A 102492-nucleotide genomic window follows, 5' to 3' on the forward strand; every position below is an offset into this window, starting at 1 on the left:
AGTGGCCGCGGGCGAGCCCCTCCAACAGGTCGAGCGCCTCCAGCAGTTCGGGCAGGGCCGCGGTCTGCGGCAGGGCGGCGGCGGCCTCCTCCAGCCGTACGGTGACCAGCTCGGGCAGGTCGCAGCGCGCGGCGGCGGCCAGGCCGGCGAGGATCTGCGCCGGGGTCGGACCGCCGTCGGCGGCGGCCTTGCGGGCGGTCTCGCGCAGCGTTCCGGCGGCGGCCTGGGCGGCGGTGACGCCGCGGACGCCGGCGAGGTCGAGGCGGGCCGGGACGGACGGGGTCCAGTTCAGCCGCCACTTGGTGCCGAGGGCGGTGCCGTCGCCGGCGGCGGCCACGTCGAGCGGCTGCCCGTACTGGGCGCCGCAGACGGCCAGCCGCTGGAGCAGGACCTCGCGGCGCCGGTCGAGCCCGGAGCGCAGCGGGTCGAGCCGGACCTCGCGGGCGACGGGGTCCTCGGGGCCGGGCAGCCGCAGCTCGGTGAGCTCGGCCTCCACGCTGGGGCCGAGTCCGGAGCGCGGGGCGCGGGGGGTGGTGCGGCCGCGTGTGGTCCCGACGAGCACGGCCTCGAGGGCCCGGGCCAGTGCCCGGCCCCGGCCGAGGGGTTCGCCCTGGCCGAGCACGGTGGTGACGGCCTCGAGGAGCTCGCCGCGGCCGGGCGCGGGCAGTCCGCGCAGCACGGCGAGGTCGCAGGCGAGCCGCAGGGTCTCGGCGGCCTCGCCGGTCCCGGCGGTGTGTCCGGCGCGGCGCAGCTCCCGGCACAGGCCGGTGACGGCCAGGGACGCCGCGTCCCGCAGCCGTCCCGGATCCCCGCCGGCCTCGAACACGGCCTGCTGCCACAGCGGGTCCCGGATCCCGGCGGGGTACCCGGACCGCGAGTCGAGCAGCTCGTACGCATACGGCACGAAGGAGGTCACCCCGGCCCCGCCTTCCGCGGCCGGACCGGACGACCCGGCCGTGACCGGGGCCGGCGGGGGGTCGGCCGGAAGGGCGGTCCCAGAGCTGACGGGCAGGTCCGCGAGGGCCGGAGCGTGGAAGGCGCCGACGACCGCGGCGACGCGGCGCCCGCCGCAGGCGGCGGCGGTGATGACGCCGCGCATGTGGGCCTCGCGGGCCAGGTCCACGGCGGGGACGGGGCCGTCCTGGCGCAGCGCCCAGCCGACGCCCAGCGCCGCCCGGCGCACGGCCTCGGGCGGGCAGCCGGGGGCCAGCACCTCCACGGCGCGGTCCCACAGGTCTTCGCCGTCCCGGCCGGTGCCGGACGCGCGCAGGGCCTCGGCGTACGACCGCCCGCGCGGGCCGTCCGCCGGGGAGGGCTCACCGCCGGCCGGGCGCGGCGCCCAGCCGGCGTCGGACAGCGGCAGGTCGCAGCAGAGCACCTCGGCGCCGCGCTCGCGGGCCCAGCGGACGGCGGCGAGCTCCGGGGAGAAGTCCGCGAACGGGTAGAAGGCGAGCCCGCCGTCCGCCCCGGTGCCCGCGAGGGCGACCGGGGCCATGGTCTCGGGGTCGGCCAGGTGCTCCAGCCACGGCTGGAAGTCGGCGGGCAGCTCGACGCAGACCACCTGGGCCCCGGCGGCGTCCAGCAGCGCCGGCACCACCGCGGCCAGGGCCGGGCTGTGGTGGCGTACGCCCAGCAGGTAGGGGGACCGGGACGCGGCGAGCGCGTCCACGGCGGCCCGGGGATCGGCCAGGGTGGTCATCGCAGGCTCCCGCGCAGGTCCCACAGGCGGCGCCACATGGCGGAGCCGTCCTCGGCGCGGCGGCGCACGGGGCCGTCCCAGTAGCCCAGCAGGCGGCCGTGGTCGGCGGGGTCGTCCTTGCGGACCACGCCCAGGAGGTGGCCGGGCAGCAGGTCGAGCACGTCGCCGGCCGGCAGGTAGGCGGCCGCGACGCCCAGCGAGGTCGCCACCTGCACCGCTTCGGCGGTGGACATGACCGTGCCGGGGCGTTCCACGTCCCAGCCCTCGGCGGAGCGGCCGGAGCGCAGGTCCCGGAAGACGGTGACGAGGGCGTCGAGCACGGAGTCGTCGACCCCGAACGCGGCGCCGGCCCGCTGCACGGCGGCGACGGCCTGGCGGCGGATGAGCGTGGCTTCGGCGTCGGCGTCGGCGATCGGCTCGACGGTCTCGAAGTTGAAGCGGCGCTTGAGCGCGGCGGACATCTCGGAGACTCCGCGGTCGCGCAGGTTGGCGGTGGCGATGACCGTGAACCCGGGGGCCGCGGCGACGGTCGAGTCCTCGGTGGCGGTCAGTTCGGGCACGCTGACGCGCCGGTCGGACAGGATCGACACGAGCGCGTCCTGGACCTCCGGCAGGCAGCGGGTGATCTCCTCGACCCGTACGACGCGGCCGGTGCGCATGGCGGACAGCACCGGCGAGTCGACCAGGGCCTGCGGGGTGGGGCCCTGGGCGAGGAGGAGGGCGTAGTTCCAGCCGTAGCGGAAGGCGTCCTCGGTGGTGCCGGCGGTGCCCTGCACGGTGAGGGCGCTGGTTCCGCTGACGGCGGCGGCCAGGAGTTCGGAGAGCATCGACTTGGCGGTGCCGGGCTCGCCGGTCAGCAGCAGGCCGCGTTCGCCGGCCAGGGTGACGACGCAGCGTTCGACGAGGGCGCGTTCGCCGACGAACTTGGGGGCGATGGCCATCTTGGCCGGGAGCCCGGCGCGGCGCTTGGGCAGGGCGAGTTCCTCGCCGTCGCTGCCGCAGACGAAGGTGACCACGGCGCGGGGGGTCAGGGCCCAGCCGGGCGGCCGGGGGCCGGTGTCCTGGGCGGCGAGGAAGGCGAGTTCGGCCGCGTACCGCTCCTCGGCGGGCAGCATCTGGCGGGCCGGGGCGGCGGGTTCTTCGCTGGCGGTCGTCGTCATGGGGCGTCCTCGAAACGTGAGAAGGAAAGGGAAGGAAGAAAGAAGGACGGGGAAGAAGGACAAGGAAAAGGAAAAAGGGACAGGGAAGCGGAGAAGGACGGAGGTCCGGGCGCGGCGCATCCCGCTCCGGGGTGCGCCGCGCCGGCCGGCCTCACGGGCCGGTCTCACCGGGCCGTCAGCGGCGGCGGCCGCGGGTCCGCTTGACCTTGAGCTCCTCGAAGCGGGGTACGTCGCCGTCGGTGACGCGCTGCCAGGCCCGCCGGTAGAGGTCCGCTGCCGGTTCGGCCGGCACGAGGACCCGCAGGGCGGGGCTGCCGCCGGGCGCCAGGTCGTACATCGGGAGCTTCCACTGCTCCACCGGCAGCACGGGCGAGGACATCTCGGCCCAGCCCCCGGGCAGGAACAGGGAGCGCCCGGCCCGGCTCCGGCTCGCCGCCACCACCAGGCCGGTGGCGCCGAGTTCGGCGCGGGCGGCCTTGATCCGGGCGGGCTTCCAGCCGGTCCAGCGGGCCGTGTTGCGGTCGGAGGGGTCGGGCATGGCGAGCAGCATGAGGTACAGGGCGGCGGCGTCCGCGCCCAGGCCGTGGGCGCGGGCTGCCTCTTCCACCAGGTCCGGGACGGAGCGGGTCGGGTCCTGCGGGTACCAGGTGCCGTCCTTGTCCACCGTGCCGGCGGCCGGGGCGCCCGGATCCGCCAGCAGTGCGGCGAAGCCGGGGAGGTGGGCCAGGCGCAGGGCCGTCTCGACGGCGGAGGGCCGCTGGTCGGCGCCGCGCAGGACCGGCAGGTAGGGGTCGGAGCCGGTGGAGTCGAGCAGGGCGGTGCGCAGCACCGGCCAGTGGTGCTCGTCGGCGAGGACGACCGCACCGTAGCGCTCGTAGCCCTCGCCCGTCTCCGTCGGGGTGCCGGCCGCCTCGCGGAAGCCGCCCAGGCCCGCGCAGTACCCCAGGTCGAGGAGGAGTCCGGGGGCGGCCAGCCGCTGCCGTACGGCGGTGAGCACCGGCGGCAGGGCGGCGCGCACGGGGTCGCCGGCGGGCAGCCGGTGGGCCAGCCAGGCCGCCAGCGACAGCGTGCCGCTCAGGACGCCGCCGGTGAACGCCTCGCCGCCCGGCGTGCAGCGCTCGATGCGGCCCTCGCGGGCCCTCCACTCGACGTCGGTGCCCAGCGCGGCGGAGGCGGCGGGGTCGAGGACGGCCGGGAGTGCCTGGTGCACGGCCCAGAAGGTGCCCGTGGCGCGCGTGGCCTCGGCGAGCAGCCACTCGGGCACGGGCATGCGGCGGCCCACGCGCCGGTTCCACACCTCCGCGGCGGCGGCCACGTCCGGGCCGTCGGTCCACAGCCGCGCCGGGTCGGCGGGCAGCAGGGCGGCGACCACGGCGCGCCGCACCTCGATGTCGAGCGCCTTGAGTTCGGTACGGGCGTGCTTGGCGTCGGCGGCCTTGACGCCGAGGGCGGTGCGCAGCTCGGCCGGCAGGAAGTGGTGCTCCCAGCTGTCGATGTTGGGCAGGCCGGCCAGCAGCAGCCGGGCGGCGGTGCCGGAGACGCCGGTCAGGCGGGCGAACTCGTCGGCGGCCTCGGGCCGCACCGGTGCGGGGCCGCGCTCGGCGGCCTCGGTCAGGAAGGCCGTGAGCCAGCCGGGGCCGCGTTCGCGGTCGCCGAGGGGGGCCTGGGCGCGGACGGTGTACGGGCCGGGGACGGCGAAGGCACCGGTGGGGTCGTACAGCAGCGCCCCGAACTCGTGGCCGTCGGGCACGGTGGCGCTGTGCTCGGTGCGGGCGAGGACGGCGCCGCCGCCGAGCGGGAGCAGGCTGCGGTGGCCGGGGTTGCGCTCGATGCCGTCGGGGGTGCGCAGATGGGAGTGGTCGAGGTGGACCAGGACGCGGCGCCAGCGGTCGGCGGAGCCCTGCGCGGAGTCGAGGCCGAGGGCGTCGACCTGGGCGAGCACGGTGCACAGTGCGGCCCGCTCCTCCTCGGTGGTGCCGGGGGCGACGGCCCGGTAGGCGACCGCGGCCGGCTCGTCGAGCAGCGGGGTGAAGGGCAGGGCCGAGTACTCCAGGGCGGGCATGTCGAAGTGGAGCCGGCCGGGCACCGCGACGGCGCCGGTGTCGGCGCACGCCTGGGCGAGGCGGGCCAGGAAGCGGTGGGCGACGTCGTTCTCGGCGCCCCAGCGGTAGTAGCCGGTGCCGACGATGCCGGACAGCGCCTTGGCGATGAGCGCGTCGGAGGGGCCCTGCGGCCCGTCGGCGGCGCCGGCCCCGCCGGTGTCGGGGTCGAGGCGGGCGGCGATGCCGTCGAGGGCCTTCTGCTGGACCAGGGCGAAGCGCAGGACCTCGACGATGCCGCCGACCAGGGGCTCGGCGGTGACCTGCGGCAGGGCCGCGGTGACCAGGCCGGGCAGGTCGGAGGCCTTCTCGGCCTTCGCGGCGGCCTCCAGCAGGGCCGCGACGGTGTCGCGGTCGGCGGTGCGCAGGGCGGCGGAGCCCTCCGGGTCGCGGGGGCGCAGCGCGTACCAGAAGGCGAGCGGCGGCAGTTCGACGCTGCCGGTGGCGAAGCCCTGGTTGTCGCGGTGGTCGCCGCGGGTCTTGGCGGTGACGATGCCGTCCGGGTCGGTGAGGCTGAGCTCGCGCCAGTGGCAGCTCACGGCGCGCGGCCGGTCGTCGCCGGGGAACGACAGGGCGGCCAGCGGCATCTCGCTCCCGTGGGGCGTGCGGACGGTGCGGCCGGCGGTGTCGCAGCCGTGCCAGCCCTGGTCGGCGGCGAGGCGTACGACGCGCCAGCCGAGGAGCCCGTCGGCGGGTGCGCCGAGGGCCGAGCCGTCCACCGCGGGGGCGGGCCGCAGCCAGGAGGAGCGGGCGGCGAGGACCGAACCCGAGGGGTGGGCGCGCAGCGCGTCGGCGAGGAAGGCAGGCTGCGCGTACCGGCCGAGGACGCCCTCGGCGGGGGCGTACTCGCGCCAGCCGGCGTCCCGGTCCTGCTCGCGGCGCTGCCACACCCAGTACGAGGTGCCGTCGCAGAGCAGCTCCCGCTCGGCGGGCAGTGCGGTGTCCCCGGCGTGCAGGACGCCGCCGCCGAGGGCGCGGCCGCCCCCGGGCAGGGGCAGGCTGATGTGGTCCGAGCGCAGCGACCAGTAGGTGCGGTCCGCGCCGAGCGAGAAGACGCGGTCGGGCGCGGTGTGCCAGTAGCCCTGGACGTCCCCGGAGTTCCAGGAGGCCCAGAAGACGAGCAGGGCGCCGTCGACGTAGTGGAATCCGTACCGGTACGAGCCGCCGGCCGGCACCCGCAGGTCGTGGGTGAGGACGGTGGAGTCGGCGTCGATGACGCGGACCTGGAGGGAGTTGGCGACGATCAGGTACGGCCACGCCTCGACGACGGTCAGGTTGCCGCGGCGCAGCGCCTTGCGGTCCGCGAGCTCGACGAGGGCCTCCTCGTACGCGGGCCAGGCGAACTCCTCGAAGAGGCCTCCGCGCAGGGTGCGGGCGAGGATCTCGCCGAGGTCGGCGGCGGCCGCTGCGGCGACCTCGTCGCGGGCGAGTTCGAGTGCCTCGGCGGGCAGCCAGGTCAGCCGCTGGATGGCGGCGGGCAGGGCGGGCAGGCCTGCGGCGGTGGAGTTGCGGGCGACCTCCTTCATCCATGCGGTGAGCATCGGGCGGCCGCCGGGCGAGGCGGCGAGCCGGCACATCACGTCCGCCCCGGATCCGGCGTCGCCGAAGGAGTCCGCGGCGCGCCGGAAGGAGGGCCGGAACCGCTGGTCGGCCGCGAGGGCGAGGAGGTCGCGCCGGGCCGCCTCCTCGGAGCGGGCCCAGGAGGCCAGGTTCAGCTGCGGCCGGCGGTGGGGGGAGGTGGACGGGTCCTCGTCGGGGTCGGCGACCGGGAGGCCGAGGGAGAGCAGCAGGTCGAGCAGGTTGACGTCCTCGCCGCCGATGCGCAGGCCCTCGGTGCGGCCGGGTGCGGCGAGTTCGGTGCGCAGCCGGTCGGCGGCGCGGGTGACGAGGTCGAGCAGGGCGGGCGGGGTGAAGCGCTGGCCCCAGCCGCTGTGGCGGGCGCTGTGGTAGCGCTCCAGCCAGCCGGCCGTGCCGTCGGCGCACCGCTGCTCGGCGGGCAGGTCGGCCTCGACCAGTCCGGCGGTGGCGCCTGACTGCTCCAGGATGTCCAGCCACAGGTCGGACAGTTCGCCGGCGCCGCCGCCGAGCGGCATCAGTTCGAGGAGGGTGCCGCGGACGGCCGGCTCGCGGCGGGCGAGGGCGATCAGCGCGGTGCGGTGGGCCTTCCACCAGCCGTACGCGGCGCGCAGGGTGGCGGGCAGCGGCAGGAGTTCGGCGAGGTAGTCCTGCTCGGCCTCGCTGCCGGTCAGGCCTGCGGCGCGGGCGAGGCGGCGCAGTTCGGTCGCGGCCTGCGCGGAGGGCGGCAGCCCGCCCGCGGTGCGGCGCACGCACAGGCGGCGGAAGCGGGTGTGGGCCTCCTCCGGGCTGACGCGGGCGGAGAGTTCCTTGGCGTAGCCGGTGAGGACCTTCACCGGGAGGGCGCCGACCAGGGCGAACTCCAGGAAGACGGCGTCGAGGCGGTCCTCGTCGACGGTCAGGCCGTGCTGGGCCTCGCTGCTGCGGGCGCGGCCGAACAGCTGGGCGGCGTACGTGGTGTTCTCGACGGCGAGGAAGAGGCGGGCGGCCTGCTCGTAGAAGACGGGCAGGAAGTGCGGCACCGCGGCGGCGAGCCGGCCGGCCAGTTCGTGGCAGGCGTCGAGGGCGGCCTTGGGCTTGGTCTTGGCCTGGCGGGCGGCCCGGTCGAGCTCGGGGACGACCGCGAGGGCGTGGTGGCCGTCCTCGGGGTGGTGGACGAGCACCCATTCCGGGAAGCCGAGGGCCTGGCGCTGGCCGAGGCCGACGACGGGCGGCTCGCCCTCGTCGAGGACGAGGCCGAGGAACCCGGCGGCCAGGTCCTCGGCCGGGCCGAGCTCGGCCGCGGCCAGCCGGACGACGACGCGGTCATCGGGCAGGGCGGGGTGGCGGTAGGTGCGCGCGGTCAGGTCGACCGCGGAGGGGCCGGCGCCCTCGGTGCCGACGGGCAGCACGGCGCCGGCCTTGAGGAGGAGTTCGGCCTCGGGGGCCCGGTCGGGTGCGCCGGCCGTCCCGGCCGCGGTGGTGGTCGTGGTGGTGGTCATCACGCGTCCTCGCCCTCTTCGATCGTGCGGCCGGCGTGGAGCGCCGCGGCCATGCGCATTCCCTCGGACCAGGCGACCGGTCCGACCTCGGACAGCGGCACCGCCCGGCCGTCCCCGTCGCTCCAGCTGAGGGCGCCGGTGGTCGTCGCTTCGTCGTAGTACGGCTCGCCGATCCAGACCCCCGCCTCGGTGGCGCGGCCGGTGTCGCGGACGGGGCAGGTGGCGTAGCCCCCGGAGACCCGGTAGCCGAGGCCGGTGGCCCGCGCGGCCAGGGCGAAGCGGTTGGGGAACGACCCGCCGGCGTAGTCGCGCACCTCGGTCGCCGTGGCGGCGAGGGCCTCGGGCTTCGACCAGGTGGCCCGGTGGATCTGCTCCACGCGCTGCACGATGCCGAGCTCGGCCGCGAAGTCCCGTACGTCGTCCAGGTCCGGCAGCAGCACCGGGTGCGGCAGGGTCACCGTGCGCGGGGAGAGCCGTACCGTCTCGCCGTCGAGGTTGACCACCTTCAGTTCGCCGGAGGCGGTGGCGTCGCGCAGGAAGCCCACCTCGTCCGGGTCGTCGCCGACCACGGCGAGGTCGTGCAGGGCGCTGCGCCAGGCCTCGTCCGGCCAGACCCGGGCGAGGAGGGCGGTGGGCACGGGCAGCGAGGACACCATCCAGCTGTCCACCTGCGCGATGCACGCCGCCTCGTGCCGGTCCAGCCATTCCGCGAGCCGGCGCAGCCGGTCCACCTCCGGGTGGTCGCGCAGCGCCTTGGGCAGGGTCTTCAACTGCCGTCCCGCACTGCGCCCGGTGGCGGACCGTGCCGCCACCCTTCCCTCCACGAGGGCGATTTCGTACCCCTCGCCCGCTGCCAGCCAAGCCATCGTCGCGTGCCTCTCCCCTGCCCGATCCGAATCCGCGCAGCGTCGGACAGGGCGGAAAAGCCCCCCTGAGCTGCGGTATGCCCGGGAGACTAGCGAGGCCCACTGACAACACCTCCCGCCGGGGCCCCGCCGTATGGCCCGTGGCCGTTCCCGTGACCGTGTGGCGGGAGGACGCCCGGGCCGCGTACCGTCCGCCCCATGCCCGAGCTGCAGCCGCTTCGTCCGGACCACGCCCCCGCGCTCCTCGCCTTCGAGCGGGAGAACCGGGCGTCCCGAGCCGTGGTGGCCCGTGCGGGGTGTGCCGCGACCGGTGAGACACGGCCCGCCGGTCGCCCGGGGCCGACGTACCTCCTCCGCCTCGAAGGCTGTTCCGCTTCGGATGGCGACCTCGGCACCGCCCCCGCTCGGGCCGGCGCCCGGCACCGCGGGGTGCGGCCACCGGGCCCCGGGGGCGCAGCCGGTCAGCCGGGCATCGGCGGTCGCACGTCCGGTTCTGGGTAGGGATGGCGGGGCAGGAGGCGGAGCGGAATCGACGCGGGGTGGGTTCATGGGACGTCAGATACGGGTGGCGGGCGCGGTCCTGGCGGCCTCGGTGCTGCTGGCCGCGGTCGGCTGCTCGGGAAGCGGAGCGAGGACTGCGGATCCGGGGGCCTCGGTGCCGGCGCCGTCCTCCGCACCGCCCGCCCCCGCTCCCGCGCCCGCCGGTGACACCACGCCGGGCGGCGCGGGGGACGTCCTGCCGGGCATGGTCGGGGTGGACGTCGCCCGGACCCAGCTGGCCGGGCTGAAGGTGGCGCCCGCGGGCACCATGGCGGGCTACAGCCGCGCCAGGTTCACGCACTGGGCGGAGCAGGGCGACCGGTGCGACACCCGCGAGGTGGTCCTCGCGCGCGACGGCAGGGACGTGGTCCGGGACGGCGAGTGCCGGGCGGTCTCGGGCACGTGGCGGAGCCTGTACGACGGGACGGTCGTCACCGACGCCTCGAGGATGGACATCGACCACGTCGTGCCGCTCGCCGAGGGCTGGCGCTCGGGCGCGGCCGCATGGGACGCGGCGCAGCGCAAGGCCTTCGCCAACGACCTGACCCACCCCCAGCTGCTGGCGGTCAGCGCGGCGGCGAACCGCTCGAAGGGCGACCAGAGCCCGGACCTGTGGCAGCCGCCGGACAGGTCGAGCTGGTGCCAGTACGGACGGGCCTGGACGACGGTGAAGTCCACGTACGCACTGACCGTCACGGAAGCGGAGAAGAAGATGCTGACGACGATGCTGGACACCTGCACGGCATGACCGGGCGGCAGCAGTGGCAGGACCGGGTCCTCGCCGGGCCGGGCGGGGCGATGACCGACGAGGTCGGCGTCATCACCGGCCCGCTGACCGTGCGCACGACGGCGGTGGCGGGGGGCCTCGCCCGCATCGACGTCCAGTACACCGACGCGGAGGAGTGGTACACGCTGACCGGCAGCCCGGTCGCGCACCGCGGGGCGCCGGCCGCGGTGCACGCGGCGGCGCTCGCCGCGGTGCGGGCGGGACGTGCGGCCGAGGCACCGGCGGGACCCGGGGCGTAGCCGGGCCGGGCCCGCGGAGCGGCCGGGCCCCGGAGCGGCCGGGCCCGCCGGTGGGGGCAGGCCGCGCGGTGGCGGCAGGCCGCGACGCCGCCCGGCTCAGGCCTCGTACTCGGTCAGGTCGATGCTGTGGATCTGGAGGAGGTGGCCGTGCTCGGGGTCCTCGGTGTCCCGCTCGTGCACCATGCCGAGCTTGCGGATCACGTTCTCGGAGTCCTCGTTGCCCGCCCGGTGGACCGCGATCACCCGGTCCAGGCCGCGGTCCTGGAGGGCGAACTCCAAGGTGGCCTGCGCGGCCTCCGAGGCATAGCCCTGGCCCCAGTACTGCCGCCCGAGCCGCCAGCGGATGTCCACCGCGGGCATGACCTCCGGCAGGTCCTCGGGGACGGAGAGCCCCACGGCGCCGATCAGCTCGCCGGACGCCAGCAGTTCGACGGCGAAGAGCCCGAAGCCCTCCTCGTCCCACTCGTCCTCCCAGCGCTCGATCTCCTCGGCGGTCGAGTCCAGGTCGAGGGTGGAGCCGTCGCCGATCCAGCGCATCACCTCCGGGTCGGCGTTGATCTCCGACAGGGGGACGAGGTCGTCGTCGCTCCAGCGGCGCAGGAGGAGGCGGGGGGTGCGGATCTCGGTCATGCCCCCATCCTGCCGAACGGGGGCCGACCTGGGTAATCGGGGGCCTGCGGGCCGGTACCGGCCCCGGTCAGGGCGTGTGGAAGCGGACCTCCGGCGCATCGGCGGCCGGGCCGTCCAGCACCGGCTGGGGCACCCCCTTGAGGTGCAGGTCGAAGAAGGCGCCCACGTAGCGGCGGGTCAGCTCCAGCGAGCGGTCGCCGGGCAGCGGCGTCATCCGCTCCAGCCCCAGCTGGTCGCTGATGGCGGGCCAGTCGGTGAAGGTGAAGTGATTCGAGTCGGCGAAGGTGATCCACCGCTTCCAGCCGTCGAGCCGCGCCCAGTTGGAGTCCCAGCTCGGCCAGTCGGTGCCCGTACCGCCGGGCACGGTGTCGGCCCCGCCGAGCAGCAGGAAGGGGCGGCCGCCAAGCCCGCCCTCGGGCACGGGCGAGAACAGCCCGCCGTCCATGTCGATCCCGGCGCGGACGCGCGGGTCGGCGGCCATCACGGCGGCGGCGGTGGAACCGCCGATGGAGTGGCCCGCCATCGCGATCTTCCTCTTGTCGATCAGGCCCGCGTTGCGCCAGGCGGGGCGGGCTCCGGTCAGCCGGTCCAGGAGGAAGGACACGTCGCGGGCCCGGTTGTCCGACACGGCCTTGTAGTCCTTCAGCTCCTTGGCCTTGTCGCAGGCCAGGCAGGTCAGGACGCGCCCGCCGGGGAAGGCGGTGCCGCTGGTCTCGTACGCGTGGTCCACGGCGGCGACCACGTAGCCGCGGGAGGCCAGCTCCTCTGCCAGTGAGGTGAGGGTGGCCCGCGGGACGGTGAACCCGGGCGACAGCACGACGAGGGGGTACCGGCCCGCGACGGGGCGGGCGCCCGAGCGGGCGAAGGCCTTGGTGCCGGCCAGGCTGCGGTGGTCCACCCGCCGGTCGAGGTCGCGGGAGGCCAGCAGCAGGCGGGCCTCCTCGTCGGTGAGGTACGGCCGCACGGGGCCGCCGGTGCCGCGCTGGGCCGGGTAGCGCATGGTCACCATGAGCTCGCGCGGGCCGGAGTCGGCCCAGGGGTCGGTGCGGCTGTCGTCCACCAGGTGGAGGGTCTCCTCGCCGACCGCGAACCGGCCCGTGGGGCGCGGCAGCCGGGGCAGGACCACCCCGGCGGGGTCGGGCGCGGCCGCGGCGGGCGCGGGAACGGCGGAGGGTGCGGCCGGGGGTTCGGCTGCCGCGGCCGTTCCGGCGGCGGTCAGCATCAGCGGGAGGAGCAGGGCGGCGCCCAAGGCGGCTGCGGCGGCGCTGCGACGGCGCGTCGGTCGGTTCATGGGAGGGAACCTATGCGCCGGTCAGGAGCTTGATCGTCCCCTTGCGGGAGGAGAGCGGGTCCGACCGGAGGAGGGTTTCCCGCCTCCGCCGCAAGGGGGAAGCCGGACGGGGGATACCCCGTCCGGCGGAGCTCACCGGGTGTCAGGAGACGCTGATGGCGTCCAGCTTGGCCCGCAGGTACGCGTGCGAGTCGACCGGCGGGTGCGCCACGCGGCCGAGGGGCGCCGGCAGGGACTCCACGCGGGTGTGCGGGTCGCATTCGTAGAAGTAGACCAGCGAGACGAGCTCCTCGGCGGGCGCGTCGGCCGACGGCGGCAGCATCCGGTGGCGGCCTGCGCGCCAGCGGTCCCCCGTCCAGCGGGCCAGCAGATCGCCGATGTTCACGGTGAGCGCGGCCGGGTCGTACGGGGCGTCGAGCCAGCCGTCGGCTTCGGTGTGGATCTGGAGTCCTCCCGCGCCCGGCTCGCGGTCGAGGACGGTGACCGTGCCGAAGTCGGTGTGCGGGCCGATGCGGAACTGGCCGGGCAGCGGCGGCCCGACGACCTCGGTGCCGGGGTACCAGTTGAGGTTGAAGCCCCAGGTGGGGTGGCGGGTGTGGCGGGTGAAGTGGTCCGGGGGCAGGCCCAGCGCGGCGGCGAGCAGTTCCAGCAGCTCGTCGGACAGGGCCTGCATCCGGGTGAGGTACTCCTCCACCGGCGGCCGCAGGTGCGGCACCTCGGCCGGCCAGGCGTTCGGGCGGAACCACTCGGCGTCGACCGCGGGATCGCCGGTGGGCCGCTCGGCCGCGCAGGACCACGACTCCTTCAGGTCGGGCGGCGAGGCGGTGCCCTCCGCGTAGCTGTTGGCCTCGGCTCCCGGGCCGAGCCAGCCGCGGCCGCCGACGGCCACCGCGTACGGCTCCTTCACCTCGGCGGGCAGCCGGAAGAAGGCCCGGGCGGCGGCGCGGATCCGCGCGGCGAGCCGCGGGTCCACCCCGTGCCCGGTGACCAGCAGGAATCCTGCGGCCTGCAGCGCCCGGTCCACCTCCTCGGCGATCCGCTTGCGGGCGGCCGAATCGCCGGACCGCCACGGCCCGAGGTCGACCACCGGGACCGGGGACTGCGTGGGCCGGGGCCGGGGAGTGGGTGCGGAGCTCGCCATGGGGGGCCTGCCTTTCGGGCCGGTGCGGGCTGGTGCGGGAGGCGATGGGGGCCGTGCGGGGCGGTGCCGGGCGCTGTTCGGGGTCCCGCCCGAGGCTATGGCCCGGGGCGGCCGTCGGGGCCGGAGGCGCTCGGGGAGGGGCGCTCCAGTCCGCTGCACGGCGGTGAGTAGGCGACGTACGGCAGGTGGGCGGACCACTGGGCGCGGGTGATGCGCGCTCCGGTGTGCGCGCACGCGCCGGCGATGGTGCGGGCCAGGTCGGTCCCCGACAGCCGGACGGTCGTGTCGAAGCCTCCGGAGGCGAGGACGGCGCCGTCGGGGCTGAACGCGACCGAGCCGACGGCGGTGGCGTGCCCGGTCAGGGTGGCGAGGAGGCCGGCGTGGGCGGGGCGGGCCACGCTCCACAGCCGCACCGTGCGGTCGTCGCTCGCGCTGGCGAGGCTGCGCCCGTCTGGGCTGAAGGCGACAGAGCCGACGACGTCGGTGTGGCCGGTGAGGGTGGCCAGCAGGGCGGGCCGCCGCGGGTCGGCGGTGTTCCACAGCCGGATGGGGTTGCGGCCGCCGCCCGCGGAGGCGAGGACGGTGCCGTCGGGGCTGAAGGCCACCGAGAACACGACGGTGTCGTGGCCCTCCAGGACCGTCGGGGCGCCCGGTCGGCGCGGGTCCGCCACGTCGGTGAGCCGGACGGTGCGGTCCTCGCCCGCGCTGGCGAGCGTACGGCCGTCCGGGCTGAAGGCGACGGCGCGGACGGCGTCGTGGTGGCCGGCGAGCGTGGCGAGGAGCGCCGGGCGGGCGGTGTCGGTGGCGTCCCACAGGCCGACGCTGCCGTCGGTGCCGGAGGTGGCGAGCGTACGGCCGTCCGGGCTGAAGGCGACGGCGCGGACGTCGCCGCCCTGCCCGGTGAGCGAGGCGAGGGCGGCCGGGCGGGCCGGGTCCGCCACGTCCCACAGCCGGACGGTGCCGTCGGCCGAACCGGTGGCGAGCAGGCGGCCGTCGGGCCGGTAGGCCACCGTGCGGACGTCGTCGCCGTGCCCGCCGAGGACGGCCTCCTGGACGGGGCGGTCGGTGCCGTTCACCCGCCACAGGCGGGCGGTGTGGTCCCCGCTTCCGGTCGCCAGCTGCCGGCCGTCGGGACGGTAGGCGAGGGCGAGGACCTCCTTGGGGTGGGCGGGGATCGCGGTCATCAGCGTGCTGACCAGGCTGTCGCGGGTCTTGGCGGTCGGTGAGAGGCGGTACGCGGTCAGGCTCAGCTGGACCGCCAGCCCGGGCTCGGTGTCGGCCAGCTCTCCGATGCTGTCGGCGAGGTTCTGCGCGACGGCGTCGTTGCGCTGCCGGGTGACCTCGGCCCCGGAGCGCACGGCGCTGGCGGTGGCGACCCCGGCCACCACCACGAGGGCGCCGAGCAGGGCGACGAGGTAGCCGAGTCGGCGGGCGCGGCGCCGGGCGGAGCTGTCGGCGGCGGCCTCGGCCTCCGTACCGGCGTCCAGGAAGGCCCGTTCGACGGCGGTGAGTCCGGTGGCCCGGGTGGCGGCGAGGTCGCGGGCGAGGGCGAGGCGGGGCCCGCGGTAGAGGGCTCCGGGGTCCCGGCCCAGGCGCTCCCAGGCGTGGGCGGCGTCGGTGAGGCGCCGGTGCAGGCGCAGGCGCTCGCGGTCGTCGGTCAGCCAGCCGCGCAGCCGGGGCCAGGCCCGGATGAGCGCCTCGTGGGTGAGCTCGACGCGGCCGTGGTCGAGGGTGAGCAGGCGCATCCGGGCGGCGCGGGCCAGGACGGTGGCGGTGTCGGCGTCGTCGTCGGCCTCCCGGTTCAACTCCTCCCGCTTGACAGGCCGCTTGGTGTCCTCCGTGCCCTCGCCCAGGGCGATGAGGTGGACGAAGATCTGCTGGGCCAGGAGGCGCTGGCGTTCGGTGAGGGAGGCGTACAGGGCCTCGGCGGACTGGGCGAGGGCGCCCTCGAACCCGCCCGCGGCGCGGAAGCCGTCGAGGGTGAGGGCGGCGCCGCGGCGGCGGCGCCAGGTCTCGAGGAGGGCGTGCGAGAGCAGGGGCAGGGCGCCGACCCGGCCGTGGGCGTGGGCCACGAGGGTGGCCTGGAGCGCGCCTTCGACGGTGAGGCCCGCGCGCCGGGCCGGCTCCACGACGGCGCGGCGCAGCTCGGCCGCGGTCATGGGTCCGACGACGACCTGCGCGTCGCGCAGCACGGGGACGAGCGGGGCGTGGCGGGTGCAGTGCGCGTAGAAGTCGGCGCGGACGCCGAGGACGACCCGGCACCGGGACCCGGCCCGCCGGGCCGGCCCGACCAGCGCGGCGATGAACCGCTCCCGCTCGGCGGCGTCGGCGCACACGGTGAACACCTCCTCGAACTGGTCGAGGACCACCACGACTTCCCCGCTCCCGACCCGTCCCTCGGGCCCGGGCTCCCACCCGGGCCGGTACCCCGGACCGGAGGCTTGCGCGTACGCCGAACCCGAGCGGGGCTCGGCCCCCGGCTCGGCACCGGGCCCGGGGACCGGCCCGGGGCCGCCCGCCTCGCCCCCGGGGCCGAGGGCCCGGCGGAGCCGGTCCAAGGGGTGCGGGCCCGGGGTCAGGACGTGGACCTGCGCGTCCGCGGCGAGGCGGGGCAGCAGGCCGGCGTGCAGCAGGGAGGACTTGCCGGCCCCCGATGCGCCGACCAGGGCGACGACGCGGTGGCGAGCGAGGGCCGCGAGGAGGTCCTCGACGAGCCGCTCCCTGCCGAAGAACCGGTCCGCGTCCTCGGCCCGGAACGCCGACAGGCCCGCGTACGGGACGGCGCCCTCCGGGCCGCCGTCCTGCCGAGCCGCGCCCGTCCCCGGTTCCGGGTCGCCGTCCGCGGCCCCTCCCCCGGCGGCCGGGGCGGCGGCGAGTTCGGCGGCGGCCTCCTGCCACCGGCGCTCCCATTGGGCGGTGTCGCCGCCGCAGGCGCGGACGTAGGACAGCGTCACGTCCAGGCTCGGCAGTCTGCGGCCGGCCGCCGCCTCGGAGAGGGTGGCCACGGAGTAGTGGGCGCGGGCCGCCAGCCGGCGGTAGGGCGGGGAGCCGGCCTCGTGGCGCAGGCGGCGCAGGTCCGCGGCGAACCGCAGCAGCGTTGCGTCGTCGCCGTCCAGCGGGCGTTCCTTGCGGGCCATGCCGTGTCCCTTCCCCGCCCGCCTTCTTTTCGTGCCCCCTGCAGGGATTGTTCGGCAGTTGTTTGTTCGGTCCGGCCGCCCCGACGCCGAACAACGGATCGCCGCTAGACCTGGTCCCGGCAGGACGGGAAGCGAGGCGCAACAGGAGGGAGTCCGGCCGTGGAACGACACCGTGCGGCCCTGGCCGCGGCCTGTGCGGCCGCCGCCGTACTGGCCCTGGGCGGCTGCGGCCCGGCTCGCGGCGGGGAGCCGGCGGCCCCGGCCCCGGGCGTCCGCGAACCGGGCGCAGCCGAGCAGCGGGTGCTGGCGCGGGCCGAGCAGGTCCTGATCGGCCGGTGCATGGGCGAGCGGGGGTTCGCGTACGCCGTCACGGAACCCCCCGACCCGCAGGCCGAGGGGGCGCGCTCCTTCCCGTACGGGATCGACGACGTGGCCTGGGCGCGGGCGCACGGCTACGGCGGCGCCGAGGAGCGCCGGGCGGAGCAGGCCCGCCGGGACGACCCGAACCAGCGGTACTTCCGGCAGTTGTCGCCCGACCGGCGCGCGGCCGCCCGCACCGCGCTGATGGGCCCCTCCCCGGAGGGGCTGACGGCGGAGGCGCCCACCGGCATGACGATCACCGCGTCCACCCGGGGGTGCACCGCGCAGGCGCAGCGCGCGCTCTACGGCGATCTGGCGGCCTGGTTCCGCGTCAAGGTCGTCACCATGAACCTGCGCCCGGTGCGGGAGGCACGCGTGCGCAAGGACCCGCGGTACGCGGACGCGGTCGCGCAGTGGGCCGCCTGCATGGCGGCGGCGGGCCGGCCCTACCCGACCCCGGACGCCTCCCGGCAGGCTGCCGCCGGCTACCGGGAGGCCCTGCCCCCGGCGGAGGCGGATGCGGCCGAGGCCGGGCTGGCCGTCGTCGAAGCGACCTGTGCGACCGGCACCCCGCTGGCCCGGGTCTCCCGAACCCTGGACCGCGCCTACGGCGAGGAGCTGCGCGCGCAGCACCGGCAGGACCTCGCGCTGAGGTGGCGGCTCCAGCTCGGCGCGCTGCCGAAGGCGCAGCGCGTCACCGGTCGGCAGGCCGGTTCCGGCACGGAGGGCCGGAACCCCGACCGGGACCCATGACCGAACCCGCACGACGACCGAACCCACACCGATGAAGACGACCAGGACGACAACGAGACCTCTGGAGGGTCCCATGCGCACGTTCCACACCCTGATTCCGGTCGGCGCGCTCACCGCTGCGCTGCTGGCCGTACCCGCGACCGCGACCACGGCGGGCGCCGCCGCGGCCGACGCCTCCGGCGTGGCCGCGGACGGCAACTACTGGGTCTGGGAGCACACCAACCGGGGCGGTGCCGCCTGCGGCTGGAGCGGCAACGACGCGGACTGGCGCACCTGCGGGGCCAGCGGCACGTTCGACATGAACGACAAGGCCTCGTCGTGGTGGAACAACGGCTACGCAGGCTCCCTCGGGGACGTCCGCGTCTACGAGGACATCAACTACGGCGGCGCCTCCACCTGTGCCCCGAACGGCTCGGCCGGCAACATCCCGTGGGAGTGGAACGACCGGATCTCCTCCCACAAGTGGGTCACCAACTGCGGCTACTGACCCGCCGGCCCCGGCGCGGGCCGCAGGGCGTACCGGACGGTGCCGTCGGCGGCTCCGGTGCGCTCGAAGCCCGCGCGGAGCAGCACCGCGTGCGAGGGGGCGTTGCCGTCGTCCACCGAGGCGTGCAGTGCGGTCAGGCCGGGCTGCCCGAAGGCCCGGGCCGTCAGGCCGCGCAGCGCCTCGGTGGCGTAGCCGTTGCCCCGCGCCGACGGGACGAGGTCGTAGCCGACCTCCGCGTGCCCGTCGGCGTCGGGGGCGCCGTGGAAGCCGATCCCGCCGACGGCGCGGCGGTCGTGCGTGCGGATGACGGCGTACGGGCCCCACCCCGGGCGGTACGCCCCCTCCGCGTACGCCTTGGCCGTCATGCCGGCGGCGGCCCGGGTGCCCTCGAAGGGCCCGTCGGCGGCCCAGGTGAAGCCGCCGGTGCCGCCGGCGGCGAGGTCGGTGGCCACGTCCGGGGAGATCTCGCAGAGCACGATGCGGTCGCCGGCCGGGACGGGGTCGGCGTACCAGCGCCAGACGGTCTGCCGCGGCAGGCCGGCGAGTTCGGCGCGCCCGGTGGCCCACAGCAGGGTGGGCCAGGCAGCGGCGTCCCCGGCGTCCCGCGGAACGTGCGGGAAGAGCCGGTCCAGGGCGTACGCGCACAGCTCCGGGTCGGGCTCGAAGTCCGGTGTGCCGAGGCCGTCGAGGATGTCGTGCGTGTGCAGGAGGGCCTCGACGACGCCCATCGCGGCGAAGCCGTCGGCATCGGAGGTGCCGTACGGGTGCCAGGCCCGGTCGTCCGGGTCGGCCGCGGAGACGGCGGCGGTCAGCTTGCGGCCGGCGGCCTCGATGGCGTCGACCACGGCGGAGGGCGCGGCGCCGGGGGCGGTGTAGCGCTCGATCGGCGCGAACCCGTCGGCCAGGCGCTCGGAGATCCGGGTGGCGTACACGACGAAGTCGTTCACGACGTGGACGGCCGTCTCGTGGCAGCTCCACTCCAGGCCGGCCGCCGGCGCCGACCAGTCGAGGTGTGCTGCGGCGCGCAGGGCCTGCACGGTGAGGGAAACGGCTCGGTCGATGGCGTGGGTACCCGTGATCGTCATGGGCCGAACCCTAGGATGCGGCACGGGCCCTGGCCAGGGGATTTCGGGCGGTTCCGGGCCGGGTGCCCGGCAGCTGGCGACCGTACGGCGGAAAGAGGCGAAAGTGATGGGCGGTCTGCGCGAGGTCCTGGAGCCGTTCGTGGACGGCGGTGCGGTGCCCGGGGCGGTGGGTCTGGTGGCCCGCGACGGGCGGGTGGAGGCCGCGGCGGTCGGGGCGGCCGATGCGGAGGGGTCCGCGCCGATGGTCCGGGACTCGATCTTCCGGATCGCCTCGCTGACCAAGCCGGTCATCGCCGCGGCGGTGATGATGCTGGCCGAGGAGGGCCGGTTCGCCCTGACCGACCCGGTCGGTCCGTGGCTGCCGGAGCTCGCCTCGCCGGTCGTGGTCCGCACGCCGGACTCCCCGGTCGACGACGTGGTGCCCGCGGCCCGCCCCATCACGGTGGCCGACCTGCTCACGTTCCGGGCGGGCATCGGGTTCCCGGAGGACTTCGCGCTGCCCGCGGTGGCCCTGCTGCGGACCGAGCTGAAGCAGGGGCCGCCGCAGCCGCAGCACGTCGCGGCGCCGGAGGCCTGGATGAAGGCGCTGTCGCGCATTCCGCTGCTCCACCAGCCGGGCGAGGCCTGGCTGTACAACACGTGCTCGGACATCCTCGGCGTCTTCATCGCCCGGGTGTCGGGGAGCTCCCTGCCCGTGTTCCTCGAGGAGCGGATCTTCGAGCCGCTGGGCATGGCCGACACGGGGTTCGCGGTGCCGGCCGCCGATCTGGGGCGGTTCACCTCGTACTACCGGGCCGTCCCCGCCGGCGGGGACGGAGCCGGGGCCGGCGGCGGGGCGGGCGCGGGCCGGGGGCTGGGGCTGGTGGACGCGCCGGACGGGCAGTGGAGCGTCCCGCCGGCCTTCCCCTCCGGGGCCGGCGGGCTGGTCTCGACGGCCGACGACCTGTACGCCTTCCACCGGATGCTGCTGGCCGGGGGCGCCCTGCCGGGCGAGCGGGGCAGGCTGCTGGCGGAGGACTCGGTGCGGCGGATGACCACGGACTGGCTGACGCCCGACCAGCGGGCGGGGGCCGAGCTGTTCCTGGAGGGGCAGGGCTGGGGGTTCGGCGGCTCGGTGGACGTGGAGGTCCGCGATCCGTGGAACGTGCCGGGGCGCTACGGCTGGATGGGCGGCACCGGGACGGCGGCCCACATCACCCCGTCCACCGGGTCGGTGGCCGTCCTGCTCACGCAGGTGGAGCTGGCCGGCCCGACCGCGCCCGGGGTGATGCGGGCGTTCTGGAGGTACGCGGCGGGGGTCTGAGCCCGCCCGCGCCGTCCGCTCCCTCCCCGCTACAGGCGGACGTTCCAGTCGACGGTGGAGCGCAGGCTGCGGGCGATCTGCGGGTCGCGGACCGCGTCGGTGCGGTCCTCGACGGCCACCGAGAGCCTGTGGGTGCGCAGGTCGAGCAGCCACAGCTCGGCCACGGCGACCTCGGTCCGGCCGGCGAACCGCTTCAGCTCCCGGCCGTCGAGGTACCAGCGGACGTCCAGCTGCCGCCCGTCCGGGGCGGCGAGCCGGGGCACGGACACCTTCGCCGTGTGCGGCAGGCGCAGGGTGCGGGTGGTCGGGGTGAGCGCCGTGGCGGGCCGGGCGTGCTGGTAGAAGCCGGCGATCATGGCCTCGGCTCCGGGCAGGTTGAAGGGCTTGCCGAGCACCCGCATGATCGAGTTGTCGGTGGGCCGGTAGAGGCCCGTGACGTAGTAGCCGCCGCCCTCGTACGCGCCGACGGTGCCGCCGTCGGGCGAGGGGGCGCCGAGCCAGCGGTACCACTTGCTGCGCCCGGCGGCCATCCGGTCCGCGGTCAGCGTGGAGCTGTTGGACTCTCCCGGCTCGGCGCCCTCGTACTTCTCGTATCCCGGGGTGTCCGGGTAGAAGTACTCGTCGGCGAGCTTGCCGAGGGAGTGGCCGGTCTCGTGGATGGCGACCTGGCCGGACTTGGCGTTGCCGGCGGAGGCGGTGGAGATGCCCTCGTAGCCGAGGGTGGTGCTCTTCTCGTTGTAGCCGGCGCCGCCGTACTTGGTGCTGTTGGCGAGGACCAGGACGAGGTCGGCGGCCGGTGCCTTCGCCACGTACGCGTCGACCTTCGGCTGGTCGATGCAGAGCAGCCGCTCGATGTCCTCGCACCAGAAGGAGGAGCCGAGGGCGGTGTCGCGGACGGTGTCGCGGGACGGGTCGCCGGTGACGCCGGAGTCGTGCGAGACGGCGTCCACGGTCCAGACGTTGAACAGGCCGCGGTACGTGGAGTAGGGCTCGACGGCGGCGATCTCGGCCCATTTGGCCTTGGCATCGGCGTGGAAGCGGTCCAGTTCGGCGGCGGTGTAGCCGTCGCCGACGACGACGATGTCCAGGCGGTCGGCGGTCGGGCCGTTGTCGACGAGCTTGGTGACCCGGCCGTCGGCGGAGCGCTCGGCTTCCGACAGGCGGGCGCCCGTCTTGGCGCGGCCTCCGGTCGCGCGGACCCGGGTGTGGCCGGATCCGGCGGCGGACCCGTCCTGCGGGCCGGGTATCTCCACGAGCGGCCCGCTCCCTGCGGCTGCCGAGGACGCGGCCGGGGCGGGTACGGGTGCCGGTGCGGCGGTCGCTCCGACGGGGCCGGCGGCCAGCAGCAGCGCGGTCGCGCCGGCCGCGGCGAGGGCCGCGCGCAGGGCGGTGCGGACGGCTGAGTCCATGAAGTCATCCCCCGGAAAAGGAAGTTAAGCGGTCGGATAAGCGGATTGAACCGGCTGCTTAACGTAGGGGGCGTCCGGGGCGTGCGCAATGGGCTGCCGCCCCTGAATACTGGGCCGTCGGAACCACCAGGGGGTCTGCATGGACGAACCGGCCGAGATCGGCCGCAGAGTTGCCCGCATCCGCGCCGAACGCGGGCTGACGCAGCGGGCGTTGGCGCAGCCCGCCTACACCTCCGCCTACGTCTCGACCCTGGAGGCGGGCAAGGTCCGCCCCTCCGAGACCGCCTTGCGCTTCCTCGCGGGGCGCCTCGGCGTCTCGTACGAGGAGCTCGCCACCGGGCGCCCGGCCCACCTGGCCACCGAGCTCAGGCTCGCGCTCACCGATGCCCAGCAGGCGCTCGCCACCGGGGACGCCGCCGAGGCCGCCGGCCGCTACCGCCGGCTGCTGTCCGACGCACGGGAGCTCGCCCTGGTGCCCGAGCAGGCGGAGGCGCTGCTCGGGCTCGGCGACTGCGCGCTGGAGTCGGGCGAACTGGCGGCCGCGATCGGCCACTTCGAGGAGGCCGAGCGGCTGCTCGCGGACGAGCCGCTGCCCCGGCGCGCCCGGCCCGTCCGCGGCCGCGCCGTCGCCCACTTGCTCGCCGGGGAGCTGCGGTACGCCTGCTACCTGCTGGAATCCGCCATCGACGAGCTGAACGCGAGCGGGCTCGCCGACCCCGAGGCCCTGGTGCTGCTCTACGCCGCGGTGATCGGGCCGTACATCGACATGGGCGCGCACGCCCGCGCCGCCCACGCCGCCGAGCTCGCCTTGGCGCTGGCCCCGCAGGTCGACGACCCGGCCCTGGTGGCGGGGATGCACCGGCAGGTGGCGCGCACCTTCCTCGCGGCGGGGCGCCCCGCCGACGCCGACGCCTCACTGGCCAAGGCCCAGGCGATCTACCGGCAGCTGCGGCTGCGGACCGACCTGGCGCACTGCCACTGGATGCGGGGCTACGTACAGGCGCAGAACGGCGAACTGGCGGTGGCCGAGGCGGAGCTGCGCAAGGCCCGGGACATGCTGGCGGCCCGGCGGGCCGTCCTGTACACGGCCCAGGTGGAGGTCGAGCTGGCGGACGTGCTGCGGCGGCTGGGACGGGGCGCGGAGGCGGCGGAGCTGCTGGCGGGGCTGCTGGAACTGGGCGACAGCCACGGGGCCGTGCACGCGGGCGGCGCGCACCGGCTGCTGGGGCTGATGGCGGAGGAGCGCGGGGACGCGGCTGCGGCCGAGCGGCACTACCGGCAGGCGCTGGCGCTGCTGGAGCGCAGCGGGGCCAGCGGGGACCTGGCCGACCTGTGCCGGCTGCTGGGCGACCTGCTGCGGCGCACCGGCCGGACGGAGGCGGCGCTCGACGCGTACCGGACCGGGCTGGGGCACCGCGCGGCCCCGGGGACGACCACGCTGGGCCCGGCGCCGGCGGGCCCGCCGGCCGTGCTCGGGGGCGGGCCGGTCCGGCCGGGGTGAAGGGTCCCGGCCCGGGGCGGGCGCCGTCGGGGCGGGATCAGAGGCCTTCGGCGCCGGGGCGGGTGCCGTCGGGGCCGGGTCAGGTGCCGTCGGGCTTGTCCTGGTCCGCGCTGGTGCGGGCGCGGGCCCCGGTGCGGGTGCGGCCCGCCGTCTGGGCGCGCTGGGGGTGCCGGCGTACGTACTCGTGCTCCAGCTCGTTCATCCGCTGCGTGTGGGTGACCAGCGCATCGTCCGACCCGTGAAGCAGGGTCTCGTGGCGGGTGCGGTGGATGGCCTCGAGCTCCTTGAGCAGCCTGCCTTCCTCCAGCTCCCGTGCCGACGGACCGCCGTCGTGCTCCGCCATGTCCGCTCTCCCTCCTCCTCGCCCGCGTCGAACGGGCCCGTTCTCCATCATCCCCTTCGCGCGGCCTTTCGGCCGGATGAGCCGTCCCGAGGGAGCGGGACGGTCGAGTAGACACTGTCTACGCGCTCCTGGTACACATGCTCCATGGATCATGAACGTCCGCTGCGGGAACGGCTGGTCGACGTCGGCGTGGAGCTCGTCCTGACCGAGGGCGCCGGTGCGGTGGGGCTGAGGGAGATCGCCCGCCGGGCGGGGGTCTCCCACGGCGCGCCCCGCCGCTGGTTCCCCACCCACCACGCCCTGCTCTCGGCGATCGCCCGCCGCGGCTTCGCGGACCTCGCCGGCCGGTTCACGGCCGCGACCGCGGACACCGGGTCGGGGCCCGCGTCGCCGCGCGAGCAGGTGCGCGCCCTCGCCTGCGCCTACGTGGGCTATGCGCTGGAGCACCGCGGCATGTTCGAGCTGATGTTCCGCCACGACCTGCTGGACGGCACCGGCCGTGCGGACACCGGGCAGCCGCAGCTGCGCGCCACCACGCAGCCGCTGTTCCGGCTGCTGGTGTCCCTGGTGTCGCGGTGCCGGGAAGCCGGGGGCGACCACCCTGAGGACGAGGGCAACGGGGAGAACGGGGCGGCCGAGGTCACCGCGGCGGCGCTGTGGGCGGGGCTGCACGGCACGGCCCTGCTGTGGGGGTGGGGCAGTCTGCCGCTGGCCCTCGGCGACGGCCGCGAGGAGCTCGTCGGGCGGATCGTCGATGCGGTGCTCGACGCCCACCTCGGTCGGGCGGCGGACGCGTGAAGCACCGGATCGTCCTGCTCGTCAGCGTCGGCGGCGCCACGCTGGTCGCCCTCGACGGCACCGTGCTCAGCGTGGCCCAGCCCCGAATGGCCGGGGAGCTCGGGGCGGACGTGGCACAGGTGCAGTGGACCAGCACCGCCTATCTGCTGTGCGTGGCCGCGTTCCTCGTGACGGCCGGGCGTCTCGGCGACCGGTACGGGCACACCCGGCTGTTCGCCACCGGCGTCCTCGGCTTCGCCGCGGCCTCGGCGGGGATCGCGCTCGCGCCCGGGATGGGCTGGGTGATCGCCCTGCGGGCGGCGCAGGGGGTCTTCGGCGCGCTGCTCCAGCCGGCGACGCTGGCGCTGCTGCGGCTGGCGTATCCGGCCGACCGGCTGGCCGGGGCGGTGGCCGTGCGGACCGGCGCCATCGGGGCGGCCGCGGCGGCCGGGCCGCTGGTCGGCGGACTGCTGGTCGCGCAGGCGGGCTGGCGGTCCGTGTTCGTGCTCAACGTGCCGATCGCCCTGGCGCTCGCCGCGCTCGCGCTGGCCGTACGGGTCCCGGCCGCCGACCGGACCGCGGGCGGCGGGGGCGGCGGCGCCCGCACCGCAGCGGGACGACCGGAGCTCGCCGGCGCGGCCCTGCTGGCGGCGGCCCTGGCCGTCCTCGTCCACGCGCTGGCCGGCGTACCGGCGCACGGCTGGGGCTCGGCGCGGACCGTGCTGGGGCTCGCCGCGGCCGCGGGCCTCGCGCTGCTGCTCGTACGGGTCGAACGGCGCTCCGCGGCGCCCCTGGTACCGGCCGCGGTGGCGCGGTCCGTGCCGGTCTCGGCGTCGATGACGCTGCTGTTGTGCGTCTCCGGCGGCATGTTCGGGGCGCTGTTCACGGCGACGTTCCTGCTCCAGCAGCGGCGGGGGCTCGACCCGCTGGAAACCGGCCTGCTGGTGTTGCCGCTCACCGCGTGCATGGTCGCGGGCGCACCGGTGGCGGGACGGCTGCTGGGGCGCCACGGGCCGCGGCGCACCGCGCTCGGCGGCACCGCCCTCGTCCTCGCCGGTGTCGCGGGGCTGCAGGCCTGGTCCGGGCCGTGGGTCACGGTGGCCTTCGCGGTGCTCGGCGCGGGGTTCGCCGCCGTCATGGTGACCGCCACCGGGACGGTCGTCGGGGACGCCCCGCCCGGCTGCGCCGGGGTGGTCGGCGGGCTCAAGCAGACCGCGATGAACGTGGGGCCGACGCTCGGCATCGCCGTCGCCGTGGGCGCCGGGAACGGGCCGGGGGCCCTGCTCGGGCCGGCCCTCCTGGCTGCGGCGGGCCTGCTCGCGGCCTCAGCCCTGCCGCGCGGCGCGCGCCGTGCAGCTGCGAGCGACGTCGTCGGCGAAGACCCGGGCCAGCGGCGCGAGGGCCGCCCAGCGGCGGACGGCCCAGCCGACCGCGAGGGGCGGCAGGGCGGGGATGGGGACGAGGCGCAGCGGGCCGCCGGTTCCGGGTACCTGCCAGCCGGGCAGGGCGGGCACGACGGCGTGTCCCAGGCCTAGTTCGGCCAGGAGCAGGGCGGTGTCCCAGTCGGCCACGCTGGTGTCGGAGCGCATCGAGAGCCCGGCTGCCGCGAAGGCGGCGTCGAGGTGGGCGCGGGAGGCGGAGTTCTCCGGGAGCCGGATGTGGCGGATGCCGGCCAGGTCGGCGGGGTCGATGCGGTGCCGGGCGGCGAGGGGGTCGTCGGCGCCGACGGCGAGCACCCAGGGCAGCTCCATGACGGGGCGCTGCTCGATGCCGCGCACGGGCCGCCCGATGGTGATCCAGGCGAGGTCGAGGTCGCCGGCGGCGAGGGCGTCGAAGCAGCTGCGGCTGGAGTTCTCGGTCTGGAACTCCAGGCTGACTCCGGGGTGCCGGCGCCGGAAGTCCACGACCGCCTCGGACATGAAGTGCCGTACGGTCGTCGCCCCGGTGGTGATGCGTACGGAGCCGGTGTCGCCGCGGACGAGCTCGTCGAGGCGGCGCAGCGCCCCGTCGAGGCCGGCGATGCCGTCTGCGGCGGCGGCCTGGAGGATGCGGCCGGCCTCGGTGGGGACGACTCCGCGGGCGTGGCGCTCCAGCAGGCCCGTGCCGGTCTGCCGCTCCAGGCGGCGGACGTGCTGGCTGACCGCGGACTGGGTGCAGCCGAGGTCGCGTGCGACGGCGCTGAGGCTGCCCGCCCGGCACACGGCGACGAAGACGCGGAGGTCGTCGAGGGTCATGGGGTCCAAGCTACCGCTTGGATGCGGGTAGGAAATCGGAGGATTGACTTGGGTTTCCGGGTGGACAACGATCAATGCGGGTCCCAGGGCGGCAACCCGTCCCCGTCAGCGCCGTGGTCCGGACCCCGGGCGCCGGCGGTGACGGGTGCCGACCCGCTCACACACGAAATGGAATCCACCGTGGACCGACAGCCGTCCGAAGCTCCGTGCGATCCCCGCGAGTTGCGCGCCCTCGCCCTGCTGCACGGCCTCGGCGCCGAGGACATCGCACACCCGGGCGGCACGCTCCTGGCCCATCTGCGGCGCGTACGGGGCGTGCTCGGAGCCTGGGGTGCCCGGCCCGAGCTGTGCCTGGCGGGACTGTGCCACGCCTTCTACGGCACGGACGGTTTCGCCACCGCCCTGCTTCCGCCCACCGGCCGGGCCCAGTTGGCGGGGGCCATCGGGGACGGGGCCGAGGCGATCGTGTACCTGTACGCCAGTTGCGACCGCGCGTTCTCCCAGCCGTCACTGGCCGACGCCGGGGCGGTGTTCCGCGACCGGTTCACCGGACGCGTCCACTGCCCCGACCTCCGGTCGCGGCGCGACGTCGCCGAGCTGACCGCGGCGAACGAACTGGACCTCGCCCGCCGCGACCCCGCCTTCCGGGCGGCCCACGGCCCCGGTCTGCTCTCCCTGTTCGGCCGCTGGCGGGAGCTGCTCAGCGAGCCGGCCCGGCGGGAGTGCCGGGCCGTGCTCGGCGGTTCCTGAGCCCGGGCGGGTTCAGGGGGCGGTGGCGGCCGGTGGCGGGGCGGCGGCGGGCCGGCCGGTCAGGGTGATCTCGGCGGCGCTGGTCCACAGGCCGCGTCCGCCGGCCTCGGTCAGGGCTCTCAGCCGCAGGTAGCGCCCGCTCTTCGCGGTCAGCGGCACGGAGGTGGCGGCGGCGGTGTCCGCGAAGGTGCCGGTCGCCACCGCAGGCCCCCAGTCGGTGGCGGAGTCGGACACGTAGACCTCGTAGGCGCCGATCCGGCCGTTGACCCCGCCGTCCTGGCGCGGCAGGTGGCCGAGGCCGTCGACCGCGTACCGGGCCCCGAGGTCGATGCGGATCTCGTGCGGGAGCGGGGCCGCGGTCCCGCCGGACCAGGCGGTGTGCCAGTGCGTGGCCGGGTTGCCGTCGAAGGCGTTGGCGGCCGCGCCGTTCTCGGCGGCGGTCTCCTGGCTGTCGGCGGAGAGCAGCTTCCAGGCGGACTGCGGGATCGCTGCGGACGCGGCGGGGACCGGGTCGGCGGCCGGGACGGAGGTGCCGGTGGCGCTGAAGCCGTAGCCGCCCGCCTGCGGGCCCGACTTCACCCACAGGATGCCGCCGCGGTCGGCGGCGTCGAAGTACCAGCCGGTGGCGGCCGCGTCGTAGGCGGCCTTGGAGGTGTGGCGGGCGAGGGCGGCGCCGTCGCCGGCCGTGACCCCGCCGGGCGCGGTGGCCAGGTGGAGGGTGAACTCGTAGGCGCGCGTGGCGGGTTTGCCGCTGTAGCTGCCGGCGGGGGCGCCGACGTCCACGGTGACCGTGCCGGAGCCGGCGGCCGGGGCGGTGACGTCGACCTGCTGGCGGGCGTACGCGCCCGACGCGTGGGCGCGGGTGGTCCCGTCGTCCTCGTACAGGCTGAAGGAGGAGGCGCCGCGCGGGTGGATGTCGTAGGTGAGCGTGGAGACGGGCTTCTCGCCGGTGTGGTTCATCTGCGGCCACATCGGCACGATCGCCCCGCCCTTGACGAAGAGGGGCAGCGTGTCGAGCGGCGCCTTGTAGCCGTTCAGCCAGCCCGGTCCGGCGTACGTCCTGCCGGTCCAGTAGTCCGTCCAGGTCCCGGCGGGCAGGTAGATGCCGTCGCGGACGGAGGTGTCGGAGACGACGGGGGCGACGAGGAAGGAGTCGCCCGCCATGAACTGGCCGCTGGTGAGGTTGCCGCGGGCCACCGGGTCGTCCGGGTACTCCAGGACCAGGGCGCGGGTGCTGGGGACGCCGGTCTCGTGGGCGGTACGGCTCATGGTGTACAGGTACGGCATCAGCCGCATCTTCAGCTGGAGGTACTTGCGGTTGATGGACAGGTACGGTTCGGCGAACCGCCAGGGCTGCTTGTCCTGGTAGCCGGCGGACGGATTGGCCGCGCCCCACCCGGACATGGTCATGAAGGCGGGGGTGAAGGCCTTCCACTGCAGGTCGCGGACGTACGTCTGCGGGCTGCCGCCGAAGATGCCGTCGATGTCGCCGGAGGCGTAGTTGAGGGCGGACAGGCCGGCGCCGGCGACGGCCGGGACGTGCCAGCGCATGTCGTCCCAGGTGCCGTAGGTGTCGCCGGTCCACACGACGGCGTTGCGCTGGGTGCCGGCCCAGCCGTCGACCGTCCACACGAACCGGCGGGCGTCGGAGTTCTTCTCGATGCCGTCCACGGCCTGCTGCACGCCTTGGAAGGCGCTCTTGTAGCCGCCGCCGATCCAGGCCACGTCGGTCTTCACACCGCGGGTGCCGGCCTTCCCCACCTCGTCGGCGATCGAGCCGAGCCCGGTGGAGGTCCACAGGCCGGTCTGGAAGCCCTTCGCCCTGAGCGCGTCGACGGTGGACTTCAGGGGCGCGGTGTAGCCGCAGCCGTAGCCGTCGTTGGGCAGGAACCAGCCAGAGGGCATGTCGTGGGCGCGGGCGTCGTCGGCGTAGCCGACCACGTCGGGCGTGGTCTGGTGGCGCAGTCGGTCGTGGTCGCCCTGGTAGGCGGGGTTGGAGGCGTTGAAGCAGTCGGCGTTGCCCAGTTCCAGGCCCCACATCGGGGCGAGGAACGGCTTGCCGCTGACGTCGGTGTAGGCGTCGAGGACCGATTTGAGGGAGGTGCCGGTGAAGTACCAGGCGTCGAAGCGCTTCTCGTCGTGGGTGAGGGCGCTGGGGGCGTCGAACGCGTAGCTCCCCTTGGCCCAGGTGTTGCGCATGACGCCGTAGCCGTTGGTGGACATGTAGAAGGGGGCCGGGCTGGCGTTGTCGTTCTCGCGCCACCTGTTGTCCACGGCCACCGGGACGGTCAGGCCGCGCAGCGCCCAGGCGCCGAGCCGCAACCCGGTGCCGTAGAACTGCTCGTCGGCGCCGCGGGTGAGGTACTGGGTGGTCCGGGTGGCGGTCCAGGAGGTGGGTTTGCTCTCCTGCCAGACGAGGGTGGCGTTGTCGGCCCGGTAAACGGAGAACTTCAGCGGTGCCTTGTTGACCCGGATGGTCAGGGCTCCGGTGGTGATCCGGTAGTGGGAGCCGGCGTCGGCGGAGGCGGCGGCGACCGGGCCGAAGTCGGTGGTGGCGGCCAGGTCGGTGCCGGCCGGGTCGTCGGTGAAGGAGCCGTCGGGCGAGAGCCAGATCCGGAAGATGTCGGCCCGGGCCACGACCACGCGGGCCTTGGCGCCGCTGGTCGTGGTGACGGTGAAGGTGTTCTGGGACCGGGTGAGCCCGGTGGCGTCGCCCGCGGTGGCGCCGGCCGCGGCCGCGGCGGCCTGGACGGCCATGGGCCCGGCGGCGGACAGCCCCGCCACGGCGAGGGCGCCGGCGACCAGCGCGGCCATGACGGTGCGCAGCCGCCTGCGCGGGCTCCTGCGGAAGGGGATCGGTCTCATGGGCAGCTCCTCGTGCGGTCCGGGACATCGGACACACCGCTTTGGCATGCGCCTGGCAACATAGCGGCCCATGGAGATCAGTTGAAGGAAGCTGCTCGAAATCGGCTTTAACCGAGCAGCTTTGCGCATCAGCGGGGGATCGACCGAGACGGACTGCTCCGCTCGAGGCGACGCGCGTACGAGGCCTGAGCGGCGGCGACCAGCGCGCCCGAGCCAACGATTGACTTCCCCTTGACCAGGTCTTCGTGGGGCCCCGGGCGGGGGGCTGCGGTCCGGGGCGAGCCGTACGAAGTCCGCGGCTGCGAGGCTCTCGGCGACTTGACCGGCAGGTAGTTAGCCACCATATTACTTCTCATGAGCGACGAGGATGCGAACCCCGGCGCTGCACCCACGCTCGAACAGGCGCGGAAGCAGATCGCACGGTACGGGCTTGAGGCCGACCCGCAGGCGGTGCTTGTGGCGGTGCGCCTGATGGCTGCCGGGGCGCGCCTCGACCGGGCGTCCGAAGTGCATTTTGCACGTTCCGGACTGTCGACCGGGCGCTACCGCCTCCTGGTGGATCTCGAGGACAGCGACGGGGAGAAGTCGCCGTCGCAGCTCGCAAAGAGGCTTGGCGTCTCGCGCGCGACAGTGACCGGCCTGGTCGTCGGCCTGGAGCGAGATGGCCTGGTGGCTCGCCGCGCCTCAACGGAGGACGGGCGAGGTGCAGTGGTCGTACTGACGGCGCGCGGCAGCCGGCGGTTGCGGGATATGGCCGCGGACCACTTCGCACGGCTTGAGGCGCTGGTCGGTGGACTGGCCGCCGACGAACGCGGGCTTTTCCTCGACCTCCTGGAGCGGATCACTCAGCGGATCGGCGCATTGACTGCCGAATAGCTGCGGCCTCCTTCCGCGCGAGGCGGCTGCCTCGACCGCGCGGCACCCTTTCCCATACCCCAGTAGTTAGCCGCCTAACCAAATAGTTAGCCAGCTAAGTATTTTCGAGGAGTCACATGAGTCCCCCTCCCGGAACCGCCCGGCGCGGATGCGCCACGCGTCCGTTCACCCTGTGGAAGGAAGTCGCGACCGCCTACCTGGCCCCCGCGCTCACCGCCGGGCTCGGCGGATTCCTCAGCGGGCAGCCCGAACTGACCGGGGCCGCCTTCACCTCCATCGGGGCCACATCGGCCTTGGTGGCTTGCATCGTCGGCACATGGCTCCACCGGCGTGGCCGACCCCGACGCTGGACAGCCTCGGCGCCGCGACCGGTACTCACCCTCGGACTTGCCATGGCAGCGGTCGCAATCGCCGGCCTGGCCGGATGGTTCGGAGCCGACTGGCTGCCGTCGCACGCACCGGTGCCCCATGCCGGATGGCTGGAGCGGCTGCGGATCGACCTGCCGCTGTCGGCCGGCCTGGCCGCCGCCATCGTCACCTGGCGGTGGCACGGCACGACATCCCGGCAACAGGCCTGACCCAGCCCCTCCATCCGATTCGCCAGCCCCCTCCCTCAGGAAAGGCACACTGTGATCACCATCATCGGAGCCACCGGCGCCACCGGCAGCACCCTGCTCCGGCGGCTCATCGAACTCGAAGTCCCCTGCCGCGCCGTCAGCCGTACGCCCGGCAATCTGCGCGCCGCCATCGGCACGAACACGCCAGTCGAGCTCGTCGGTGCGGACGCCGCAGACCCCCAGACGCTCCGCGACGCGTTCGAGGGATCCACGCAACTGTTCCTCGCCATGGCCAACAGCCCGCGTCAAGCCGAGCTGGAGACCAACGTGATAGACGCCGCAGCCCACTGCGGGGTACGGCACGTGGTCAAACTGTCCGCCCCCGCAGCCGAGCCCGCCTCACCGGTGGCCATCTCGCGCAGCCACTGGCGGGTCGAGGAACACCTGGCGACAACCGAAATGACGGCTACGCTGCTCCGGCCCTACGCATTCATGCAAAAGCTCCTCTTGAACGCCCCGGCGATCGCCGAGGGCGTCCTCATCGGGGCCATGCGCGAGGCACCCTGTAACTACATCGACGTCCGAGACATCGCCGACGTCGCCGCCGAGACCCTCCTGCGCCCCAGCCTTGCCGGCGCCACCTACACCCTGACCGGCCCACAGGCCTTCAGCCACCCCGAGCTCGCCCGTCTGATCGGCGAGCTGACCTGCCGCCCCGTTCGCTACATCGACCTGCCACCGAGCGAGTTCCACAGCCATCTCCTGTCCACCGCACACATGCCGCCCTGGCTCGCCGGCCACGTGGTAGAGATCCAGCAACTGGCCATCGCCCGCCCGGAGTCTCCCAACGACACCATCGAGACCATCCTCGGCCGCCCCGCCAGGACACTGCACACCTTCCTCCGCGAACATCTCCATACGTTCACCAAGACCGCCTGACCGGCCGCCCAGCCACCTGCCCCGCCGCCAGGTGCAGGCGGCACGCTCCCCAAACGCCGAGGGCCGTTCTGCTCAGCCGGTGGGCGACGCGGTCAGGCTTCACGACGCCGAGCAGGCGGTCCAGGTCCCCCAGCGGGTGGGCGAGCGGCCGGAGGGAGTCACCGAACGCGGCGGTCTTCCGCCGGGGCGGCCACGATCATCCAGGGCCGCCCGGCGGGGTGATGGCCAGGGCCGGCGGGGCCGGGGAGGTGTGCCGGTGGCCGCACGGCTCGAAGACCAGGCTGACGGGCCGGCCGGACTGCTGGCGCCAGGAGACCCGTTCGGGGGCGCCGTCGCACACGGGACAGCGCGGCAGCGGTCCCGGCTCCGGCTCCGGATCGGTCTCCGGCCGGCACTGCGGGACGGCCGCGAGCGGCGGCCTGGGGCGCGGGTCACGCATGGAGGCTCCCTGGTGCGGCAGCGGTGGCAGTGCTGGCCGGCACTCTGCCACGGACCGGCCCCGGGCGCACCGACGATCTTTCCGGGGCCTCCGGCGGCTCAGGTCCGGCCCTCGCGGGCGGGGACCACCAGGCCGGATTCGTACGCCGCGATCACCGCCTGGGCCCGGTCGCGCACGCCCAGCTTGGCGAACAGGCCCGTGATGTGGTTCTTGACCGTCGAGACGCTGATGTCCAGCTCCTCGGCGACCGCCGTGTTGTCCAGGCCGGCGGCGAGGAGCCGCCAGATCTCCAGCTCGCGCGGCGTGAGACCGCCGGAAGGCCCGGCCGCGGCGGCGGCCGCCGGCCGGTGCGGGGTCGGGGTGCGCACGTACGCGGAGAGCAGCCGGGTGAGCAGCCGCGGCGCCACGGCCGCCTCCCCGGCGTGCACGGTGCGCAGCGCGGCGGTCAGCTCCTCCGGGGAGACGTCCTTGGGCAGGAAGCCCGAGGCGCCGGCGCGCAGGGCGGCGACGACGTACTCGTCCATGTCGAAGGTGCTCAGGGCCAGCACCCGGGCGTCGGGCACCGTCCGGGCGAGTTCGGCGGTGGCACCGACCCCGTCGAGGACCGGCATCCGGATGTCCATGAGCACCACGTCGGGCCGCAGCCGTCCGGCGACGGCGACGGCCTCGGCGCCGTCGCCTGCCTCGCCGACGACCTCGAACGCCGGGTCGGGGGCCAGGATCAGGGCCAGGCCGCGCCGCACCAGCGGCTGGTCGTCGGCGATGAGCACGCGGATCATCGGTGCGCTTCCTCCCGCTCCGCCCCGTCGGCTGCGCATCCGGGAGCCACCGGGATCCGGGCCGCCACGGCGAACCCGCCGCCGTGGAGGGCTCCCGCCTCCAGGGATCCGCCCTGGAGGGCGACGCGCTCGCGCATCCCGATCAGACCGTACCCCGCCCCGGGGCCGGCGACGGAGCGGGCTCCGGCTCCGTCGTCGCGCACCTCGACGCGGACCTCGTCCGGACGGTACGTCAGCAGCACCCGGGCGCGGGCCGGGCCGGCGTGCTTGCGGGCGTTGGTCAGGCCCTCCTGGACGATGCGGAACACCGCCAGGCCCACGCTCGGCGGCAGCGGGCGCTGGGGCCCCTCCACCGTGAGTTCGGTGTCCATCCCGGCGAGCCGGGACTCCTCGACGATCCGGCCGAGGTCCGCGGTCCCGGGCTGCGGCGCGGGCGGGGCCTGCTCCGGCTCCTCCCCCGCCCGCAGCACGTCGAGGAGCCGGCGCATCTCGTCCAGCGCCGTGCGGCCGGATTCCTCCAGGGTGACCAGGGCCTCGCGGGCGGTGTCGGGGCTGTGGGTCAGGTTGGCGCGGGCACCGCCGGCCATCAGCTGCATGGCGGTGATGTGGTGGGCCACGATGTCGTGCAGCTCGCGGGCGATCCGGCGGCGCTCCTCGGCCACGGCCCGTTCGGCGAGCAGGATCCGGTTGGCCTCGGCCTCGTCGTGCCAGCGGCGTACGAGCCGGCCGGCTCCGGCGCTGAGGAGGGCCGCCATCGCGTTGCCGAGCAGGCTCCAGGCCCACACGGAGGCGTCGGCGGCGACGTCATGGCCCAGCAGGGACAGCGGCCCCGTCGCGGCGGTGGCCGTCGCTGCGACCCGGGGGCCGGCGAACCGGGCCACGGAGTACAGGGCGACGGCCGGGGCGGCGCCGAAGTGCGGGACGGGCCGCGTCGCGAGGTTCAGCACCGCGCCGAGGGCCAGGACGGCGGCGAGCACGGCCACGGGGTGGCGGCGTCGGAGCAGGAGGCAGAGGGCGGCCAGGACCAGCAGGCCCAGCGCGGGCAGGGTCAGCGGGCGGCCCTGGTCCGTGGCCCCGAACGAGTAGGCGGTGAGGTCGACGGCGGCCGCACCGACGACCACCAGCGCGTCGGTCCGGCTCCAGGCGGGCGCACCGGGCTCGGTCCCGGTCCCGGCCCTGCTGCCGCCCCCGGTGCGGGAGCCCGCCTCCGTCGAAGTGGCGGCGCCCTGCGCGGCGTTGCGTATCCGGTTCTGGCGCGTGCTGGGCATGCCCGCGGGTCCCCTCCCTCGTCTCCGACCCGCCGGATGCCTCGCCCGGGCCGGGTACGGCACCCATTCTCCCAGCGCCCCGCCGGCGCGCCGCCGGGCCCGCAGGCGGAGCCGGAACCAGGACCCCGGTCCCGGTCGGCGGCCCGGGCCGGCCCCCGGTCCCGGGTGCGGATCCTCCCGCGCCCCGACGCCCGGGGGCGCGGCGGGTGATGGGCTGGAGGGAACCGGGGAGCCGGGGTGCCCCGGCCCCTGATCCACCACCGGCGGCCCCGGCCCGCGACCTGCAAGGAGCCCCCGTGATCCGCGCATTGACCGGCTTCGCGACCCGGAATCCCTGGAGGGTCATCGCCCTCTGGACGGTGCTGGGCCTCGCCCTGACCGTCCTCGGCCAGGCCCTCGTCTTCCGCGCCACACAGCCGAGCACCGGCGCGTTCCTGCCGCCCTCGTACGACGCGGCGGCCGCACTGGAGATCGCCGAAAAGCACTTCGGCGCGGCGCCGGACGCCAACCCGCTGACGGTGCTGGTGGCCCGTACGGACGGCGCACCGCTGTCGGCCGCCGACGAGCGGCGGATCGACGCCGAGGCCGCGCAACTCGCCCGGCACCGGGTCGAGATGCCCGCGCCGAAGGACACCCCGCCCCTGTTCGCCCTGGACCACTCGCAGGTCCCCGGGGCGGGCCCGGCCACGACGGCGCCCGACCGCAGCTTCCGGCTGCTCTCCTTCGCGCTGACCGGCAATCCCACGGACCCCGGCCTGCAGGACACCTACCGTGCCTTCCGCGACCACACGCGGGCGGTGTTCCGGGAGGCGGGGATGCGGACCGGGTTCACCGGCGCCCTGGCGGACGCCGTCGACACCGCTGAGGCCGAGCGGACCCGGTCGATGGTGGTCGGGCTCGTCATGGTCGGGTTGATCGTGCTGCTGCACGTCCTGGTGTTCCGCAGCCTGCTCGCGGCGCTCCTGCCGCTGCTCGCGGTGTCGGTCATCGGCGGCGCGGCCGCCGGCCTGGTCGTCGCCGCGGCGCTGCTGACCGGCACGGGTCTCGCCCCGTCCACGCCGGGGCTGATCAGCGTGGTCCTGGTCGGCATCGGCATCGACTACTTCCTGTTCCTGCTGTTCCGCTTCCGCGAACGGCTGCGGGCGCACCCGGGCGAGTCGGGGCGGGCCGCGGCCGCCGAGGTCGCGGGCCGGGTGGGGACGGCGATCACCTCGGCGGCGCTCACCATCGTCGCGGCGTTCGCCACCCTCGGGGTGGCCTCGTTCGGCCAGTTCCGGGTGCTGGGGCCGGCCGTCGCCGTCTCCGTCCTCGTGATGCTGGCCGGCAGCCTGACCCTGATGCCGGCGCTCCTCGCCGTCTGCGGGCGGCGGATGTTCTGGCCCTCGCGCGCCCTGGATCGGCAGGCCCCGGCCGGGGCGGCCGCGCGGATCGGCGCACTCGCGGCCCGGCGACCGCTGGCCCTGGTCCTGGCCTGTACGGCCCTGCTGGGCGCGCTGTCCGCCGGGCTCGTCGGGATCCGGATGGACTACGGGCAGGCCGGAGCCGGCGGGGAGCGGACCGCCGCGGCCCGTACGGCGGAGGAGGTCGCGCGTGCCCTGCCCGCCGGCGTGTCCGACCCGACCACGGTGTTCGTCACCGCCTCCGACGGCGGCCCGCTCCCCGCGGGGCGGCTGGACGGGCTCGCCACGGCGCTGGCCGGGGTACGCGGTGTGGGCCAGGTCGCCCCGCCGGTGTTCAGCGAGGACGGCAGGGCGGGCCGGATCGACCTGTTCCTGGCCGTCGACCCGCAGGGGCGGCAGGCCCGCGAGCTGGTCTCCGGGCCGGTCCGCGCCACGGTGGCCGCGCACCGGCCCGACGGAACCGAGGCCCACGTCGGGGGCAGCGCCGCGCTGTTCGCCGACGTCTCCACCGCCGTCGGCGAGGACCTGCGGGTGGTCTTCCCCGTGGCGGCGGCGCTGATCGCGCTGATCCTGTGCGTGCTGCTGCGCAGTCTGCTCGCTCCGGCGGTGCTCATGCTCGCCGTCGGGCTCGGCTTCGCCGCGACGCTGGGCGCCTCCACCCTGGTGTTCCAGCACGCGGCGGACCGGCCGGGCGTGGACTTCACGCTCCCGCTGGTGCTGTTCCTCTTCGTGGTCGCGCTGGGCACCGACTACAACATCCTGGTCGCCGACCGGATCCGGGAGGAGATGGACCGCCCCGGCCCGGCCCGTGCGGCCGTCGCCCGCGCCGTCCGGCACACCGCGCCCGCCATCGCCGCGGCCGGCCTGGTGCTGGCGGCGTCCTTCGCGAGCCTGGCCGTGAACCCGGCCCCGTCCACGCAGCAGACCGGCTTCGCGACGGCGCTCGGGATCCTGCTCTCCGCGTTCGTCCTGTCGATCACCCTGGTCCCGGCCCTGTCGGCCCTCCTCGGCCGCGCCCTGTGGTGGCCCCTGCGGCCGGCCCGCCCCGCCCCCGCGACCGCTGGGCAGGCCTGCGCCGAGTCCGAGGCCCCTGCCCTGACCGGCTGAGCGGCTGACCGGCTGAGCCGCTGACCGCGGCGGGGGGGCGCGGCCGGGCCTGCGTACGGAATCGAGATCCACGGCGGCCCCGGTGCGGTCGGCGGCGTGCGGCGCGTCCCCCGCCACGGCGGTGCGGCCGTGCGCCGTGTGTCACAACTCGATCACACGGCGTTCGCTCCGCGCCGCCCGCACCGACCATGGCCTGATGCGCACCCACCACATCACCGCCCTGCCCCTGGCAGCCGCGTCGGCGCTCGTCCTCGCCGCCTGCGGTCCCGCGGCCTCCCCCCGCGGCCCCGGAGCCGTGCCGTCCGCACCGTCGAGCGGCCCGGCGTCGGGGAAGCCCGGCGGAGCCCGGCAGGCCGCCCTGCCGAATCTCGTCGGCATGGGCCTGCAGGCCGCACAGGACGCCGCGCAGGCGGCCGGGTTCTTCTCGCTCACCTCCCACGACGCGCTCGGGCGGGGCCGCGCGCAGGTTCTCGACCGCGGCTGGAAGGTCTGCTCGCAGACGCCCGGGCCGGGCAGCGGGGTCGACACCGCGACGAAGATCGACCTGGGCGCGGTCAAGCTGGAGGAGGAGTGCCCCGCCCGGGAGGCGGCGCCGCCGTCGGCAGCCGCCGGCGGCACCATGCCGAACGTCATCGGCACGAGCATGAAGGTCGCCCGCCAGGCCCTGCCCGGCAACACGGGCATCACCGTCAAGGACGCCCTGCAGGACCGGATGGTGCTCCAGGAGTCGAACTGGCGCGTGTGCACGCAGAATCCGCCGACGGGCACGCCGCTGACCGGTCAGCCCGTGGCCTTCCACGTGGTCAAGTTCGAGGAGACCTGCCCCTGACCCGGACCGCGCACCCCGGGGGCGGCCCCTCAGCCCCGGGCCGGCGGCTTGGCGCCGGGCTTCGGGACGGTCTCCGGGCCGGACTCCGGGTCCTCCAGCATCGAGGCGCGCAGGTGGGCCAGGAGGCGGGAGAGCAGGCGCGAGACCTGCATCTGCGAGATGCCGAGGGCGGCGGCGATCTGCGCCTGCGTCAGCTCCTCCCCGAACCGCATCTGAAGCATGCGGCGTTCGCGGTCGCTGAGCCGCTCCAGCAGCGGCGCCAGCGTCTGGATGTCCTCGACGCGCTCCAGGGCCGGCTCCTCGGCCCCCATGACGTCGGCGAGGGTGGGCCCTTCGACGGCTTCGCCGCCGTGCTCGGCGTGCGCCCCGTGCGGGGCGTCGAGGGAGCCGCTGGTATGGCCGTTGGCGGCGACGAGCCCCTCGATGACCTCCTCCTCGGAGAGCTCCAGGTGGACGGCGAGGTCGGCGACGGTGGGCGAGCGGCCGAGGGCGGTGGTCAGTTCCTCCTTGGCCTTCGCGATGTCGAGGCGCAGCTCCTGCAGTCGCCGGGGGACGCGGACGGCCCAGGTGGTGTCGCGGAAGTGGCGCTTGATCTCGCCGGTGATGTACGGCATCGCGAGCGTGGCGAACTCGTTCGCACGGGCCGGGTCGAAGCGGTCGATCGCCTTGATCAGCCCGATGGTGCCCACCTGGACGAGGTCCTCGATGTCCCCGCCCTCGCCGCGGCCGCGGAAGCGGCGGACGGCGTACTGCACGAGCGAGGAGTTCATCTCGACGAGGGCGTTGCGGACGTACCGGTGCTCCGGGCTGTCCTCGGGCAGCTCGCGCAGCCGCCGGAAGAAGACCCGCGACAACTCCCTGGCGTCCGCAGGGGCCACCTCCCTCGGTTCCGTGATCCGGGGCAGGTCCGCGATCCGGGCGGCCACCGGGTGGCGGGTGCACGGCACGGCGGCGGCGGTTTGGAAAGCGGAGGACGGGGCAGGGGCGCGCATGGGGTTCGCTCCTTGGGCTGGTGGGCTTGCGGCGCGGGGACCTTGACTGGCGTAGATCCTGGTTCTTTTCGGCTGGTACGTCAAGATTCGCCGGATATAAGCGGAAGGGTGTAGACGTGCGCGCACGCGGGCCCGCGCGCAGGGCGCCGGGCCTGTTGCTGGGCCCGGCGCCGGTGCGTCAGCTGATGCGGAATCCGCTGGCTGGCCGGTCCCGGTGGAAGGTGAGCCGGTCCCAGGTGGGGAAGGCGAGATCGGTGACGGCGAGCAGCCGGCCGGTGCGGTCGTGCAGGGTGCGCCGTACGGTCAGCCCGCAGGCGGAGGCCGCCGCCGGGGGGTGGCTGCTGCGGGTCATGGTGAGCGTCTCGGCGACGCGCCCCTCCTCGGCGGCGCGGTCGAGCCAGCGGTGCAGCGGGCCGAGGTCCTCGTCGCGTGCGGCCGCGCGGTCGAGGTAGCCGGCCAGCTCGGGGGTCCGGGCGGCGACCCGCGGGCAGAGGTACGTGACGGCGTGCCGGAGGGTCTGCCCCGCCGGGCCGCGGTCGCGGCGGTGGTGCACCAGGGTCCGCTCCCCGCCGCGCATACCGAGGAGCGCGCCGAGCGAGGGCGGTACGGTCACCAGGGCGAGCCAGTTCTGCGGGGACACGGCCGCGGGGGCCCGGACGGCGCCGGGGAGGTGCGCCGCGGCGGGCGGCGCACCGGCCGTCACCGCGCCGGCCGCCCGGCCCCCCGGGAGCTGCGGGACCTGCGTGACATGCGGCGGGACATGCGGGGCCCCCGGGAGCCCCCGGTCCGGCCGGGCGGGCCCGTGCGCCGGCAGCCGGCGGTCCGGCCCGCCGGCCCGCCCCGCCGGGTCCGCGGCCGCCGCCGACCGGGACCCCCGACGCTCGGTGACCACGAGGCCCTCCTCCCGCAGGTGCCGGAGCGCCGCCCGTACGGTCTGCCGGTTGACTCCGTAGCGGGCGGCCAGGGCGCGCTCGGAGGGAAGTCTGCCGCCGGGCCCGGCCCCGGCCTGCCGGAGTTCGCGCCGCAGCGCTGCGGCGATCCACTGGTACTTGGGCATGGCGGCCGGGCCGCCGCCCCGCGAAGGGGAGGGCATGGGCTTCTCCTCTGACGGGTGGTCAAGGAACGCGCGGTCTGCCCGCCCAACGTAGCATTGGTCTATACCTGTTGGTGAGGGCGGCGCCGCTCCGCTCCCCACCTTGGCCGGATCCCGCCGCTCCGCCCACTCCCCCGGGCCGGCGGCAGGCCCTACCCCCGCAGCGGATTGGGCAGCGGGAGGTAGCGGGCGTCGGCCCCGTCCGCCCGGGTCCAGCGCAGCAGCAGGTTCGTCTTCGCCGGCAGGGACGGGGCCGCGAGCAGCTCCGCGATCTCGGGCAGGCCGCGCTCGGCGTCGTGGCGCAGGAACTCCTCGCGCACCGCGGGCCACACCCGTGCGGCCATCCCCGGGTGCGCCTCGGCGAGCGCCCCGGCGATCTCCGCCAGGTGGTTGACGACCAGGCAGTAGACCAGCCGCTGCCAGGCGGCCGCCCGGTCCGGCTCCGGCAGCAGCTTCACCCCCTCCGCATCGCGGAACAGGGCCTGCACCGGCATGCCCTGCGCATCGCAGGCGACGAGGGTGTTCTGCAGGTGGGCCTCCAGGACGGCGCCGTGCCGGTCGAACAGCTCCAGCACCGGCGGCACCACCCGGCGCAGGTACGCCCGCCACCAGCCGGCCGGATCGCCGGTGCGGGCCAGCGGGCTGCCCGCGAAGCCCTCCGCCAGGGACGCGGCCAGCAGCGGGGTGGCCCCCGGCTCCAGGTGCGCCCCCAGTCCGTCGCGCACCAGCACGGCGAGCTCCTCGAAGGCGAAGGCGGCGGTACGGTAGCCGCGGTCCGAGAGCCAGGCCGCGTTCGAACCCGCGCGCCGCATGGCCACGAACCCCGCCGCGACGGCCTCGTCCGCCCGGCGCAGCTTCAGCAGGTCGTGGCGCCACAGCCGGCGCACGTCGTTGGTGATGCGGACGTCGAGGCTGAACTTCACGAACGCGTCGGCGCCGGCGGCGGCGCCCGGGCCGCGGCCGGCGCCGCGCCCTCGGCCGGGCACGTACAGGGTCCGTACGGAGGCGGTGGGCCAGACCGGCAGCCGGCCCGGGCGGAGCCGCAGCAGCCGCCCGTCGTCGAAGGCCGCCCGGATGGCGGGCGAGCCGCCCACCAGCTCCAGCTGCCACGGGTGGGCGGGCAGCAGCCGGTAGCCGGCCGGCGGACGCGGGCCGCCGGCCTGCTCGGCCAGCGCGTCGACCGCCGCGGCCGCGGCCGCCCCGCCCTCCTCGGCGACCTGGTCCTCCCGCAGCCCCAGGAAGACCAGCGGGAAGCGGGCGTGCGCCTCCGGCGCGTACGGCAGCCAGCTCCCGGCGGGCGCGCCGCCCCGGGCCTTGGGCGCCGGGTGGTAGGGGTGTCCCATGACGAGGGACTGCTCGGACAGCACGTACGGGTCCTGCGGGGGCTCGGCGGCGGCGCGCGCGGCCAGCAGTGCCGCGACCGTCTCGCGGCTGTCGGCGATCTCGACCGGCAGCTCGTCGTTGCCGGTGCCCGTGTACCGGTGCAGCTCGTCGGCGGTCAGCTTCACCAGCTCGGTGTGGCTGAGGGGCCGCCAACCCTCGGGCGTCCCCAGTTCGGGGCGCACGGGCCGGCGCCCGCCCCGCACCCGCAGCAGCCGGCCGCTGCCGCGCAGCCGGTGGACGTTCCCGCCCTCCGGGTCGGCCGCCTCCCTCAGCAGGCAGTTGAGCAGAGGGGTGGCGGCGAGGGCGTCGGCTGCGGCGTTGAGGTCCACGGATTCCATTCGGTCCATCCAGTGCGCCGGGGTCCGCGGGGCGTACCACCGGCCGTGATCTTCAGTATCCGCGATGATGATGTGATCACCACAACGACCCGCGAGAGGAACAGGGCCCTGCACCCCAGCATGAACCTCCCCCACTCCGCGGCCGAAGAGGCCGTATCCGCCGAACTGGCCGAGGTGCGCCCCGCGCTGGCCGGCCCGTACGGGGCCGCGCTCGGCGGCGCCCGGGCCGCGGTGCTGACCCGGCTGTGGCGGGCACTGGCCTTCGAGCCGCTGCCGTGGGTGGTGCGGCGCGAGCAGGGCCCGGACGGCATGGTCCTCCTGCTCGCCGGGGGCAGGCGGCTGCACGGCCCGGCGCCGGACCCGTACGCGACCGCCGCCACGGTGCGCGAGCTGTGCCTCGACGGCACCGCGTACGGGCAGGCCGGGCGGCTGGTGGCGGCGCTGGGCGTGCCGCACGGGGACGCGTTCGCCGCCGAACTCGACGACAGCACCGCCTCGCTGGCCCTGTCGCGGGCCGGGCAGCCGGCCGTGCCGGAGGCGGAGCCGCGGACCACCTGGGAGTGGGAGCAGCGGATCGTCGACGGGCACCCCTACCACCCCAACTGCCGCTCCCGTCCGGGCTTCACGGTGGCCGAGCAGCTGGCGTACGCGCCCGAGCACCGGCCCGTCGTCCCGCTCGGCCTGGCCGCCGTCCCGGCCTCCGCATGCCTGGTCAGCGGCGACTGGCCGGCCGGGCTGCGCGACGGCGGCCGGATCCTGGTGCCCGTGCACCCCTGGCAGGCCCGGCATGTCCTGAAGCAGACGGGCCGGGATCCGGACGTCCTGCGCGCCGGGTACGCGGCGCATCCGCTGATGTCCCTGCGGACCCTGAGCCCGGTGGCGGGCGGGGCGCACGTGAAGACGGCGCTGAGCACGCGGCTCACCTCCTCCGTACGGGACATCTCGCCCTACTCGGTCGAGACCGCGGCCGCGGTGTCCGCGTTCGCGCAGGAGCTGTGCGCACGGCTCGACGGGCGGCTGCACATCACCCGCACCCTGGGCGCCGCCACCGCGCACAGCCCGGACCTGGCGGCCGTGCTGCGCGAGCCGCCCGAGGTGTACGCGGACGCCGCAGCGGGCGAGCGGGTCGTACCGGTCGCGGCGCTGGCGGGCGCCGCGTTCGCGCGGTCGGCGGCCTGGCGGGCCGCGTTCGCCCGGCTGGCGCTCTCCGTCTGCCTGCGGGTGCTGGACCTCGGGGTGGCGCTGGAGGCCCACGGGCAGAACCTCCTCGTCGTCCTCGCCGCCGACGGGTCCCCGGTGCGACTGGTCTACCGGGACCTCGCCGACATCCGGATCAGCCCGGCCCGGCTCACCCGCCACGGCCTGCCGCTGCCGCCGGTGTCGGGCCGTCTGGTCGACGACGACGTTGCGGTGCTGCGGCGCAAACTGTTCGGCTCGCTCCTCACGGGGGCGCTCGGGGCCACGGCCGGCTCGGCCGCGGCCTTCGCCGAGATGCTGGCCGAGGCGGCCGGCCTCCCGCCCACCGCGGACACCGGGGCACTGCTGCACGACCCGCTGCCGACCAAGGCGCTCACCCTGATGCGGCTCAGCCCGGACGCCCCGGGCGACCAGTGGACGCAGCTGCCCAACCCGCTGACCGCGGGGTGAGGCGGCCCGGGGGACGGCGCTGTGGGGCGGCGAAAGCCCCGGTGCCCGGACGCCACCGCCCCGGCACACTGCACGCATGACCGCCGCCTCCGCCGCCTCGGCCTCCGCCAAACGGGACCTCCACACCTACCTCCAGGACCCCCGCGACGCACTGCTCTGGAAGCGGGAGGGCCCTCGGAGTACGACGCACCAAACTGCTGGGCCGAGGCCCTGTGCTTCGGCGCGACGTTCGGGCGCCGCCCGTTCGCGGCCCCGGGGCTCCGAAGCCGGGGGTCGCCGAACTCAGCCCCGCCGGCGCTTGAGGCGCGGGGCTTGGGGCGGAGCCCCGACAACCACGGCCCCGCCAGGCACCGGGCTCCGCCCCGACCTCCCCCGGACTCCGTCCGGCGGACCCCCGCGCAAACGTCGGCGAGGCTGCAAAGAGCCGGACCCCCGTACCAAGCCCCGGCGGGGCGGAAAGGCCGGACCCCGCCCGGGCGTCGGCGGCGGGGGCGGAGTGGACGGGCCCCCGGTGGGCGTGGGCCGTTCGGGGGGCAGTCGAGACGGCACGGGCTCGCCTTCACCGCGATCCGGGACGGCAATGGCAGGAAGGAGGGGTGAGCCTGCGTCGACGCCAACTCCTCGGCAGCGCGCCCGCAGCCGTCCTCGCGGCCGTCGGGGCGGGGGTGCCCTCCCGGGGGCCGGACTTCGGGGCGCTCGCCCGGGGGATCGACGGGCGGGTCGTCCTGCCCGGCGACCGCGACTACGCCGAGGCCCGGCAGCTGTTCCAGCCCCGGTACGACACCGTCGCCCCGGCCGCGGTGGCGTACCCCGCCCACGCCGGCGACGTCGCCGTCTGCCTGGACTTCGCCCGCCGCTCGGCGGCCCCCGTGGTGCCCCGCGGCGGAGGCCACAGCTACGCCGGCTGGTCGACCCGCGCCGGCGGCCTCGTCGTCGACCTCGGCGCCATGGCCGCCATGGCCGTCGAGGGGACCGGCGTACGGATCGGGGCCGGCGCCCGCCTCGGCGACGTCAACCGGATCCTCGCCCGCCACGGCCTCGGCCTGCCGACCGGCCTCTGCCCCACCGTCGGCATCGCCGGGCTCACCCTCGGCGGCGGCCTGGGCCCCGCCTCCCGCGCGCACGGGACCACCGCCGACCGCCTCACCGGCCTGACGGCCGTCACCCCGGACGGGACCGTCCGCGACATCAACGTCAACGACAACCTCGACGCGAACCGCGCCCCGTACCGCGCCCCTGACCGCGACCCGGACCTGTTCTGGGCCCTGCGCGGAGCCGGCGGCGGCAACTTCGCCGTCGTCACCGAATTCCGCTTCCGCACCCACCCGGCCGCCGACTGCGCCCGCGCCGAACTCCGCTGGCCCGACACCGCCTCCGCAGCCCTCCTGCGCGGCTGGCAGCGCTGGCTGGCGGCGCTGCCCGAGCCACTGTGGAGCCGCGTGGAGTTCATGGTCGAGGCCGGCCCGCCGCCGCCCACGACCGTGTACGTGCTGTGCCTCGACGGACGCGCGGAGCTGGAGCGGCAGCTGACCCGCCTCGCCGACCTGGTCGGCAGCCCGCCGCAGGACTCCTGGACCACCGTCGCCGGCTACGAGGAGACCCTGCAGGCCCTGTCCGGCTGCGCGGAGCGGACCGCCGCCCAGTGCCACCTGCAGGGAACACTGCCCGGCCGCACCCCCGAGGGGCAGGTCGGCCGCGACTCGTACGCCGCCCGCTCCGACTTCTGGGGCCCGGCCGGCCTCGCGGACACCGGCATCGCCGCGGTGCTGGCCGCCGTCCGCCGGTACGCCCGCGACGTGCCGCCCGGCGGTTTCGGCGTCGTGCAGTTCACCGGGGAGTGCGGCGGCGCCGTGAACCGGCCGGCGGCCGCCGACACCGCGTTCGTGCACCGCGACAGCGCGTTCCTCACCCAGTACCTCGCCTACTGGCCGCAGGCCGCGGCCCCGGCCGACATCGACCGCCACCAGCGCTGGCTCGACGGGCTCTGGCAGGACCTGCGCCCCTGGGCGAGCGGACGGGCGTACCAGAACTACACCGACCCGAAGCTGCCCGCCTGGCGGGAGGCCTACTACGGGCCGAACCTCGCACGCCTCGAAGAGGTCCGGCACACCTACGACCCGGGCCGGCTGTTCCGTTTCCCCCAGGCCATCTAGAGGAGGAGCCCCACATGCGACGTACGTTGACGGTGGCGGCGGTGGCGGCCGCCCTGCTGCTGCCCGGCGGACCGCTGCCCGAGGCCGAGGCGGGCAGCGGGGGCGGCACCCCGTCGGCGACCGGCCGGTGGTCCGCCCGCGAGGCGGAGGAGTTCTGGACGGCGGACCGGATGGCGTCGGCGGCCCCCGTCAACGCCGGGACGGCGGCGGCACCGGCCACCGACCCGGGTACCGGCAAGGACTTCGACGGGATCCCGGTCGTCGGACGGATGTTCGTCATGAAGGGCGACGGCGCGTACTTCTGCACGGCGAGCGTGGTCGCCTCCCCGGGCCGCAACCTGGTCCTGAGCGCGGCGCACTGCCTGCTGGGCACCGACGCCCGCCAGGTGGCGTTCGTGCCCCTCTACACCGCGGAGAACCCGCAGCCGTACGGGATGTTCCCGGTGCTGCGGGACGCCGAGGGGCGGTCGAAGGTGTGGATCGACCCGCGCTACAAGACGCTGGGCGCCGACAAGGCCGCCACCCTCGACGTGGCCTTCGCACAGGTCGGGCCCGACGCGGACGGGTACCCGGTCGAGGAGGTGGTGGGCGGGAACCGGCTGGTGACCGGCGCGCCGTACGAGCACCCCCAGGTGTCGCTGATCGGGTACCCGGCGTCGGCGGCCCGGCCGCGCCTGTGCGTCAACCGGACCACGCGGTTCACCAGCACCGACCCGGGCATCCCCGGAACGTTCCTGCGGATCGACTGCACCGGGTACCCGGGCGGGACCAGCGGCGGGCCCTTCCTGACCCACTACGACAAGGAGACCGAGACGGGCGACGTCGTCGGGGTCATCGGCGGCTGGAAGACCGGCGGCGACACGGCCGACACCTCGTACAGCTCGTACTTCGGCGCGGACGTCAGGCACCTGTACGAGAAGGCTGTTGCCGGGGCAGCGGGGGCGTGACGACCCGGACCCGGCGGGTCCGCCGCGGGTTGCCCACCGAGCGGGGCAGCGCGGGAGCCCCGTCGGCGCTCAGCGCTTCCGCGGGCGGGAGCGCGAGCTGGCGGCGCAGATCGGCGAGGGCCGCGTGCACGGGGGCCAGGATGACCTCGGCCCGGGGGTGGATGTGCGCGAGGGCGTGCGCGGTGGTCTCGATGGTCTCGGCGGCGTCCTCCGCAGCGGTACGACTCCACCCGGCGGGCCCCGCGGAACGGAAGGGCGCGACGGCGTCGTAGAGATGGCAGGCGGCGTCGGCCGCAGCATCGGCCCGCTCCCCGACCCCGGGGGCCGCAACGATCGGCAACAACTCCATACCGACACAACGAGCCTCCCCCCAAACCCGTAATGCCATCCCCGCCAGCGTGGGGCGGGGCGGCGTTCGTTACGGTCGGTGGCCCAGGAGGCGGCGGGCCACGGTGTGGCCCGCGGCGGCGGTGGCGGCGGCCACGGCGAGGCCCACCGCCGCGTCCCGCGGGCGGGTCGGCCGCAGGACTCCCGCGCGGCGGAGCCTCCCGCGGGCCCAGAGCGTGAAGGGGACGACCAGGAGCGGGGAGGTGGCCACGCCGGGGGTGTAGCCGCGGGTGGCGGCCGCCTGGCCGAGGTGGACGAGCCCGTGCAACCCGAAGGCGTTCAGCGAGGCCTGGTAGAACGCCGACCGCCCACCCGTGCGGTACCCGTCGGCGGCAGCCGCCCCCACCACGAGCGCCACGACGGCGGCCGCGGCGGTGAACTGCCGCCCGTTCACGGAGCCCAGGCCCTGCCAGATGCGCTCCGGCACGCGCGGATGCCGTGCCCGCAGCACCGGCACCCGCTCGCGGGACCAGCGCCCCACGGTCAGGGCTTCCTCGGTGTCGTGTACGGCCCAGGCGGCCAGCAGTCCCAGCGTCGCGGCTGCCCCCGCGGCGCCTGCCCCCGCGGCTGCGTCCTTCGTCGTTGTGATCATGAAACGACAGTGTGCAGCCACACCGGGACCAGCAACAGCGAAACGACGGAACTCTTGATCACCAGGGAGGCCGACAGGTCCACCCCGACGTCGTACCGCTGGGCGAAGACGAACAGGTTCTGCGGCGTCGGCATCGCCGCGATCAGCACCAGGTACGCCAGCCACTCCCCCCGCACGCCGAAGGCCGCCCCGCACACCGCCCACGCCAGCAGCGGGAAGGCCAGGCACTTGAACCCGATGAGGGCCAGCTCCTCGCGGGTGGTGCCCCGGACGTCCAGCCCGGTGCCCCCGAGGTGGAGCCCGAGGGCGAACAGGGCGACCGGCGAGGCGCTGTCCCCGACGAACGCGGCCCCGTCCAGCACCACCCGCGGCACGTGCACCGACACCAGGTTGAGCAGGATGCCGGCGTTGCAGGCGAGGACGAGCGGGGTGGTGAGCGAGGCGGTGAGGGCGCGCCGCAGCCGCTGCGCGGGGGTGCCGGCCCCCGCGCCGGCCCGGCCGAGTTCCATGATGGCGATGACGACGAGGGACAGGACGCACACCTGGAAGAGCAGGACGGGGAAGATCGGCGCGGCCGTCCCGAAGACGGTGATGAACACCGGGACGGCGAAGTAGGCGGTGTTGACCTGGACTCCGGCCATCACGCGCAGCGCGACCGCGCGGGGCTCCCGTACGCCGTACGCGGCCGAGGCGGCGACGAGGACGGCCACGGCGAGGGCGGCGGCCGCCGTGTAGCCGCCGATGGCCCGCCAGTTGAACAGGGCGCCGAGGTCGCTCGCGTAGATGTTGCCGAAGAGGTAGCAGGGGACGGCGAACAGGAAGGCGTAGTCGGCGAAGGCCTTGGAGGCGTCCGCGGGTACGACCTTGCGGCGCGCCAGCAGCACGCCCCCGCCGAACGCGGCCAGCACCGGCACCAGTTTCTCGAGTGCGGCGGCCCCTTCCATCTGCGCTGCTCCCCCTGTCGCGTCGAACCCCGGCAGCCTACCCGCAGCGGCCCGGGCGGCCGCCGGGGCGCCTACGCTGGTCGATCATGAGCGATCGCGACGACGAGCCCGGCACCCCGGCCCCCGGCCGCCCCCGCCCTGCGGCCCGCGCGTCCGGGGCCCGCGCACCGGCCCGGTTCGGTGCCGTGCTGCGCTCGCCCGCCCGGCCCGGGGAGCCGCTGTTCGGGCAGGCGCCGAAGGCCTGGCAGCGGATGGCGCCGTACGCCGTCGTCGCCGTCTTCGTGGTGGCGCTGGTGCCGGTGACCATCGCGGTGCTGGCCAACGACTACCGGGCGGGAGGCGGTTGGGCGGGCGCGCTGGGCGTGGCGCAGACGGTGCCGCTGCTGCTGGCGGTGACGCGGCCGCTGCCCGCCTGGGGGCTGGTGCTGGGCGCGGACACGGCGGGGGCGCTGGTGCTGCTCCAGGCCGACGGGGTGGCGGGGCACAGCTGGCCGTGGCCGCCGATGAACGTCGTCGGCTACCTGGTGCTGATGATCTGCCTGGGGCTGCGCGAGTCCGTCCGGACCCTGGTGGGGGTGTGGCTGGCGACCGGCGCGGTGGGGACGGTGCTGGGCTTCTTCGCGCCGGACGCGCCGGGCGGCGGGGTGACGAACACCGCCGGCCTGCTGTTCGTGTTGAGCGGGGCCTTCCTCGCCGTGACGGGCTCGCTGCGCGGCATCGGCGACGCGCAGCAGCGGATCGCCGAGCAGGAGAGCATCAGCGAGGCCGAGCGGGCCCGGCGCACGCTGCTGGAGGAGCGGGCGCGCATCGCGCGGGAGCTGCACGACGTGGTGGCGCACCACATGTCGGTGATCACGGTGCAGGCGGATTCGGCGCCGTACCGGCTGCCGGGGATGCCGGAGCCGGTCCGCGAGGAGTTCACGGCGATCGCGGCCAGTGCCCGGGAGTCGCTGGGGGAGATGCGGCGGCTGCTGACGGTCCTGCGCGGCGACGGGGCCGGCGGGGGAGACGGGGCCGCCGGCGGGCAGGACGGGCGGGCGGCCGGCGGCGAGCGGGCCCCGCAGCCGGGGATCGGCCGGATCCAGCAGCTGGTCGAGGCGACCGTACGGGCGGGGCAGCCGGTGGAGCTGTCGCTGGCGGCGGGGGCGCAGAAGGCGGCGCCGCCGGCCGTGGACCTGTCGGCGTACCGGATCGTGCAGGAGGCCCTCGCGAACGTGGTGCGGCACGCCCCGGGCGCGCACACGCAGGTCTCGGTGGCGCAGGACGAGCGGGAGGTGCTCGTGCTGGTCGTCAACGGCCCTGCGGCGGCGGAGGGTGCGGTGTTGGAGGGCTCCGGCGGCACCGGGCACGGGCTGGTCGGGATGCGCGAGCGCGTACGGTTGACCGGCGGGACGCTCGACACGGGGCCGCTGCCCGACGGCGGCTTCCGGGTCGCCGCCCGCCTGCCCCTGGACGCGCCGACCGAGGAAGCCAGTTGACCATCCGAGTGATCATCGTCGATGACCAGGCCATGGTGCGGGCGGGGTTCGCCGCCCTGCTGTCCGCCCAGGCCGACATCGATGTGGTGGGGGAGGCTCCGGACGGGCGGCAGGGGGTGGAGGTCGCCCGGTCGGCCCGCCCCGACGTGGTGCTGATGGACGTGCGGATGCCGGAGCTGGACGGGCTGAGTGCGGCCCGGCAGATCCTGGACCCGCCGCCGGGGGTGCTCCACCGGCCGAAGGTGCTGATGCTGACGACCTTCGACATCGACGACTACGTGTACGAGGCGCTGCGCGCCGGCGCGTCCGGGTTCCTGCTGAAGGACGCCCCGCCGGCCGACCTGATCGCGGCGGTCCGCATCGTCGCCTCGGGCGAGGCGCTGCTGGCGCCCTCGGTGACCCGGCGGCTGATCGCGGACTTCGTGCAGCAGCGGCCCGCGCCGCGCAGGAACCCGGCGCTGCGGCTGAACGGGCTGACCCCGCGGGAGACCGAGGTGCTGGAGCTGATCGCGCGCGGGCTGTCGAACCAGGAGATCGCCGCGCGGCTGGTGGTGGCCGAGCAGACGGTGAAGACGCACATCGGGCGGGTGCTGGCCAAGCTGGACCTGCGCGACCGGGCCCAGGCCGTGGTCTTCGCGTACGAGGCGGGGCTGGTCCGGCCGGGCGACGGCGCCTGAGCCGGAGCCCGTACCCCGCCCCCTGCGACCCCGGCCGGCCCACGGGTCTCCTCCACCCCCTACCCCGGTATGACATCGGGCTTGGCTCCCCGGTGGGACGTGCCCGCAGGCACCTCCTTCCTACCTTCCTCGGCGTCACGAGGAGAGGAGAGGGCGGATGGGCCGCTTGGGGAGGACACTGGCCACGGCCGCACTGGCGGTGGCGGTGGCGGCGGGGACCGCGGGGTGGGCTTCGGGCGACGGGCAGGAGCCGGTCACGGGGCCGCCGCCCGGCACGGCCGAGTGGCGGGCCGCCACGGTGTCCGGGCACCGGCTGCCCGATCCGGCGACCGCGTCGGCGTACGAGGTGGCCCGGTTCTTCGCCGGGCTGGACCGGGCGGCCCGGCAGGAGCTCGTACGGCTCCACCCGCAGGTCGTCGGCAACCTGGACGGGGCTCCGGTGGCCCTGCGGTACGAGGCGAACCGACTGGCCGTCCTCGCGAGCGGACAGTCCCGCTTCGCCGCGCTGGCCTCGCCGCAGCGGCAGGTCCTCGCCTTCGATCCGCGCGGACGGGGCCAGGTCGCCGAGGTGTTCGGGGACCTGGAGAGGGCGGCGCACGTCGCGGTGGTCGTACCGGGCTCGGACAGCGACGCCGCCTCGTACGACGCCCCGCGCGCCCCGTACACCGGGCCGGCGGGGATGGCCCGTTCGCTGCACCGGGCGGCCGGGGCGGGCACCGCCGTGGTCGCGTGGACGGGCTACACCACCCCGGTCGGGGTGGGCCTGGACGCGGCCGGGGGCCGGCTGGCGCAGGCGGGCGCGGTCCGCCTCGCGCGGTTCACGCAGGGCCTCGACGCGGTCGGCGCCCCCGATCCCGTGCTCTTCGGCCACAGTTACGGCTCGGTGGTGGTCGGGCTCGCGGCCCGGAACACGGACGCCGCCGACGTGGTGGTGTTCGGCTCCCCCGGCCTGCACGCCGAGACGGCCGCAGGCCTGCACACCCGCGCCCGGGTGTGGGCCGCCCGCGGGCCCTCCGACTGGATCGCCGACGTGCCGAACGTGGAGTTCGCCGGGCTCGGCCACGGGGCCGACCCGGTCGCGGCGGGCTTCGGCGCCCGGCGGATCCCCGCCGACGACGTCCGCGGGCACACCGGCTACCTCGTGCCCGGCACCCGCTCGCTGGCGGCGTTCGCCGCGATCGCGAAGGGCGAGGCCCGATGAGCGCCCCGGCCGCCCCTGCCGCGTTGGCCGCCCTGCGGCGGACCGCCGGCCGGATCGACGCGCGGACCCCCGCCCACCGCGACCGAGCCGTCGACGGGCTGCGCGCCCTCGCCCTGCTCGCCGTGCCCACCGGGCACTGGCTGCTCGGCGGGTTCACCCTGGACTCCGGCGGCGGCCTGCACAACGCGAGCCCGCTGTCCTCCTTCTCCGCGCTGGCCCCGGCGAGCTGGGTGCTGCAGATGCTCGGCGTCTTCTTCCTGGTCGGCGGGTACGCCTCGGTGCTCTCCTACCACCGTCGCGACGGCTCCGCCGCCGCCTGGCTGGGGGGCCGGGTCGCCCGGCTGGGGCGGCCGGTGCTCGGGGTCACGGCGGTGTGGGCGCTGGCCGTGCCGGTGCTGTACGCGGCGGGGGTGCCCGAGGCCACGCTGCGGACCGCGGCCACGCTGGTGGTGCAGCCGCTGTGGTTCGTGGGGGTGTACGTGGTCGTCACCGCGCTGACCCCCTACTGCGTGCGGGCGGCACGGCGCCTCGGCGCGTGGGCCGCGGCCCCGCTGCTCGCCTCCGTCGCGGTGGTGGACTTCCTGCGGTACGGGCCGTACGCCGACGCGGTGCCGTCCTGGCTGGCGGTGGTGAACATCCTGCCGGGGTGGCTGTTCGCGTACCAGCTGGGCGTGGCCTGGGGCGAGCGGCGGCTGGGGCGGCGCGGGGCCTGGCTGCTGCTGGCGGGCGGGCTCCTGCTGTTCTCCGCGCTGCTGCTGGTCTTGGGCTACCCGGCGTCGATGGTCGGCGTGCCGGGCGAGGCGCGGACCAATTCGCATCCGCCCTCGCTGCTGGTCCTGGCGCTGGCCGCGGCGCAGTCGGGCGCGGCGGTGCTGCTGCGGGACCGGCTGGCGCGGCTGCTCGCCCGGCCGCTGCTGTGGGCGCCCGTGGCGGTGGTCAACCTGTGTGCGATGACCGTCCTGTGCTGGCACCAGAGCGCCATGCTGGCCGCGGCCGTGCCCGGTTCGTTCCTGGGGCCGGTGGCGGGGCTGACGACGGCGCCGGACAGCCCGCTGTGGATCGCGGCGCGGCTGGCGTGGCTGCCGGTGTTCGCGGTGCTGCTGGTGGGCATCGCCCGGTACGCACGGCGGTTCGAGGAGCCGTGGACCCGGGCGACGGCGGTGCGGCGGACCGCCGCGGGACTGCTCGCGGCGGGGTTCGCGGTCTTCGCCCTGGGCCTGGCGTGACCCGGGCCGGGGACCGAAGCGCAGACCGGACCGGGGACCTGGCCGGCGATCGGACCGGGGACCGAACCGCCGACCGGACCGGGGACCGGCCCGGCTCAGGCGATCGAGGCCGCGACGATCGCGGCCACCGCCAGGTTGCAGGAGGCCGTGACCCAGACCGCCGGGTGCGGCTCGGGGTCGACCACGATGGCGCCGAGCCGGCCCGGGGTCACCCAGTCCAGCACCAGGAAGGCCACCGCCATGAGGACCAGGCCGAGCAGGCCGAAGGCCGCCGTGGACAGCAGCCCCTTGCCGAAGTCCTCGTACGTGGTCCAGATCGAGGTGAACACGATGCCGCCGACGCCGAGGAGCGCCGAGCTGAGCGTCACGGCCGCATTGCGGTTGCGCTCCTCCCAGATCTGCTTGGGGAGCTTCCCGGGGGTCAGCACGTCCACCAGGACGATCCCGAGGACCAGCAGCACCAGCCCCAACGCGCCGTAGGCGCTGGTGCGGCCGAGTCCGTTGACGATGTCGCTCATCGAAAGGCCTGTCTTCGCGGGGGTCGGGTCAGCCGGTGGGAGGAGCCGGGCCGGCCGAATCTATCGCACGGCGCGTCGGACAACACCTCCCGCTCGGATGGCGGTTGCCGCCGCCCTTGACCTCGACATTGGTTGAGGTCTTAGCGTTTCGGCCATGGACATGGAAGTCACCGCCTGGACCTCGCTGCACAGCGCGATCAACGCCCAGCAGGAGCGGCGCCCGGTCTCCCGGGCGAGCCTGCGCCGGGTCGCCTCCTTCGCCCGCCCGCACCGGCGTGAGCTGGCGTTCTTCCTGCTGCTCAGCACCGTGACCGCGCTGCTGGCGGTGGCCACCCCGGTGCTCGCCAGCCGGATCGTCACCGCCATCGTCGACGGCCGCGCGAGCTCCACCGTCGTCCGCCTCGCCCTGCTCATCGCGGTGATCGCGGTCGCGGAGGCCGGGCTCGGGCTGCTGACCCGCAAACTGTCCGCCACCCTCGGCGAGGGCCTGATCCTCGATCTGCGCACGGCCGTCTTCGACCACGTCCAGCGCATGCCGGTCGCCTTCTTCACCCGGACGCGGACCGGCGCGCTGGTCAGCCGGCTCAACAACGACGTGATCGGAGCCCAGCGGGCCTTCAGCAACACCCTCTCCGGAGTGGTCGCCAACACCGTGACCCTGCTGCTGACACTGGCCGTCATGCTCGGCATCTCCTGGCAGATCACCCTGCTCGCCCTGGTCCTGCTGCCGGTGTTCGTCCTTCCGGCGCGCCGGATGGGCGCGCGGATGGCGGCGCTCCAGCGCGAGGCGGCGGCGCTGAACGCCGCCATGGGCACGCAGATGACGGAGCGGTTCTCCGCGCCCGGCGCCACGCTGGTGAAGCTGTTCGGGCGGCCCGCCGAGGAGTCCGCCGAGTTCGCGGCCCGCGCGGGCCGGGTCCGCGACATCGGCATCCGCACCGCGATGGCCCAGTCGGCGTTCATCACCGCGCTCACCCTGGTCTCCGCGCTCGCCCTCGCCCTCGTCTACGGCCTCGGCGGGTACTACGCCCTGCGCGGGACCCTGGACGCCGGCAACGTCGTCGCCCTGGCGCTCCTCCTGACCCGGCTGTACGCCCCGCTCACCGCCCTCGCCGGCGCCCGCGTCGAGGTGATGAGCGCCCTCGTCAGCTTCGAGCGGGTCTTCGAGGTCCTCGACCTGAAGCCGCTCATCGCGCAGAAGCCCGACGCCCGCCGGGTCCCGGACGGGCCGGTCTCCGTCGAGTTCGACCGGGTCTCCTTCGGCTACCCCTCCCCCGACAAGGTCTCGCTCGCCTCGCTGGAGGAGGTCGCCACCCTCGACGCCCGCGGCGGCACGCAGGTGCTGCACGAGGTGTCGTTCCGGGCCGAGCCCGGGCAGGTGGTCGCCCTGGTCGGCTCCTCCGGCGCCGGGAAGTCGACCATCGCGCAGCTGCTGCCCCGCCTGTACGACGCCGACGCGGGCGCGGTCCGCCTCGGCGGGATCGACGTACGGGACCTGACGGCCGACTCGATCCGCGACACCCTCGGCATGGTCACCCAGGACGGGCACCTGTTCCACGATTCGGTACGGGCCAACCTGTTGCTCGCCCGGCCCGGCGCGAGCGAGGAGGAGCTGTGGGAGGCGCTGCGCCGCGCCCGGCTGGACGGGCTCGTCGCCTCGCTCCCGGACGGCCTGGACACCGTCGTCGGCGAGCGCGGCTACCGCCTCTCGGGCGGTGAGCGGCAGCGGCTGACCATCGCCCGGCTGCTGCTGGCCCGCCAGCGCGTGGTGATCCTGGACGAGGCCACCGCCCACCTGGACTCCACCTCCGAGGCGGCGGTGCAGGAGGCGCTCGGCGAGGCCCTGGCGGGGCGGACCGCGGTGGTGATCGCCCACCGGCTGTCGACCGTGCAGGCGGCCGACCTGATCCTCGTCGTCGAGGACGGCCGGATCGTGGAGCGCGGCACGCACGCCGCCCTGCTGGCGGCGGGCGGGCGGTACGAGGAGCTGTACCGGACCCAGTTCGCGCAGGGCGCGCGCACGCCGGACACCGGGGACGCGGAGGCGGACGCGGCCTCGGGCGGGGGCACGGCGGGTGCCGCCAGCGCAGTGAGCGCAGCCGGGCCCGGCGGCCGTAGGACCGCGCGCCACGACGGGCGAGGTTGACGAGCCCCGTGAACGCCTGACCGGGACCAGGTGACCGTGATCCCGGCCGCGGTCACCGTGCGCGGCGGTCGATGAGTGTGGCCAGGCCGTCCAGGATCCGCTGCAGGCCGAAATCCCATGCCTGGTCCTGTCCGTCGGACTGGGCGGCTGAAGCGAGGGCCGCAGTGAGCGCGGGGAACCGCTCGCCGTGCGTCTGCATCAGTGCGCCGAGGACCGCGCCCAGTTGGGCTTCGGGGTTGCCTGCGGGGCCTGCCGCACGGGCCTGCTGGGTGATGCCGCGTACGTGGCCCACCAGCAGGACAGCCGCGTCCATCCGCTCGGCACCGCTCAAACCGGTGCCGTCCAGGGCGGACACGGCATGCTCCAGCCAGGACAGCTCTCCGGGCCCCATGACCCGCGGCCCGACCGTGGCGTCCAGTGCCCACGCGTGCTGACGGAAGACGGTGAGCAGCCGGCGGGCCCAGTCCTCCAGTTGCTCACGCCAGCCGCCGCGCCGCGCCTTCGCCGCCGGGTAGGGGCCGATCGCGGCGTCCACCATCAGCGCGACGAGCTCGGCTTTGCCCGGCACGTACCGGTACAGCGCCATCTTGGTCACGCCCAGTTGCGCGGCGACCCGCTGCATGGACACATCGGCCAACCCCTCCGAGTCGGCGATCTCGATTCCGGCGCGCGCGATGCGGTCCAGGTCGAGTGTCGGCTTGGGGCCTCGCGCGGGCTTGTGGTGCGGACCCCACAGCAGCCGCACCACCTCGGCGTGCTCGCCACCCATGTCCGCTGCCCCTCCTCTACCGCCTTGCCGAACAACCGTGTCTACGGTACACAGTAAATACAGTGTCCAACGGACACAGTTTTTCGAGCGGAGGGAACCCGTGAACAGGAACGTCCTCATCTCCGGCGCGAGCATCGCCGGCCCGGCGCTGGCCTACTGGCTGGGGCGCCACGGCTTCCGGCCCACCGTCGTCGAAGTGGCCCCGGCCCTGCGCCAGGGCGGCCAGGCCGTCGACTTCCGCGGAGATGCGCATCTGACCGTGCTGGACCGCATGGGCCTGCTCCCCGAACTGCGCCGCATCCAGACCGGTGGCAGCCCGATGCGCTTCGTCGATGAACGCGGCCGCACGCTGCTGGACCTGCCGGCCGAGTTCGCCGGCGGTGAGGTGGAGGTGCTTCGCGGAGACCTGGCCCGCGTGCTCCACGAGCACAGCCTCCCCTACGCCGAGTACGTCTTCGGTGACTCCATCGTCGGCCTGACCGAGACCTCCTCCGGCGTGCGGGCCGACTTCCACAGCGGAATCTCGCGCGACTTCGACCTGGTCATCGGTGCGGACGGGTTGCACTCCAACGTCCGTCGCCTCGCCTTCGGGCCGGAGGAGGACTACGTGAGCCACCTCGGCTACTACGCCGCGACCTGGCAGCTGCCCAACGACGCGGGAGCGGGAAAGGGGTCGGTCGGGTACAACGTGCCGGGGCGGCTGGCATCCGTCGGCACCGACCACCGGGATCCGGCACGGGCGGGGGCGTTCTTCGTCTTCGCCGCGCCGCAACTGTCGTACGACCGCCACGACCCCGAGGAGCAGAAGCGTCTGATCGCGGGCGCGTTCTGCGGCCTCGGCTGGGAGGTGCCCCGCCTGCTCGAGTCGCTGCACCAGGCTCCCGACCTGTACTTCGACTCGATCAGCCGGGCGGACGTGGACACCTGGTCCACCGGGCGCGTGTGCCTCGTCGGCGACGCCGCCTGCGGGGCCACCATCGGCGGCATGGGCACGGGAACCGCGGTGGTCGCCGCGTACGTCCTGGCCGGCGAGCTCGCGCGGGCCAGGGGCGATCACCGGGCGGCCTTCGCCCGCTACGAGAGCAGGCTCCGCACGTACGCCCAGGGCTGCCAGGCAGGCGGCGACCGCACCGGGAAGTTCCTCGCCCCGGCCACCGCCACCGGCATACGCATCCGCAACACCCTGCTGTCCCGGCGCCTGCTCCTGAACGGCATGCTCAAGCTGGGCGAGAAGGTCAGCAGCACCGTGGCCCTGCCCGACTATCCCGCTGACCCCAGCCGCCTCCGCCGGTGACCGACGCGGCCTCCACCGAGGGAGGCCCCCGCCGGCAGCGCCCGGCCGCTCAGGCCCCCGGGGCCTGCGGGCCGGAGGCGTGCAGCCGGCGCATGACGGCGAGGAGTTCCTCGGGGGGTTCGATCGAGAAGGACCGGGTGGCGTCGTCGATGCGGGTCAGGCAGGTCACCGTGCCGCGGTGCCACCAGTACAGGCGGGGCGAGAGCGGGCCGGGGTTGTCCTGGTACGCGCCGAGCCCGAAGGCGGCCAGGTCGTTGACGGCGCCCTGGACGTGGTGGTCGGCCAGCGGGTGGAAGGCGAGGTGGCCCCGGCTGGGCACGGTGAACAGAGCGCCGTCCGCGGGGAGTTCCCGTCCCGTGAGGGAGCGGGCGACCTCGTCGAGGACCAGGGCCTTGCTCGCGACGAAGAGCGAATCGCCGGACAGGACGTGCACCTGCCCGCCGCTCGGCGTGGCCGTGGCCTCGTACGTGACGGGCTCGTTGACGAGGTTGGCGCGTCCGGCGGCGCGCAGCGCCTCCAGGCCGATGGCGGCGACGTCCTTGTCGTCGAGGAGCCGCACCGAGTCGGGGAGGTCCAGCGCGAGGGCCTCTGCCAGGCCGGTCGCGACGGGGCGCACGTAGCCGAACTGGGCGGCGGCCTGCGGGGGGAGGGCGTCGTCCGGTATGAGCCGCAGGTAGGCCCGGCGCAGGACGTCGTCGGGGGCGGCCGGCTGCTCCGCCGCCGCACGGGCGGAGGCCAGGGCGGTGAAGTGGCGGTCCACGATGCGGGGCCACTCGCGCGGGTCGGCGCGCCGGACGAACTCGGCCAGGTTGTACAGGGCGGTGGTGCCCCCGGGGACCCGGAGGGTGTCACCGGCGACGGTGGCCTGCTCGCCCCGGGCGGCGTGCCACTGGCCCACGAGGTCGCGCAGGTGGTCGGCCTGCCGGACCGTCAGGGCGGTGAGGTGGGGGTCGTGTGCGTCCGCGGACGTCGATCGGAAGAACTTCATGATCAGACTGTAGTGAAGCGAAGGTTCCGGGGTGGTTCGCCCACACCCGGGTGCGGTCCGTTCCGCGAACGGCGCACGAGGGTGATGATGGGGCGGCAGCGTCAGTCGAGTGACCAGCGGGGTACCGGAACAGTGACAGGGTCGGGACAGGACTGCGTCCTGGTGGTGATGGGCGTGTCCGGCACGGGCAAGACCACGGTGGGCCGGCTGCTCGCGGACGCGCTCGGCGTCCCGTACGCGGAGGGCGACGCCTTCCATCCCGCGGCCAACGTCGCCAAGATGTCCGCCGGCATCCCGCTGGACGACGACGACCGGCGGCCGTGGCTCGACGCGATCGGCGACTGGCTCCGCGGACGGCCCCCGGGGCAGGGGGCGGTGGTGTCGTGCTCCGCGCTCAAGCGCGCCTACCGGGACCGGCTGCGGTCGGCGGCGCCCGACGCCGTGTTCGTCCACCTCACCGGGGAGCGCTCGCTGATCGAGCGCCGCATGGCCGCCCGTGCGGAGCACTTCATGCCGCCGTCGCTCCTGGCCTCGCAGTTCGCCGCGCTGGAGCCGCTCCAGCCGGACGAGCCGGGCGTCGCGGTCGAGGTCTCCGGCTCCCCCGAGACCACTGCGGCCCGCGCCCTGGCGGCCCTGACCGACCGCCCCCGGCCACGGCATCCCTGACCCGGCCGGCCCCAAGCCCCTGGTATCGCGGGCCGTCCCGGGTGGGCCGTTCCGGCCGCGCGGCGGTTGGGGCGCGGGGGCCGGTGCGGTGCACCAGCGGCGCGGGGCGGGGTCGTCACTGTTCCCGCAGGCGGGCCGCGGCGAGGGACAGGCCGTCCGCGGCGGTGGCGCAGCGGTCGGCGAGGGCCGCGACCTCGGCCCTGAAGGCGGCGGCCTGCGGCCCCTGCCGCTCCAGTTCGTCGGCGGCCTCGCGCAGCCGGTCGGCATGGGCCTGGAGGGTGGCGCCATGGGCCCGCAGGCCCTCGGCAGGGTCGGGCCGGGGCGGCTCCAGCCGCGGTGCCGCGCTCACCGGCTGCGCCAGGGCTGCACGAGCAGCAGCCCACCGGTGCCGAGCAGACCCATGGTGTGCACGCAGCCGCGTTGGCCGCTGCGCGCGCCGGGGGATCCCTTCGGCTGCCGGCCCCGGTCCCGGTCCCGGTCCCGGCCGAGGAACGCCCGAACGGCGGCCCCGAGCCCCAGCAGCGGAGCGGCGGGCTCCGCCCGGCCGGTGGCCACCTGCCAGCCGGCGTGGTCGTTGAACGGGTTCGCGTCGGTCAGCGCGTTCCAGGCGAAGAGGTCGGCGAACGACGGCGCCAGCAGGGCGAAGGCCCGCTCGGCGCCCTGCTCGCGCATCACCCGCCGGAACGACCTCACGGCCGCGGCCTGCCGGTCCTCGGCGACCGCCCGGGCGATCGCCGCGCAGTCCGGGTCGGCCAGCAGCTCGGGCCGGTCCAGGCCGGCGGTGCGGATGCGGGCCTTGAGCCCGCAGACGGCGAGGCTGACGGCGAGGCTCTCCCGGCCGGTGAGGATCCCGGCGAGCCAGCCGGCCCGGGCGACGCCGCGGCCGCGCGGGGCCCACCCGAGGCCCGCCGGGTCGGTGAGGGTGCGCAGCAGGGTGCGGCGCGCGAGCCGGCGCCGCGCGTGGCGGCCGGGCCGGCGGGCGCGCCCGGGGCCGCCGGCCCGGCCGCGGTACGGCCCCGGGCGCCCGCCCGGTGCGGGCGCGGCGGCGGCCGGGAAGCGCGGCCCGAGGGCCAGCTCGGAGGCGTAGCGGGCGGCCTCTGCGACGGCATCGGCGGCCTCGGCGAGTTCGCGGCACACGGCGCCCAGCAGGTCTGCGTCCGGGTCGGCGGGCGCGGAGGAGGTTGCGGCGTCGGACATGGAATCCTCGCGGATGGTCGGTGACGGGGAGGGGGGGTGGACTGGCGACGCGGGGTGCGTCTGCGTCAGCGCCGGGTGAGCGTGAGGCGGATGCCGCGCGGGTCGAGCACCGCGGGCAGCGGCCCCGGCGGATCGAGGACCGGCCGGACGCCGGTGATCCGGCGCCGGCGCAGGAGCTCCGCGCAGAGCGCGGTGGTGAGCAGCAGTCCGAGCCGGTCGCCGGGGCAGCGGCCGGGGCCGTGCCCGAAGGGGGACAGGCGCAGGTCCTCGTCCGCGCCGGGCGTCTTCCAGCGCCCCGGTACGAAGACGTGCGCGGCGGGCACGTGCGCGGGGTCGCGCTGGTGGAAGTGGGCGGGCAGCAGGACGCAGGTGCCCGCCGGGTGGCGCACGCCCCGCCATTCGGTCTCGGCGCGGGTGATCCGGACCAGCTCGGGCACCGCCGGGTAGAGCCGCAGGGACTCCAGGACGCAGGCCCGCATCCGCACCAGGTCACGGGGGGAGGCGGAGGCTGCGGCCTCGGCGGCCGCGGCGGTCTGCTCGGCGGGGTGCGCGCCGAGCAGGAGCAGGGTGCGCAGCAGGGTTCCCGGGACGGTGTCCACGGCCCGCAGCCAGGGTTGGGGGCGGGCCGCGGGGCCGGCGTGGGGGGCGGCGCGGCCGGCGCGGACGTGCCCCTCGGCCGCGGCCGCGCGCTCGCGGCCCGCGCCGCGGCGGCACAGCCGGCCGAACAGGCCGGCGGGCGCCCCGGCGGCGTACGGGCCGGCCGGGAGGGCGGCGGCGGCCGGCGCACCGGGGGCGATCCGCCGGGCCAGGCGGGCCACGGCGTGCCGGACGCGGACCAGTTCGAGGGTGGAGGCGGCGGCCAGCAGCCGGGCCTCCTCGGCGATCACGGCGCCCAGCGCCTCGCAGGAGGGGGGTGCGGGCGCGGGGGGCGGCTCCGGCGCGGCCGGTTCGGCGTAGAACTGCCCGAAGTCCTGCGGGTCCAGCAGGACGAGCGCCCTTCCGGACAGGCCGCGTACGAGGACGGGCGCCCCGCCGTGGCGGTCGCGCAGGGCGCGCAGGGTCTCGGCGGAGAACGCCGGGCGGGCGCCGGGGACGCCGCGGACGAAGAAGGGGATCGCCCGGGTCGCGGCGAACCGGACCGACTCGGCGCGTCCCGCGGTCCGCACCGCCGGGCCGCGCGTGACGGCCGCGCGGGTCGTACCGGAACCGGCCATGCCCGCACCACCTCCCTGGGATCGGGCCGCTGGGGACCGCGGCGGGGCTCCGCGCACCGCCGGGTGCCGCCGGGTCTTGCCGGGGGCGGCCTCGTACGGGATGCGATCCGGAACCTCCGCGCGGCCGGGGCCAGCGGTCGGTGACATCGGGCCCACCGTACGTCGATCTTGGAGGCCCCGCGCTCCGAGTGCGGCCGGGACGGCCGGCGCCCGCGGGCGGGCGCGGCCGCAGCGCCCCGCGGCAGCGGCCGCCCCGCCTCCGCGCCCGGGCACGCCCGTCCGGGCGACGCACCGGCCCCGGGCCGCATCCCGCCCCGCGGGGCGGGCCGCCGACCGGGTGCGCGCAGGCGCCGGGGCTCAGCGGGCGGCCGGGGCGAAGACCGCCTCCCGGAAGGAGGTGCGCAGGGGTCCGCGCGGGGCGGCGGGCAGGAGCACGGCCCAGCGGCGCAGGGCGGGGGCGACCCAGACGGCGGCGGTGTCGCCGTACGTCCACGTGCCGTGGGGGCCCGGGTACCACAGGAGGCCGCGGGCAGGGGTGAGTTCGCCGGTGCGGATCCGCAGGGACTCCGTGGTCCAGGTCCGGGGAACGGGGTGGTCCGAGCGGCCGAGGAGGACGCCGAGGAAGCGGCCGAGGTCGGCGAGGGGGGCCTCGAGCGTGCCGCCGGTGCAGCGGGTGCCGGTCATGCCGAGGGGCTGCCAGATGCGGGTGGCGGCGAGCTCGGCCAGGGGCCCGCCGCCGAGGTGTTCGGCGAGCCGGGTGAGGGCGGCGTGGGCCGTGTGCGCCGCGCGGCGGCCGCCCGGGTGGGTGAGGAGGTGGTGGGTGGTCGTCCCCGAGGGGGTGTCGGCGGCGGCCTCGTGCCCGTACGCGGTGAGCGGGGTGTGCAGCCGCAGGACCTCCTCGGCCACCAGGCTGCCGATCACGGGCCACAGGGCGAGGACGGGGAAGAGTGCGCCGACGTCGCGGCCGGCCCCTTCGCCCCCGTCCTTGCCTTCCCCCACGCCTTCGCCTTCGAAGTCGGCGTGGGCGTCGGCGTCGCGGTCGCCGTACCGGCCGTGCTCCGATCCGGCGAGGGGGCCGTCCGGCCCCCCGAACGCCCATACGGCCTCCGGGTCGGCGACCCGGAGCACCTCGTGGACGCGGTCCGCCGTGCGGGCGGTCGCGGCGGCCGCCGCCCCGGGCGGGGCGGGCGGGGCGGGCGGGGCGGAGGGGTGCGGCACGGCGGCGGGGCCGAGGGGTTCGGCGCGTTCGCTGCTGAGCGTCATGGTGCCCCACGCTAGCCACCCTCGCCCCGCCCTCCCGGGCGCACCGCAGCGCAGTCGACGCCCTCCACCCGAATGCCCGGAAGTGCAGGGGGGCGGTCCGCCACGCGGTGGCGGGCCGCCCCCGGCTGCGCCTTTCGGCCGGGCGCTAGTGCGACGGCTGGTTCTTGTCCGGGCGGTCCGTCACCCGCAGGGTGTTCAGCAGCGGCTTGCCGAAGCCGGTGTGCTGCACGAAGCGGATGTTGAGGACGCCGTCCGTCACGGTGACCGTGTAGCTGCGCGTCACCGCGGCGTACGTGCCCGCCTCCAGGGAGACGTCCAGCGAGGGCAGGACCTCGGTGCCCTCGGCGAGGACGTCGAAGACGCGCCGGTTCGGCTTGGTGGACGACAGCTCCGCGAAGCCGAGTTCCACGGTGTACGTCCCGTTCGGCACGTTGTCGAAGCGGTATTCGTACATGCCCTCACGGGCGTTGCGGAAGAGCTTCTGCTCCTCCGTTCCGGCGATGGCGTGCCCCGTCGACCGGACCGAGGAGCTGCCCTGGTAGCCGTAGGAGCCGGCCGTGTAGGCGCGGTCGGGCGACCAGCCGTCGCCCAGCGAGTCGGTGCCGGGGCGGTCGGAGCCCGCGTCGAGGGCCACCTGGTAGCGCGGGACCACGATCTTCACGGGCACGGCGAGCACCGGTGCGCGGCCGCTGACCGAGGTGATCCGCAGGTTTGCCGTCAGCACGGAGCCGGCCGCCTGCCCCGTGGTGTCCACGGTGAGCGCCAGAGCGGCCTTTCCGCCGGTCGGAAGGTTCCCGGTCTCGGGGGTGGCGGTCAGCCAGGGCGCGTCCTCGGCGACCGTGAAGGCGGTGTCCAGGGTGCCGGTGTTGGTGAGGTCCAGGGTGCGGGTGCGTTTCTGGTCGGCCGGGAGGACGATCTCCACGGCCGGCCGGGACGGGTTCACGCGCGCCGTGCGCAGCGAGCGCGTGTGGGCGGTGACGCCGGCCTGCTCGACGGAGAGCGCCTCGGTGGCGCCCTCGTACGAGTCGGCCAGGACCGTGACGGTGCTGCGGCCGGACCGGGCCTGCAGGGCGTAGCTGCCGTCGGCGGCGGTGGTGGCCGTGACGGCGTCGGCGCCGGCGCCGACGGTGACGCTCGCCCCGGCCACGCCGTTGCCGTCGTTGGCGTCGAGCACGCGGCCGGCGACGACGCCGCTGCGGGTGGTGCGGAAGGCGAGGCTCAGGCCGTCGGTGATGACGGGGGTGTTGAAGGAGTAGGCGAAGGCATCGGTCCCGGTGGCGTTCTCCACGCCGACGGTGGCGGAGGAGCCGCCCTTCAGCCCGGTGCCGCCGGTGCCCTTGTAGGTGTACGTGACGGAGCCGTCCTCGCCGATCGCGGCCGAGAAGGAGAACGGGTCGGACTGGGCCGACCAGTGGGCGACCTTGCGCCATTCGATGACGTAGCTGCGGTGCGGGGCGGTCCCGGTCACGGCGGTGAACACGCCCGAGCCGCTGCCGGCCGGTCCGACCACGAGGTCGTCCCAGAACGGGTAGAGGGCCGCGTTGGGCGTGGCGGTGCTCGGGAGGTCGCCGTTGATGTCGCCGGTGTGGGCGCCGCCGAAGCTGACCGTGCCGTTCGTGCCGATCCAGGCCTGCCCGTACGTCTTGCCGTACAGCGGCAGCGGGAAGGGCAGGTCGACGCGCTCGGTGGTGTTGTCGCCGGTCAGCGCGAGCTGCCGGTCGCCGGCCTGGTACGGGCGGCCGCCCGCGGTGGAGCAGGCGTAGCCGTAGCCGTCCGTGCGTTCGGGCAGGGCGACGGCCACGGCGGTGTCCCCGGCGACGGTGGTCCGGGCGGTGCCGCCGGTGAGGCAGCGGGAGGGGTGCGTCGCCCGCACCTCGTACGTGCCGTGCGGCAGGGTGACCTCGAAGCGGCCCTGGTCGTCGGCGGTCGCGGTGACGGGGGTGTCCGCGATGGCGACGGCCGCGCCGGCGGCGGGTCCGGCCGGGGTGGTGACGGTGCCGGTGAGCCTGCCGGAGGGGGCCTGGGTGAGGGTGAAGTCCCCGGTGGCGGTGGCGTTCTCGGTGACCGTGGCGGTGGCGGTCTCCTGGCCGTAGCCGAACTTCGCGGCCGTCAGGGTGTACGTGCCGACCGACAGGGAGCGGAAGGTGTAGCTGCCGTCGGCCGCGGTGGTCGCCGTGCGGCTGATCGGCCCGGCGGCGGTGACCTTCACGCCGGCGACGGGCGCTCCGCCGGAGCGGACGGTGCCGCCGAGCGCGCCGGTCGCGCCGCGCGGGGCGGCGGTGGCTGCGGCGAGCACGTCGAGCCTGCCCTCGCCGAAGACGTTGTTGTTCGCGGCGGTGCCGCCGCACTGGCCGTTGTCGGTGTCCTGGGCGGTGCCGTTCAGCAGCGCCTCGGTCTGCGCGATGTCGCCGACGAGGGCGGGCGCGGCGGACCAGAGGAGGGCGACGGAGGCCGCTGTGTGCGGCGAGGCCATGGAGGTGCCGGAGAAGGAGGCGTACGCCCCGCCGGGGACGGAGGAGCGGACGTTCACGCCGGGGGCGGCGATGTTGGGCTTGACGATGCCGCCCGGGCCCGCACCGCGCGAGGAGAAGGAGGCGATGGCGCCGTCGGCGTCGAAGGCGCCGGAGCTGTAGGAGGCGGCGTAGTCGCCGGGCGAGCCGCTGGTGGCGCAGCCGGGGCCGGCGTTGCCGTTGGAGAAGGCGGGGAAGATGCCGGCGGCGCGCCAGGCGTCGACGATCTGCCTGTACCAGTCGTCGTGGGCCGCGCTGCCCCAGGAGTTGTTGACGACGTGCGGGGCGAGGTCGGGGCGGGGGTTGTGGCCGGCGAGGTCGGTCGGGGCGACGATCCACTGGCCGGCGGCGAGGAGGGAGGCCTCGGAGCAGGAGTTGGTCTCGCAGCCCTTGGCGGCGATCCAGCGGGCGCCGGGGGCCACGCCGATCCGGTTGGCGCCGCCGTCGTCGCCGACCATGGTGCCCATGGTGTGGGTGCCGTGGTCGTTGTTGTCGCAGGGCGCGGCGGTGGGGCAGATGCCGGCGGGGTCGAACCAGTTGTAGTTGTGGTCGTAGGAGCCGTCGGCGTTCCTGCCGCGGTACTGGCGGGTGACGGCGGGGTGGGTGACGTCGACGCCGCTGTCGATGTTGGCGACGACGATGCCCTCGCCGCGCACGCCGAGCCGGTCCCACACCTGGGGGGCCTTGATCCGGTCGATGTTCCATTCGACGGCGTCGGCGGCGGTCTGCTCCCGCTTGCCCTCGGCCGGGCGGGGGAGGGTGACCTTGTCGTCGGCGTCGATGCGCGCCACCTCGGGGCGGCCGGCGAGGGTGCCGGCGAGCTTCTCCGTGCCGACGACGCGGATCGCGTTGACGATCCAGTACGAGGTGTACTCGGCCCGGGCGCCGTCCAGGGCCTTGATCAGCTCGGCCTGCGTGCGGGCGGCGTGCTCCTGCTTGGTCCGCAGGACCGTTTCGGCCTTGGCTGCGCGGGTCTGCTGCCGCTGCGCCGCGCCGAGGTCGGCGGCGCTGTCGAGGTAGACCCAGAAGACGGTCTTGGCGGAGCCGTCGAGCTGGGCGCGGAGCTTGGGCTCGATCTTTCGCTCGGCCGCGCCGGGGGCGGGTCCGGGGCCGGGGGCGGCGGCTGCGGCGCCCGCGCCGAGGGGCAGGAGCAGCAGGGTCGTGAGGGCGGCGAGCGCCGTGCGTAAGGGCCGCCGGGATCGTCGTGGTGTGCGTTGGGCCACGTGTGGTCTCCTCGTACGCCGTGTGCAGATCGTGCGGATAAGGCGTGCGTGACGTGCGCGGTCATGGTGAAGGAAGCGTCATGCCCACTACAAGAGCGCCTCATGAGTCACCGCCGGCGCCGTGGCCGGGGCGGCCCGGGCGCGTCCGGGCCCCGTCCGGACCCCGGCCGGGCCCCGGACCGGCGCCCTCCGGGTGGCTCTTTCCGGCGCGGCGCGCCAGCCTGGGGGCATGACCGGTTCCGCGCCCCCCGAGCCGGCGGCCGCGCCGGAGCCGTCCGCGCCGGGCGTCGCGCTCGCCTCCGCCCAGGGCCGGTGGATCGTCCTGGCCACGGTGCTCGGCTCGACCATGGCGCTGCTCGACTCCACCGTGGTCAACGTCGCGCTCCCGCGGATGGGGCGGGACCTCGGGGCGGACCTGGCCGTGCTCCAGTGGACGGTCAACGCGTACCTGCTGACCCTGGCGGGGCTGATCCTCGTGGGCGGGGCGCTCGGTGACCGCTTCGGGCGGCGCCGGGTGTTCGTGCTGGGCGTGGTGTGGTTCGCGGCGGGGTCGCTGCTGTGCGGGATCGCCCCGAACGAAGGCGTCCTGATCGCCGCCCGCGCGCTGCAGGGCGTCGGCGGGGCCCTGCTGACCCCGGGTTCGCTGGCGCTGATCCAGGGCTCCATCGCCGCAGGGGACCGGGGCCGGGCCGTGGGGCTGTGGTCGGGGTTCGGCGGGGTGGGCGCGGCCGTGGGGCCGTTCGTCGGCGGGTGGCTGGTGGACGGGCCCGGCTGGCGCTGGGTGTTCCTGCTGAACGTGCCGGTGGCCGCGGTCTGCGTGCCGGTCGCGCTGCGGCACGTACCGGAGTCGCGGGACCCGGCGGCGCGCGGACGGTTCGACGTGCTCGGCGCGGCACTGGGGGCGGCGGCCCTCGCCCTGCTGACGTACGCGCTGATCGAGGCGCGGTCGGGATCGGCGGCGGTGACCGTCGCGGCCGCCGGCGGGGTGCTGCTGTCGGCGGTGTTCGTGTACGTCGAGCGGCGGCGGCCCGACCCGATGGTGCCGCCCGAGATCTTCGCTTCCCGGCAGTTCACCGCGGTCAACGTGGTCACGCTGTTCGTGTACGCGGCCTTCGGCGGGTTCTTCTTCCTCGTGGTGCTCCAGCTCCAGGTGGTCTGCGGGTACTCGGCGGTGGCCTCGGGCGCCGCGCTGCTGCCGACGACCGTGCTGATGCTGCTGCTGTCGGCCCGCTCGGGGGCGCTCGGGGAGCGGATCGGGCCGCGGATCCCGCTGACGGCGGGGCCGCTGCTGTGCGCGGCAGGCCTGCTGCTGATGCTGCGCGTGGGGCCCGGCGCCTCCTACGTGGCGGACGTGCTGCCGGCCCTCGTCGTGCTCGGCCTGGGCTTGACCGCGCTGGTGGCACCGCTGACCGAGGCCGTGCTCGCCTCCGTGGACCCGGGGCGGGCGGGCCTGGCCAGCGGCATCAACAACGCGGCCGCGCGGGTGGCGGGGCTGTTGGCGGTGGCGGCCCTGCCGCTGCTGACCGGCATGGGGGCGGAGGCCTACCTCTCGGCGCCCGAGTTCGACGCCGCGTTCGAGCGGGCCATGCTCTGGTGCGCGGGGGCGCTGGCGGTCGGGGCCGCCGTGGCGTGGACGACCGTGCGCACCCCGCAGCCCGCGGCGTGCCATCCGCAGTGCCGCACCCACTGCGCGGTGTCCGCTCCCCCGCTGGAACGCCCCGCCGAGCCGACCGCCCCGCGGGAGACCGCCTAGTGCCGTGACCGGCCGGCGCGGAGGCGGGTGAGGAGCCGGTGTGCCGGAGCGCCACGCCGACCTCGGGGCGGGTGCGGCCATCACCGCCGCCGGGACCTCTGCCTCGTGAGCGGGCCCGCGGTCGCGGAGGTCCGCCGCCACACCCCGGCCGCGGCGTGCCTCGGGTGGGCGGGACGCTCCCGTCCGGTTCCGCGCGGGCCGTGAAGGGCCTGAAGTTACCTAGCCGTATGTAGTGACTTCATGCACATGCAGCAGTAGAACTCGTTCCCATTCCCCCACGAGTGAGGAACATCACATGAGCGACAAATGCCAGTGCAGCAACGGCCTGCATGGGATATCGCGACGCGGATTCATCACTGGAACGGGTTCTCTTCTCGGGGCGGCCGTCCTCGGCGGACCGGCCACCGCCGGCCCCGCCGCAGCGGACACCACTGCCGGCCCCATCGCGTCCGGGGCGCACGTGCCGGTCCTGGTGATCGGCACCGGCTACGGCGGCTCGGTCGCCGCCCTGCGCCTGGCCCAGGCGGGCGTCGACGTCCACATGGTCGAGATGGGCATGGCCTGGGACACGCCCGGCCCCGACGGCAAGGTCTTCTGCAACACCACCAGCCCCGACCAGCGCTCCTACTGGCTGCGCACCAGGACCAAGCAGCCGCTGAGCAACTTCCTCGGCTTCCCCATCGACAGGGACATCCCGCGCTACACCGGCATCCTCGACGCCGAGGAGATGGGCGGGATCATCGTCTACCAGGGCCGCGGCGTCGGCGGCGGCTCGCTCGTCAACGGCGGCATGGCGGTCACCCCTAAGCGCTCCAACTTCGCCGCCATCCTGCCGTCGGTGGACCCCGACGAGATGTACGGCACGTACTACCCGCGGGCCAATGCCGGGCTCGGCGTGGGCCTGGTGGACCCGGCCTGGTTCGACACGGTGGACTGCTACCAGTTCGCCCGGGTCGGCCGCAGGCACGCCCAGCGCTCCGGGTTCCCCTTCGTCTTCGTCCCCGACGTCTACGACTGGGACTACATGAAGCAGGAGGCGGCCGGCACCGTCCCGAAGTCGGCGGTGGCCGGGGAGATCCTCTACGGCAACAACCACGGCAAGAAGTCGCTCCAGAAGACCTACCTCGCCGAGGCCCGGGCCACGGGCCGGGTCACCATCTCGCCGCTGCACAAGGTCACTTCGGTCTCCCCCGCGGCCGGCGGCGGCTACAGCGTCGCCATCGACCAGATCGGCACCTCCGGCGACACCACCGCCACCAAGACCGTCACCGCCGACCGGGTCTTCTTCGCGGCGGGCAGCGTCGGCACGAGCAAACTGCTCGTCCGGCTGAAGGCGACCGGCGCCCTGCCGGGACTCAACGGGGAGATCGGCAAGGGCTGGGGCGACAACGGCAACGTCATGTGCGGCCGCGCCAACCACATCTGGGACCCCACCGGCAAGGTCCAGGCCTCGATCCCCTGCGGCGGCATCGACAACTGGGACGCGGGCGGCGCCTTCGCCGAGGTGGCCCCCCTGCCGACCGGCATCGAGACGTACGCCTCCTTCTACCTGTCGATCACGAAGAACCCGAACCGCGCCGAGTTCACGTACGACGCGGCCTCGGGCACGGTCGGGCTGAACTGGCAGCGGGCGTGGAAGCAGCCCTCCATCGACATGGCCCGGACCATCTTCGACAGGATCAACGCGAAGGAGGGGACGATCTACCGGAGCGACCTCTTCGGCACCGACAAGGTCTGGGGCGACCACCTGACCTACCACCCGCTCGGGGGCGCCGTACTGGACCGGGCCACCGACAACCACGGCCGCCTGCACGGACACCCGGGCCTGTACGTGATCGACGGCGCTCTGATCCCCGGCAACACGAGCGTCAACCCGTTCGTCACCATCACGGCCCTGGCGGAGCGCAACATCGAGAGGATCATCGCCACCGACCTGTAGGGGGCGGCGCGGCGCCGCAGGCGCGCCCGCGGGGGAAGAGCGGGGCCGCCGGACGCACCGGCCGGCCCCGTACCGCTGTCGGTCCCCGTGCTCCTCAGTGCCCCGGCAGGACGCAGACGCTGTCGAGGCCGAGCACGTGGTTGAGCCGGCCGAACGCCAGCCAGGACCCGATGCTCATGGTGAGCTCCACGATCTCGAGCTGGCTGTACTGCGCCGTCATCCGCTCCCAGAACGCATCGTCCAGGTGGTGGTGGTCGAGGGTGTAGCGCTCGGCGTACTCCGCGGCCAGCCGGGTGCGCGCGTCGAACCGGTCGGTGGTCCGCCAGGCGGCCACCGCGTCGGCGAACTCCTCCTCGACCTTCTGCCCGTCGCGCTCGGTCCGCCAGTCCAGGCAGAAGACGCACCCGTTGATCTGGGCGACGCGCAGCCGCGCGGCCTCGAACTCGCGCAGCCCGAGGGTGGAGTGGGCGTACACGGCCAGGGAGAAGTTCGCGGCGGCCGTCCCGATCCCGGGGACCATGTCGCCCCACACGTACTCGATCGGGTGCTGCCCTTCGGGTATGTCGATCCTCATGCCGGTCATGGCTGTGTCCTTCCGGGTCTGCCGAGTCTGCCGACGGCGGGGCGCAGTGGGACGTCGAGGGCGTCGTAGAGGCCGGGCGGGGCGTCCACCAGCCAGTCGATGGCGCCGACCAGGCGGCCGACGGCGGTGGCGTTGCCGCCGGCGGAGCGGTTGCCGCCCTCGTCGGCGGCCTCGACGGTGACCTCGATGTGCGGGCGGCCCTCGATGATCACCCGGTGGGCGCCGTCGCCGCCGTCCGGCGGGACGGGCCAGTCGGGGGCGCAGGAGGCGTGGATGCGGGTGACGTGTTCGATGACGAGCCGGGGCTCGCCGTCGACGACGCCCTGCACCTCGAAGCGGACGGCGCCCTGGGTGCCGGCCTCGAAGACGCCCATGGCCGGGGTGGTGACGGTCCGTTCGAGGGCGCGGCGGTCGACGGTCTCGCGGATCTCGTCGAGTTCGACGCCGAGGGCCCGGGCCATCATGCGGATCTGCCCGCCCCACACCAGGGTGGGGACGGCAGGGGCCAGCATCATCGGCAGGCGGTCCAGGGGATGGCCCATGCCGACGAGGTCGCGGACGGAGTCGGGTTGGTCGTACGTGGAGTAGTCGAAGATCTCCTGGCAGCGGATGGCGTCGATCCGGGTGCCGAGTCCGCTGAGCAGGAGCGGCAGCACGTCGTTGCCCCAGCCGGGGTCGACGCCGGAGGCGAACAGGGAGCCGCCGCCCTCCGCGACGGCGGCCGCGACAGGGTCGCGGAACTCCGGCGGGGCGCTGCGGTGGTCGTAGAGCGGGTAGAGGGCCGGGCTGACGACGACGGCGCCGGCGCGGAGAGCCCGGGTGATGTCGCTGAGCGCCCCGTCGGGGCGGACGTCGCCGGTCGCCGCGTAGACGACGGCCCGCGGCCGGGCGGCGAGGACGGCTTCGACGTCGTCGGTGGCCAGGACGCCGGTGTCGTGGCCGAGTCCGCCGAGCCGGCCCGCGTCGCGGCCGACCTTGTCGGGATGGTGGACGATGACGGCGGCCAGTTCCAGTGCCGGATGGGCCGCCACGGCACGGATGGCCAACCGGCCGACGTTGCCGGTGCCCCAGACAACCGTGGGAATCATGCGCGGAGGGTAGCGGCAGGACCTGCAGGTTCCTAGAGCCGCGAGGGGCGGACTGCCGGGCCGGTCATTGGTTCTGACCGCCCAGCAGGAAGAGGAGGTAGACGAAGAAGGCGAAGAGGTGGCCGACGAACAGGTAGGCGATCAGCCGGATCAGCAGTCCACGCGGGAACTTTCCTTGCAGGCGCATGGGGGTGGGGCTCCTTGGCTCCGGGCCCTGGTGTCCGGGCCCTGGTCTCTGGGCTCTTTGCTCTTGCCCTCGGCTTCGTGCTTCGGGCTTTGGGCTTTGGGCTTTGGGCTTTGGGCTTTGGGCTTCGGGCTTCGGGCTTCGGGCACTCGGCTGCGGGCGGCTCCTGGCCCTGGGCCCGGCCCTTCAGGGGCGGTGGTGGGTGGGCGCGGCGCCGGGGCCGCCGCCGAGGCACAGCCCGGCGAGGCTGCTCTGGAGCAGCGTGTGCACGAACAGCAGGTCGGCGCCGCCGGCGGTGGCAGCGGCGATCCGGTGCGGGGTGAGCGAGTCGAAGTGCGCGCTGTCCCCCGGCTCCAGCAGGTACTCGGCCTCCGCCAGATGCAGGCGCAGCCGCCCCTTGAGGACGTACAGCCATTCCTCGCCGGGGTGTACGCGGACCAGCTCGCCCTGGCTGCGGCCGTGCGGCACGTGCACCCGCAGGGCCTGCATGCCGCGGCCGGAGCCGCCGGCCTGCCAGTACGTCCAGCCGTCGGCCTCCCGGGCCCCCGGGCCGCCCGCGCGGATGACGGGGTCGGCCACGGCGGGGGTCTCGCCGAGCAGCTCGGAGACCGTCGTACCGTAGGTGCGGGCGAGTCCGAGCAGGAGCGGCAGCGAGGGCTGGCGCCGCCCGGTCTCCAGTCGGGAGAGGTGGGCCGGCGAGAGCCGGGCCCGCGCGGCGGCCGCCTCCAGGGTGAGTCCGGCGCGGCGGCGCAGCTCGCGCAGCTGCGGAGCCACGGCGGGCAGCTCGTCGGAGTCGGTGCCGGCGGAGGGTGCGGCCGCCTCGTCGGGGCCGCCGGGACCGGGAGGACCTGGTGTCATGCCCCGATTGAGCCAGAACCTTGCCTGTCTGGCAATCCGCATTGCCTCTGGGGCAAAACCGCCCCCCTGGCCCTTGTTCCGGCCGTCTCAGGATCCTCCGCCGGTGCCGCCGCCAGCGCCGTCGTCCCTCGCGCCGGGAGCCGGTCCGCCGAGGACCGTCTCCACGGTGTCGGCCTGGTCGGCGCTCTTGTCGGGGCGGTGCCGCAGGACCCGGGCGAAGCGCAGCGCGACCCCGGCCGGGTAGCGCGGGGAGCGCTGGAGCCCGTCGTAGGCGATCTCCACGACGAGCTCGGGCCGTACCCGGACCGTGAAGCCGTCGTCCCGGACGGCCAGCTCGCGCAGCCGGGCCGTCTGCCAGCGCAGCATCTCGTCGGTCAGCCCCTTGAAGGTCTTGCCGAGCATGGCGAAGGTGCCGTCGGCGGCCCGGGCGCCCAGGTGCAGGTTCGACAGGAACCCGGTGCGCCGGCCGTGGCCCCACTCGGCGGCGAGGACGACGAGGTCCAGGGTGTGGACCGGTTTGACCTTGAGCCAGTGGCGGCCGCGCCGGCCGGCCGCGTACGCCGATTCCAGGGACTTGGCCATCACGCCCTCGTGCCCGCGGCGCAGGGCCTCGGCCCAGAACTCCTCGGCCGCGTCCGCCTGCGCCGCCGGGTCCTCCACCGCGAGCCGCCGGACCCGGTGCTCCTCGGGCACCAGGGCGGCGAGGACCGCGTACCGCTCGCGGACGGGCCGGTCCAGCAGGACGTCCCCGCCCGCGGCGAGCACGTCGAAGAAGTACGGGGTGACGGGCAGGGTCCGGCGGGCGGTCTCGACGTCGATGCGGGACCCGACCCGGCTCGCGATGTCCTGGAAGGGCACCGGTCGGCCGTCCGCGCGCTGCCCGATGACCTCGCCGTCCAGGATGAACCGGTCGCCCGCGAAGGTCCGCGCCGCCTGGACCACCTCGGGCAGCCGGCCGGTGATCTCGTCCAGGGAGCGCGTGTAGACGTGGATCTCCTCGCCGTCGCGGTGCACCTGCACCCGGATGCCGTCGAGCTTCTCCTCCACCGCGCAGGGCCCGAGCGCGGCCAGCGCCTCGGCGACCGACGCGGCCGTGTGGGCCAGCATCGGCTGTACGGGCTGCCCCACGCGCAGGGTGAAGCGGCCGAGGGCGTCGGGGCCCTCGGCCAGCACCGCGGCGCCCACCCGGGGCAGCGAGCCGTCCAGCATCACGGCGCGGCGCAGCTCGGCGGCCGGTACCCCGGCGGCCGCGGCCACGCCCTCCAGGGCCACCGCATCGAGGGCGCCCTGGCGGACCTCTCCGGACAGCAGGCTGCGCAGGAACCGCTGCTCGGCTGCGGTGGCAGCGCCGAACAGGGCGTCGAGGATCCGGCGGCGCTCGGCCTGGGATCCCGTACCGGCGACCGCGGCGAGTGCGGCCACCGCCGCGTCGACCTCGGCGACGCCCAGGGTCGGGTGGTCCGCGGGGGCCACCTCCCGGCCGAGGGAGCTCCAGCCCAGGCCGGGCCGGCCCTGCGGGAGCCGTCCGGCCAGGTACGAGATGACCAGCGCGGCCTCGGCGGCGGGCGCGGCGGCGAAGAGCTCCGCGAGCAGGGCGGTCTTGCGGGACCGGGCGGAGGTCTCGGCGACCTCCCGGGAGACGCGCGCGACCTCGGCGAGCAGCATGCCGACATCCTCCCGCCGCCGGGCGGTGCGCGCAGGTCGGGCGCGTGGAGGGCGGGGCGAAGACGGCGGGCGCGTGCACGGCGGCGCGCATACCGCGGGCGCGGTACGCCGGGACGGCGGCCGTAGTCCTCAAGGAGGTGGGCGGCTCCGCCTCGGGGCGCTGAGCGGGCGCGGGGGCGGCGTCTAGGGTTCGGGGTATGACGCTCCGACTGCCGAAGCCGCGGCTGCCCCGGCGCCGCCGAAGCCGCCTGCTCGCCGGCGCCGCCGCGCTCGCCGTCGTCGCGGGGGCCGGGACCTGGACGGCGGGCGCGTCCGGCGGGGAGCCGGCCGTGCACCGCGAGGACCGGGTGCTGCGGATGCCCGGCGCCGGGATCGACACCTCCTGGTTCACCGCCGGAGGGCCCGGACGGCGTCCCGCGGTGCTCCTCGGCCACGGCTTCGGGGGCAGCAAGGACGACGTGCGCGCGCAGGCCGAGCGGCTGGCCCGCGACGGCTACGCGGTGCTGACCTGGTCGGCGCGCGGCTTCGGCCGCTCCGGCGGGCAGATCGGGCTGAACGATCCCGCGTACGAGGTCAAGGACGTCTCCCGGCTCGTCGACTGGCTCGCGGCCCGGCCCGAGGTGCAGCTGGACGGTGCGGGCGATCCGCGGGTCGGGGTCGCCGGGGCCTCGTACGGCGGGGCGGTGTCGCTGCTCGCCGCCGGGTACGACCGGCGGGTCGACGCGATCGCCCCGCAGATCACGTACTGGAACCTCGCGGACTCCCTGTTCCCGCAAGGGGTGTTCAAGAAGCTGTGGGCGGGCCTGTTCTTCACCACCGGTTCGGCCGGCGGGACGGCGGCCCCGGGCGTCCCGGCCGCCGCCGATCCGGACGGCCCTGCTCCAGCCGGCTCGGACGGCCCGGCTGCCGCGGGCGCGGGCGGCGCTGCGGCGGGGGCGGCCGGTGCGGGCAGCGCCACCGCCTGCGGCCGGTTCCAGCCGGAGCTGTGCGCCATGTACGAGCGCGTCGCGGCGGCCGGGACGCCCGACGCCGAGGCCCGTGACCTGCTGGAGCGGCGCAGCCCGTCGGCGGTCGCCGGCCGGATCCGGGTGCCGGCGCTGATCGTGCAGGGCCAGGACGACTCCCTCTTCCCGCTGGACCAGGCCGATGCGATGGCCCGGGCGATCGCCGCCAACGGGGCGCCCGTGGCCGTGGACTGGGCGGCCGGCGGCCACGACGGCGGCATGCGCGAGGCCCGCCGCGTCGAGGACCGGGTCGCCGCCTGGTTCGACCGGTACCTCAAGCGCGACGAGGGCGCGGACACCGGCCCGGCCTTCCGCGTCTCGCGCTCCGGCGGCATCGACTCCACCGACGGGGCGGTGCGGCTGCGCGGCGCGGCCGGGGAGCGCTACCCCGGCCTCGGTGCGGACCCGAGGCCGTTGGCGCTGGCGGCCCGGGAGCGGGAGCAGACCTTCGCCAACCCGGCGGGCGGCACCCCCGCCGCGCTGTCCTCCGTACCGGGGGTCGGCGGGCAGCTCGCGGCCTTCGGGGCCGGGCTGTCGACGGACTTCCCGGGGCAGCACGCCCGGTTCGAGTCGGAGCCGCTGGCCGAGGATGTGCGGATCACCGGGGCGCCGGCCGTCACCCTGCACGTGCGGTCCACGGCCGCCGACGGCTCGGCCGTCCTGTTCGCGAAGGTGTACGACGTCGGGCCGGACGGGCGCCAGGCCGTGCTGCCGCACCAGCTGGTCGCGCCCGTGCGGGTGGCGGACGCCGGGGGGCAGGGCCGGGACGTGGAGCTGCGGCTGCCGGCCGTCGACCACGCCGTGCAGGCCGGGCACCGGCTGCGGCTGGTGGTGTCGGCCACCGACCTGGGCTACGCCTCACCCGCCGCCCCGGCCTCGTACACGGTGTCCCTGAAGGGCCCGCTGGCCGTCCCGGTCGCCGAGGGGGTGCGGACCGCCTCCGCGGGGCTGCCCGCCTGGACGTGGGCCCTGCCGCTGGGCGCCGCGCTGCTGGCCGCGGCGCTGCTGGGCGCCCGCCGGCCCGGCCGCGGCGGCCTGCGGGGCGGGGTGCGGGCGGCGGACGGGGCACAGCCCGACCCGGCGCTCGCCGAGGTGCCCCTGGACATCACGGGCCTGACGAAGCGGTACGCGAAGGCGCAGGACCGCTATGCGGTACGGGACCTGTCCTTCCGGGTGGAGAAGGGGCAGGTGCTGGGGCTGCTCGGACCGAACGGCGCCGGGAAGACCACCACGCTGCGGATGCTGATGGGCCTGATCTCGCCCGACGCCGGCGGGATCCGGGTGTTCGGGCATCCGGTGCGGCCCGGGTCTCTGGTGCTGTCGCGGGTCGGGGCCTTCGTCGAGGGGGCCGGGTTCCTGCCGCACCTGTCGGGGCGGGCCAACCTGGAGCTGTACTGGAGGGCCACCGGCCGGCCCGCCGAGGACGCGCACATGGCGGAGGCGCTGGAGATCGCCGGGCTCGGCGATGCGCTGGAGCGCGCGGTGCGCACGTACTCCCAGGGCATGCGGCAGCGGCTGGCGATCGCGCAGGCCATGCTCGGCCTGCCGGACCTGCTGATCCTCGACGAGCCGACGAACGGTCTGGACCCGCCGCAGATCCGGGAGATGCGGGACGTGATGATCCGGTACGCGGCCGGCGGCCGGACGGTGATCGTCTCCAGCCATCTGCTGTCCGAGGTGGAGCAGTCCTGCACCCACCTGGTGGTCATGGACCGCGGGCGGCTGGTGCAGGCGGGCGAGGTCGGCGAGATCACCGGCGGCGGGAACGCACTGCTGGTGTCGCTGGAGGGCCCCGTCGAGGAGGTGACCGTCGCGAAGGTGGCGGCGCTGGAGGGAGTGGAGTCCGCGGTGGCATGCGAGGAGGGGCTGCTCGTACGGCTCGACGGGGCGACGGCCGCGGGGCTGGTGGCCGAACTGGTGCGGCTGGAGGTGCCGGTGAGCGGCGTGGGGCCGCACCGGCGGCTGGAGGATGCGTTCCTGACGCTGATCGGAGGTACGGCGTGAGCGCCATGGCGGAGGTCGCCCCGGGCTACCGGCCGGGCCGGACGCTGCCGCTGCGCGTGGAGGCGCTGCGGCAGTGGCGCCGGCGGCGGACGCTGGTGATGGGCGGGGTGCTGGCCGCGCTGCCCTTCGTCATGATCATCGCCTTTGCGGTGGGCGGCGGACGGGAGGGCGGCCGGGGCGGCGGGGACGGGCGGATCTCGTTCATCGACACCGCGACCGCCTCGGGCGCGAACTTCGCGGCCACCTGCCTGTTCGTGTCGGCGGGGTTCCTGCTGGTGGTGCCGGTGGCCCTGTTCTGCGGGGACACGGTCGCCTCCGAGGCGAGCTGGTCCTCGCTGCGCTACCTGCTGGCCTCGCCGGTGCCGCGGGCGCGGCTGCTGTGGAGCAAGCTGGTGGTCGCGCTCGGGTCCAGCCTGGCCGCGATCGTGCTGCTGCCGGTGGTGGCGCTGGCGGCGGGCACCGCCGCGTACGGGTGGGGGCCGCTGAAGCTGCCCGCGGGCGGGGTCCTGGGGGCGGGGGACGCGGTGGGGCGGCTCGCGCTGGTGGTCGCCTACGTGTTCGTCTCGCAGCTGGTCACGGCCGGGCTGGCGTTCTGGCTGTCGACGCGGACGGATGCGCCGCTGGGCGCGGTCGGCGGGGCGGTGGGCCTGACCATCGTGGGCAATGTGCTGGATGCGGTGACGGCGCTCGGGTCGTGGCGGGAGTTCCTGCCGGCGCACTGGCAGTTCGCCTGGGCGGACGCGCTGCAACCGCAGCTGGAGTGGGGCGGCATGGTCAAGGGGGCGGCGGTGTCGGTGTCGTACGCGCTGGTGCTGTGCGCGCTGGCGTTCCGCGGGTTCGCCCGCAAGGACATCGTGTCCTGAGGGCCTCGCGCCCGCTCGCCCGAGCCGGTCCGCTCACCCGCAGCCCTCCGCCACCCTCAGCCGTCCGCTCACCCGAAGCGTTGCCGCGGCATGGGCCGTTCGTGGCAACGCGGTGCGCGGCCGCGTGTGGTGGGGCCGGGGTGCGCCCCGCCGCACGGACAATCGCGGTCGGACCGGCCTCGGCGAGGCGGGCGGCGACAGCGAGGGACAGGACCGATGGACCCAGCAGGACTCCCGGCCCGCAGGGCCGTGCTGACCGGCGGACTCGCGGCCGCGGCGGCGGCCGCCGCCGCCGTGCTGGCGGGATGCTCCTCCGAGAGCCCCCCGAAGGCCGCCGCGGCCGCGCCGCCCGAGCCCCCGTCCACGCCGAAGGCCGCGTACACCCGGCTGATGGCCGGGAACGAGCGCTGGGTGAGCGGCGAGCTCGAACACCCCGACCGGGACCCGGAGCGGCGCGAGCTGGTGGCCCAGGCGCAGAACCCGTACGGGGTGGTCCTGTCCTGCATCGACTCCCGCGTGGCGCCCGAGCTGATCTTCGACACGGGTCTCGGCGACCTGTACGTGCTGCGCACCGGCGGACAGGCGGTCGGCCCGGTGGTCACCGGTTCGGTGGAGTACGGCCCCATGACGGGCGGCACCCCGCTCGTCATGGTGCTCGGACACCAGCGCTGCGGCGCCATCGAGGCGGCGTACAAGTCGATGAAGAACGGCACTTCGCTGCCCGGCAACCTCCAGGCCATCGCCACCGCCCTGGTGCCGGCCTACCGGGAGACGGTCAAGAACCCCGGCAGCGACCCGGTCGACACCACGATCCGCAACCAGATCCGGATCACGGCGGACGGCCTGCGGGCCAACGCCGACCTGGGGCCGCTGGTGAAGAAGGGCGCCCTGGCCGTCGTCGGCGCCTACTACTCGCTGGACACGGGCCGGGTCGAGGTCCTGTCGGGCGCCCCGGCCTGAGCCCCGGGCCCCCGTCTCAGGTCCGCGCGCCCGCGGGGGCGGTGACCGCATCGATCTCGGCCAGGAGGTCCGCCTCGAGCGGGCGGTCGGCGACCGCCGCGTTGGCCCGCACCTGCTCGGCGGAGGTGGCCCCGGCGATGACGCAGGCGCAGCCGGGCTGGGCCGACAGCCAGCCGACGGCCAGTTCGAGGAGGCTGCGGCCGTGCCGGTCGGCGAGGGCGGCCAGCGCCTCGACCGTGTCGAGGCGCTCCTCGGTGAGGTAGTCGTCGCGCCCCGCCAGCCGGGATCCGGCGGGGACGGGCGCACCGCGGCGGATCTTCCCCGTCAGCAGCCCGTTGGCGAGCGGGAAGTACGGCAGGACGCCGACTCCGTAGTGGCGGGCGGCCGGGATGAGCTCCGCCTCGGCGGAGCGCTGGAGCAGCGACCACTCGTTCTGTGCCGAGACGAAGGGCGCGGCGCCGGTCTCGCGGGCGACGTGGGCGGCCTCGGCGAGCTGCCAGCCGCTGAAATTGGAGTGGCCGACGTAGCGGACCTTGCCCTCGGCGACGAGCTCGGTGAGCGCGGCCAGCGTCTCGGCGACGGGGGTGGCCGGGTCGGGGGTGTGCAGCTGGTAGAGGTCGATGTGGTCGGTGTCCAGGCGGCGCAGGGACTCCTCGACGGCGCGCCGGACGTAGGCCCGGCCGCCCTTGGCCCCGGCGGCGGGGCCGTAGCCCATGTCGAAGCCGGCGAAGCCGAACTTGGTGGCGAGGACGACCTGGTCGCGGCGGCCCTTGAGGGCCTCGCCGAGGTGGCGCTCGGAGCCGCCGCCGGCGCCGTAGATGTCGGCGGTGTCGAGGAGGGTGATACCGGCGTCGAGGGCGGCGTCGACGACCTCGCGGGTGGCGCGGGCGTCGAGCCGGCCGCCGAAGTTGTTGCAGCCGAGGCCGACGGCGGAGACCTGCAGACCTGAACTGCCCAGGGGGAGATAGCGCATGCGGGGGTGTCCTCCACACTCGTCCGGCTCGTGATCACTGACCGAACCGCCAGTCTAGACACAGCGGTTGCACAGCTCCTTTCGGCGCGGTGCGGCGCTCACCGCACCCGGTGCGCTCCCGCCGCCGGGGCCGCCGCGGTGATGCGCGGCGGGCGGTGGCCCGCCCGCGCGAAGGCCTGCGCGACGGCCCCGGCGACGGCCTCCTCGGCGTCCGCGTCGATCAGGGCCAGGGCGGAGCCGCCGAAGCCGCCGCCGGTCATCCGGGCCCCGTACGCGCCCGCCGCCTCGGCGGTGGCCGCGGCGAGGTCGAGTTCGGGGCAGGACACCTCGTAGTCGTCGCGCAGGGAGGCGTGCCCTTCGCTGAGCAGGGGCCCGGCGTCGCGCAGCCGTCCGGCGCGCAGCAGTTCCCCGACCCGTACGACCCGCTCGTTCTCGGTGACGACGTGCCGGACCCGCCGGCGCTGCACCGGGTCGGTCAGGCGGGCCAGGGCGCTGTCGAGGTCCGCGTACGGCAGGTCGCGCAGGGCGGGCAGTCCGAGGGCGGCGGCGGCCTCGTGGCAGGAGGCGCGGCGCTCGGCGTAGGCGCCGTCGGCGAGGTCGTGCTTGACGCGGGTGTCGATGACCAGCAGGCGCAGTCCGGCGGCGGCGCAGTCGAAGGGGATGTGCTGCCGGGCGAGGCTGCGGGTGTCGAGGTGGAGGGCGTGTCCGGCGGTGGCGCAGGCCGAGGCCGTCTGGTCCATGACGCCGCACGGCACGCCGACGTACGCGTTCTCGGCCCGGCGGGCGAGCGCGGCGAGCTCGGTCGGGGTGACGGGGATGCCGTACAGGTCGGTCAGGGCCAGGGCCGTGGCCACTTCGAGGGCGGCGGAGGAGGACAGGCCCGCCCCGGCCGGGACGTCGGAGTCGACGTGCAGGTCGGCGCCGCCGAGCGGGCTGACCGGTAGGCCGGCCTCCAGCAGGGCCCACACCACGCCCGCGGGGTAGCGGGCCCAGCTGTCGGGGCCCTGCGGCGGGTGCGCCGGGTCGAGGTCGGCGAGGCGGAGGGTGAGGACGCCGGAGGGGACGTCGGCGGAGTGGAGCCGCAGGAGCCCGTCGGTGCGCCGGGAGGCGGCGACCAGGGTGCGCTGCGGCAGGGCGAAGGGCAGGCAGAAGCCGTCGTTGTAGTCGGTGTGCTCCCCGATCAGGTTGACCCGGCCGGGCGCGGCCCAGACGCCCTCGGGCGCCGAGCCGTACAGACGGCGGAACGCGTCGGCGGTACGGGGCGCGGTCACCGGCTCGCCACCTCCCGCAGCCGGGCGGCCGCGTCCTCGGGCCGGACGTCGTTCATGTAGGCCTCCATCCCGGATTCGGTGCCGGCCAGGTACTTGAGCTTGTCGGCGGTGCGCCGGACCGTGAACAGCTCCAGGTGGAGCGCGAAGTCGGCGCGCCCCTCGCCCGCCACCGGCGCCTGGTGCCAGGCGGAGACGTACGGCGTGGGCTCCGGCCGGTCGAAGAGCCGGTCGAAGCGGCGCAGCAGTTCCAGGTAGACGCGGGGGAACTCGGCGCGGGCGGCGTCGTCCAGGGTGGTGAGGTCGGCGGTGCGGCGGTGCGGGTAGAGGTGGACCTCGTACGGCCAGCGGGCGGCGTAGGGCACGAAGGCGGTCCAGTGCTCCCCGGCGAGGACGACCCGGCTGCCCTCGGCGGGTTCGGCGCGTTCGGCGGCGAGGACCTCCTCGAAGAGGTTGCCGCCGGTGCGGGCGCGGTGTGCGGCGACGGTGGCCAGCATGCGGGTGGTGCGGGGGGTGATGAAGGGGAAGGCGTAGATCTGGCCGTGCGGGTGGCCGAGGGTCACGCCGATCTCGGCGCCCCGGTTCTCGAAGCAGTAGACCTGTCGGACGCCCTCGCGGGCGGAGAGTTCTGCGGTGCGGTCGCTCCAGGCGGCGAGGACCAGCGCGGCGCGCTCCTCGTCGAGCTCGGCGAAGGAGGTGCGGTGGTCGGGGGTGAAGCAGATGACCTCGCAGCGGCCGGTGTCGCCGGCGAGGGAGGGGAAGCGGTTCTCGAAGACGGCCACTTCGTAGTCGGGGGCAGGGATCTCGCTCGCGCGGCCCTCGGTGGAGGGGCACAGGGGGCAGGCGTCGGCGGGCGGCAGGTGGGTGCGGCCCTGGCGGTGGGAGGCGATGACGACGAAGTCGCCGAGCAGCGGGTCGCGGCGCACCTCGGAGCCGGCGGCGGGTGCGTCGAGGGGTCGGGTGTCGGGAACCGCGCGGGCGGCGCCGTCGCCGGTGTCGTAGTAGAGGATCTCGCGGCCGTCGGCCAGGCGGGTGCTGGTTCGCTTCACGTGCACAGCCTCTCTCACCCGGGCGGCTGCGGGTCGGGCGGGCCGGGATGCGGCCGGGCGAGCGGTCGTGGCGCGGATCACGGGCCGTGGACACGATCTGGTGAAGGGCGGTCGTCAGGGGTGACATAACGTGCCCTTCATGGATCAGGAGCACGCGCCCGGGCACGGCGAATCGGCAGGCAGAAGGCGGTTCCTCACGATCGCGACGGGGGCGGCCGCCCTGGCCGGGCTCGGGGCCGTGGCCGGCTGCGCGGACGGGGACGCCGGCCGGCCGCACGGGACGGGGCAGGGCACCGGCCCGAGTGCCCGCGCCTCGGCGGACGGGGGCGTACCGGGCGGCTTCGACGTCAAGGCCGAGAACGCCAGGCCGGGCAACCCGGACTGGCACGTGGCCAAGGCCGGGCCGGCCCGCGCCATCGAGGGCTTCGCCGACAGGGTGAGCGTGCTGCCCGGCGACTCCTTCGGCCTGCACGTCTCCACCACAGCGCCCCGGTTCACCGTCTCCGCGTACCGGATGGGCTGGTACGGCGGGGCCCGCGCCCGCCTGGTGTGGCGCTCCGAAGCCCTGCCCGGCGTGCGGCAGCCGGAGCACACGGTGGACCCCGCGACCCGGATGGTGCGCACCCGGTGGCCCCGTACGGCCACGGTCGACACCAAGGGCTGGCCGGAGGGGTGCTACCTGCTGCGGCTCGACGCGCAGGGCGGCGAGGGCCAGCGGTTCGTGCCGGTCACCGTGCGGTCGGCGGCCACCGCGGGGCGCACCGTCCTGGTCAATGCGGTGGCGACCTGGCAGGCGTACAACCGGTGGGGCGGCTACGGCAGCTACGACGGCCCGAACGGCGGGTACGGCACGCGGTCCCTGGCCGTGACCTTCGACCGCCCCTACGACTACGACGACGGCGCCGGGCTGTTCCTGGTGTACGAGGCTCCGCTGCTGGCCCTCGCCGAGCGGCTCGGCATACCGCTGGCCTACGCGACGACCACCGACGTGGCGCGGGAGAAGCGGCTGCTGGAGGGGGCCGCGGCGGTGCTGTCGCCCGGCCACGACGAGTACTGGTCGCCGGAGCAGCGGGCGCACTTCACGGCCGCCCGCGACGCCGGGACCAACATCGCGATCATGGGGGCGAACTGCTGCTTCCGCCGGATCCGGCTGGAGCCCTCCGAGCTCGGGCCGGACCGTACCGTCGTGTGCTACAAGTCCTCCTACGACCAGGACCCGGGGTTCCGGCGGGGCCACCCGGCCACCGTCGACTTCCGCTCGGCGCCCGGCGCCGACCCGGAGAGCTCGCTGCTCGGCGTGATCTACGACGGCTACCCGGTGGACGCCCCGTACGTCGTGACCCGCCCCGAGCACTGGCTGTTCGAGGGGACGGGTGTGAAGGCGGGCGACCGGTTCGCGCATCTGGTGGGCATCGAGTACGACAGGGTCAACACCGGTTTCCCGACCCCGCGGCCGATCGAGATCCTGGCCCACTCGCCGGTCGTGTGCGAGGGCCGGCCCAGCCACCAGGACACGGCGTACTACACGGTGCCGGGCGGCGCGGGGGTGTTCGCGACCGGGACCATGCGGTGGGTGGAGGCCCTGGACGCGACGGGTGACGGGCGCAGCGGTGCCAACCACGGCCTGGACGCGAAAGCGGGCGCCCTGACCACCCGGGTGACGGAGAACCTGCTGCGGGTGTTCGCGGCGGGCCCGGCCGGGCGGACGCACCCGGCGCAGGACAACGTACAGGCGGTGTACGGGAGTTGACCGGCGGCCGGGACACCGCCGGGGCGGACGGGGCGGACCCGGCGGGGGTGGACTCGCTCCCGCAGCCGTGCATAGGATCGTGATCACGGCATCGCGTGTCGGTCACCGACCGGGTGAGGCATGGAGGTGCCCGTGATGTGCCTTGCGGAGGCATTCACAGATGTCAGTCAGTCTGAACCACACGATCGTCCATTCCCGGAACAACCGGGAGTCCGCCGAGTTCCTCGCGGACGTCCTCGGCCTGCGGGTCGGAGCCGAATGGGGGCCCTTCGTCCCGGTGGAAACCGGCAACGGGGTCACCCTGGACTTCGCGACCGCGGCCCCCGGTGAGCCCATCGCCGTGCAGCACTACGCCTTCCTGGTCTCCGAGGCGGAATTCGACGGGGCCTTCGCGAAGATCGAGGCGGCCGGGATCCCCTACTGGGCGGACCCGTACCAGAAGCACCCGGGCCGGATCAACCACAACGACGGCGGGCGCGGCGTCTACTTCCTGGACCCGTCGGGGCACGCGCTGGAGATCATCACGCGGCCGTACGGGTACCAGGAGCCCGCGGCCGGGTAGCGGGCTGCAGCCGGCGCGGCCGCAGGGGCCCGGCGTCGCCCGCCGGACCCCTCCGGCCCGTCCGCCCCTCGGCTCGAAGACCCCGGCCTCGGGCAGACCGGCCGGGTCCGGCGGGTGTAGGAGCGGGCGCCGACGGCCAGGGCGAGGCCGAGCCCGGCGAAGGCCGAGCCGCCGAAGCCGACCATCCACGTGAGCCCGGACCGGGTGCACGCGGGGACGCCGGACCGGGCGGCGGGGTCAGGGGGCACCACGTGGGCCCCCGGTGCGCCCTGACGACGTGACAGTAAACGGAGACACGAAGAAGGCCCGGGCCGGTTGCTCCGGCTCGGGCCATCTTCTGCGAACCACCTGCTCACATGGCAGGGGCGACAGGATTCGAACCTGCGGCATTCGGTTTTGGAGACCGACGCTCTGGCCAGCTGAGCTACACCCCTTCGGCGGGACCAACCATGCCATGCCGGGGCCGGTAGATCCAATCGATTACCCGCGCGGTGGCGGCGGCCGGGGCCGCGGAGGATCGTGGGCAGGGGAGGCGGCCCGAGCGGGAGGTTCCGCCATGCGTCGGCTGATGGGTGCCCCGCCGCCGCGGCGGTGCGCGCGGCGGCGGCTGGCGGGTGTCCTCGCGGCCCTGGTGCTGGCGGGCCCGGCGCTGCTGGGTGCGGCGATCGGCCCGGGCGGGCCGGCTGCCCCGGCCGAGCCGGGCGGGTCCGGAGAGACCGTTTCGCTCTCCGGGAACGGGCCCGGCGAGCGGCTCGACGTCACCCTCACCCGCGTGGTCGACCCCGCGACCCCGGCGGGCCCGGTGCCCGTCTCAGCCGACCGGCTCGTGGCCGTGCAGTTCCGGCTGGAGAACACCGGATCCGCCGTCTACCACGACTCCCCCGCCCGCGCCGCGCACCTGCTCGACGCCGACGGCCACCGCTTCACCGGCTCCGACGCCGCGACGACCGCGGGCCCGGCCTTCCCGGACACCGTCACCCTCCGCCCGGGCGGCTCGGCGCTCGGCTTCGTCGCCTTCCGCCTGCCGCAGGACGCCCGGCCCGCCGCCGCGCAGTTCGCACTCAACGGCGGCCTCGCCGACGACGTGGGCCACTGGAGCCTGTCCTAGTGTCCTCGTGCCGTGACCGGCGAAATCGGCTGCGGCCCTGCGGCGTGCGGCCGTTACCCTCCCGATCATGCGCAATTCGACGATCCGTGCGGTCAACCGGCTCACCGCACGCTGGGCCGAACAGGCCGTCACCGGCGACACCGGAACGGTCCTCACGGCCGTGGGGGTCTGGCCCCTGCTCGCCCTCCTGGCCGACGGCGCGGCCGGCCCCGCCCGCGAGGAGCTGTCCGAAGCCCTCGGCATATCCGCCGACTCGGCGGCCGCGGCCGCGCGCGAGCTCCTCGGCGACCTGTCCGGCGTACGGGGCCTGCAGGCGGCGACCGGCCTGTGGGCCCTGCGGGACCTGCCGTTGGAGCAGCGGTGGCTGGACGCGCTCCCCGACGGCGCCCGCGGGCTGCTGACCGGCGACCCCGACACCGACGGCAAGGCCCTCGACGCCTGGGCCGCCGAGCAGACGGGCGGCCTGATCGAGCGGATGCCGGTCGACTTCCCTTCACCGCCCGCGCACATCCAGCTGGTGCTCGCCTCGGCGCTGACCCAGCGGCTGCGCTGGATCCGGCCCTTCCGCTCCGGGACCGTCGAGCCGTACGAAGGCCCCTGGGCGGGCCGGGCCCTGATCGCGCTGCACCGCAGCACCACCCTCCTGGACCGGGTCCGCGTCGCGGCGACCCCGGCGGGCCCGGTGACGCTCCTCGAGGTGGTGGGCGACGGCGGCGTGGACGTCCACCTGGTGCTGGGCGCCCCCGACGCCCCGCCGGGCCGGGTCCTGTCCGCCGGAGCGGCCGTGGCCTCCCGCGCCCTCACGGCCACCGGCGCGAGCCTGCTGCCCGAGGGGAATCCGGGTCCGGGGCTGCGCATCCGGAGTGTCCTGTCGCCGGATCCGGAGCCGTACCTGCACATCACCACGCCGGCCTTCGAGGTGGCCGCCGAGCACGATCTCCTCGACCACCCCGGCCTGTTCGGCCTCGCCTCCGCCTCCGACACGGACGCCGGCCACTTCCCGGGGATCAGCCCCGCCCCGCTGGCCGTGGGCTCGGCGCGCCAGTCGGCGGTGGCCCGCTTCGACGCCGAGGGCTTCGAGGCCGCGGCCGTGACGGCCGTCGCGGCGTACCCCGGCGCGGCGGCTCCTTCCCGGTACCGCTACCGCACCCGGCAGGCCGAGGTCTGCTTCGACCGGCCCTTCGGCTTCCTCGCGGTGCACCGCACCTCCCGCCTGGTGCTCGCGGCGGGATGGGTCACCGACCCCCTGCCGTACGTGGACGAGAGGCCCGAGTACGAGGAGTGGATGAAGCGGGCCGAGGAGGAGGCGGCGGACGCGGAGTGGGCGGCGGAGCAGGCCCGGTGGGCGGAGGAGGCCCGGTGAGCCCTGCCGAGGCGGCGCATGGCCGGGCCCTGGTACCGCTGCTGTGGGGGCCGTCGGAGATTTTCTCGAAAACTTCCTCCGGATAAGTGTTATCCGGCCTGCGCTCGACGGTCTCCCAGGTATCGGGCATCATCGACCGCCGGTACGGACAGGGAACCTCACATGACTTCACAGCACACGGCAGCGCTGGTCGCGGCAGCCCGCGCGGGCGATCCCCGCGCGCAGGACGAGCTGGTCAGCAGCTACCTGCCGCTGGTGTACAACATCGTCGGACGCGCGCTGAACGGCTCCGTCGACGTCGACGACGTGGTGCAGGACACGATGCTCCGGGCGCTCGACGGGCTGGGCACCCTGCGCACCGACGAGAGCTTCCGCTCCTGGCTCGTGGCGATCGCGATGAACCGGGTCCGGGCGTACTGGCAGGCCCGGCGCACCGCCCCCGGTGAGAGCGGTCTGGAGGCCGCCTGGGAGCTGGCCGACCCGGGCGCGGACTTCGCCGACCTGACGGTCGTACGGCTCCAGCTGGAAGGGCAGCGGCGGGAGACGGCCCGTGCGACCCGCTGGCTGGAGCCGGACGACCGGGCGCTGCTGTCGCTGTGGTGGCTGGAGTGCGCGGGCGAGCTGACGCGCGCGGAGGTCGCGGCGGCCGTGGAGCTGTCGCCGCAGCACACGGCGGTCCGGGTGCAGCGGATGAAGGCGCAGCTGGAGTCGGCGCGCGTGGTGGAACGGGCGTTGGAGGCGCAGCCGCCGTGCGAGGAGCTGCGGGCGCTGACGGCGGGCTGGGACGGCCGGCCGTCGACGCTGTGGCGCAAGCGAATAGCCCGGCACGCGCGTGAGTGCATGCGGTGTTCGGGCCTGTGGAGCGGGCTGCTGCCGGCGGAGGGGCTGCTCGCCGGCCTGGCCCTGGTCCCGGTCTCGGTCGCCCTGCTGGCGGCCGTGCGGTCGGCGGCCTCGGCCGGCATGGTCCCGGCCGGTGCGGCGTACGCGGCGCCGGCCGGTGGGGGCGCCGGCGGCGCAGCCGGCGGCGGCGCCGCGGGCTTCGGCGGCGGTCACGCCGGTACGGGCGCCGGTGGCACGGCCCACGGCGACGGCGGCTTCAGCGATGCGGTCACGCAGCTCAGCCCCACCGTCTCGGCGCAGGGCGGCCTGCCCGACGGCACGCCGGGCGGCGGCCGGAGCATGCTGCGCAAGCGCCGGCAGAACCGGCGCCGCGCCGTCGGCGGTGCGGTGATCGCCGCGTGCGTCGCGGGCGGCGGCCTCGCCTACCTCGGCGGCTTCCCCGGCTCGGGCGACAAGGGCGGCAGCGCCGCGCCGGCCGCTCCGCTGAACAACCTGTCGGCCCCCGAGTCCGCTGCCGCCTCGCCGTCGGACCCGGCCTCCCCCTCCGCGTCCGCCTCCCCGTCCCCGTCCGCCTCAGCCTCCGCCTCGCCGAGCCCGTCCGCCGCGAGCCCGAGCCCCAGCCCGACGCCGACCGCGTCGAAGACGGCCCCCCGGCCCGCGGCCCCGGCTCCGGCGCCCCCGAAGGGGGAGGCGGGCGAGGTGATCGCGCTGGTCAACGCCGAGCGGGCGAAGGCCGGCTGCGGCCCGCTCAAGGAGGACTCGCAGCTGCGCGCCGCGGCCCAGGGCCACTCCGACGACATGGCGGCCCGGAACTTCTTCTCGCACACCAACCCCGACGGCGCCGACCCGGGGAAGCGGACGACGGCCGCCGGGTACCGCTGGTCGACGTACGGCGAGAACATAGCCCGGGGGCAGCAGTCGCCGGAGTCGGTGATGGACTCCTGGATGAACAGCCCCGGCCACCGCGCGAACATCCTCAACTGCTCCTTCAAGGACATCGGCGTCGGCATCCACGAGGGCCCGGGCGGCCCCTGGTGGACGCAGAACTTCGGCGCGCGCATGTGACCGCGCACGGGTGACACGGAGCCGCCCCGGCGTTTCTCCGCCCGACCGGCCTCGTTTGCTTCAAAAGCGGGGCAGGATAGGAGCTGGAGCCGAACGAGCAGATCAGGGAGGCGAGGTGGCCCGTACCGCCCGCAAGGAGCTGCGACCGCACCAGCGCGAGGCCGTCGACGCCGTGGTGCGCGCGCTGGAGCTGCCTGCGGGCGGCCGGGTCCCCGAGGCCGGGCTGCGCACCCAGGTGATCATGGCGACGGGTTCGGGCAAGTCACTCGTCGCGGTGCGCTCGGCCGAGGAGCTCGGGGCCCGGCGCGTGCTGGTGCTGGTGCCCTCCCTCGACCTGCTGGTGCAGACCGTCGCGGCCTGGCGGGAGGGCGGCCGGGGCGGGCGGTCCTTCGCCGTGTGCTCGCTGCGCGAGGAGGAGGCGGGCCTGCCGGCGACGACCGACCCGGCCCGGCTGGCCCACTGGGGCGCCCGGGCCGCGGACCGGCTGACCGTGTTCGCCACGTACGCCTCCCTGGGGCTCGGCACCATCGAGCGCGCCCATCACGAGGGGCTGCCGGGCTGGGACCTGATCGTGGTCGACGAGGCGCACCGCACCTCCGGGCGCATCGGCAAGCCCTGGGCGGTGGTGCACGACAACACCCGCATCCCGTCCGTCCGGCGGCTGTACCTGACGGCCACGCCCCGCGTGTGGCAGGACGGCGAGGAGTCGGACGGCGGGGAAGCGGGGGGAGCGCGGGGGCGGGGCGCGCTCGTCGCGTCCATGGAGGACGACCCGGACGGCCCGTTCGGGGCGCGCTGCCACACCCTGTCCCTCGCCGAGGCCATCGACCGGGGGATCTGCGCCCCGTACCGGGTGATCTGCGTCGACGTCAGCGACCCCGCCTTCCAGGCGGCCGTGCTGGTGGGCGCCGACGGGCGGTCGGACGCGGTGCGCGGCGCCCGCATGGCGGCGCTCCAGGCGGCGCTGCTGACGGCCGCCGCCGGGCAGGGGTTCCGGCGGACCCTGGTCTTCCACCATCTGACCCGCGAGGCCGAGGCCTTCGCGGCGGGGCTGCCGGCGGTCGCCCGGCGGCTGCGCACCGCAGCCGGGGCCGGCCCGGCCGCAGGGCCGGGGCATCCCCGTACCGTCTGGGCGGACTGGCTGTGCGGCCAGCACTCGGCCGCCCACCGGCGGCGCGTGCTGGACGAGTTCGCCGCGCACGGGGTGGCCGACAAGGCCTTCCTGGGCAGCGTCCGGGTGCTCGGCGAGGGCGTGGACACCAAGGAGTGCGATTCCGTCTTCTGGGCGGACGTCCGCGGGTCCATGCCCGACCTGGTCCAGGCCGTCGGGCGGGCCCTGCGCATCCGGCCCGGGGAGGGCAAGGTCGCCTCGCTGGTGGTGCCGGTGCTGCTGGGGCCCGGCGAGACCCCGGAGTCGATGCTGACGTCTCGCTCGTACGGGGACCTCGCCCGGCTGCTGGAGGCGCTGCGGGCGCACGACACCCGGCTGGTGGAGTCGCTGGCCGAGCAGCAGGCGCCGAGTCGGCCGCGGGGGGCGGAGCCGGTGGCGGGGGCCGGTCTGCGCAGCAGCGCGCAGTCGCTGCTGAGCTTCTCCACTCCGCGCGATCCGGCCCTGCTGGCGGCGTTCATCCGGCTGCGCGTGCTGCACCCGGAGCACGAGCACTGGCGGCGCGGGGTGGAGGCGGCCCGCCTCTATGCGGCGGCGGCCGGGGACCTGAGGGTGCCGTTCGCGTTCAGGGTGCCCTCGGGCACCCGCGCGGAGGCCGAGGGCTGGCCTGCCGGGCTGGCCCGGTTCCCGCTCGGCCAGTGGATCGCGGACGCCCGCCGGAGCCACCGCCGGGGGCAGCTGGGCCGGGAGCGCGTCGCGGAGCTCGACGCCCTCGGCATGGTGTGGAGCCACTTCGACACGGCCTTCGAGGAGGGACTGGCCGCGGCCCGCGCCTGGGCCGCGGAACACGGCCACCTGCTGCCCCCGGCGGATGCCACCTGGCACGGGGCGCCCGTCGGGATCTGGGTCAAGAACCAGCGGGCGGCGGCCCGCCGGGAGGGGGCCGGGGCGCTGTCGCAGGAGCGCCGGGAGGCGTTGGAGGCCATCGACGCATCGTGGTGCCCGGCCTGGGAGGTCTCCTGGCAGCGCGCCTTCCACCTGACCCGGGTGCACCTGGACGCGGGCGGCCGGCTCCCGCTCGCCCCGGGCGGGGCGGTCGTCCAGGGCGAGGACCTCGGCCGGTGGGTCCGGGCCCAGCGGCTGGGGTGGGACCGGCTGTCGTGGGCGCAGCGCTGGCTGCTGGAGCACGTGCTCGGCGTGACGCGGGCCGCCGAGGCCGAACGGCCGCGGCCGCGGCGCTCGCAGGCCGAGAAGTGGGCGGAGCACCTGGCCGCGGCCCGGCAGTTCCACGCCCGCGAACGCCACTTGCGGGTCCCCCGCACGCACGTGGAGCGCGTCGGCGGCCGGGAGCTGCGCCTGGGCGCCTGGATCGCCAACCAGCGCTCGCGCGCCCGGACGCTCACCCCCGAACGCGTCGCCGCCCTGGACGCCCTCGGCATGCGCTGGCCGGCGCCCGGCTGAACCACCCCCGCCCGGGCCGGGCCCGCGTGCCCTGGACCCGCCCCTCCGGGCCGGGTTCGCCCCGGGCCCCGGCCCGCCGGACAGGTCCCTCAGGGGCGCTCGTAGGCCTGGAGCACGCCGCCGCACGAGAAGCACAGGGCGCCCGCCAGCGTCCCCCAGTTGGCGATGTCGGTGTTGACCGGGCTTCCGGTCGCGGGCCGGGTGAACGCGGCCAGCGCCGCGACCATGAAGAGCACCGACCCCAGCTGGTTCACGGCGACGACCCACCAGCCGAGGCTGCGGGAACGCAGGCAGGGCCGGAACCGGTGGCAGATCTCGATGGACGCCAGGTGGCCCGAGATGAGGAACAGGACGCAGCCGACCACGTCGGGGGCCCAGACCAGCCGGTCGACCTGCCGGGTGGTGAGTCCTTGCAGGAAGGAGTCCACGAGGTTGACGCCGAACACGAGCGTCCCGAGGAAGAGGACGAACGTGCTCAGCCAGTCCAGGCGCAGCGGCTCGTACCCCCACCACCTCCAGTCCGAGGTGACCAGCCGACCGGTCTCAGTGGAGTGGCGGGGCGCGTTCAGTACCTGCAGGAGCGAGACGTAGCCCCCGGTGTTGAAGAAGAGGCCGCCCGCGAAGTAGACCGAGGTGCTCTCGACCGCATCGCCCCCGCCGAACTGGGAGATCGCGGCGCCGAGGGCGAAGAGCGCCCCGCCGGTCACGAAGGCGCCCGAGGCGACGGCGTTGAGCCTGCGGAGGCGGCCGAGGGCCTCGTCGTCGGCCGGTGACGACCGGTCGGGCGTGTCACCGGGGCCGCGGACCGTCAGCGTGCCCCGCCTGCGTGCGGGCCGCGACTCCCACACCACCGTTCGGCCTTCGGGAGGGTTCCAGGTGAGCCGGGTGGTGAACGGTCCCGCGCCCTCGACGCGTTGCTCGGGCATTGCCACGGGCCGGGCCCGGCCCGTCTAGTGGTGGAAGCTCGAGCGGGGGGCCTCCGCCAGGGGCGGCGGGGGCGCCGTCTTGAAGTGCTCCACCGACCGGCGCAGGTCCTCCGCCAGCAGGGCGATCTGGTCCCGCGTCACCCCGTGCCGGATCAGGACCCGCTGGATGACGGTGCCGTCCTGGGCGGGCGGCAGCGGGTACGAGGGCACCTGCCACCCGCGCATGCGCAGCCGGTCGGAGAGGTCGTAGAGGGTGAAGCCGGCCCCCTGCGGGTCGGTCAGCCGGTAGGAGACGGCGGGGAGGGCCCCCTGGCCGTCGTAGAGGAGGGTGAAGGGGCCCATCGCGGCGATCTCGCCGGCCAGGTAGCGGGCGGTGTCGGCGCAGGCCTGCTGGACGCGCCGGTAGCCGCCCCGCCCGAGGCGCAGGAAGAGGTAGTACTGGGCGATGACCTCGCCTCCGGGGCGGGAGAAGTTGAGGGCGAAGGTCGGCATGTCGCCGCCCAGGTAGTCGACGTCGAAGACCAGCTCGGCGGGGAGCAGGTCGGCGGTGCGCCAGACGATCCAGCCGACGCCGAGCGGTGCGAGCCCGTACTTGTGCCCGGAGGTGTTCACGGAGGCCACCCGCGGGAGCCGGAAGTCCCAGACCACGTCGGGGTGGAGGAACGGCGCGACGAAGCCGCCGCTGGCCGCGTCCACGTGGATCGGGATGTCCAGGCCGCGCGCGGCCTGGATGCGGTCGAGCTCGGCGGAGATGTCCGCGACGGGCTCGTAGTCGCAGGTGTAGGTGACGCCGAGGATGGCGACGACGCCGATGGTGTTCTCGTCGACGTACGCGTCGATCTGGTGGGGGAGCAGACCGGTGGCGCCCTCCTCCAGCGGGACCTGGCGCAGCTCGACGTCGAAGTAGCGGGCGAACTTCTCCCAGCACACCTGCACCGGCCCGCAGACCAGGTTGGGCCGGTCCACGGGGAGGCCCTGGGCCTGGCGGCGGGTGCGCCAGCGCCACTTGAGGGCGAGGCCGCCGAGCATGGCGGCCTCGCTGGAGCCGGTGGTGGAGCAGCCGGTGGCGGCGGTGCCGGGCGGGGCGTTCCACAGGCCGGCCAGGATGTTGACGCAGCGGGACTCGATCTCCGCGGTCTGCGGGTACTCGTCCTTGTCGATCATGTTCTTGTCGAGGCACTCGTTCATCAGACGGTGCACGCCGTCGTCGGACCAGGTCGTGCAGAAGGTGGCCAGGTTCTGGGCCGCGTTGCCGTCGAGGAGGAGCTCGTTGCGGATCAGCTCGTAGACCACCTCGGAGGGCGAATGGTCCTCCGGGATCCGGTCCTTGGGCAGGACATGGCCGCTGAGGGCGGTCGCGAACACGTCCGTTTCGGCGTCGTCGGCGCGGTTGTCCTTCGTCTCATGAAGAGCCATGTCCGGACTATAGGTGACGAAACGGCGCGAACCCGGCTTTGAGTTCCGGCCGACTCTGCCATGTGAGCCCCTCCATAGCCACCCCCATACCGCAAAAGAAATTACTGGCCGATGAGACGATCACCGGACGTTTTCCTGCCCCGACCCCCCGATCCCCCTAGGGAGGGCAATATTCCGCCAACTTGTTCTATGGGCAACTTATCCGCTGATGTCCTAATAGAGGTCAACCCTGCGTGACCCCCTGATAACTCTTCGGCCATGAACAAGATCACCCGCCGGCAGGCCCTGGGCACCACCGCCGGCGCTCTCACCGCTCTCGGCATCGCCGGCGCCACCGCGCACGCAGCCGCCACCGACTCCCGCGCCGCCTCACCCTCCGGCGCGGTCGACGAGGTGTACCAGGGACGCCGTATCCAGATCACCCCCGCCTCGGGCGCTGGCCACCACGGAGGCCACCACGGAGGCGGGCACTCCGACCTGCCGACCGTCCGAATAGACGGCCGCGAGCTCCACGTGATGCGCAACGCCGACGGCACCTGGATCAGCCTGGTCAACCACTACGAGACCTTCGCCGACCCGCTCTCCCTCGCCCGCGCCGCCGTGCGCGAGCTGCAGGGCGCCGTCCTCGCCCCGTTCGCGCCCATGGGAGGCACGGCATGACCGTCCGCAAGAACCAGGCCTCGCTGAGCACCGAGGAGAAGCGCGCCTTCACCCATGCGGTGCTCGAGCTGAAGCGCACCGGCGCCTACGACCGGTTCGTCTCCACGCACAACGGCTTCATCATGAGCGACACCGACTCGGGGGACCGCGTCGGCCACCGCTCGCCCTCCTTCCTGCCCTGGCACCGCCGCTTCCTGCTGGAGTTCGAGGCCGCCCTGCAGAAGGTGGACCCCAAGGTCTCCCTGCCCTACTGGGACTGGACCGCCGACCGCACCTCACGCTCCTCCCTGTGGGCCGCGGACTTCCTCGGCGGCACCGGCCGGGCCCGTGACGGGCAGGTGATGGACGGGCCCTTCGCGTACGCGGCGGGCAAGTTCCCCGTCAACGTCCGCGTGGACGGCCGCACCTACCTGCGGCGCGCGCTCGGCGAAGGCGTCGCCGAGCTGCCCACCAAGGCCGAGGTCGACGCCGTCCTCGCCATGCCCGTCTACGACATGGCCCCCTGGAACAGCTCCTCGAACGGTTTCCGCAACCACCTCGAGGGCTGGCGCGGCGCCAACCTGCACAACCGGGTGCACGTGTGGGTCGGCGGCCAGATGGCCACCGGCGTCTCCCCCAACGACCCGGTGTTCTGGATGCACCACGCCTTCGTCGACAAGCTGTGGGCCGAGTGGCAGGCCCGCAACCCGAAGTCGGCGTACCTGCCCGGCGGCGGCACCGCCAACGTGGTGGACCTGAACGACACCATGCGCCCGTGGAACGACGTCACCCCGGCCGACATGCTGGACCACCGCAAGTTCTACACCTTCGACACCGAGCCCGCCGCCGCCAGCCAGCGGTAGTGCAGCTCGGGACGGCCGACCTGGCCGTACCGGGGGGTCCGGTCCGCGCGGCCGGTGTCCACCAGGTGCTCCAGGTAGCGGCGGGCGGTGATCCGCGAGATCCCGGCCGCCCCGGCCGCCCCGGCCGCGGTCAGCCCCTCGGGCGCCGACCGCAGCAGCGCGGCGACCCGGTCCAGGGTCGGCGCGCTCAGCCCCTTCGGGAGCTCGGCGGGCAGCGGGGTGCGCAGGGCGGCGAGCGCCCGGTCCACGTCGTCCTGGCCCGCCGCCTCCCCGGCCGCCGAGCGGAACTCCGCGTAGCGCAGCAGCCGTTCGCGCAGCGTCGGGAAGGCGAAGGGCTTCAGGACGTACTGGACCACCCCGAGCGAGACGCTCTCGCGGACCACGGCCAGATCCCGCGCCGAGGTCACCACGATCACGTCGACCGGATGCCCGGCGGCCCGCAGCCCGCGCGCGAAGCGCAGCCCGTGGCCGTCGGGCAGACCCAGATCGAGCAGCAGCAGGTCCACCGGGGTCCGCTCCAGGGCCCGGGTGGCCTCGGCCAGCGAGTGGACGGCGCCGACGGCGGTGAATCCGGGCACCCGTCCCACGTACAGGGCGTGCGCGTCGGCGGCGACCGGGTCGTCCTCCACCACGAGCACCCGCACCGGGCGCGCCCGGCCCGTTCCTGCCGCGGTCATGCGGGCAGCCCCCTTCCGCCGGGCAGTCGTACGGTGAACTCCGCTCCCCCGCCCGGCACCGGGGCGGCTTCGGCGCTGCCCCCGTGCCGGTGGGCCACCTGGCGCACCAGGGCGAGGCCGAGGCCCCGCCCCTCTCCCTTCCCCGACCAGCCGCGCCGGAACACATCGGCCCCCGGGTCCTCGGGCAGCCCGGGGCCGTTGTCGGCGACGCGCAGCAGCAGCCCGCCGGCCTCCGGTCGGACGGTGACCTCGATCCGCGCTCCGGGTACGCCGGTGAGCGCCTCGACGGCGTTGTCCACGAGGTTGCCGAGCACGGTGACGAGGTCGCGCGCCGGGAGGGCTGCGGCCCCGGACTCCGCGGCGGCCCCGCCGACCGCGCGGCTGTCCGGGGTCACGACCAGCTCCACGCCCCGCTCGTGCGCCTGGGCGGCCTTGCCGAGGAGCAGCGCCACCAGCACCGGCTCCCCCACGGCGGTGACCACCTCGTCGGTGAGGGCCTGGGCGAGCTCCAGTTCGGCGGTGGCGAACTCCACCGCCTCCTGCGCGCGGCCGAGTTCGATCAGCGAGACCACCGTGTGCAGCCGGTTGGCGGCCTCGTGGGCCTGGGCGCGCAGCGCCTGGGTGAAGGCCCGCTCGTGGTCCAGTTCACCGGTCAGGGACTGGAGTTCGGTGTGGTCGCGCAGGGTGACCACGGTGCCGCGGCGGCCGCCGCCGGCGACGGGCGAGCTGTTGAGGACCAGCACCCGGTCGGCGGTCAGGTGCACCTCGTCCACCCGGGGCCGGTCGGCCAGCAGGGCCCCGGTCAGCGGCGGCGGCAGCCCGAGGTCGGCGGCCGGGGTGCCGCGGACGTCCCCCTTCAGGCCGAGCAGTTCGCGCCCGGCGTCGTTGATCAGGGTGATCCGGCGGCGGCCGTCGAGCATGAGCAGTCCCTCGCGGACGGCGTGCAGGGCCGCCTGGTGGTAGTCGTACACGCGGCTGAGCTCGGCGGCGTTCATGCCGTGGGTGTGCCGGCGCAGCCGGGCGTTGACGACGTACGTCCCCACCGCGCCGAGGGCGAGCGCCCCGGCGGCCACCCACGCGAGGGCGGTGAGCTGCCGGGCGAGGCGCGCGCTGATGGCGCGGACGGTGATCCCGGAGGCGACCATGGCGACGACGCGCCCGCCGTCGCTGATCGGGGTGACCACGCGGATGGAGGGACCGAGGGTGCCCGTGTAGGTCTCGCTGAAGGTCTCGCCGCGCAGGGCGCGGGCGGTGTTGCCCATGAAGCGCTCGCCGATCCGGCGCGGGTCGGGGTGGGTCCAGCGCCGCCCGTCCGGCGCCATGATCGTCACGAAGTCCACGCCCGAGTCGGTGCGGACGCGCTCGGCATAGGGCTGGAGCACGGCCGAGGGGCTGCTGCCGCCGCCCGCTCCCCGTACGGCATCGAGGACGGACGGCGAGTCGGCGACCGCCCGGGCCACGGCCCCGGCCTGGCGCCGGGCCGCCTCCTCGGCCTGGCCCCGGGCGGTGGCGTACGCGAAGACCGCGCAGCCGGCGACGACCACGGCGACCAGCAGCACCTGCATGGCGAAGAGCTGGCCGGCGAGACTGCGGGGCGGCCGGGGGAAGCGGAACATGACGGTCAGTGTGCACCGGTCCGTGAACTCAATGAACGCAAGGGTGACCGGGGTCACAGGGTTGGGCGATGGTCTCCCGGAACGACTTCACCACCAGGAGGCGAACGTGGCCGCCAGACCCGCCAGACCCGCTGGACGCGACAGAACGCACTACCTCTACATCGCGGTGATCGCCGCGGTGCTGCTCGGCATCGCCGTCGGCTTCGCCGCGCCCGGCACGGCCGTGGAGCTGAAGCCGCTGGGCACCGGCTTCGTGAACCTCATCAAGATGATGATCTCGCCGGTGATCTTCTGCACGATCGTGCTGGGCATCGGGTCGGTGCGCAAGGCCGCCAAGGTGGGCGCCGTCGGCGGTCTCGCCCTCGGCTACTTCATGGTGATGTCCACGGTGGCGCTGGCCATCGGCCTGGTCGTCGGGAACCTGCTGGAGCCCGGCAGCGGACTGCACCTGACCGAAGCCGCCAAGCACGCGGGCGAGGCGCAGGCCAAGGCGGGCGGGGCGCAGAGCACGCCCGAGTTCCTGCTCGGGATCATCCCGACCACGCTGGTCTCGGCCTTCACCGGGGGGCAGGTGCTCCAGACGCTGCTGGTGGCACTGCTCTGCGGGTTCGCGCTCCAGGCGATGGGGCCGGCCGGCGAGCCGCTGCTGCGCGGGATCGGGCACGTGCAGAAGCTGGTGTTCCGGGTGCTGGCGATGATCATGTGGGCGGCGCCGGTGGGCGCGTTCGGCGCGATCGCGGCGGTGGTCGGCGCGACCGGGATCGATGCGCTGAAGTCCCTCGCGGTCATCATGATCGGCTTCTACACGACCTGCCTGCTCTTCGTGTTCCTGGTCCTCGGCACGCTGCTGCGGGTGTGCACCGGGGTCAGCGTCTTCGCCCTGCTGCGCTATCTGGGGCGGGAGTTCCTGCTGATCCTGTCCACGTCCTCCTCGGAGTCGGCGCTGCCGCGGCTGATCGCGAAGATGGAGCACTTGGGCGTCTCCAAGCCGGTGGTGGGCATCACGGTGCCGACCGGCTACTCGTTCAACCTGGACGGGACGGCGATCTACCTGACGATGTCCTCTCTCTTCGTCGCGGAGGCCATGGGCAAGCCGCTCGCCCTGGGCGAGCAGGTCTCGCTGCTGCTGTTCATGATCGTGGCCTCGAAGGGGGCCGCCGGGGTGACCGGCGCGGGGCTGGCCACGCTGGCGGGCGGCCTGCAGTCGCACCGGCCCGAACTCGTCGACGGCGTCGGCCTGATCGTGGGCATCGACCGGTTCATGAGCGAGGCGCGGGCGCTGACGAACTTCGCGGGCAACGCGGTGGCGACGGTGCTGATCGGCACCTGGACGAAGGAGTTCGACCGCGAGCGGGCCGCCGAGGTCCTCGCGGGGCGGCTGGAGTTCGACGAGACCTCGCTGGTCGACGACGGCCACGGGACGGCGGGCCTCCCCGTTCCCGGCCAGTCGACCGGCGACAGGGACGGCGTGCCGGCTTAGGGCTTACTGCCGGTACGCCGCCCACGGCCGGCCGGGCAGGGCTCGCCCCCACGGTGCCCCGCCCGGCCGCCCTTCCGCCACCCTCCGGTCCGACCGAATGTTTTCGGCCATTCGACCGACAACTTGGCTGCGGTAAAACGTACTTCCGCACCGGGGCACGCGTCTGACATCTTGCGTCCACCACTCGTTTCGTACGGCCCGGTAACTGCCCTCCGCAGCACCGGGTCATCGGAGGACGCATTGATACCCCACATATCCAGCCGACCTCGCCGTACCCTCGTGCTGGGCGCCGCCCTCGGCGCCGCCCTGGCCTTCGGGGCCCCCTCGGCCATCGCCGGCACCCTGCCGGTCGTGCCGTCCGCCCCCTCGGCCGCCGCCAAGGCCCCGGCCGCGGCGCCGGCTTCCCAGAGTGCGACCTGGGTTGCCGGCACCCGTGCCTACCTCGTCATCACCGCTCCCGGTGACAGCTCGGCCGTGCGCGCGGCCGTCGCCGCCAACGCCGGCACCGTCTTCTCCACCTTCGACGCCATCGGCGTGATCGTCGCCCACTCGGCCTCCGCCGGCTTCGCCGACGCGATGCGCGGCGTCAGCGGCGTCCAGCAGGTCGGCGCCACCCGCACCTCGGACGTGCCTGCCGACGCCTACAACCCGGCGCTGCCCGCCAACCCGGCGCAGGCGACGACCCCGGCCGGCGAGCCGGTCCGCGCCGACATGAGCCAGATCAAGGCGGACCAGGCCTGGGCCGTCACGACCGGCTCCTCCTCGGTGAAGGTCGGCATCCTCGACACCGGTGTGGACGACCAGCACCAGGACCTGGCGCCGAACTTCAACGCGGCCGACTCGGTCTCGTGCGCCTACGGCAAGCCCGACACCCGGGCCGGCGCCTGGCGTGACGTGGACACCCACGGCACGCACGTCGCGGGCACCATCGCGGCCGCCAAGAACGGCAAGGGCGTCGTCGGCGTCGCGCCGGGCGTGAAGATCTCCGCGGTCCGCGTCGCCGAGCCTGGCAACGCGTTCTTCTTCGCCGAGAACACCATCTGCGGCTTCGTGTGGGCCGGCGACCACGGCTTCAAGGTCACCAACAACAGCTACTACACGGACCCCTGGCAGTTCAACTGCCCGGACAACGCCGACCAGGCCGCCATCATCGAGGGCGTCAAGCGCGCGCAGGAGTACGCGGAGAGCAAGGGCTCCCTCCAGATCGCCGCCGCGGGCAACGAGAACTACGACCTCGCGCACAAGACGACCGACAGCGCCAGCCCGAACGACTCGACGCCGGTCACCCGCACCATCACCAACGCCTGCCTCGACATCCCGACGGAGCTGCCCGGCGTGGTCACGGTCGCCGCCAACGGCACCGGCACCACCAAGGCCTCCTTCTCCAACTTCGGCCAGGGCGTGATCGACGTCGCCGCTCCCGGCAGCGACGTCTACTCCACCCTCCCGGGCGGCAAGTACGGCTCCAAGAGCGGCACCTCGATGGCCACCCCGCACGTGGTGGGCGTCGCCGCGCTGCTCGCCAGCGCCAACCCCGGCATCACCCCGGCGCAGATCCGCGACAAGCTGGCCACCCAGGCCAACGACATCGCCTGCCCCTCGGACAGCCGCTGCACGGGCACCACGGCCAACAACTCGTTCTTCGGCGAGGGCCAGGTCGACGCCCTGAAGGCGGTCGGCACCGCCAACCCGCCCACCGGCAAGTACTTCGAGAACCTCGGCGACTTCGCCATCAACGACAACACCACGGTGGAGAGCCCGATCACCGTCAGCGGGGTCACCGGCAACGCGCCCGCCACGCTGAAGGTCGGCGTCGACATCAAGCACACCTACATCGGTGACCTGAAGGTCGACCTCGTCGCCCCCGACGGCTCC

80 protein-coding genes, 1 tRNA gene and 2 pseudogenes (1 of these 83 only partly in view) are annotated in these 102492 nt (G+C 75.5%); 40 read left to right on the forward strand and 43 right to left on the reverse strand.

The annotated features are described in order from the left end of the window. The 4 genes from AB0953_RS26505 to AB0953_RS26520 all read right to left on the reverse strand — a co-directional run. Nucleotides 1–1699: the start of a DUF5682 family protein gene (locus AB0953_RS26505; RefSeq protein ID WP_366862069.1), read on the reverse strand. It extends 1892 nt beyond the left edge of the window; only the first 1699 of its 3591 coding nucleotides appear in the window; its start codon is at nucleotides 1697–1699; its stop codon lies beyond the left edge, outside the window. Beyond that, nucleotides 1696–2859 carry an AAA family ATPase gene (locus AB0953_RS26510; protein ID WP_366862070.1) on the reverse strand — a complete coding sequence of 388 codons (1164 nt, stop codon included), beginning with the start codon at nucleotides 2857–2859 and terminating at the stop codon, nucleotides 1696–1698. Before AB0953_RS26510 ends, AB0953_RS26505 begins: the two co-directional genes overlap by 4 nt. Nucleotides 2860–3034: 175 nt before the next feature. After that, on the reverse strand, nucleotides 3035–8014 hold the full coding sequence (locus tag AB0953_RS26515; RefSeq protein WP_366862071.1) for a DNA-binding protein: 4980 nt from the start codon (nucleotides 8012–8014) through the stop codon (nucleotides 3035–3037). After that, entirely contained in the window at nucleotides 8014–8880 is an 867-nt protein-coding gene (locus tag AB0953_RS26520; RefSeq protein WP_366862072.1) for a DUF4132 domain-containing protein, read from the reverse strand. The genes AB0953_RS26515 and AB0953_RS26520 overlap by 1 nt, the downstream gene beginning before the upstream one ends. Nucleotides 8881–9078: 198 nt before the next feature. On the opposite strand from AB0953_RS26520, the pseudogene AB0953_RS26525 reads away from it, so the two are divergent. The 3 genes and pseudogenes from AB0953_RS26525 to AB0953_RS26535 form a co-directional block, all read left to right on the forward strand. Continuing rightward, nucleotides 9079–9150 (forward strand): annotated as a pseudogene (locus AB0953_RS26525) (GNAT family N-acetyltransferase); the annotation flags it as partial. A gap of 277 nt (nucleotides 9151–9427) precedes the next feature. Next, nucleotides 9428–10168, forward strand: a complete 741-nt coding sequence (locus AB0953_RS26530) for an HNH endonuclease family protein (RefSeq protein ID WP_366862073.1) — start codon at nucleotides 9428–9430, stop codon at nucleotides 10166–10168. After that, complete coding sequence (locus tag AB0953_RS26535; RefSeq protein WP_366862074.1) at nucleotides 10165–10446, forward strand: hypothetical protein; 282 nt, start codon at nucleotides 10165–10167, stop codon at nucleotides 10444–10446. Before AB0953_RS26530 ends, AB0953_RS26535 begins: the two co-directional genes overlap by 4 nt. Before the next feature lie 96 nt (nucleotides 10447–10542). Here AB0953_RS26535 and AB0953_RS26540 read toward each other — a convergent pair whose 3' ends face one another. The 4 genes from AB0953_RS26540 to AB0953_RS26555 form a co-directional block, all read right to left on the reverse strand. Further along, the gene (locus AB0953_RS26540; protein ID WP_366862075.1) at nucleotides 10543–11076 is read right to left on the reverse strand and encodes a GNAT family N-acetyltransferase; all 534 of its coding nucleotides are present in this window, start codon (nucleotides 11074–11076) and stop codon (nucleotides 10543–10545) included. 67 nt (nucleotides 11077–11143) lie between these two features. Continuing rightward, a complete protein-coding gene (locus tag AB0953_RS26545) occupies nucleotides 11144–12367 on the reverse strand; it encodes an alpha/beta hydrolase (RefSeq protein ID WP_366862076.1) in 1224 nt (407 codons plus the stop codon). A 142-nt stretch (nucleotides 12368–12509) separates the two neighbouring features. Then, a complete protein-coding gene (locus AB0953_RS26550; RefSeq protein WP_366862077.1) occupies nucleotides 12510–13508 on the reverse strand; it encodes a 2-oxoglutarate and iron-dependent oxygenase domain-containing protein in 999 nt (332 codons plus the stop codon). 95 nt (nucleotides 13509–13603) lie between these two features. Further along, a complete protein-coding gene (locus AB0953_RS26555) occupies nucleotides 13604–16645 on the reverse strand; it encodes an XRE family transcriptional regulator (RefSeq protein WP_366862078.1) in 3042 nt (1013 codons plus the stop codon). Between the two features lie 159 nt (nucleotides 16646–16804). Here AB0953_RS26555 and AB0953_RS26560 point away from each other — a divergent pair, with 159 nt between their 5' ends. Both AB0953_RS26560 and AB0953_RS26565 read left to right on the forward strand, forming a co-directional pair. After that, nucleotides 16805–17758: a hypothetical protein gene (locus AB0953_RS26560; RefSeq protein ID WP_366862079.1), complete on the forward strand. Its 954-nt coding sequence runs from the start codon at nucleotides 16805–16807 to the stop codon at nucleotides 17756–17758. 73 nt (nucleotides 17759–17831) lie between these two features. Then, the gene (locus tag AB0953_RS26565) at nucleotides 17832–18245 is read left to right on the forward strand and encodes a peptidase inhibitor family I36 protein (protein WP_366862080.1); all 414 of its coding nucleotides are present in this window, start codon (nucleotides 17832–17834) and stop codon (nucleotides 18243–18245) included. On the opposite strand, the gene AB0953_RS26570 is transcribed toward AB0953_RS26565, so the two are convergent. After that, nucleotides 18239–19330 carry a GNAT family protein gene (locus AB0953_RS26570; RefSeq protein WP_366862081.1) on the reverse strand — a complete coding sequence of 364 codons (1092 nt, stop codon included), beginning with the start codon at nucleotides 19328–19330 and terminating at the stop codon, nucleotides 18239–18241. The genes AB0953_RS26565 and AB0953_RS26570 overlap by 7 nt on opposite strands. 106 nt (nucleotides 19331–19436) lie before the next feature. Here AB0953_RS26570 and AB0953_RS26575 point away from each other — a divergent pair, with 106 nt between their 5' ends. Further along, nucleotides 19437–20633 (forward strand): serine hydrolase domain-containing protein, encoded by a 1197-nt coding sequence (locus tag AB0953_RS26575; protein WP_366862082.1) that lies wholly within the window; start codon nucleotides 19437–19439, stop codon nucleotides 20631–20633. Between the two features lie 29 nt (nucleotides 20634–20662). Here AB0953_RS26575 and AB0953_RS26580 read toward each other — a convergent pair whose 3' ends face one another. After that, complete coding sequence (locus AB0953_RS26580) at nucleotides 20663–22042, reverse strand: M64 family metallopeptidase (protein ID WP_366862083.1); 1380 nt, start codon at nucleotides 22040–22042, stop codon at nucleotides 20663–20665. A gap of 139 nt (nucleotides 22043–22181) precedes the next feature. Between AB0953_RS26580 and AB0953_RS26585 the strand changes: the two genes are divergently transcribed. Then, entirely contained in the window at nucleotides 22182–23543 is a 1362-nt protein-coding gene (locus tag AB0953_RS26585) for a tetratricopeptide repeat protein (RefSeq protein WP_366862084.1), read from the forward strand. A 79-nt stretch (nucleotides 23544–23622) separates the two neighbouring features. Here AB0953_RS26585 and AB0953_RS26590 read toward each other — a convergent pair whose 3' ends face one another. Beyond that, complete coding sequence (locus AB0953_RS26590; RefSeq protein WP_366862085.1) at nucleotides 23623–23886, reverse strand: DUF6158 family protein; 264 nt, start codon at nucleotides 23884–23886, stop codon at nucleotides 23623–23625. 144 nt (nucleotides 23887–24030) lie between these two features. Between AB0953_RS26590 and AB0953_RS26595 the strand changes: the two genes are divergently transcribed. Next, nucleotides 24031–24684, forward strand: a complete 654-nt coding sequence (locus AB0953_RS26595; protein WP_366862086.1) for a TetR/AcrR family transcriptional regulator — start codon at nucleotides 24031–24033, stop codon at nucleotides 24682–24684. Then, nucleotides 24681–26006 (forward strand): annotated as a pseudogene (locus AB0953_RS26600) (MFS transporter); the annotation flags it as partial. The gene AB0953_RS26595 and the pseudogene AB0953_RS26600, both read left to right, overlap by 4 nt. Here the strand turns inward: AB0953_RS26600 and AB0953_RS26605 are convergent. Then, on the reverse strand, nucleotides 25989–26897 hold the full coding sequence (locus AB0953_RS26605; RefSeq protein WP_366862087.1) for a LysR family transcriptional regulator: 909 nt from the start codon (nucleotides 26895–26897) through the stop codon (nucleotides 25989–25991). The pseudogene AB0953_RS26600 and the gene AB0953_RS26605 sit on opposite strands and share 18 nt — an antisense overlap. Nucleotides 26898–27077: 180 nt before the next feature. On the opposite strand from AB0953_RS26605, the gene AB0953_RS26610 reads away from it, so the two are divergent. Continuing rightward, complete coding sequence (locus AB0953_RS26610) at nucleotides 27078–27647, forward strand: DUF6817 domain-containing protein (protein WP_366862088.1); 570 nt, start codon at nucleotides 27078–27080, stop codon at nucleotides 27645–27647. Nucleotides 27648–27659: 12 nt separating this feature from the next. Here AB0953_RS26610 and AB0953_RS26615 read toward each other — a convergent pair whose 3' ends face one another. Next, complete coding sequence (locus AB0953_RS26615) at nucleotides 27660–30512, reverse strand: TIM-barrel domain-containing protein (RefSeq protein ID WP_366862089.1); 2853 nt, start codon at nucleotides 30510–30512, stop codon at nucleotides 27660–27662. Between the two features lie 354 nt (nucleotides 30513–30866). Between AB0953_RS26615 and AB0953_RS26620 the strand changes: the two genes are divergently transcribed. From AB0953_RS26620 to AB0953_RS26630, 3 genes are all read left to right on the forward strand, one after another. Then, complete coding sequence (locus tag AB0953_RS26620; RefSeq protein WP_366862090.1) at nucleotides 30867–31388, forward strand: MarR family transcriptional regulator; 522 nt, start codon at nucleotides 30867–30869, stop codon at nucleotides 31386–31388. A 392-nt stretch (nucleotides 31389–31780) separates the two neighbouring features. Beyond that, nucleotides 31781–31966 (forward strand): hypothetical protein, encoded by a 186-nt coding sequence (locus tag AB0953_RS26625; RefSeq protein WP_366862091.1) that lies wholly within the window; start codon nucleotides 31781–31783, stop codon nucleotides 31964–31966. Between the two features lie 51 nt (nucleotides 31967–32017). Then, the gene (locus AB0953_RS26630; protein WP_366862092.1) at nucleotides 32018–32884 is read left to right on the forward strand and encodes an NmrA family NAD(P)-binding protein; all 867 of its coding nucleotides are present in this window, start codon (nucleotides 32018–32020) and stop codon (nucleotides 32882–32884) included. 196 nt (nucleotides 32885–33080) lie between these two features. Here the strand turns inward: AB0953_RS26630 and AB0953_RS26635 are convergent, their stop codons facing one another. From AB0953_RS26635 to AB0953_RS26645, 3 genes are all read right to left on the reverse strand, one after another. Then, nucleotides 33081–33323, reverse strand: a complete 243-nt coding sequence (locus AB0953_RS26635) for a hypothetical protein (protein WP_366862093.1) — start codon at nucleotides 33321–33323, stop codon at nucleotides 33081–33083. 98 nt (nucleotides 33324–33421) lie between these two features. After that, nucleotides 33422–34102: a response regulator transcription factor gene (locus tag AB0953_RS26640; RefSeq protein ID WP_366862094.1), complete on the reverse strand. Its 681-nt coding sequence runs from the start codon at nucleotides 34100–34102 to the stop codon at nucleotides 33422–33424. Next, nucleotides 34099–35370: a sensor histidine kinase gene (locus AB0953_RS26645; RefSeq protein ID WP_366862095.1), complete on the reverse strand. Its 1272-nt coding sequence runs from the start codon at nucleotides 35368–35370 to the stop codon at nucleotides 34099–34101. Before AB0953_RS26645 ends, AB0953_RS26640 begins: the two co-directional genes overlap by 4 nt. A 296-nt stretch (nucleotides 35371–35666) precedes the next feature. Here AB0953_RS26645 and AB0953_RS26650 point away from each other — a divergent pair, with 296 nt between their 5' ends. Continuing rightward, on the forward strand, nucleotides 35667–37877 hold the full coding sequence (locus tag AB0953_RS26650) for an MMPL family transporter (protein ID WP_366862096.1): 2211 nt from the start codon (nucleotides 35667–35669) through the stop codon (nucleotides 37875–37877). A gap of 196 nt (nucleotides 37878–38073) precedes the next feature. Continuing rightward, nucleotides 38074–38706, forward strand: a complete 633-nt coding sequence (locus AB0953_RS26655; protein WP_366862097.1) for a PASTA domain-containing protein — start codon at nucleotides 38074–38076, stop codon at nucleotides 38704–38706. A 29-nt stretch (nucleotides 38707–38735) separates the two neighbouring features. On the opposite strand, the gene AB0953_RS26660 is transcribed toward AB0953_RS26655, so the two are convergent. The 3 genes from AB0953_RS26660 to AB0953_RS26670 form a co-directional block, all read right to left on the reverse strand. Beyond that, nucleotides 38736–39698 carry a SigB/SigF/SigG family RNA polymerase sigma factor gene (locus AB0953_RS26660; protein WP_366862098.1) on the reverse strand — a complete coding sequence of 321 codons (963 nt, stop codon included), beginning with the start codon at nucleotides 39696–39698 and terminating at the stop codon, nucleotides 38736–38738. A 178-nt stretch (nucleotides 39699–39876) separates the two neighbouring features. Further along, nucleotides 39877–40791 (reverse strand): GntR family transcriptional regulator, encoded by a 915-nt coding sequence (locus tag AB0953_RS26665; RefSeq protein WP_366862099.1) that lies wholly within the window; start codon nucleotides 40789–40791, stop codon nucleotides 39877–39879. Between the two features lie 152 nt (nucleotides 40792–40943). Continuing rightward, nucleotides 40944–42521, reverse strand: coding sequence for an IucA/IucC family protein (locus AB0953_RS26670; RefSeq protein WP_366862100.1), 1578 nt, complete (start codon nucleotides 42519–42521; stop codon nucleotides 40944–40946). 111 nt (nucleotides 42522–42632) lie between these two features. Between AB0953_RS26670 and AB0953_RS26675 the strand changes: the two genes are divergently transcribed. The 3 genes from AB0953_RS26675 (at nucleotide 42633) to AB0953_RS26685 (ending at nucleotide 47259) form a co-directional block, all read left to right on the forward strand. Beyond that, on the forward strand, nucleotides 42633–44159 hold the full coding sequence (locus AB0953_RS26675; RefSeq protein ID WP_366862145.1) for an IucA/IucC family siderophore biosynthesis protein: 1527 nt from the start codon (nucleotides 42633–42635) through the stop codon (nucleotides 44157–44159). Nucleotides 44160–44755: 596 nt separating this feature from the next. Next, complete coding sequence (locus AB0953_RS26680; protein ID WP_366862101.1) at nucleotides 44756–46312, forward strand: FAD-binding oxidoreductase; 1557 nt, start codon at nucleotides 44756–44758, stop codon at nucleotides 46310–46312. 14 nt (nucleotides 46313–46326) lie between these two features. Further along, nucleotides 46327–47259, forward strand: coding sequence for a trypsin-like peptidase domain-containing protein (locus tag AB0953_RS26685; RefSeq protein ID WP_366862102.1), 933 nt, complete (start codon nucleotides 46327–46329; stop codon nucleotides 47257–47259). Here AB0953_RS26685 and AB0953_RS26690 read toward each other — a convergent pair. The 3 genes from AB0953_RS26690 to AB0953_RS26700 form a co-directional block, all read right to left on the reverse strand. Beyond that, entirely contained in the window at nucleotides 47213–47599 is a 387-nt protein-coding gene (locus AB0953_RS26690; RefSeq protein ID WP_366862103.1) for a hypothetical protein, read from the reverse strand. The genes AB0953_RS26685 and AB0953_RS26690 overlap by 47 nt on opposite strands. Before the next feature lie 78 nt (nucleotides 47600–47677). Further along, nucleotides 47678–48238: an HXXEE domain-containing protein gene (locus tag AB0953_RS26695; RefSeq protein WP_366862104.1), complete on the reverse strand. Its 561-nt coding sequence runs from the start codon at nucleotides 48236–48238 to the stop codon at nucleotides 47678–47680. Continuing rightward, nucleotides 48235–49182: an AEC family transporter gene (locus AB0953_RS26700; protein WP_366862105.1), complete on the reverse strand. Its 948-nt coding sequence runs from the start codon at nucleotides 49180–49182 to the stop codon at nucleotides 48235–48237. The genes AB0953_RS26695 and AB0953_RS26700 overlap by 4 nt, the downstream gene beginning before the upstream one ends. 86 nt (nucleotides 49183–49268) lie before the next feature. Between AB0953_RS26700 and AB0953_RS26705 the strand changes: the two genes are divergently transcribed. The 4 genes from AB0953_RS26705 (at nucleotide 49269) to AB0953_RS26720 (ending at nucleotide 53764) form a co-directional block, all read left to right on the forward strand. Further along, nucleotides 49269–50660 carry a sensor histidine kinase gene (locus AB0953_RS26705; protein WP_366862106.1) on the forward strand — a complete coding sequence of 464 codons (1392 nt, stop codon included), beginning with the start codon at nucleotides 49269–49271 and terminating at the stop codon, nucleotides 50658–50660. Next, entirely contained in the window at nucleotides 50657–51337 is a 681-nt protein-coding gene (locus AB0953_RS26710; protein WP_366862107.1) for a response regulator transcription factor, read from the forward strand. The genes AB0953_RS26705 and AB0953_RS26710 overlap by 4 nt, the downstream gene beginning before the upstream one ends. A gap of 157 nt (nucleotides 51338–51494) precedes the next feature. Beyond that, nucleotides 51495–52538, forward strand: a complete 1044-nt coding sequence (locus AB0953_RS26715; protein WP_366862108.1) for an alpha/beta hydrolase — start codon at nucleotides 51495–51497, stop codon at nucleotides 52536–52538. Then, on the forward strand, nucleotides 52535–53764 hold the full coding sequence (locus AB0953_RS26720; RefSeq protein WP_366862109.1) for an acyltransferase: 1230 nt from the start codon (nucleotides 52535–52537) through the stop codon (nucleotides 53762–53764). The genes AB0953_RS26715 and AB0953_RS26720 overlap by 4 nt, the downstream gene beginning before the upstream one ends. Before the next feature lie 95 nt (nucleotides 53765–53859). Here AB0953_RS26720 and AB0953_RS26725 read toward each other — a convergent pair whose 3' ends face one another. Next, nucleotides 53860–54282: a DUF350 domain-containing protein gene (locus tag AB0953_RS26725; protein WP_362181499.1), complete on the reverse strand. Its 423-nt coding sequence runs from the start codon at nucleotides 54280–54282 to the stop codon at nucleotides 53860–53862. 154 nt (nucleotides 54283–54436) lie between these two features. On the opposite strand from AB0953_RS26725, the gene AB0953_RS26730 reads away from it, so the two are divergent. Next, complete coding sequence (locus AB0953_RS26730) at nucleotides 54437–56428, forward strand: ABC transporter ATP-binding protein (protein ID WP_366862110.1); 1992 nt, start codon at nucleotides 54437–54439, stop codon at nucleotides 56426–56428. A gap of 52 nt (nucleotides 56429–56480) precedes the next feature. Here AB0953_RS26730 and AB0953_RS26735 read toward each other — a convergent pair whose 3' ends face one another. After that, on the reverse strand, nucleotides 56481–57197 hold the full coding sequence (locus AB0953_RS26735; protein ID WP_366862111.1) for a TetR/AcrR family transcriptional regulator: 717 nt from the start codon (nucleotides 57195–57197) through the stop codon (nucleotides 56481–56483). A gap of 100 nt (nucleotides 57198–57297) precedes the next feature. Here AB0953_RS26735 and AB0953_RS26740 point away from each other — a divergent pair, with 100 nt between their 5' ends. Beyond that, nucleotides 57298–58491: an FAD-dependent monooxygenase gene (locus AB0953_RS26740; RefSeq protein WP_366862112.1), complete on the forward strand. Its 1194-nt coding sequence runs from the start codon at nucleotides 57298–57300 to the stop codon at nucleotides 58489–58491. Between the two features lie 49 nt (nucleotides 58492–58540). Here the strand turns inward: AB0953_RS26740 and AB0953_RS26745 are convergent, their stop codons facing one another. After that, nucleotides 58541–59479 carry a hypothetical protein gene (locus AB0953_RS26745; protein WP_366862113.1) on the reverse strand — a complete coding sequence of 313 codons (939 nt, stop codon included), beginning with the start codon at nucleotides 59477–59479 and terminating at the stop codon, nucleotides 58541–58543. Between the two features lie 168 nt (nucleotides 59480–59647). On the opposite strand from AB0953_RS26745, the gene AB0953_RS26750 reads away from it, so the two are divergent. Continuing rightward, nucleotides 59648–60145 carry a gluconokinase gene (locus AB0953_RS26750; protein ID WP_366862146.1) on the forward strand — a complete coding sequence of 166 codons (498 nt, stop codon included), beginning with the start codon at nucleotides 59648–59650 and terminating at the stop codon, nucleotides 60143–60145. 115 nt (nucleotides 60146–60260) lie between these two features. Here AB0953_RS26750 and AB0953_RS26755 read toward each other — a convergent pair whose 3' ends face one another. From AB0953_RS26755 to AB0953_RS26775, 5 genes are all read right to left on the reverse strand, one after another. Further along, nucleotides 60261–60494: a hypothetical protein gene (locus AB0953_RS26755; RefSeq protein ID WP_366862114.1), complete on the reverse strand. Its 234-nt coding sequence runs from the start codon at nucleotides 60492–60494 to the stop codon at nucleotides 60261–60263. Beyond that, nucleotides 60491–61342: a hypothetical protein gene (locus AB0953_RS26760; RefSeq protein ID WP_366862115.1), complete on the reverse strand. Its 852-nt coding sequence runs from the start codon at nucleotides 61340–61342 to the stop codon at nucleotides 60491–60493. The genes AB0953_RS26755 and AB0953_RS26760 overlap by 4 nt, the downstream gene beginning before the upstream one ends. 65 nt (nucleotides 61343–61407) lie before the next feature. Beyond that, entirely contained in the window at nucleotides 61408–62556 is a 1149-nt protein-coding gene (locus tag AB0953_RS26765) for a cytochrome P450 (RefSeq protein WP_366862116.1), read from the reverse strand. A 357-nt stretch (nucleotides 62557–62913) separates the two neighbouring features. Continuing rightward, nucleotides 62914–63819, reverse strand: coding sequence for a hypothetical protein (locus AB0953_RS26770; RefSeq protein ID WP_366862117.1), 906 nt, complete (start codon nucleotides 63817–63819; stop codon nucleotides 62914–62916). 145 nt (nucleotides 63820–63964) lie between these two features. Continuing rightward, complete coding sequence (locus AB0953_RS26775) at nucleotides 63965–67552, reverse strand: S8 family serine peptidase (protein WP_366862118.1); 3588 nt, start codon at nucleotides 67550–67552, stop codon at nucleotides 63965–63967. A gap of 229 nt (nucleotides 67553–67781) precedes the next feature. On the opposite strand from AB0953_RS26775, the gene AB0953_RS26780 reads away from it, so the two are divergent. Together AB0953_RS26780 and AB0953_RS26785 are read left to right on the forward strand one after the other, a co-directional pair. Beyond that, complete coding sequence (locus AB0953_RS26780; RefSeq protein ID WP_366862119.1) at nucleotides 67782–69305, forward strand: MFS transporter; 1524 nt, start codon at nucleotides 67782–67784, stop codon at nucleotides 69303–69305. 295 nt (nucleotides 69306–69600) lie between these two features. Continuing rightward, the gene (locus AB0953_RS26785) at nucleotides 69601–71244 is read left to right on the forward strand and encodes a GMC oxidoreductase (protein ID WP_366862120.1); all 1644 of its coding nucleotides are present in this window, start codon (nucleotides 69601–69603) and stop codon (nucleotides 71242–71244) included. 94 nt (nucleotides 71245–71338) lie between these two features. Here AB0953_RS26785 and AB0953_RS26790 read toward each other — a convergent pair whose 3' ends face one another. The 5 genes from AB0953_RS26790 to AB0953_RS26810 form a co-directional block, all read right to left on the reverse strand. Then, nucleotides 71339–71818 carry a carboxymuconolactone decarboxylase family protein gene (locus AB0953_RS26790; RefSeq protein WP_366862147.1) on the reverse strand — a complete coding sequence of 160 codons (480 nt, stop codon included), beginning with the start codon at nucleotides 71816–71818 and terminating at the stop codon, nucleotides 71339–71341. A gap of 5 nt (nucleotides 71819–71823) precedes the next feature. After that, a complete protein-coding gene (locus AB0953_RS26795) occupies nucleotides 71824–72915 on the reverse strand; it encodes a dihydrodipicolinate reductase (RefSeq protein WP_366862121.1) in 1092 nt (363 codons plus the stop codon). A gap of 64 nt (nucleotides 72916–72979) precedes the next feature. Further along, on the reverse strand, nucleotides 72980–73102 hold the full coding sequence (locus tag AB0953_RS26800) for a DUF6126 family protein (RefSeq protein WP_361910054.1): 123 nt from the start codon (nucleotides 73100–73102) through the stop codon (nucleotides 72980–72982). 183 nt (nucleotides 73103–73285) lie between these two features. Then, nucleotides 73286–73957 carry an XRE family transcriptional regulator gene (locus AB0953_RS26805; RefSeq protein WP_366862122.1) on the reverse strand — a complete coding sequence of 224 codons (672 nt, stop codon included), beginning with the start codon at nucleotides 73955–73957 and terminating at the stop codon, nucleotides 73286–73288. Nucleotides 73958–74044: 87 nt separating this feature from the next. Beyond that, complete coding sequence (locus tag AB0953_RS26810; protein WP_366862123.1) at nucleotides 74045–75622, reverse strand: ATP-dependent DNA ligase; 1578 nt, start codon at nucleotides 75620–75622, stop codon at nucleotides 74045–74047. A gap of 197 nt (nucleotides 75623–75819) precedes the next feature. On the opposite strand from AB0953_RS26810, the gene AB0953_RS26815 reads away from it, so the two are divergent. The 3 genes from AB0953_RS26815 to AB0953_RS26825 all read left to right on the forward strand — a co-directional run bounded on the left by AB0953_RS26815 (nucleotide 75820) and on the right by AB0953_RS26825 (nucleotide 80453). Beyond that, nucleotides 75820–78630 carry an alpha/beta fold hydrolase gene (locus AB0953_RS26815; RefSeq protein WP_366862124.1) on the forward strand — a complete coding sequence of 937 codons (2811 nt, stop codon included), beginning with the start codon at nucleotides 75820–75822 and terminating at the stop codon, nucleotides 78628–78630. A gap of 5 nt (nucleotides 78631–78635) precedes the next feature. Continuing rightward, nucleotides 78636–79493, forward strand: coding sequence for an ABC transporter permease (locus AB0953_RS26820; protein WP_366862148.1), 858 nt, complete (start codon nucleotides 78636–78638; stop codon nucleotides 79491–79493). Nucleotides 79494–79709: 216 nt separating this feature from the next. Next, the gene (locus tag AB0953_RS26825) at nucleotides 79710–80453 is read left to right on the forward strand and encodes a carbonic anhydrase (protein ID WP_366862125.1); all 744 of its coding nucleotides are present in this window, start codon (nucleotides 79710–79712) and stop codon (nucleotides 80451–80453) included. A gap of 16 nt (nucleotides 80454–80469) precedes the next feature. Here AB0953_RS26825 and AB0953_RS26830 read toward each other — a convergent pair whose 3' ends face one another. The 3 genes from AB0953_RS26830 to galT all read right to left on the reverse strand — a co-directional run bounded on the left by AB0953_RS26830 (nucleotide 80470) and on the right by galT (nucleotide 83743). Then, nucleotides 80470–81426, reverse strand: coding sequence for an aldo/keto reductase (locus AB0953_RS26830; RefSeq protein ID WP_366862126.1), 957 nt, complete (start codon nucleotides 81424–81426; stop codon nucleotides 80470–80472). A gap of 98 nt (nucleotides 81427–81524) precedes the next feature. Beyond that, a complete protein-coding gene (galK, locus tag AB0953_RS26835) occupies nucleotides 81525–82697 on the reverse strand; it encodes a galactokinase (protein ID WP_366862127.1) in 1173 nt (390 codons plus the stop codon). Next, nucleotides 82694–83743, reverse strand: a complete 1050-nt coding sequence (gene galT, locus AB0953_RS26840; RefSeq protein WP_366862128.1) for a galactose-1-phosphate uridylyltransferase — start codon at nucleotides 83741–83743, stop codon at nucleotides 82694–82696. Before galT ends, galK begins: the two co-directional genes overlap by 4 nt. Nucleotides 83744–83882: 139 nt before the next feature. Between galT and AB0953_RS26845 the strand changes: the two genes are divergently transcribed. Both AB0953_RS26845 and AB0953_RS26850 read left to right on the forward strand, forming a co-directional pair. Beyond that, on the forward strand, nucleotides 83883–85493 hold the full coding sequence (locus AB0953_RS26845; RefSeq protein WP_366862129.1) for a N,N-dimethylformamidase beta subunit family domain-containing protein: 1611 nt from the start codon (nucleotides 83883–83885) through the stop codon (nucleotides 85491–85493). A gap of 160 nt (nucleotides 85494–85653) precedes the next feature. After that, nucleotides 85654–86055: a VOC family protein gene (locus AB0953_RS26850; RefSeq protein ID WP_366862130.1), complete on the forward strand. Its 402-nt coding sequence runs from the start codon at nucleotides 85654–85656 to the stop codon at nucleotides 86053–86055. Nucleotides 86056–86412: 357 nt separating this feature from the next. On the opposite strand, the gene AB0953_RS26855 is transcribed toward AB0953_RS26850, so the two are convergent. Continuing rightward, a tRNA-Trp gene (locus AB0953_RS26855) sits at nucleotides 86413–86489 on the reverse strand. A 122-nt stretch (nucleotides 86490–86611) separates the two neighbouring features. On the opposite strand from AB0953_RS26855, the gene AB0953_RS26860 reads away from it, so the two are divergent. The 4 genes from AB0953_RS26860 (at nucleotide 86612) to AB0953_RS26875 (ending at nucleotide 93000) form a co-directional block, all read left to right on the forward strand. Further along, nucleotides 86612–87163: a hypothetical protein gene (locus tag AB0953_RS26860; RefSeq protein WP_366862131.1), complete on the forward strand. Its 552-nt coding sequence runs from the start codon at nucleotides 86612–86614 to the stop codon at nucleotides 87161–87163. 67 nt (nucleotides 87164–87230) lie between these two features. Beyond that, nucleotides 87231–88526 (forward strand): serpin family protein, encoded by a 1296-nt coding sequence (locus AB0953_RS26865; protein ID WP_366862132.1) that lies wholly within the window; start codon nucleotides 87231–87233, stop codon nucleotides 88524–88526. A 162-nt stretch (nucleotides 88527–88688) separates the two neighbouring features. Continuing rightward, nucleotides 88689–90431: a sigma-70 family RNA polymerase sigma factor gene (locus tag AB0953_RS26870; protein WP_366862133.1), complete on the forward strand. Its 1743-nt coding sequence runs from the start codon at nucleotides 88689–88691 to the stop codon at nucleotides 90429–90431. Nucleotides 90432–90546: 115 nt separating this feature from the next. Continuing rightward, on the forward strand, nucleotides 90547–93000 hold the full coding sequence (locus AB0953_RS26875) for a Helicase associated domain protein (protein WP_366862134.1): 2454 nt from the start codon (nucleotides 90547–90549) through the stop codon (nucleotides 92998–93000). An 89-nt stretch (nucleotides 93001–93089) separates the two neighbouring features. On the opposite strand, the gene AB0953_RS26880 is transcribed toward AB0953_RS26875, so the two are convergent. Together AB0953_RS26880 and AB0953_RS26885 are read right to left on the reverse strand one after the other, a co-directional pair. Further along, nucleotides 93090–93932, reverse strand: coding sequence for a hypothetical protein (locus AB0953_RS26880; RefSeq protein WP_366862135.1), 843 nt, complete (start codon nucleotides 93930–93932; stop codon nucleotides 93090–93092). Between the two features lie 18 nt (nucleotides 93933–93950). Continuing rightward, on the reverse strand, nucleotides 93951–95342 hold the full coding sequence (locus AB0953_RS26885; protein ID WP_366862136.1) for a glutamate decarboxylase: 1392 nt from the start codon (nucleotides 95340–95342) through the stop codon (nucleotides 93951–93953). Nucleotides 95343–95600: 258 nt separating this feature from the next. On the opposite strand from AB0953_RS26885, the gene AB0953_RS26890 reads away from it, so the two are divergent. Together AB0953_RS26890 and AB0953_RS26895 are read left to right on the forward strand one after the other, a co-directional pair. Further along, complete coding sequence (locus tag AB0953_RS26890; RefSeq protein ID WP_366862137.1) at nucleotides 95601–96002, forward strand: tyrosinase family oxidase copper chaperone; 402 nt, start codon at nucleotides 95601–95603, stop codon at nucleotides 96000–96002. Further along, nucleotides 95999–96844 carry a tyrosinase family protein gene (locus tag AB0953_RS26895; RefSeq protein WP_366862138.1) on the forward strand — a complete coding sequence of 282 codons (846 nt, stop codon included), beginning with the start codon at nucleotides 95999–96001 and terminating at the stop codon, nucleotides 96842–96844. The genes AB0953_RS26890 and AB0953_RS26895 overlap by 4 nt, the downstream gene beginning before the upstream one ends. On the opposite strand, the gene AB0953_RS26900 is transcribed toward AB0953_RS26895, so the two are convergent. Next, a complete protein-coding gene (locus tag AB0953_RS26900; protein ID WP_366862139.1) occupies nucleotides 96802–97521 on the reverse strand; it encodes a response regulator in 720 nt (239 codons plus the stop codon). The two genes, AB0953_RS26895 and AB0953_RS26900, sit on opposite strands and share 43 nt — an antisense overlap. After that, the gene (locus AB0953_RS26905; RefSeq protein ID WP_366862140.1) at nucleotides 97518–99137 is read right to left on the reverse strand and encodes a sensor histidine kinase; all 1620 of its coding nucleotides are present in this window, start codon (nucleotides 99135–99137) and stop codon (nucleotides 97518–97520) included. The genes AB0953_RS26900 and AB0953_RS26905 overlap by 4 nt, the downstream gene beginning before the upstream one ends. 106 nt (nucleotides 99138–99243) lie before the next feature. Here AB0953_RS26905 and AB0953_RS26910 point away from each other — a divergent pair, with 106 nt between their 5' ends. Both AB0953_RS26910 and AB0953_RS26915 read left to right on the forward strand, forming a co-directional pair. After that, a complete protein-coding gene (locus tag AB0953_RS26910; RefSeq protein ID WP_366862141.1) occupies nucleotides 99244–100617 on the forward strand; it encodes a cation:dicarboxylase symporter family transporter in 1374 nt (457 codons plus the stop codon). 279 nt (nucleotides 100618–100896) lie between these two features. Beyond that, nucleotides 100897–102492: S8 family serine peptidase (locus AB0953_RS26915; RefSeq protein WP_366862142.1), on the forward strand; the 1596-nt coding region annotated here is incomplete at its 3' end.

Origin of the sequence: Streptomyces sp. NPDC046866, assembly GCF_040704625.1 — a bacterium.
Classification (GTDB): Bacteria; Actinomycetota; Actinomycetes; order Streptomycetales; family Streptomycetaceae; genus Streptomyces.

Excerpts from the sequence above, each read along its gene's own strand:
- AB0953_RS26510 (WP_366862070.1), bottom strand. The coding sequence starts at position 2,859 with ATGACGACGACCGCCAGCGAAGAACCCGCCGCCCCGGCCCGCCAGATG.
- AB0953_RS26515 (WP_366862071.1), bottom strand. The coding sequence starts at position 8,014 with ATGACCACCACCACGACCACCACCGCGGCCGGGACGGCCGGCGCACCC.
- AB0953_RS26520 (WP_366862072.1), bottom strand. The coding sequence starts at position 8,880 with ATGGCTTGGCTGGCAGCGGGCGAGGGGTACGAAATCGCCCTCGTGGAG.
- AB0953_RS26530 (WP_366862073.1), top strand. The coding sequence starts at position 9,428 with ATGGGACGTCAGATACGGGTGGCGGGCGCGGTCCTGGCGGCCTCGGTG.
- AB0953_RS26535 (WP_366862074.1), top strand. The coding sequence starts at position 10,165 with ATGACCGGGCGGCAGCAGTGGCAGGACCGGGTCCTCGCCGGGCCGGGC.
- AB0953_RS26540 (WP_366862075.1), bottom strand. The coding sequence starts at position 11,076 with ATGACCGAGATCCGCACCCCCCGCCTCCTCCTGCGCCGCTGGAGCGAC.
- AB0953_RS26545 (WP_366862076.1), bottom strand. The coding sequence starts at position 12,367 with ATGAACCGACCGACGCGCCGTCGCAGCGCCGCCGCAGCCGCCTTGGGC.
- AB0953_RS26550 (WP_366862077.1), bottom strand. The coding sequence starts at position 13,508 with ATGGCGAGCTCCGCACCCACTCCCCGGCCCCGGCCCACGCAGTCCCCG.
- AB0953_RS26555 (WP_366862078.1), bottom strand. The coding sequence starts at position 16,645 with ATGGCCCGCAAGGAACGCCCGCTGGACGGCGACGACGCAACGCTGCTG.
- AB0953_RS26565 (WP_366862080.1), top strand. The coding sequence starts at position 17,832 with ATGCGCACGTTCCACACCCTGATTCCGGTCGGCGCGCTCACCGCTGCG.
- AB0953_RS26570 (WP_366862081.1), bottom strand. The coding sequence starts at position 19,330 with ATGACGATCACGGGTACCCACGCCATCGACCGAGCCGTTTCCCTCACC.
- AB0953_RS26575 (WP_366862082.1), top strand. The coding sequence starts at position 19,437 with ATGGGCGGTCTGCGCGAGGTCCTGGAGCCGTTCGTGGACGGCGGTGCG.
- AB0953_RS26580 (WP_366862083.1), bottom strand. The coding sequence starts at position 22,042 with ATGGACTCAGCCGTCCGCACCGCCCTGCGCGCGGCCCTCGCCGCGGCC.
- AB0953_RS26585 (WP_366862084.1), top strand. The coding sequence starts at position 22,182 with ATGGACGAACCGGCCGAGATCGGCCGCAGAGTTGCCCGCATCCGCGCC.
- AB0953_RS26590 (WP_366862085.1), bottom strand. The coding sequence starts at position 23,886 with ATGGCGGAGCACGACGGCGGTCCGTCGGCACGGGAGCTGGAGGAAGGC.
- AB0953_RS26595 (WP_366862086.1), top strand. The coding sequence starts at position 24,031 with ATGGATCATGAACGTCCGCTGCGGGAACGGCTGGTCGACGTCGGCGTG.
- AB0953_RS26605 (WP_366862087.1), bottom strand. The coding sequence starts at position 26,897 with ATGACCCTCGACGACCTCCGCGTCTTCGTCGCCGTGTGCCGGGCGGGC.
- AB0953_RS26615 (WP_366862089.1), bottom strand. The coding sequence starts at position 30,512 with ATGAGACCGATCCCCTTCCGCAGGAGCCCGCGCAGGCGGCTGCGCACC.
- AB0953_RS26620 (WP_366862090.1), top strand. The coding sequence starts at position 30,867 with ATGAGCGACGAGGATGCGAACCCCGGCGCTGCACCCACGCTCGAACAG.
- AB0953_RS26625 (WP_366862091.1), top strand. The coding sequence starts at position 31,781 with ATGGCAGCGGTCGCAATCGCCGGCCTGGCCGGATGGTTCGGAGCCGAC.
- AB0953_RS26635 (WP_366862093.1), bottom strand. The coding sequence starts at position 33,323 with ATGCGTGACCCGCGCCCCAGGCCGCCGCTCGCGGCCGTCCCGCAGTGC.
- AB0953_RS26640 (WP_366862094.1), bottom strand. The coding sequence starts at position 34,102 with ATGATCCGCGTGCTCATCGCCGACGACCAGCCGCTGGTGCGGCGCGGC.
- AB0953_RS26645 (WP_366862095.1), bottom strand. The coding sequence starts at position 35,370 with ATGCCCAGCACGCGCCAGAACCGGATACGCAACGCCGCGCAGGGCGCC.
- AB0953_RS26655 (WP_366862097.1), top strand. The coding sequence starts at position 38,074 with ATGCGCACCCACCACATCACCGCCCTGCCCCTGGCAGCCGCGTCGGCG.
- AB0953_RS26660 (WP_366862098.1), bottom strand. The coding sequence starts at position 39,698 with ATGCGCGCCCCTGCCCCGTCCTCCGCTTTCCAAACCGCCGCCGCCGTG.
- AB0953_RS26665 (WP_366862099.1), bottom strand. The coding sequence starts at position 40,791 with ATGCCCTCCCCTTCGCGGGGCGGCGGCCCGGCCGCCATGCCCAAGTAC.
- AB0953_RS26670 (WP_366862100.1), bottom strand. The coding sequence starts at position 42,521 with ATGGACCGAATGGAATCCGTGGACCTCAACGCCGCAGCCGACGCCCTC.
- AB0953_RS26675 (WP_366862145.1), top strand. The coding sequence starts at position 42,633 with ATGAACCTCCCCCACTCCGCGGCCGAAGAGGCCGTATCCGCCGAACTG.
- AB0953_RS26685 (WP_366862102.1), top strand. The coding sequence starts at position 46,327 with ATGCGACGTACGTTGACGGTGGCGGCGGTGGCGGCCGCCCTGCTGCTG.
- AB0953_RS26695 (WP_366862104.1), bottom strand. The coding sequence starts at position 48,238 with ATGATCACAACGACGAAGGACGCAGCCGCGGGGGCAGGCGCCGCGGGG.
- AB0953_RS26700 (WP_366862105.1), bottom strand. The coding sequence starts at position 49,182 with ATGGAAGGGGCCGCCGCACTCGAGAAACTGGTGCCGGTGCTGGCCGCG.
- AB0953_RS26705 (WP_366862106.1), top strand. The coding sequence starts at position 49,269 with ATGAGCGATCGCGACGACGAGCCCGGCACCCCGGCCCCCGGCCGCCCC.
- AB0953_RS26715 (WP_366862108.1), top strand. The coding sequence starts at position 51,495 with ATGGGCCGCTTGGGGAGGACACTGGCCACGGCCGCACTGGCGGTGGCG.
- AB0953_RS26720 (WP_366862109.1), top strand. The coding sequence starts at position 52,535 with ATGAGCGCCCCGGCCGCCCCTGCCGCGTTGGCCGCCCTGCGGCGGACC.
- AB0953_RS26725 (WP_362181499.1), bottom strand. The coding sequence starts at position 54,282 with ATGAGCGACATCGTCAACGGACTCGGCCGCACCAGCGCCTACGGCGCG.
- AB0953_RS26730 (WP_366862110.1), top strand. The coding sequence starts at position 54,437 with ATGGACATGGAAGTCACCGCCTGGACCTCGCTGCACAGCGCGATCAAC.
- AB0953_RS26735 (WP_366862111.1), bottom strand. The coding sequence starts at position 57,197 with ATGGGTGGCGAGCACGCCGAGGTGGTGCGGCTGCTGTGGGGTCCGCAC.
- AB0953_RS26745 (WP_366862113.1), bottom strand. The coding sequence starts at position 59,479 with ATGAAGTTCTTCCGATCGACGTCCGCGGACGCACACGACCCCCACCTC.
- AB0953_RS26750 (WP_366862146.1), top strand. The coding sequence starts at position 59,648 with ATGGGCGTGTCCGGCACGGGCAAGACCACGGTGGGCCGGCTGCTCGCG.
- AB0953_RS26760 (WP_366862115.1), bottom strand. The coding sequence starts at position 61,342 with ATGTCCGACGCCGCAACCTCCTCCGCGCCCGCCGACCCGGACGCAGAC.
- AB0953_RS26765 (WP_366862116.1), bottom strand. The coding sequence starts at position 62,556 with ATGGCCGGTTCCGGTACGACCCGCGCGGCCGTCACGCGCGGCCCGGCG.
- AB0953_RS26770 (WP_366862117.1), bottom strand. The coding sequence starts at position 63,819 with ATGACGCTCAGCAGCGAACGCGCCGAACCCCTCGGCCCCGCCGCCGTG.
- AB0953_RS26780 (WP_366862119.1), top strand. The coding sequence starts at position 67,782 with ATGACCGGTTCCGCGCCCCCCGAGCCGGCGGCCGCGCCGGAGCCGTCC.
- AB0953_RS26785 (WP_366862120.1), top strand. The coding sequence starts at position 69,601 with ATGAGCGACAAATGCCAGTGCAGCAACGGCCTGCATGGGATATCGCGA.
- AB0953_RS26790 (WP_366862147.1), bottom strand. The coding sequence starts at position 71,818 with ATGAGGATCGACATACCCGAAGGGCAGCACCCGATCGAGTACGTGTGG.
- AB0953_RS26795 (WP_366862121.1), bottom strand. The coding sequence starts at position 72,915 with ATGATTCCCACGGTTGTCTGGGGCACCGGCAACGTCGGCCGGTTGGCC.
- AB0953_RS26800 (WP_361910054.1), bottom strand. The coding sequence starts at position 73,102 with ATGCGCCTGCAAGGAAAGTTCCCGCGTGGACTGCTGATCCGGCTGATC.
- AB0953_RS26805 (WP_366862122.1), bottom strand. The coding sequence starts at position 73,957 with ATGACACCAGGTCCTCCCGGTCCCGGCGGCCCCGACGAGGCGGCCGCA.
- AB0953_RS26810 (WP_366862123.1), bottom strand. The coding sequence starts at position 75,622 with ATGCTGCTCGCCGAGGTCGCGCGCGTCTCCCGGGAGGTCGCCGAGACC.
- AB0953_RS26815 (WP_366862124.1), top strand. The coding sequence starts at position 75,820 with ATGACGCTCCGACTGCCGAAGCCGCGGCTGCCCCGGCGCCGCCGAAGC.
- AB0953_RS26820 (WP_366862148.1), top strand. The coding sequence starts at position 78,636 with ATGGCGGAGGTCGCCCCGGGCTACCGGCCGGGCCGGACGCTGCCGCTG.
- AB0953_RS26825 (WP_366862125.1), top strand. The coding sequence starts at position 79,710 with ATGGACCCAGCAGGACTCCCGGCCCGCAGGGCCGTGCTGACCGGCGGA.
- AB0953_RS26830 (WP_366862126.1), bottom strand. The coding sequence starts at position 81,426 with ATGCGCTATCTCCCCCTGGGCAGTTCAGGTCTGCAGGTCTCCGCCGTC.
- AB0953_RS26845 (WP_366862129.1), top strand. The coding sequence starts at position 83,883 with ATGGATCAGGAGCACGCGCCCGGGCACGGCGAATCGGCAGGCAGAAGG.
- AB0953_RS26850 (WP_366862130.1), top strand. The coding sequence starts at position 85,654 with ATGTCAGTCAGTCTGAACCACACGATCGTCCATTCCCGGAACAACCGG.
- AB0953_RS26860 (WP_366862131.1), top strand. The coding sequence starts at position 86,612 with ATGCGTCGGCTGATGGGTGCCCCGCCGCCGCGGCGGTGCGCGCGGCGG.
- AB0953_RS26865 (WP_366862132.1), top strand. The coding sequence starts at position 87,231 with ATGCGCAATTCGACGATCCGTGCGGTCAACCGGCTCACCGCACGCTGG.
- AB0953_RS26870 (WP_366862133.1), top strand. The coding sequence starts at position 88,689 with ATGACTTCACAGCACACGGCAGCGCTGGTCGCGGCAGCCCGCGCGGGC.
- AB0953_RS26885 (WP_366862136.1), bottom strand. The coding sequence starts at position 95,342 with ATGGCTCTTCATGAGACGAAGGACAACCGCGCCGACGACGCCGAAACG.
- AB0953_RS26890 (WP_366862137.1), top strand. The coding sequence starts at position 95,601 with ATGAACAAGATCACCCGCCGGCAGGCCCTGGGCACCACCGCCGGCGCT.
- AB0953_RS26895 (WP_366862138.1), top strand. The coding sequence starts at position 95,999 with ATGACCGTCCGCAAGAACCAGGCCTCGCTGAGCACCGAGGAGAAGCGC.
- AB0953_RS26900 (WP_366862139.1), bottom strand. The coding sequence starts at position 97,521 with ATGACCGCGGCAGGAACGGGCCGGGCGCGCCCGGTGCGGGTGCTCGTG.
- AB0953_RS26905 (WP_366862140.1), bottom strand. The coding sequence starts at position 99,137 with ATGTTCCGCTTCCCCCGGCCGCCCCGCAGTCTCGCCGGCCAGCTCTTC.